The following is a 114511-nucleotide window of genomic DNA, read 5'->3' on the forward strand; positions in this document are numbered from 1 at the left end:
GTCGGTCAGCATCGGCGGCGAGATCTCGCCGGTCCAGGCGCCGGCATCGGCCCAATGCATGTTCTGAGCGCCGACCTTGACGCGTGTCGACGACAGCGCCCGCCTGACCTCGCGCACCGCCGTGAAGGGCGGGATGACGAAAGGCTGGATGCGGTCATCGAAGCCTGGGATGAAACCGGCCAGGCGCTCCGCGAAAGCCATAGCCTCGGCGAGCGTCTTGTTCATCTTCCAGCTTGTACCGACCCAGTAAACCACGCGTACTGCTCCTTACTTTTGTCCAGCGATCAGCGCCCGCCTTCGGGATCATGATCCCTTGTCGATCACCGTCAGCGACACGCCGGCGGCATCCAGCGCAGCGCGCATCGCCGGTTCGGGCGCGCGGCCGGTGAAGACCGTGTCGAACGCGCTGAGATCGGTGAGGAAGTGCAGCGCCGTGCGGCCGAACTTGCCGTGATCGACCAGCAGATATTTGCGGGTCGCCGCCGCCATCATCAGCCGCTTGGCCTGCACCACCTCCTGGTCCTGGTGGAAGGCGGAAGCCCCGTGAATGGCGGAGGAGGACAGGAAGGCAACGTCGGCGCGCAGCGATTTGAGCGACGCCTCGGCCAGCAGGCCGAAGAAGCCGTGGAACTTCTTGCTGTACTGGCCGCCGAGCGCGATCAGGCTGATGCCGCCTGCGCCGGCCAGATCCTGGATGACGGCCAGATTGTTGGTGATCACGGTCAGCGGCCGCAGATCGGCGAGATGCCGCGCAATGCCGCCCGCCGTCGAGCCATCGTCGATCATCACGGTCTGGCCGGGCTCGATCATGCCCACGGCGGCAGCCGCCAGGCGCTGCTTTTCCTCGATCGCCTGCTTCTGACGGTAGCGGAAATCGCTTTCGAACAGACCGCTCGGCTGGATCGAGGCGCCGCCACGCACCTTGCGCAAGAAGCCGCTTTCCTCGAGTTCGTCGAGGTCGCGGTGCACGGTCATCTTGGAGACGCCAAAGAGCAAGGCCAGGTCGTCGACGCCGGCCTGACCGGCGTCCATCAGAAACTCCATGATGCCTTGACGCCTGATATCGCTCTTCATTGCCGCTGACCGCCAACGCCGAGCGTGGCTCCCTGATCGAACCCAAATGATAACAGATATCATCGCAAAAGTAGCAAATATTTTGTGATATTGGGACAATTTTTTGGGATATTCCGCTTGCCCTGATCGCGGCGCTGTAACAAGAATTGCGGCCGGGACGGTCTGTCACGGTTGCGGTTGCGCGGAAATCCGGCCAGAAGCATCGGTGGGCTGGACGATGCGCGGACAGTCCGCAACCACAGGTTCGAAACCAGATACGGGAGACTATTCGTTGGCTCGCATCACACTGAGACAATTGCTCGATCACGCCGCCGAATACGGCTATGGCGTGCCGGCCTTCAACATGAACAACATGGAACAGGGCCTCGCCATCATGGAGGCGGCGGAAGAGACCAAATCGCCTGTCATCCTGCAGGCAAGCCGCGGTGCGCGCGCCTATGCCAATGACGTGGTGCTGGCCAAGCTGATCGACGCGCTGGTCGAAATCCACCCCGACATCCCGGTCTGCATGCATCTCGACCATGGCAACAATGAAGCCACCTGCGTCACCGCGATTCAGTACGGCTTCACCTCGGTGATGATGGATGGCTCACTCAAGGAGGACGGCAAGTCGCCGGCCGACTACGCCTATAATTCAGGTATCACCAAGCGCGTCGTCGACATGGCGCATTGGGGCGGCGTCTCTGTCGAAGGCGAGATCGGCGTGCTCGGTTCGCTGGAGAGCGGCGGCGGCGAGCAGGAAGACGGCCACGGCGTCGAAGGCGCGATCAGCCACGACCAGCTTTTGACCGATCCCGAGCAGGCGGTGCAGTTCGTCAAGGACACCCATGTCGATGCGCTGGCGGTGGCCATGGGCACCAGCCATGGCGCCTACAAATTCTCGCGCAAGCCGGACGGCGCGGTGCTGGCGATGAATGTCATCGAGGAGATCCACCGCCGTCTGCCCAACATGCATCTGGTCATGCACGGCTCGTCCTCCGTGCCGGAGGACCTGCAGGAGATCATCAACAAATATGGCGGCCAGATGAAGCCGACCTGGGGCGTGCCGGTGGAAGAAATCCAGCGCGGCATCAAGCACGGCGTGCGCAAGATCAACATCGACACCGACAACCGCATGGCGCTGACCGGCGCGATCCGCAAGGTGCTGACCGAGAACCCGAGCGAGTTCGACCCGCGCAAATATCTGACGCCGGCAATGGCGGCTATGCGCAAGCTCTGCAAGGAGCGCTTCGAGCAGTTCGGCACCGCCGGCAACGCGCCGAAGATCAAGCCGCTGCCGGTCTCGGAAATGGCCAAGCGCTACAAATCGGGCAGCCTCGACCCGAAATTCGGCTGAGTCCGGCCGACCGAAAATCTGGCTGCATCTTCGGGCAGGAGCCGCACAGGCTCCTGCCCGATCGCTATTCGGCCCTTGGCAAAAGGCTGGGCCTGCCTGTCTCGATGAACGGTGCCCAATAGTCGACGGACTCGCGGATCATGGCGACCACCTGATGGTCGACCGGCTCACGCTCACGGAACGACAGTTCGAGGCAGATCTCGTTGTCGGTGCCGCCGCCACGCCGCACCGTCTCCAGCAGCTTTTCCGGCGTGATGCGACCGTCCCTGTTGTAGGCTGATGTGAACGGCCAATGGCCTCCCTTGTTCATCGACGACTGCTTGATGTGGATGATCGGCGACTTCCTGGGAAAGGCCCCGGCCCAGGCATAAGGGTCGATGTCGGCGGGATTGCTTGATGTGACGTCGCCATGGTCGATGTCGACCATCATCTCGAGCGGAATGGCCATGCTTGCGGCGTCGATCGCGTCCTGCAACTGCCGGCAATTCTCGATGGTGTGGCCGAACTCGCGGCCGACCGACATCGGCTCCCAGAACAGGTAGGTCAGGCCGGCCGCACGAGCATGCTCGGCGACCTCATGCCAGCAGTCCAGCGCGATGTCGAACAGCTGGGCGCGGCGCTCGGGGTCGTCAAAGTCGCGATGGGTGAAGATGGCGAATTGCGTGCCCATGCCGCTGGCGCCAAGCTCGGCCGAGATGTCGGCGAAGGTCTTGAACCAGTCGACATAGTAGCGGCGCACATCCGCGTCGGGGTGGCCGAAATGATTGAGCCGGCCGTAAGGGCCGGTCATGCCGGAGGTGACACGCACGCCGGTGCGGGCGAGTGCGCCGCGAAACAGGCGGACGAATTTGACGATCGTCGCCGCCGGCCAGCCCGGATTGACGAATTCATGCGTGAGCTGCACATCCCGGATGCCAATGCCGTAGGCGATGGTGTCGATCAGATCAGCTGGATCGGCAAAACGGTTGACCAGCGGATTGGTGTTGAGGGAGAGCGTGAAGGCCAAGGCGCGCTCCCTCTTTCAGCGTTGGCTGGTGGCTAAAACTGCCGTCATTGCAGCGTCGCCCCCTCGCGGTTGAGTTGCTGGCGGTATTTTTCAGCGTCCCAGTTCAACAGTTCGGCATTCTCCTTCGGGCTCAGATAGTTGACGCGCGCCGCGCCATCGACGCGGGCGACGACGTCGGCCAGGCAACGCGCCATCGCTTCGGCGCCGGCATTGGCATCCCTGCGCATCAGCACGCCCTTGCCGGGAAACAGGATGGATGTCGGCGCTACGGTGGTGCGGGCGACGACCGCCGCCGCGTTCTCGCCGGGGCCGGCGATCACCGAGCCGACGCCAAGGAAGATGACATGATCCGGATAGAGGCTGCCGGAAGTCGCGATACGGCAACTGGCGAGGTCGGTCGCGACGGCATGCGCGGCGGCCGAGGCCGGCAGCCGGTAGTCGCTGCCGGCGGCAAGCCTCAGCAGCGCGTCGAGATCGGGGGCTGGGGCCGGCCGCGACGGCCGCGCGAGCAGCCCGGTCACCCGTTGCAGAAGCAAGGCCGCTTCGGCGACCGTGTCGGCAGCGACCACCAGCCCGTGATTGCCGAGCACGAGCACGTTGGTCGCGGGCTTCAGCCGCTCGGCGATCCCTTGCGCCAGCGGCAGGCCGGGCCGACGATAGGGCACGAAGGTCCAATCGAGGCCACGCAGGCGCTCCTCCAGCAGGGCTTCGGCATTGGCCTGCACGGCGATCGAGATCGTCTCGACGCAATGGACGTGGACGACGATCTTCTGCGGCAGCAGAGCATGTACCGTCGTCTCGATGGAGGGCCGCAACTGGCGAGGATTGAGGTCCGCCAGCGTGAACTGCCCGGCCGTCTCCGCCGCCGGGCTGCGATGCGCCACGGCATCGAGCAGCGGCGCCAGCGCGACCGGCACCATGATCTCATCGTCGCGCGCGTTCTTCAGCCAGGTGCCTGAGGCTTTGATCCACAGCACGCCGGCCTGCTTGATGGAGGTGTTGCCGCCGGCGCCCTGGACCAGCAGCGGATCGGCGCCGATACTGGCCGACAAGGAGCGCAGCATGCGGAATTCGGTGGTGCCGGTATCGACGGGACGGACCATCAGCCTGCCTTCGCCAGCCGGTTAGCGCACCAGTGCTCGAAGGCCGCCCTCTCCTCGGCGGACAGGTGCAGGCCATGCTTGGTGCGCCGCTGCAGGATATCCGCCGACGTCAAAGCCCACTCCCGGTCGAAGAGATAATTGGCCTCGCGCTCAAAGAAGTCCTTGCCGAAGCAGCGTCCGAGGTCATCGAGCGAACGGGCCGCGCCAACCAAAGCCCGTGTCCTGGTGCCGTAGAGTCGACCATAATGCTTGAGCAGCGATGCCGGCATCCATGGATACTCGAGTCCGAGATCGCCAAGAAACTGTTCGAAATCGGCATTGGCGATGTCACCGCCGGGCAGATGCGCCTTCGCGGTCCACGGCTTGCCCATTTTGGGGAAGAACGGAGCGATCCTGTCCAGCGCATGCTCGGCCAGTTTGCGGAAGGTGGTGATCTTGCCGCCGAAGACGGAGAGCAGCGGCGCCTGCCCGTCCGGTGCGTCGAGCTCGAAAATGTAATCGCGGGTGACGGCGCTGGGGTTGTCGGCATTGTCGTCGTAGAGCGGCCTGACGCCGGAGAACGAATAGACGACATCGCCGCGCGCAAGTCCGCGCTTGAAATAGCGGTTGACCACCCTGATCAGGTAGTCGATCTCACTCCCATCCGCCGCCACATCCTCAGGCCGGCCATCATAGGGGATGTCGGTGGTGCCGATCAGGGCGAGATCGTTCTGATAGGGGTTGATGAAGATCACACGCTTGTCGCTGTTCTGGATGAGATAGGCCTGACGCCCTTCCCAGAATTTCGGCACGACGATGTGGCTGCCCTTGACCAGGCGGACATTGCGCCTGGAGTTCTGGCCGGCAACGCGGTTGACGATGTCGTTGACCCAGGGGCCGGCGGCATTGATCAGTGCGCGGGCACGAACCGTCGTCCTGATGCCCGTCCTGCCGTCCTGCATCTCAACAACCCACAGGCCGTTCTCGCGGCGGGCGGCGGTGCAGGCGGTGCGGGTGAAAACCCTGGCGCCGCGCTCTGCGGCGTCGAGCGCGTTGATGACGACGAGGCGGGCGTCGTCGACCCAGCAGTCGGAATATTCGAAGCCGCGCCGGAAGGCGTCCTTGATCGGGGCGCCCTCGGGCGCGGTGCGCAAGTTGAGCGTGCGTGTCGCCGGCAGCCGCTTGCGGCCGCCGAGATGGTCGTAGAGGAACAGGCCGAGCCGCACCAGCCAGGCCGGCCGGTCGTCCGGGCTGTGCGGCAGCACGAAGCGCATCGGCCAGATGATGTGCGGCGCCGATTCCAGGAGCACCTCGCGCTCGATCAGCGCTTCGCGCACCAGGCGGAATTCGTAATATTCGAGGTAGCGCAGGCCGCCATGGACGAGCTTGCCCGAGCGAGAGCTGGTGCCTTCGGCGAGGTCGTCCTTCTCGCACAGGATGACGGAAAGGCCGCGGCCGGCGGCATCGCGCGCAATGCCGGCGCCGTTGACGCCGCCGCCTATGACGAAGAGGTCGACGATTTCAGTGCCGCCGCTCATGTCGCCATGGCCTCGATGCCGGTTTGATGCGTCATGGCCATTGCCTCAGCATGGATTGACCGGAGGCAGGCCGGCGAGGTAGCGGCGCACCTCTTCGGCGGCCTGTTCGGCGGCATAGGTGACGGTGCGCACCGAAGCGCCGGCGATATGCGGCGTCAGCGTCACAGTGGGAAGCTGGAGCAAAGGCCAGTCCGATGGCACCGGTTCGACCGCGAACGTCTCCAGCATGGCGCTGGCGATCTGACCCGAAACCAGCGCCTCGTAGAGCGCGTCATAGTCGACCAGGGGCCCGCGCGCGGTGTTGACGAAGATCACGCCAGGCTTCATCCGCGCGATCGTGTCCTTGCCGATCAGGCCGCGCGTCTCCTCGGTCACCCGCGAATGCAGCGTGACCACGTCGGAGCGGGAGAGGAGATCGTCAAGCGCGACGAGTTCGACGCCGGCATTGCGGTCTTCGGCGCTCAACTGCACATAGGGGTCGCTGACCAGGACGTGGCAGCCGAAGGCCCGCAGCAGGCGCACCACCTTGGTGCCGATATTGCCATAGCCGACGACGCCGACGGTCATTTCGTTGAGTTCGCGACCGGTGCGGTCGGCGCGGTAGAGGTCGCCGCGCCATTCGCCCTTGCGCAAGGCCTCGTGGCCGACCCGGATCAGCCGCGTCTCGGCCAGGATGGCGCCGATGGTGAACTCGGCCACCGCCGTCGCGTTGCGGCCAGGCACATTGACCACGGTGATGCCGTGCGCCTTGGCCGCGGCCATGTCGATGTTGATCGGGCCACCGCGCGAAACCGCGACCAGCTTGAGACCCGGCAGGCGCCGCATCATGTCGTCCGACAGGGGCGCTAACTGGGTGACAAGGATCTCGGCATCGCCGATGAAATCGACGACCTCGTCGGGGTGGCCGAAATACTCCTTGATCTTGTCGAGGCCGAGCGCCGGATTGCCGAACTCCATCGGCTCGTCGGGCCAGGCCGTCTGCAATGTCCTGATATCGAGGTCGCCGCTCGCGACTTTCTCGATTTTGGCGCGAAACACCTCCGGAAGCATGAAGTTGTCGCCAATGATCGCTATTGTCTTACGCATACTCGATTTCTCAACTTGCCTGCACTGAAGCCATCGCGCGCCAGACCGGCCGCAATGCCTGGTGCGCCAACATGTAGGATGGGGTCATCTTGTCGTAGATCGCGGCGAGGTTCCGATCGCTCGGCTCGGCCTCGCCAAGCAGAGGTGTCACCCATTCGCCGACGCACGCATCCATGGACGGGTAGAGTCCGACACGGACAGCGGCGATCATCGCCGCGCCAGCCGCGCCTGCCTCTTCGCGCGCGCTGGTGCGAATATCGGCACCCACCGCCGCCCCCAGGATCTTGCGCAGCGCCGGGCTTCTGGCCGCTCCGCCTGTCAGGCGGACTTCGCGCGGCAGCGGCCCCATGGCGGCGTAGCAATCCCGTGCAGCAAAGGCCAGTCCTTCGAAGACGGCGCGGACGAGGTCGGCATAGCCGTGCCGCGAGGAAATGCCGACAAAGCCCGCCCGCGCATTGGCATCGACAAAAGGCCCCCGCTCCCCCGCCTCCGACACATAAGGCTGATAGAGCAGCGAGGCGGGCTGCGAGGCTGCTATCCAGGCATCGACCAGCGCGATCATCTCGCCATTGCTGCGCGAAATGCCTTGGGAGGCGAGGATGCCGGAGGCAAGGCCAAGCACCCAGTCGATGTTGAGTGTCGCCGCCATGTTCGACTGCATCTGCGCGAACACGCCGGGCGCCGGCATCGCCATGGTGTAGCCCGTCGCCGCGTCGTTCAGCTGTACATCGTCGGGGGTCTCGGCCAGCCGCATATGCATGCCGGTGGAGCCGATGATCGAGCAGCCGGGCTTGCGCTCGCGGTCGAGCAGCCCGGCACCAAGCGCGGTGCAGACGACGTCGACATAGCCGAGCACCACCGGCGTACCGGCCAGCATGCCGGTGGCGGCGGCCGCCGCCTGCGACAGCCCGGTGCCGTGCCTGGTGCCGTCAACGATCGGCGGCAGCAGATGCCTGAGATCGGCGACGCCGAGCACGTCGAGCACATCGTCGCAGTAGTCGCGGGTGTGGAAATCGCCGAAGGTGAAGGTTCCCTCGGAGGGATCGGTGGCGCGTTCGCCGGTCAGCTTGAAATAGAGCCAGTCCTTGCAATGGAAGGCGGTTGCTGCCTTGCCGAGCATTTCGGGCATGGTGCGCTTCATGAAGACGAACTGCGAACCTTGCTGGCAGGCGGCAAGCCCGCTGCCGGTCTTTTCGAAGCGAAGCCGGTCCTCGGGCCGCGCGCGGATCTCCTCGACGACTGACGCGGCGCGCGCGTCGAGCCAGAGCCAGCCCTTGGCCACCGGCTCGCCCTTGGCATCGATCAGCCAGGTGCCATCGCCTTGTCCGGTCACCGCGATCGCCACCGTCCGGCTGGCGAGATCGGGCACCTTGTCGGCGAGCTGGCGCAATGTCGTGGCGGCATCGCTCCATGTGCGCGCCAGATCCTGTTCGGCGCCGCCGCCCGGCAGCGTTTCATAGTGGTTGGGCAGTGCTGCGGCTGCAATCTGCCGGCCCGCCGTGTCGAAGGCGATGGATTTAATGACGGAGGTACCGGCATCGATGCCGATCAGTATGTCGCGCATCACGCAAGCTCCATGCCGTGCGAAATCGCCTTGCCACTGGCCTGATCGAAGACATGCAGGTTTTTCGGATCGATGCTGACATTGATCGGCGCACCAAGGTCCAGGCGGGTGCGATCATGCTCGACCAGCACCAGTGAGCCGCCGGCGAAGTCGGCGGCTATGTGCGTCTGGTCGCCGAGCCATTGGTTGGCCGAAACCCTGGCGGGAACCCCTTCCTTCGAGCGCCTGACGGCATAGGGCCTGATGCCGATGACAACCCGCTCGCGGCTGAGCAGCTGATCGCGAACCGGCGCGCTGAAGGCGTCCTTGTCGTAGTCGAGCGAAAGGCCGTCGGGCAACTTGAGATTGATGCGGCCGGCGGTCGCGCCGACATAGGCCTCGAAGACGTTCATCGGCGGCTCGCCGACGAAGGTGCCGGTGAACAGGTTCGCCGGGCGCTCCTTGATCCGGTCCGGCGTGTCGAACTGCTGCAGCACGCCGCCCTCCATCACCGCAATGCGGTCGGCCAGCGCGTTGGCCTCGGTCTGGTCGTGGGTGACCAGGATCGCGGTCAGGCCGCGCTCCTTGATGAAGTGCTTGATGCGGCCGCGCAGCACGGCGCGCAGCTGCGGTTCGAGCTGCCCCATCGGCTCGTCCAGAAGATGCAGATCGGCCTCGCGGATCAGCGCCCGGCCGAGGCTGGCGCGCTGCTGCTGGCCGCCGGAGATCGAGCTCGGATAGCGCTCCAATATGTCCTCGATCTCGAGCAATTTGGCGATGCTGGCGACCTTGGCGTCGACCTCGCTCTTCGGCAGCCTTGCCGCCTTGAGCGCGAAGGCCATGTTTTCGCGTACGGTCAGCGGCGGGTAGAGCGAATAGCCTTCGAAGGCCATCGCCACATTGCGCTTGACCGGAGGCAAGGTGTGAACCTGGCGGCCGCCAACAGAGATTGCGCCGCGCGAGACCTCTTCGAACCCGGCGATCATGCGCAGCGTGGACGTCTTGCCGCAGCCGGACGAACCGAGCAGCGCCACGATCTCGCCCTTGGCGATTTCCATGGTCAGGTTCTTGACGGCGTGGACGCCGCGGTCGATCGGGCCATAGAATTTGTCGACACCGGATATGGCGAGTGCGCTCTGGCTCATGCCGCTTCTCCATTGCGCAAAGTGACGACGTTCTTCGAGCCGATGCGCTCGCCGCTGGCGTGATCGAACAGCAAGGCGCTCTTCCCGTCGACGGCGATATGGGCCTTGCCTTCGCTGCGGCCCGGCGTTCCGGCCGGGCGCGAAACCAGGATCTCGCGGCCGCGCACGGTGCGCACCAGCGTGACGATCTTTTCGTTGAGCGGCGTCTCGGCCTCGACCGTCACGGGGATGGAGCCGGGGATGCCTTCCTCGACGAAGCTCAGCGCTTCGGGCCGCAGGCCGATCACGCAATCGCGGCCAACCGCCGTGTCGTACGCGCCGGCCAGGTGCACCTGGACATTGGACAGGCCGACATAAATCCCCCTGGTATCCCGCGCGGGCTTGACGTCGAGCAGGTTGATGGTCGGGTCGCCGAACAGCCTCGCGATCTCGATATTGGCCGGCTCGCGATAGATCTGCTCGGGTGTGCCGAGCTGCCTTATGACGCCTTGCGACATGACGGCGATGCGGTCGCCGAGCGCCATGGCTTCCTTGTAGTCCTGGGTCACATAGACGACGGTGGCGCCGCGGTCGGCAAGCAGGCGCGGCAGTTCGAGCCGCATCTCGAAGCGCAGCTTGGCGTCGACATTGCGCAAGGGATCGTCAAGCAACAGCAGCGGCGGCGAGCCGACCAGTGCGCGGGCAAGTGCCGTGCGCTGCTTCTGGCCGTTGGAGAGAGCGCGCGGCTTGTGGGAGAGCACATGGGCGATCTTCAACAGCTTGGCGACGCTTTCGACGCCGGCCTTGATCGCGCTTGGCGATGACCGCTTGGCCTCCAAGGGTGTCGCGATGTTGTCGAATGCGCTCATATGCGGAAACAGCGCGAAATTCTGGAACGCCATGCCGACGCCACGGAATTCCGCGTCGACATCGGTCATGTCATCGCCGCCGATGAAGACCTTGCCTTCATCGGGATCGATGACGCCGGCAACCAGCCGCAGCAGCACCGTCTTGCCGGCCCCGGACGGACCGAACAGCACGAGGGTCTCGCCGTCGGCAACCGTCAGCGACAGATTGTCGAGGACAGTCTGGCTCTTGTAGCGCTTGACGACATTCCTGAGTTCGAGGCTGGCCATGTCTATCCTTTCACCGCACCGAGCGAGAGGCCTTCGACCAGGTAGCGCTGCGCATAGAGGGCGAGCGCCAGTGTCGGCGTGATCGAGAGCACGATGGCCGCCGAGATCTGGCCATACTGGATGCCCGAGGAGGTGATGAAGGCGAGCGCGCCGACCGTCACCGGCTGCTTGTCTGCGGAGGCGAGCACCAGCGCGAAGACGAAATTGTTCCAGGCAAAGATGAAGGCGAGCAGGCCGGCGGCGGCGATGCCGGGACCGGCGAGCGGCAGCGCAATCTTGCGGAAGGTGGCGAACCAGGAATGGCCGCCGATGCGGTAGGCATATTCGATGTCGGCCGGGATATCCTCGAAATAACCGCGCACGATCCAAAGGATCAGCGGCAGGCAGATCAGCTGGTAGACCCAGATCAGCCCGATATAGGTGTTGGCGAGCCCGAGCTTCTGGAAATAGAGGGTGAGCGGCAACAGCACCAGAAGCGCCGGCGCGAATTTGAACGACAGCAGCGTGAAGGCGATGTCCTCCGAGCCGCGGAACTTGTGGCGCGCGAAGGCGTAGGCCGCCGGCACGCCGAGCAGCAGCGAGACCGCAACCGAGGTCACCGACAGGAACACCGAATTCCAGAGGTTGCGCATGAAGGCGATGTCGAGCGTGCCCGCGGCGGTCATCAGCTTGCCGGTGATCAGCGCCGTGTAATTGGCGAGCGTCGGCTCGAACACGAGCTGCGGGGGTATCCGCAAGATGGTCTCGTTGGTCTGGAACGACATCATGAAGATCCAGACGATCGGAAACATGAAGAAGATCACGACCAGCGTCAGCGCTATGCCACGCAGAATGCGTTCGAGAAGCGAGGTGTGTTCCAAGACCGCCTCCTATGCCTGGCCGCGGGCGCGTTCGCGCAGCCGCAGCCAGTTCTTGATGAAGATGTTGGAGAGCAAGTAGGTGATCGCCCACAGGATGATCATCAGCGCCGCCGAGCGGCCGACATTGGTCGACTGGAAGAAGTTGAGATAGGCCTCGACCTGGAAGACGGTCAGCGTGTCGCCCGGGCCGCCTTGCGTCATGGCGTAGATGATGTCGAACTGCTGGATGGAATCGAGCAGGCGAAACAACGTCGCCGTCAGTATGTAGGGCGTCAGCATCGGCAGCGTGATGCGGAAGAAGACGAAGCTTCTCGGCACGCCGTCCAGCGCCGCCGCTTCGAAGGGCTGCGTCGGCAGGCTGCGCAAGCCGGCGAGCAGCAGGATCATGATGAAGGGCGTGTAAACCCAGATGTCGACGAGTACGACGGTGAACAGCGCCGTCGACGGCGACGAGGCCCAGCGGAAATCCTGCAGCCCGATGAGGCTGGCGAGATAGCTCAGCACGCCGAAGCCGGGATTGGTCATCAGCTTCCACATCAACGCCGCGAGCGCCGGCGCCGTCATCAGCGGCATCAGGAGCATGATTGAGATGAAGTTGTTCAGTGTCGACCGCTTCTGCAGCAGCAAGGCGATGGCGAGGCCGAGAAGCAGTTCCAGCACGACGGTGGTGCCGGCGTAGAGCAGCGAGACCTTGAGCGTGTTCCAGAATTTCGGGTCGGTGAAGAAGGAGATGTAATTGTCGCCCCAGTTGAACTGCCGCGCCCAGGGTTGGCTCAGCCGATAGCGCTGGAACGAATAGACGACCGAGGTCAGGAACGGGATCAGGATTCCGATACAGACAAGCAAGGCCGGCAGGCTGAGCACATAGGGCAGCACCCGCTTGCTGATCCTGAAGCCGGATGGCCCGGCCCTTTGGGTTGTTACGGCGGTCATCCGCTGCTCCGTGATCCCTGTTGCTTCGCCCTGCCGGCCGCCCGAGGGAGCCGGACGGCCGGTGGGCGAGTTGGCGGCAACCTCACGGTGCCGCATCGCAGTCCTGAAATGGTGGGGCAGAACCGGCCTGCCGGAGCAGGCCAGTCTCCGGGTCCGGCCTAGCCGAGACCGGCTTCCTTGAGCTGGCCGTTGATGCTTTCGGCAAGCTTGTCGAGGCCCTCGTCGACCGGCACTTCCTTGGCCACCATCTTCTGCAGCGTCGCCGCCCATTCTGTGGTGAGGTCGAAGAACAGCGGCTGCGCCGTGAACTTGATCGAGGCGCCGGCCGCCGAGGCGTCGAACATCTCGACGTAACCCGGATAGCTCTTGTTCAGCTTCTCGCGGAACATTTCGTCCTTCCAGACCGACTGGCGGACCGGATCGACGAAATCCATCTTGGTGGCACCGAACAGCCCGTGCTCGGGACCCGAGGCCCATTGCAGGAAGTACCAGGTCGCGTCCTTGTCCTTCGAGAAGTTGGACATCGCCAGCGACCAGATCCAGATGTTGGGCGTCGAGGCCTTGGCCTCAGGATTGGCGGTGAAGGCGGCATAGGCAAGCTTGCCGGCCATCTTGTTGTCGCCGCCATTCATGAAGTAGCCGAGGCAGTCGGCGTCGAAGATCATCGCCGAGGCGCCGGCGCCAAGGTCGGTGCCGACCTGATACCAGGTGTAGGTCGACCAGTCCTTGGGGCCGCTCTCCTGGATCATCTGCACCCATTTGGCATGGAAGGCCTTGGAGCCGGCCGTGTTCATCGCGGCCGCGAGCTTGCCATCGGCGGAAACAGTCAGGTCCTTCTCGTTGAAGTTCGAGTAAGCCGACAGGAAGCCCGGATGGATCGTCGCCCAGGAGCGCGAGCCACGAACGCCTATGCCGTAGACCCCGCCGCCAATATCCTTCTGCAGCTTGGCAGCGGTGGTGATCATCTCATCCATATTGCCGGGAACGCCGACGCCGGCCTTGTCGAACATGCCCTTGTTGTAGGTGATGTTGTTCTGTTCGAAAGCCCACGGAATGCACCACTGCTTGGCGTCTTCGGAACCCAGCGCACCGCCCGGCTTGCCGTTCCAGGCGCAGGACGACTTCACGCCCGGCAGGATATCGTCCCAGGCATAGTTCGGGTTGGTCTTGGCCGGGTCCTTGATCCATTCGTTGAGGTCGGTGATCCAGCCTGCAGGACCATAGGTCCAGGTCATGTAGGCCCCGGTCATGAAGGCATCGTATTCGGGCGAGCTTGCCGAAAGTGCTGCCGTGACCTTGTCGAAATAGACGTCTTCGGGAAACACGTCATAGACGACGTTCATGCCGGTCAGTTTCTTGAAGTTCTCGAGGTCGGCGATCATCGCATCGGCATAGGGATGCTTGTTGAGCAGGAGCTTGATGGTCTTGCCCTTGTGCGCCTGCCAATCGAAATCGGCGGCAAGTGCGCGGGTCTGCCCCAGATTGAGCAGCGTGCCGGCGGTGCCGGCGGCAAGGCCCATCGCACCCAGGCCCTTGATCAGTCCGCGACGGTCGACCTGTCCACGCAGGAAGGCGTCTATGAGGTCTTTCTCTTTCTCATGCATTTCGTCTTCTCCTCCACAGGGTAGTTTCAACCAAACTGATGCCGGCTACCCGACCGGCGTCTCCTCCACGAGCGATCGCGCCGTCCGCTCGTCTGATATCAGGCCCTTGAGATAGCGGCCTTCGAGCACCGACTTGATGGCGCGAACCTTGATCTTCCCGCCGGCGACGGCGACGATCCGGCGACTGGCTATGTCCTCGCGCGTCAGCGCCAGCGCCCGGTTGGAAACGGTGGTTGCCACCGCCTTGCCGGCTTCATCGAAGAAATGGCCGAGCAATTCGCCGACGCCGCCATTGCGGCGGATCTCCTCCATCTCGCCCTTTTCGATCATCCCGGTGGCAACCAGCGATGCCTCGCGCTCGGCGGTGCCGATGCCGGCGAACAAGAGGTCGGCGGACCGCGCGAGATCGAAAACCTCGCTGATGCCCTTCTGTCCGAGCAGAACGGTCCGGTCCTCGGCGGTGTTGGCGAACATCGGCACCGGCATCACATAGGCTTCGGCGCCGGTGCGTTCGGCCAGGCGGTGAATGACGTCGTGCGGGTTGGCCGCGAATTTCCGCGTCAGGCCGCCAAGCAACGAGACGAAGCGGATCTTGTCGGTCGAGGTGCGCGGCAGATACTCCACGCAGGCGGCCAGCGTGCGGCCATGGCCGACACCGATCAGCGCCTCCTCGCCGCGCTCGATCTCGCGCTTGAGGAACTGCGCGCCGGCAATGCCGAGCGCCTTGAGCGGCAGATCCTCTGAATCGAAGTCCGGAACCACCTCGCAATAATCGAGCCCGTAGCGGCGGGACAGTTCGTCCTCGAGCTCGACGCATTCGGAGACTTCGCCGTCGATATAGACCTTCACCAGCCCTTCCTGGTTGGCCTTGGTGATGAGCCGGTGGGCCTTGAGGCTGGTCAGCCCCAGCCGCTTGGCGACCTCGGACTGGGTAAGGCCGCCGGCATAGTGAAGCCACGCGGCGCGCGTCGCCATGCTGGTTTCGTCGTCGCGCAGGAGGCCGTTACCGAACCCTACCATTTCCGCCCTTTGATATTTTTATCAGCTGCTGCAAAATTTTTCACAAGGCTCGATCAGAGTCAAGCGCCAGCCTTCCCCCGTCGTGTACGGAGGTTCAAAACGGCTCCTGGCCGTCCGAGGATACGGGGAGCGCCCGAGCGCGCCGCGCCTGCGTTACTTCGCAGGCCGCCTGCCTAGTGGCCGGTCAATTCGAAGGAAAAAGGTCTACTGCAAGATCCTTGCGGCGGACGGCATGGAATGGTCATGCGCGACACCGGCATCGGCATCGGCGATCGCCCTGTCGAGACCGGTTGCCACCACCGAAACCCTGAAGCGGCCTTCCATGCTCTTGTCGAAGATGGCGCCGACGATGATGTCGGCGTCCTCATAGACCTCTTCGCGGATGCGGGTGGCGGCCTCGTCGACCTCGAACAGGGTCATGTCGCGGCCGCCCGATATCGACACCAGCACGCCCTTGGCGCCCTTCATCGACACTTCGTCGAGCAGCGGGTTGGCGATTGCGGCTTCGGCCGCCTTCATCGCCCGGCTTTCGCCTGACGCCTCGCCGGTTCCCATCATGGCGCGGCCCATGCCGCGCATGACCGATTTGACGTCGGCGAAGTCGAGATTGATCAGGCCTTCCTTGACGATGAGGTCGGTGATGCAGCTGACGCCGGAATAAAGCACCCGGTCGGCAATCACGAAGGCGTCGGCGAAGGTGGTCTTGGCATCGGCGATCCGGAACAGGTTCTGGTTGGGGATGACGATCACCGTGTCGGCGGCTTCGCGCAGCCGCTCGATGCCCTCCTCGGCCATCTGCATGCGGCGCCTGCCCTCGAAGGTGAAGGGCTTGGTGACGACGCCGACCGTCAGGATGCCGGCCTTGCGCGCCGCCTGCGCGATGACCGGGGCTGCGCCGGTGCCGGTGCCGCCACCCATGCCGGCGGTGACGAAGCACATATGCGTGCCGGCCAGATGATCCATGATCTCGTCGAGCGATTCCTCGGCCGCGGCACGGCCGATCTCGGGTAGCGAGCCAGCGCCCAGCCCTTCCGTGACGTGCGCGCCAAGCTGGATCAGCCGCGTCGCCTTCGACATGGTCAGCGCCTGGGCATCGGTGTTGGCAGCTATGAATTCGGTTCCCTGAAGCTGTTCCGCGATCATGTTGTTGATGGCGTTGCCACCGCCGCCGCCGACGCCGATAACGGTGATCTTGGGTCTCATCTCGGAGATTTCCGGCTTCTTGAACTCGGCCATGCCTGCTTCTCCTTCGCCAATTGCGCGCTTCACGACCCACCCGCGGATTGCCTGCAAGACATTGCAATCGAGCGGCATGACGCGAATCAGTCCGTTCGGATGGGTGCCCCAAAAAGCCAGAGAGAGGCCGGACGTGCAAGTGCGGGGAAGCTCAAGATTTGTGATGAAGGGGCCGATCTCGTGCGACCGGCTGTCCGATCCCAGGCGATCGACCCGTGATCCGGCCTTCTTCAGGACGCCTTGCGCTCCGGAACCTGGCTGGTTGCCCGCTCCAGGATCGGCATCATCAGCGCGAACAGCTCCGCCTGCGATGACAGGCTGCATTTGTTGTAGAGCTGCTTGCGGAAAACCTTCACCGTCTGCGGGCTGACGCCGAGGTTCAAACCGATCGATGGCGAGGAGTGCCCCTGCAAAATGAGGAGCGCCACTTCGGCCTGGCGCTTGCTCAACAGCACATTGTGATGCGTGCGCATCGCCGCGATCAGGCTGTCGGTGATCGACATCGGGCGCGGAGCGACCGCGGGCGGGGCTTCGGACGCAACCCAATGCGCACGCAGCAGCGACATGATCGCCGGCTCATGCGCGCGCAGGCAGTCCTCGGCCTTGGCCGCGAAAGCCTGGCCGGAAGAACCGTCCTTGCCCATCGAAATGGTGATGGTGGCATTCTCGCCGATCGGCAGCACGACCGATATTTCGTCGGTGATGCCGATCCGGCCGTAATACCACTTGAAATAGCGGCTGCGGCGAAACTGGTCAGGCGCCACGTCGAGAAGACGATAGAGCCCAGGCGCGCCACGCCTCAGGTGAAAATGATAGATCGGATCAAGCAGATAGGCGGCCGGCAGATATTGTTCGGCGAGATAGCGAAACACATCGGGACCATAGATCTTCTTGTAGAGCACGTTGGGCACAGCGGTACCCGAGAAAACGATGACGATGACATTGTCGTAGCTCAGGCAGCGCCGCAGATACTCGGTAACAGCCGGATAGAACTCGCGCTTGCCGATCGCATCGATGGCCAGCGCCAGGCCTTCAAAGATGGACTTTGTCACCAATCATACCCCAATGGGGGTATATACCCCCAAGAAACGATGCTCGTAGTGTAAATCAAAAAAAACAGGGGTACGAGAGAATTGTCCAGCATGCCATTCAAGAGAGCCCACAGGCCGGGGTCGCGGCGCGGATCTTTGCCGCGATGAAACGCCCCGTCGATCATGGCGCCATGGCCGTTTCGGGCTATACGGTTCCCTGGCATATAGCGGCCGGAGCGCCCGTGGCGCTTCATGTCTCCTCGTCCCGGCCGGTACGCGACGTGCGGATCGTGCGGCTCGATACGCCCACGGCCGAGTTCATGGACTGGCGTGTCGAACCGACAGGCAGTGCCGCGTCGCATCGCGACTTCGACCATGGGTCCTTCCCTAGGATCGCGGCAACGGAACTGGCCAAGGCCACCGAGATCAGCGGCGTCGCCTTCGAAGTGTATTTGACCCGAAATGACGGCGCCCGCGTGCTCTTCGAATGCGGAAATCTGCGCCTTGGGTTGCAGGACGGACGCCTGACATCAACCTATGACGGCAAGCCGCAGGAAGTCGGCGAGGCCTTGCCGGCAAACACCTGGCTGGCGGTCGAGATTTCGTCCGATGGCAACGCGACGATCCTGAAGATCGGCTCGGACGACCTCTTGTCGCCCTATCGCCTGCATCGTCAATTCGATCGGCCCTGGTCTCCCACCGGCGACATGGTCTTCGGCGCCGGTGCGGCGAACGATGTCAAAACGCTGAATGCCAAGTTCTCGGCGATCGCGCTGCAGACCGCGACCGGACACATTGCCTGGACGTTCCCTACCTTGCTGCCGAGCGGCCCGATCGCCTCGGCCGGCGGAGACAGCGTCCTCTTGCTGGAAACCGTCAACCAGCCGGCATTCTGCATGACCTCGCGGCGCTGGGATGGATCAAGTTTCGACCCCCGGCTGGTGCCGTCGCATTACGACGCGGTGCATTGCCATGACGACGACATGGGCGCATTGCAGTGGCCGGCCTCGTACCATCTGCATGTTCCCGACGAGGCTCCCGCGGGCGTCTATGCCTTCGAGGTCGGCCATGACGAAGGCGCGGAGCGCATCGTCTTCTTCATCACCTCGTCCGTGCGCCGTGCGCCGCTGCTGTTCCTGGTGCCGACGGCCACCTATCTCGCCTATGCGGATGAATTCCTGCCGGCGCATCTTTACGAATGGATGTGCGAGGATCGTGGCCATCGCTTCGCGATCGATAACAATCTGAAGTCGCTCTACGACTATCACAGCGACCTCAGCGGCGTGTCGATCGCTTCCTACAAAAAGCCGAAGGCGACGCTACGCGACGACTACAATTACCCGCTATGCGGCTGCCCGCACAATCTGCCGGTCGACCTGCATTTTCTGCGCTTCTGCCACAATAACGGCATCGCCTTCGATCTCATCACCGATCGCGACCTGCATGAGCGGGGCGTTGGGGGTTTGCAGGGCTATGAGGCGGTCATCACCGGCAGCCATCCCGAATACATGTCCGTCGAGATGGAGCACGGGCTGCGCCAGTTTGCCGCGACAGGCGGCGCCATCGCCTATCTCGGCGGCAATGGTTTTGCCGGCAAGGTGGCCTTCCAGGACGATCTGATGGAGTTGCGCCGTTCACCGCTCGAGGCGGGCCGCACATGGGATGGCCCGATCGCCGAACAATCGCTTTCGATCACCAACCAGCCGGGCGGCCATCTGCGCGCCAGCGGGCGCGGCGAATTCTCGCTGACAGGCGTCGCCATCTCGCTGATGGGTTTCGATGGTGCACGGCCTTTCACGCGCACGCCGGACAGCCATCACCCTTCAGCCGCATGGCTGTTCGAGGGCGTCACCAACGAGACCTTCGGCGACGAAGGCATCGTGCTTGGCGGCGCGGCCGGCTACGAGGTCGATGCCACCGATCCGCATCTCGGCACCTCTCCCGATACGACAGTCATTGCGCGCGCAACCGGCTTTCCGGACAGCTTCGTCCATGACGCGACACGCTGGTACGAGGGCGGCGCGGACGAACGAGCATCGCGGCGCTGCGCGGAGATGACGTTGCGCCATCTGCCTTCGGGCGGTCTGATCTTTTGCGCGAGTTCGGTCGCCTGGTGCGGCGCGTTGCCGACCGGCGATGCCATGAACGACGTCGGCAGGATCACAAAGAATTTGCTGACGCATCTGGCGGCGGCAAAGAGCCGGACAAACCCGGATCGACGGCAACAGAGCGGGGACCAACCCGCCGCCCGATCGGGTTCGACGGCATAGCGACAGTTCAACATCACACTTTGGGAACAAGGACCAGGATCATGGGATTGAGAAAACACTTCATCGGGGCGGCCGCCCTGTTGGCACTCGCCACCGCAATGCCGTTCGCGACGCAAACGGCAAAGGCACAGGACCTGCCGGTCGAACCGGGCGTGTTCAAGCTCGCAATATCGCCCTGGCTCGGCTACGGCATGTGGTACATCGCCCAGGAAAAGGGCTTCTTCAAAGCCAACGGGCTGGAAGGCGTCGAGCTGACCAATTTCGTCGAAGACAAGGACATGGGCGCGGCTGTTGCCGCCGGACAGGTCGACGGCGACAATGAGTCCATCCAGCAGCTGCTGGCCAAGGTGCAGGCCGGCATTCCGATCAAGGGCGTGCTGCTTCTCGATGCCAGCACAAAGGCCGATGCCATCCTGGTCAACAGCGACATCAAGACCGTGGCCGATCTCAAGGGCAAGCAGGTTGCCTTCGAGCGCGGCTCGACCAGCGACCTGCTGCTGAACTATGTGCTGCAGAAGAACGGCATGACCATCGACGACGTCAACGTCCTGCCTATGCCGGCCGCCAGCGCCGGCACGGCTATCATTTCCGGCACCGTGCCGGCGGCCGTGACCTATGAACCGTATATTTCGGCCGCCATCGGCGCCGACAAGAACATCAAGGTGCTGGCCGAGGCCGGCGAGGCGCCGGGATTGATCAGCGACGTGCTTTCCGTGCCGGAGGAGACGCTGAAGAAGAAGCCGGGCCAGGTGCAGGCCATGCTGAAGAGCTGGGACCAGGCGCTAGAATACTACCGTGCACACACCGAGGAAGGCCGTGCGATCATCGCCAAGGGCGTGGGCGCCGAGCCGGCGGACCTCGCGACGGCCTTCGACGGCGTGTCGTATTATTCGGTCAGCGAAAGCCAGAAGGCACTGAACGGCGTGTTCAAGTCCGACACCTATCCCGGCATCGTCAAGGCGGCGATCGCCGCCAAGCTGATCGACAAGGATATCGCCTACGACGCAGCCATCGACCCTACCGTGGCGCATTCGAAGTAAGCGTTGCCAGGCCGGCGGGCGAGCCAATGCGGCTCGCCCGCCAATGGCGGGAAGAAATCCAGACATGACCAGCACCGCCGTTCAAGTGGCCTTGACGTTCGATTTCGATGGCTATTCGACATGGATCGGCAGCCATCGGGCGACGTCGCCGAGCATGCTCTCGCGCGGCGAGTTCGATCCGATCGGCGCGCGCCGCATCCTCAACGTGCTGGAGAAGGCGGGCATCCCGGCAACCTTCTTCGTGCCTGGCCATTCGGCGCTGGCCTTCCCGCCGGTGGTGCGCGCCTTCCGCGATGGCGGCCACGAGATCGGCCATCATGGCTGGGTCCATGAGAACCCCGTGCTGCTGACACGCGAGGAAGAGCGCACCGTCCTGCTGAGAGGCCTGGAGGCACTGGACAAGGTCGCCGGCGTCCGGCCCTCCGGCTACCGGTCGCCGGCCTGGGACAATAGCCCGTCCACCGTCGAACTGCTGCTCGAATTCGGTTTCGAATACGAGAGCTCGATGATGGGCAACGATCACGAACCGTACTGGTGCCGGATCGGTGACGCGTGGTCGACCACGGAAGAATTCCGCTTCGGCCTGCCGGTCGAGCTCGTCGAAATGCCTGTCGCCTGGCATCTCGACGATTTCCCACAATTCGAATTCCTGGCGACCGACAAGGGCTATCTGCCAGGCGGCCGCGCGCCGTCGACGGCGCTTGAGATCTGGAAGGCCGAGTTCGACTTCCTCTACCAGCGGATCGGCAGCGGCGTGATGGTGGTGACCATGCACCCGCAGATCATGGGACGTGGCCACAGGCTGCTGATGCTGGAAGAATTCATCCGCCATGTCGCCTCGCATGCGCGCGCCGGCTTCACGACTTGCCAGGATTATGTGCGGCACTGGCGCAAGGGGCGTTCGCCTTCCCTGCCCGTGGATGCCGGCGACAACAGGCTGACCAGATGAAAACGGCAATCGTGACAGGGGCCGCCGGCGGGATCGGCGCGGCGATCGCGACGCTGTTCGCCTCGTCAGGCGCGACCGTGATCGCGCTCGACCGGTCGTTCACCGGCGTGAGCGAACAGGCCACCGGTGCCGGCCAGATCCTGTCAGCCTCCTTCGATGTCGCTGACGAGGCCGATTGGACTGCCATTTCCGACATGGTTTCCGAGCGGTTCGGTCATCTCGATGCGCTGGTCAACAATGCCGCCATCTTCAATCCGGTGCCATTCCTGGAAGAAAGCGTCGCCGGTTTCCAGGCCGTTACCGACGTCAATCAGCTTGGCACGTTCCTCGGCATGCGCGCCGCCGTAGCGCTAATGCCGGCGCAGGGCGGTTCGATCGTCAATGTCTGCTCGACGGGCGGGTTGAGGGGGTTCAGCGGTGCCTTCGCCTATTCGACATCGAAATGGGCGATCCGCGGCATGACCAAGGTCGCGGCGCGCGAACTTGCCGGCCGCAACATCCGCGTCAACGCGGTGCATCCGGGCCTTGTCGACACGCCGATGCTTGGCGAGAACACGGCCGAAAACCTGACCAGGATGGCTGCCTCGGTGCCGCTCAACCGGTTGGCGAGGCCAGAGGAAATCGCGCATCTCGTCGCGTTCCTGGCGTCGCCCGGCAGCGAATACATCACCGGGTCGGAGTTCACGATCGACGGCGGGCAGACGATCTAGATCAGCCTGGGAAGGACTGGCAATGGAAAGGCGATTTCAGGGAAAGACCGCCGTGGTGACCGGCGCCGGCAACGGCATCGGCCTGGCCACGGCCAGGCGGCTGCAGGCCGAAGGCGCGGAAGTCCTTTCGGTCGACTGGAACGCGGACTATCTGGCGGATTGCGCGGAACCGAAACTGACGATCGATCTCGCCGAGGACGATGCCCCGGCGCGCATCGTGGCAACCGCCAAGGCGCGGTTCGGAACCGTCGACATGCTGATCAACAATGCCGGTGTCGCCGGGCCGAAGGCGCTTGCCGACAGCAGCGACGCATTGATCGACCATGTCATGGGCATCAACGTGCGCGCGGCGATGCGGCTGACACGCGACATGCTCCCGCATCTGGCGAGGCCGGGCGGCTGCATCGTCAATGTCTGCTCGGTGTTCGGCGAGATCGGATTTCCCAACACCGCTCCCTATGCCGCGTCCAAGGGCGCGCTTTCGCAACTGACGAGGCAGCTGTCCGCCGACCTGTCGGCCGACGGGATCCGCGTCAACGCCGTGGCGCCCGGCGTCATCAACACGCCGATCGTCGCCGAGCGCATCGCTTCGGACGCCTGGTACCGGCGCGCCATGATAGAAACCACGCCGATCCGGCGCGTCGGCACGGCCGAGGATGTCGCCGGCGGCATCCTGTTCCTGTGCGGCCCTGACGCCCAGTTCATCACCGGCCATATCCTGAACATCGACGGCGGCTGGCTGGCCGCGCGCGTCGCCCCGTGAGGGGCGTTTCGACAGCACGAAGGAAATAGAATGTCACCTGTAGCAATCCACGACCTGGCCAACATGTCCTCAGAGGCGCGCACACGCCTGCTCGAGCGGACCGAGGCCGATCTCACCGACACGATCAGCAAGGTCGAGCCGATCATCGCCGCCGTGCGGACCAGGGGTGACGATGCCCTGATCGAGCTTGCCGCCAAGTTTGACGGCGTGACGCTGGACCGCACGACGCTGAAAGTGTCCGCGAGCCAGATCGCCGGCGCCGAGAAGGAACTCGATCCCGAGATCGTCGCGGCGATCCGGCTCTCGGTGGCGCAGGTGAGGCGCTTCCATGAGGCGCAAATGCCCGACAATCTCTGGCTGAGCGAGGAAACCGAAGGCGCGCTGATCGGCGACCGCTGGACGTCGATCGATTCCGTCGCCTGCTACGTGCCGCGCGGCAAGGGTTTCTTCCCGTCGAGCGCGATCATGACCGCCGTACCGGCCAAGGTAGCCGGCGTGCCTAGGGTGGTCATCGTGACCCCGCCCGGGCCGGACGGTTCGGCCGACGCCGCCACGCGCTTCATCGCCTCCTTGATCGGCATCGAGGACATCTATCTCTGCGGCGGCGCCCAGGCGGTGGCGGCGGTTGCCTACGGCACCGAGACCGTGCCGAAATGCGCCAAGATCGTCGGCCCCGGCAGTCCATGGGTCAGCGCGGCACGCCAGCTTCTGTCGAACCGGATCGATCCGGGCAGCCCGGCCGGTCCGAGCGAGTTGCTGGTCTATGCCGACAGTTCGGTTCCGGCGGCACTTGCCGCATTGGAGCTGACGGTTGAATCGGAGCATGGCCCCGACTCATCCGCCTTTGTCGTGACGACCGATCGCGCCCTGGCGCAAGCCATCGCCGCCGCGGTGCCGCAGTTCTGGGAGGCAATGGGAGAGTACCGCGCCGATTTTTCCCGCACCGTGCTGAACGGCAGGAATGGTGGCATCGTGCTGGCGCCCTCGATCGAAGCGGCTTTCGACTTCATCAACGACTACGCGGCCGAGCATCTGGCCGTGCTGTCGACATCGGCCTTCGAGCTGCTGCCGAGGATCCGGAACGCCGGTGAGATCCTGCTCGGTCCGCATTCGGCAATTCCGATCGCAAACTTCGTGCTTGGACCGAGCCACGTCCTGCCGACGGGCGGGCGCGCCAACACCGCCTCGCCGCTCGCCGTCTTCGATTTCATGAAGCGCTCCTCGATCGCCTATCTGTCCCAGGCGGCCTATCAAAGGCTGGCGCCGGCCGCGCGCACCTTCGCCCAATATGAAGGCTTCATGGCGCATGCGAATTCGGTCTCGGAAATCCGCGACCGCATCCTGTCGAACAGCAGCCACGCCACCGGCACGTTAGAGCAGTTCACCGTTTCACGGAAACGGTGAACTGCTCTAACTCTTTGTTTTGACGCAACTCCGGACGGAAAACCGTTTCACACTTTTCCTGGAATTGCTCTAGCGAGATCACGATGACCCTACAGACCGACACAGCCGTCCCGAAACAGACCATGCAACGCCCCCAGCGCAAACCGTTGCTGAGCATGGCGGCGGAGATTTCCGGCTCGACCTATCTCTTCATCGCCGTCTGCGCCTTCCTGCTCTTCATCGCGGCGTGGTTCCTGGCGACCGGACTTGGCGTGGCGAAGCCGATCTTCCTGCCCTCGCCCGCCGCCGTCGTTGCCAAGCTTGGAAAGCTGGCCGCCGATGGAACGCTGGCCAGCGATGTCGGCAACAGCGTCTACCGCATCATGATCGGCTTCCTCATTGCCTCGGTGATGGCGCTGGCGACGGCCATCCTGATCGGCGCCTACCGCTTCTGGGAGGCGGCGATCGAACCGTTCCTCGACTTTGTCCGCTACATGCCGGTCGTGGCGTTCGTGCCGCTGACCATCCTGTGGAGCGGCACCGGCGACATCCAGAAGTTCCTGATCATCTGGATCGGCACCTATTTCCAGCAAGCACTGATGTTCAAGGACAACATCAAGCGCGTTCCCACAGACTTCATCGGCTTCGGGCGGACACTGGGAATGAGCGATCTGCGTGTGCTGATGCGCATTGTCGTGCCCTCGGCGATGCCGCAGATCTGGGACACGCTGCGCATTTCGCTGGGCTGGGCATGGACCTGGGTAACGCTGGCCGAACTGGTCGCCGCCAATTCGGGGCTCGGCTACCGGATCACGGTTGCCCAGCGCTACCTGCAGACCGACATGGCGATCGGATACATTCTGGTGCTCGGCATACTGGGCCTGGCGACGGACCAGATCATGCGTTTCCTCGGTCGGCATTTCTTCAAATATGAGAGGAAGTCCTGACATGCAGGCGCATCCCAAGCTGAAGATCTCGCATCTGCAAAAGTCGTTCACGAACGGACGTTCGACGATCAAGGTGCTTGACGACATCAACCTCGAAGTCGGCGACAACGAGTTCGTTTCGCTGGTCGGCGCGTCGGGCTGCGGCAAGAGCACGCTGCTGTCGATCATCGCCGGCCTGCAGGACTATGAACAAGGCGAGATGCTGGTCGACGGCAGCCCGATCAACGGACCGGGCCGCGACCGTGGCGTCGTCTTCCAGTCCTACACCTTGCTGCCATGGCTGACGGCACTGCAGAATGTCGAGTTCGCGCTGCGCGAGACCGGGCATGATGCCAAGGACATCCCCGAGGTGGCGCGTCAGCATCTCGACCTGGTGAAGCTTTCGCGTTTTGCCGACAGCTTTCCGAGCCAGCTTTCCGGCGGCATGAAGCAAAGGGTCGCCATTGCGCGCGCGCTGTCCTACCGGCCAAAGATGCTTCTGATGGATGAGCCTTTCGGCGCGCTCGACGCGCTCACCCGTGGCCAGATGCAGGAATTGCTGATGCAGATCTGGCAGGAGCATCGCCTGACCGTGATCTTCGTCACCCACGATGTCGAGGAGGCGGTCTATCTGTCCGATCGCATCTTCGTCATGGGCCTCAATCCTGGTCGCATCAAGGAGTGCATCACTGTGCCTTCCGTCAGGCCGAGACCGACCGGTATTCAGCATGACCGCGACGTCCTCGAACTTCAGGCGCAAGTGCTCAAGTCCATTCGCGAAGAGACCCGCCGCGCCGAGTTCGATTGAACGTCATGCTACACGGGTTGCCGCGCAACGATTGAGGCGTCTACTATGCGCCGATAGATTGCCGGCTTCGGCGTCCCGCCATGCCCGGCCCGATCGGATTGTCCGCGGCTGTTGCCGTCAGGGTAGATTTCAGAACGAATGAAGTAGCGCCCCCGCCAATGGCCGACAGAACACAATTCGGGTTGAGCGCGGTCGACACCGTACCCCTGCATGAGAAGGTCTATCTGGAGCTTGTGCGGGCCCTGATGTCCGGTCAGTTCACGCCCGGGCAGAAGCTGACCTCGCGCAAGCTCGCCAAGGAACTCGGCACCAGCGACATGCCGGTGCGCAGCGCTTTCATGCGGCTGCAGGCGCTGCGGGCGCTCAGCCCGATGCCGAACGGCAGCGTCGAGGTGCCGGTGATCTCCGCCGACCGGTTCTCGCAACTGACCGCCGTGCGTACAATCCTCGAAGGCTCGGCGACGGAGCTCGCGACAAAGCTCATCAACGGCAACAATCTGAGGACGATCCGCCGCCATTGCACGGAATTGACCCAGGCGGCGCGCAAGGGCGATATCGGTGACTATCTCAGGAAGAACTACGCTTTCAAATTCTCGATCTATCGTCATTGCGGCAACGAGCAGTTGATCTTCCTGGTCGAGACCGTGTGGATGCAGGTCGGCCCTTTCCTCAGGAATCTCGCGATGGGGTTCGAGGACGATCTCTCCTTGATCCTCGACATCGACTATCATGAGGAAGTCGTCGCGGCGATCGAAGCCCAGGACGCGGCGCGCGCCCGCACGGCCATCGTGCGCGACATCGACGAAGGCGCCGCGCACATCCTGCGGCAGGCCAGATTTCCGGACGTGAGAGGCTAGGATTGGGCTCCTGACAGGCGCCTATGGTTCCTGGAGCCACCAACTTCGTCATCCTAGGGCGAAGCAGGAGCGCAGCTCCGTCGCGGAGACCCAAGGATCCATGCCGGGACCTTCGCCGTGAAGCGCAGCGGAGCAGAATCCTGCACCGTAGCAACGCATTGAAGTCGCGGCATGGATCCCTTGGGCTGCGGAGCAGCTCCAGGGGTCTGCGCCGCGTCGCTTCGCTCCTTGCTCCGCCCGTGGATGACGAAATCATCGATGTTTCCGCCAATCGTCAAGGTGTGCGGTCCATCAACGCAAGGGACCCGTCAAGACTTCCTCGCCGGGGGACCAGGGCATCCGCCCAAGAGTTGGGGGCCGACGTCGCAGCTCGAATGCCCCTTGGCTTTCCACCCTCTTGCCTCTATGTTGCGATCGCAGATCGCGCAATTGGTTTTGAAATGCCTCCCGACATCCCAGCTAGTGAATTGAAAAAATAAGGAAAAATACCCGGCAGCGGCCGGATATTTTTCCGAAAACTCACAAGCATTTTTACCAGGGATAGCGCAGCCGGCACGGCTTGGGGCACCTTCGAAAACCAGAGGTTTTAAATTGAGCGATGCAATTGCGGACGTTCTGAGCTGGCTTGAAAGCAGAAACGACATCCAGAGCCTGAGGGCGGCGGTGTGCGACCTCAACGGCGTCATGCGGGGAAAACGCATACCCGTCGAGCAGGCCCGCAAGGCGCTTGAAGGCAAGCTGCGCATGCCCTACTCGCTGATCGGGCTCGACATCTGGGGCGAAGACATCGAAGGCAACACGCTGGTTTTCTCGACCGGCGATGCCGACGGCCTTTGCCAATGGACGGGACGCGGCATCCTGCCGGTGGATTGGACCGCGCATCCGACGGCGCTTGTCCCGCTCTGGCTCGCCGACGAGAGCGGTGCGCCCTATCTCGGTGATCCCCGGCGAGCGCTGGCCCGTATCCTCGATCGCTACAAGGCGCTTGGCCTGACCCCGGTCGCGGCGACGGAACTTGAATTCTATCTGGTCGATCCGCAGTCGCAGCGGCCGGTCGGACCTGTCTCGCCGGTCACCGGGCGACGTCTCGATTCCGATGCGGCGCTGTCGATCGACGAGATCGACGACTTCGAAGCCTTCATCCACGACGTCTACGAGGCCTGCCGGGCGCAAGGCATTCCGGTCGACACGGCGATTGCCGAAAACGGCGTCGGTCAGTTCGAGATCAACCTCAACCATGTAGCCGACGCCCTGCGGGCCGCTGACGACGCCGTGCTGTTCAAGCGCACGGTGAAGGGCATTGCCCGCAAGCACGGCTTTGCCGCCTGCTTCATGGCGAAACCCTATGGCGACCGGGCCGGCAACGGCTTTCACGTCCATTTCAGCCTTGTCGACGCCGAAGGCCGCAATGTGTTCGACGACGGCACCGATCAGGGCTCGGAAACCATGCGTCACGCGGTCGGCGGCCTGCTGGCCGCGATGGCCGAGAGCACTTTGGTGTTCGCGCCGCACTTCAATTCCTACCGCAGGCTTCGCCCGCGCTCCTACGCACCGACCGCGGTCGCCTGGGGCTACGAGAACCGCATGGTCGCGATCCGTATTCCCGGCGGCCCGACCGGGGCGCGCCGCATCGAGCATCGCGTGTCGGGAGCGGACGCCAATCCCTATCTGGTGCTTGCCGCCATATTGGGCGCGGCCCTGATCGGCATCGAAAGACAGATGTCGCCGGGCGAGCCGACCGGGAACGACGGACAAGGCGCAGCACCAGCCAAGCTGCCGCCGGACTGGGCCTCCGCGATCGCCACCTTCGAAAGCGGAACGCATGTGGCTGAAATCTTCCCATCGATCCTGCGCGACTCCTTCGTCGCGTGCAAACGCCAGGAGTTGAACACCTTTGCCCTCAATGTCAGCGACTTCGAGATCGAGACCTATCTCGAAAGCGTTTAGACTCAACTGACCATCGGCATCGGCGCGGACGACCTTCGGGCGGCAGTGACGCAAGGGGCTTGCGGCGCAGGCGTCAATCGGGCATAAAACATGATATTTTTTGTCATGTATTATGCCCGGAGACAAACAGGACTTGACCTTCGTTGCGCGCATGGAAAGCCGGATCGAGGGCTTCTCCGTCATCGGCGACCTGAAATGGCACCTTTGGGACGGCGCGGTTGCCGACCTCTGGAATGTCGCGTGCGCTGACCGGGCCGAGGGTTACTATGTCTCTCCCGATCCCCGGCTGTTTGTCGCGCTCGATGTGGATGGCGACGGCGCCTTCTTCGTCGAAGGGGCCAAGGGCGAACTATCCCGCCACGACAGGGCCCTCTCCATGGCCTATATTCCAGCCGGCGTACCGATCCGTGGCCGGGTCGAGGGCTTGCGCCGCATCAGGCATCTCGATCTGCATTTTGACGTGGCGACGCTGACGCGCCGCTTCGGCCGCAGCCTCGACCGCGAAGCCTTGCAGATGTCGCGCTTCCAGTTCCGCGATGAGCGGATCGCGATGCTGGCCGGGCTGATCGCCGCCGAATGCGGCAGCGAGCAGCCTCTGCACGATCTCTATGGCGAGGGCCTGCTCAATGCGTTGTTCGCGAGCCTGTTGCAGATCGATCCGCCAGGTGCCGTCAGGCGTCGCTCGCCGCTGTCGCGCCGCAAGCTGCGCCTCGTCACCGACTACATCGACGCGCACTGCCTGGACAGGATCCGGCTCGCCGATCTCGCCGCGTTGACCGGCTTGTCCGAAACCGCGATGAGCCATGCCTTCAAGGCGGCAACGGGCGTGCCGCCGCACCGCTGGCAGATGCGGGCGCGGGTCGACAGGGCCAAGGCGATGATGGCACGTGACGCCGCCTCGCTTGCCGATATCGCCGAGGCGACCGGCTTCTTCGACCAGGCGCATCTGACGCGCGTGTTCAAGGCGGTTGTCGGGGTGACGCCCGGCGTCTGGATGAAGAGCGCCGACAAGCAGTGACATTTCCGCAACATGACGCCGCGATGTCCCTCGTTTGGACAAGAATGGACAAGCCGCCCAAATCCGTCCAATGACCCGCCTATAAGTTGAGGTAAATGATCAAGTATCTCAACGACGACAGGCGGGGCTTTCCTGATGAGCAGACTTTACCGGATGAAGGCGCTTCTGGCGGGTGGCGTCGCTGCCGTCGCGATGATCCAGCCGATGGCCGCTTTCGCGCAAACGGCGCCTGCCAGCACCCAGCTTGAACCGGTGGTGGTCGAGGGCGAGGCCGGCGGCAGCGCCACCGGCCCAGTCAACGGTGTCGTCGCCAAGAAGACCAGGACCGGTTCCAAGACCGCGACCGACATCAAGGAGATCCCGCAGTCCGTCTCGGTGGTCGGTCGGCAGGAGATCGACGACCAGGGCGCGCAGAAGGTGGATGAGGCCCTGCGCTACACAGCCGGCGTCTTCGCCCAGCCGTTTGGTCCCGACAGCGATACCAACTGGCTCTTCATCCGCGGTTTCCAGGCGACGGCGACCGGCACCTACATGGATGGCCTGCAGCTGTTCAGCTATGGTTTTGGCGGCTTCTACGTCGACAGCTTCGGGCTCGAGCGCATCGAGGTGCTGAAAGGCCCGGCCTCGGTGCTCTATGGCGGCAGCAATCCCGGCGGTCTGGTCAACTATGTCAGCAAGCGGCCGGAGTTCGAACGCAAGCGCTATGTCGAAACCGGCGTCAACGATGCCGGCAATGTCTATCTCGGCTTCGACATTGGCGACGTGGCCAACAACGGCACGGTCAGCTACCGTATCAATGGCAAGGTCGCCGGCGGCGATACCTACAGCGACCTGCAGAATGGCTGGCGCGGCTTCATCTCTCCCAGCATTACCTGGAAGCCGGACGAAGCCACCACGCTGACCATCCTGGCCAATTACAGCCATATAGACGAGAACCACAATGGCGGCAGCTTCCTGCCCTATGACGGCACGGTGACGGACCACATTGTCGGCGGCGTGAATTACGGCCGCATCGACCCCAACGCGAATTTCACCGAGCCGAGCATCGATCTCTACAAGCGCGAACAGGGCTCGATCGGCTACGAGTTCGAGCATGATTTCGACAATGAGTGGACGGTGCGCTCAAACGCCCGCTTCACCGCCGCCAATATCAACGAGGTCAGCGTCTATCCGAACGGCTGGTCAACCATCGGAGGGCCTACCGATCTAGCCCGCATCAATTTCGATCACGACACCACGGCAAAGACCTTCCTTCTCGACAACCAGATCGAAGGCAAGGTGACGACGGGTCCGATCGAACATACGATCCTCGCCGGCCTGGATTTCAAATACTACAATATCGACCAGGTCCAGTCGTCCGGCCTCTATGATGAGAACTATGACAACCCCATCGACGCGTTCCATCCGGTCTACGGCTCGCCGCTGACGCCGCGCGTCAGCTATCTCAACCAGAACCTGACCCAGAAGCAGCTTGGCTTCTATGCGCAGGACCAGTTACGCTTCGGCGATGGCTGGCTGGTGACATTGAATGGCCGTTATGACCGGGGCTGGCTCGACGCCGACAATCGGCCCACCTACTACTCGGCAAGTTCCAGCACGCAGACGAGCACGGTCGGCGATTTCTCCGGCCGCGCCGGTATCGCCTATGAATTTGCCAACGGTGTAACCCCGTATGCCAGCATCGCCACCTTCTTCAACCCGATCATCGGCACTGACGCGCTGGGCAATCTGTTCAAGCCGGAGGAAGGCACGCAGTATGAAGTCGGCGTGAAGTATGTGCCGACCTTCATCGACGGGCTGTTCACCCTGTCGTTGTTTGACCTCACTCGCCAGAACGTTCCCTCGAACGTCACTCTCTTCACGCAGATGCAGACCGGCGAAGTGCGTTCGCGGGGCATCGAACTTGAGGGCAAGGTGAATGTGACCGATGACTTCCGGATTACAGGAGCATTCACCGCCTACGATCTCGAAATCACCAAGGATGCCAATCCGGCGCTGATCGGCAAGACACCTTTCATCGCGCCCGAGGTCATGGCCTCCGCCTCGGCCGACTACACCTTCCGCGGCGATTGGTATGACGGCATCTCGATCGGCGGCGGTTTGCGCTATCTCGGCTCCTCGTGGGCCGACAATGAGAACACGGCGAAGGTGCCGGCCGTGACACTGGCCGACCTGAAGCTCGGCTATGAGAAGGAGAATTGGGGAGTCGATCTCAACGTCACCAACCTCTTCGACAAGACCTATGTTTCCAGTTGCCAGACGACGCTGACCTGCTCCTACGGCGAAGGCCGCTCGTTCAAGCTGAAGATGCACACGACGTGGTAGCCGCAACTTGCCAACCCCGCCGGCGATGATCCATCTGCCCAACAGACGGCAGGTGCTTGCGCTGGCGGCCGCCGCCTTGCTGCCGCCGGCCACCGCCAAGGCAGCGGCGACACGCATTGCCGCGATCGACTGGGGCATGCTTGAGACGTTGCTGGCGCTCGGCGTCGAACCGGTGGCGGCGACGGAGTTGATCCAGTTCCGCAAGATCGCGGTCGAGCCGGCCGTCCCTCAATCGGTAACCGACGCCGGGCTGCGTGGCGCCCCCAGTTACGAGTTGCTGCGCATCATCGCCCCGGATCTGATCGTCATCTCCAATTTCTACGAGTACCAGCGCCCGATGCTCGAACGCATCGCACCTGTGTTCGCGCAACCGGTCTACGAGGCCGGCGTACCGCCCTACGCACTCGCCGAGGCAGCGACGCTGGCCCTGGGGGAGAAGCTCGGCAGACAAGCGGAGGCCAAGCGTTGCGTGGACGAGGCATCAGCCGAAATCGCCAGACTTCGCGCCACCTTGCCGCCATCGTCCGGGCAGCCGGTCTTCGTCATCAGCCTGGGCGATAGCAGGCATTTTCGCGCCTTCGGCCGCGACGCCATGTTCGGTGATGTGCTGTCCCGTCTCGGCATCGAAAATGCCTGGGCCGACGAGACGAGCTACAGCGCGGCCGCACCCGTCGGCCTGGAAGCGCTGGCCCGCGTGCCCGAAGCGTCGATCCTGATCGTCTCGCCACTGCCCGCGGATGTCGGGCGCGCGCTTCCAACGAACGCCTTGTGGAACGCTCTGCCGGCAGTCCGCCAGAACCGCGTCGCGGTACTGGAACCGATCAATCATTTCGGCTGCCTGCCGTCGGCACGCCGCTTCGCGCGCCTCGCGACGGCAGCGCTTGCGGGGCATGCTTCATGACCGACCGCGCCGCGACCGGTTATGCGGGGGCCGGCCGTGCCCTGTCGCCCCTGGCCGTGTGGGGTGCCCTGGCGGCGGCGGCCGCTTTCCTGTTCGCATGGCGGGTTGGGATGCAGTGGCTTGCAATGCCGCCGGCGGAGGGTGCCGATCTCGATCGCATCATCCTCCTCTACAGCACGTTGCCGCGCGCCGTGGTAGCGGTGGTGGCGGGCGCGGTGCTCGGACTGTCCGGCCTCCTCCTGCAGCATGTGCTGCGCAACCCGCTAGCCGAGCCATCGACGCTCGGCATTTCGGCCGGTGCGCAACTGGCCATGACAACAGCCTCGCTCTACGCGCCCTTGCTGATCGGGTGGTCGCAGGGTTTGGTCGCCTTTGCCGGTGGCACCGCGGCTGTGCTGCTCGTGCTGGCATTGACCTGGCGGCGCGGGCTCGAGCCGGTATCTGTCGTACTGGCCGGAATGATGGTGGCACTGACCGCCAGCTCGGTCAGCGCCGCCCTGATCCTTGCCAATGGCGAATACCTTTTCTCGCTGTTCATCTGGGGCGGCGGATCGCTGGTCCAGCAGGATTGGGGGCCGGCCGTCGCGCTGACGACAAGGCTGGCGGCCGGGGCCGTTGCGGCGCTGATGCTGCTGCGGCCGCTGACCATCCTCGGCCTCGACGACGCCTCGGCGCGTGGTCTGGGCGTTGCTCGTCATACCAGCCGCTTTCTCATCATCGCGCTTGCCGTTTGGATGGCGACGACCGTTACGGCCGAAGTCGGCGTCATCGGTTTCGTCGGCCTCGCCGCGCCCGCGCTCGCCGCACTTTCCGGCGCACGCACCTTGCGGCAAAAGTTGGTCGCCGCACCGCTGGTAGGCGCCATCCTGCTGTGGCTGACGGATGGGCTGGTGCAACTGGCGGCCGGTTCGGGTGGCGAACGCATTCCGACCGGTGCGGGGACAGCGCTTCTGGGCGGTCCGTTGCTGTTGTGGCTGTTGCCGAGGCTGCGCATGTTCGAATGGCCGCATCTTGGCCCAAGCGATGCCGCACCGCGCAAGGCCAACCGACCATGGCTCGTCATCATTCTCCTGGCTGTGCTCACCCTTGTCGCCGTCACGGTGGCGCTTGTCGTCGGGCGCGGCCCCACGGGCTGGTCATTCGCCAGCGGTGATTTGCTGGCCGATCTCACGGCCTGGCGCGCGCCACGGATCGGCGTGGCGGCTGCCTCCGGTGCCATGCTCGCCGCGGCGGGCGTCGTCATCCAACGGGTCACCGGAAATCCGCTGGCGAGCCCGGAAGTGCTCGGCGTCGGCACCGGCGCCGGTGCCGGCCTGACAGCGGTGCTGATGGTCAGCGCCACGGCCGGGCTTGGCTGGCAGCTCGCCGGCTCGGCCCTGGGTTCGCTGGCGGCACTGATCGCCATGCTCGCGATCGCCGCGCGAGCGAAATTCGGCGCGGAACGATTGCTGCTCGCCGGCATCGCCATGAGCGCATTGTGCAGCGCCGTGATCACCGCGACGATCGCGATGGGCAATGCACAGTCCTATGTCTTGTTGCGCTGGCTGAGCGGCTCGACCGGCCAGGCGACCATGCTGGACGCATCGATTGCGCTGGCCTGCCTGTTGCCGCTGACGCTGCCGTTGTTTCTCGCGGCGCGCTGGCTCGACATCATGCCGCTCGGGCCCGACACCGCGCGCGGCCTGGGCGTGCCGGTCGCCGGCGGACGGTTGATGCTGATCATCGTCGCCGCGCTGCTGACCGCGCTCTCCGCGATGATCGTCGGGCCGTTGAGCTTCGTCGGCCTGATCGCGCCGCATCTTGCCCGGCTCGCCGGCTTTTCGCGCGCACAGCTTCACCTCGTCGGCGCGATGCTTCTGGGCGCGTTGCTGATGATCGTCTCGGACTGGCTGTCGCGCATGGCGGCCTTTCCCTACGAACTGCCTGCCGGTCTGTTCGCCTCACTGCTCGGCGGCCCGTATCTTGTCTACCTGCTTGCCAGGGGCGTGCCGCGCCAAGGCTGACCGTCTCGAACTCCCGGGATCATTCAGCCTTCAGCACCGAGACCGCCGCCTCGCTGTTGTGGACATAGTCGTTGGCGTCCGGCTGCTTCTGCACCAAGAGGATGAACAACAGGTCGGTCAGCGTCAGCTGCGCGTCGCGCGCGGTGATGGAGGAGGAGCGCGCTCGCTCCTCGTCGGCGATGGTGTAGAGGCGGATGTCGGCGACACGGCTCAGCGGATTGTCGTGCAGGCCGGTAACGGCAATCACCATCGCGCCGCGCTTGCGGGCAAGCTCGGCGATGCGCAAGGTTTCGATGCTGGCGCCGGAATAGGAGAGCGCGAACAGCACGTCGCCAGGCCCGAGCGTCGCGGCATTGGCCATCTGGATGTGGCTGTCGCTGTCGTGCAGCACATTGCGGCCGAGCTTCATCAGCTTGTAGGAGAAATCGCGCGCCACCAGCGAGGAGGCGCCGACGCCGACCAGATGGATGCGGCGTGCACCATCCAGCAGCTCCAGCGTGCGGGAAATGATGCGCTCGCTGTTGGCGGCGACGGTCTGCTGCATCGACAGCAGCTTGCTGCCGATCAGTTTCTTCAGGATGACCGGATAGGTGTCGCCGACCTCGATCGAACCATGGATGACACCGGCCGGCACCTGCCAGTCCTGCGCCTTGGCCTCGCTGACGGCGAGCTTGAGTTCCTGGTAGCTGGCATAGCCGAGCTTCTGGCTGAACTTGACGACACTCGACTGGCTGCGGCCGATCTCGGCCGCAAGGGCGGCCGTCGACAGGCGCAGCATCTGGTCGGGATTGTCGACGATGTACTGGCCGATCTCGCGATCACCTGGCGCCATGCCGTCGAGCTTCGCATTGATCGTCTTTAGAACGGACATGAACCCTCTGGAGCGCTTCGATGCTCGGAGGAATAAAATATTCCAATTTCGATTGACAGCCAAGAATGCAGAATTAATTCTCGAACCGGACCGGCCAGGTTCGGAATCGGATGGACCTTCCGGAGAGACCGGACCCGCCGCCCGGCTTCGACATACAAGGGTTCAGCCATGGACAGATTGCGGATCGTCGGCGGACGAAGACTGGAAGGCGCGGTCACCATATCCGGCGCCAAGAACGCGGCCCTGCCGCAGATCGCGGCGGCCCTGCTCAGCCCCTACCCGCTCGAACTGACCAACCTGCCCGATGTAACCGATGTCGAAAACATGCTCGGCGTGGTGCGGCTTCACGGCGCCGACGTGACACGGTCGGCCCACGCCGCGACGATCGATACGAGTGCTGCCGTTTCGAAGGAAACGTCTTATGACACGGTGCGCAAAATGCGCGCGACGGTGCTCGTTCTCGCACCGCTTCTGGCCCGTTTCGGCCATGCGCGGGTTTCGCTGCCTGGCGGCTGCGCGATCGGCGCGCGGCCGGTCGACATGCATGTCGCCGCGCTCGCGGCACTGGGCGCCAAGATCGCCATCGAGAACGGCCTGATCGTCGCCTCTACGCCGAACGGGCTTCTCGGCACGCGCATCGTGCTCAGCTCGCCATCGGTCGGGGCAACCGAAACCGCCATGATGGCGGCGACCACGGCCAAGGGCGAAACCGAGATCCTCAACGCGGCGCGCGAGCCGGAAGTGGCTGATCTCGCCGCTTGCCTCAACGCGATGGGCGCGCGCATCGAGGGCGCCGGCACGCACCGTATCCTGATCGCCGGCGGCACCAGATGGCACGCGGCCCGGCACGACATCATCCCGGACCGTATCGAGGCCGGCACCTATGCGATTGCCGCGGCGATCACCGGCGGTCAGCTTGAGCTCACCCATGCCCGGCTCGAACACATGGCTTCTGTCGTGCAGCTGCTGGAGGCCACCGGCGTCAGCGTCTGGCCCGGCGATCGCGGACTGATAGTGTCTCGCGACCGGCCGCTCAAGGCCGCCGACCTCACGACGGAACCCTATCCGGGTTTTCCGACCGACCTGCAGGCGCAGTTCATGGCGCTGATGTGTTGCGCGGATGGGGCCTCCCTGCTGCGCGAGACCATCTTCGAGAACCGCTTCATGCATGTGCCCGAACTGATGCGGCTCGGCGCCAACATCAAGCTGCAAGGCACGATGGCTTTGGTTCGCGGCGGCGAGAAGCTGCATGGCGCGCAGGTGATGGCCACCGACCTGCGCGCCTCGGTGTCGCTGGTGCTGGCGGCGCTGGTCAGCGAGGGCGAAACGATCATCAACCGCGTCTATCACCTCGATCGCGGCTACGAGCAGCTGGATCGCAAGCTGCGTCTCTGCGGCGCCGACATCGAGCGGCTGAGCCCATGAGCGGCCCCGACTATTTTCTCGGCGTCGACGGCGGCGGCACCGGCTGCCGGGCTCGCATCGAGGATGCGGAAGGCAACGTGCTGGGACAAGGCCTGTCCGGGCCGGCGACGACGCGGCTCGGCATCGACGCGGCCTGGGCCTCCATTGCCAAAGCCTTTGGCGCGGCGATCGAGGAGACGGGATTCGGGCCGGCGGAGACCGCAAGGATTCGCGCCGGTATCGGCCTTGCCGGCATCGGCCGCAAGGGCGCGCTGGAAGCGTTGCGGGCGATCGCGCATCCCTTTGCCAGCATCGACTTCGTCAGCGATGGTGTCGGCGCCTGCCTGGGCGCGCATTCCGGCCAGGACGGCGCCATCGTCATTGCCGGGACGGGCTCGATCGGGCTCGGCTTTGTCGAGGGGCGCAACCTGCGTGTCGGTGGTTACGGCTTTCCGATCTCCGACGAAGGCAGCGGCGCCCATCTGGGACTGAAGGCCGTGCAGCTGGCGTTGCGCGCCCATGATGGCCGGCATGAGCGGACGGCGCTGTTGGCGGAGGTGATGCAGCGCTTCGAGGGGGATCCCACGGAAGCGGTCGCCTGGATGGACCGCGCCAGCGCCACGGATTACGCGGCCCTGGCGCCCATGGTGATGCGCCACGCCGACCAGGGCGATCCGGCCGGACGGCGCATCGTGCAAAGTGCCGCCGAGCAGATCGACACGCTGGTGCGGGTGCTGTTCGAGAAAGGCGCGCCGCGTATAACCCTGCTGGGCGGCCTCGCCAGCCCGCTCGAACCCTGGCTTGCGCCCGATGTCCGGCGCCGGCTGAAACCCGCCGACGGTGACGCCGTATCGGGCGCGGTCATCCTGGCCAAACGATCGCTCTGCGCACGGTAAACCTTGCGGGAGAAGGAATAAAATATTCCAAATATTTGTTGACGGTATGAATATCCAATTCTAAAAAGTTAACGAAGAAAACTGATCGGGCCGGATCGTCCGTGGGCGCTGGCGCCGATTGGATCCGTGCTCGACGCCGGTCGTGCGGCAGGACTTTTGAAAGCATTGGAATGACCGAACAAGGGTTGATGTCTGAGCTCGACCGGCTGGTTTCCGAAGGCCGCAACCCGCGGACCGTCGATATCGACCTGCTGCCGACCATCGATGTCCTGCGCAAGATCAATGACGAGGACAGAGCCGTCCCCGCGGCTGTCGAAAAGGTGCTGCCGGAAATCGCAACCGCGGTCGACCGCATCGTGCTTGCCTTCCAGAAAGGCGCGCGGCTGATCTATATCGGCGCCGGCACCAGCGGCCGGCTCGGCGTTCTCGACGCTTCGGAATGCCCGCCCACTTTCGGGGTGCCTGAAGACATGGTGATCGGCCTGATCGCCGGCGGACCCGATGCATTGGTGCGGTCGACGGAAGGCGCGGAGGACGACCCGAGGATGGGCGTGCGGGCGTTGCAAGATATTGGGCTCACCGCCAACGACGTGGTCGTCGGAATCGCGGTCAGCGGGCGCACGCCCTATGTCATCGGCGGGTTGACCTATGCGAAGCAAGTGGGCGCAACGACGGTTGCCCTGTCGTGCAATCCGGCGTCGACCATTGCCGGCATCGCCGACATCGCCATTTCGCCGGTCGTTGGCCCCGAAGTCCTCACCGGCTCGACCCGGCTGAAGTCCGGAACCGCGCAGAAACTGGTGCTCAACATGCTGACCACGGCCTCGATGATCCGCATCGGCAAGAGTTTTCAGAACCTGATGGTCGATCTCAACCCGTCCAACAAGAAATTGGTGGCCAGGGCAACCAGGATGGTCATGCAGACCACGGGCTGCACGGCGCAGCGGGCCAAACAGGCACTTCATCAGACCGGCAACGATGTGAAACTGGCGATCCTGGTGACGATCACCGGCATGGATGTCGAGGCGGCGCGGGCTGCCCTCGCGAAGGCCGGAGGTTTCCTGAGAAGGGCGATCAGCGAGAGCGCGGTGTGACACCGCTTGAGACAAGACGGCGCGAAGCCGCATAGAGCAATTCCAGCAAAAGTGCGCGGCGGTTTTGCGTCTGGAATTGCGTAAAAACAAAGAGATAGAGCATTTGGGGCGATCCTATTTTCGCCGGAAATGCTCTAAACTGGGCCGATACTCCAAAGCATGTGTGTCTTGGAAGCGGCTCGCGGAAACTGCAAGGCATCAAGTCAAATCATAATGGGAGACGAAAATGATAGGGCATCTCACAAGAACGCTGCTGTCGGGTATCACCCTGGCAGCGATGCTCGGCATCGCGACGGTTTCGACGCAGGCGGCGACGTTGCACATGGCCTGGTCGCAAGACGCCACCGGACTTGATCCCCACAAGCAGACGGCGTTCTCGTCGCTGCGGCTTTTGGAACTGATCTATGAGCCGCTGGTGCGGGTCGACGCCAGCCTGCAGATCATCCCGGCCATCGCCACGTCCTGGGAATTCTCCAAGGACGGCAAGGAACTGACCTTCAAGCTCGACCCCAAGGCGAAATTCCAGGACGGCACGGCCGTCACCTCAGCCGATGTCAAGGCCTCCTTCGAGCGCATCCTCGACGAGAAGACTGGGGCGGCGGCCCGCGCCAACTTCCTGTCGATCGCCGGCATCGACACGCCGGATGCAGCCACCGTCGTGTTCCATCTGTCACAACCAGACGTGCCGATCCTGACGGCGATGAGCGACGTCAACGCGGCCATCGTTCCGGCGGCCGAGATCAAGGCCGGCTCGATCGGCACCAAGGCGGTTGGTTCCGGCCCGTTCAAGCTCGATAAGTGGGACCCCAACGCCAAGGAAGTGCTCAGCGCCAACAAGGGCTGGGCCGGCGGCGCGACCGGCGTCGACGGCATCGAGATCAGCGTGCTTCCGGACGAGGCCGCAATCCTTGCCGCCATGCGCACCAAGCAGATCGATTTCGCGCTGCTCAACGACCCGCTGGTCGCCACGCTGGTGCCGAAGGAAGCCAGCCTGCAGCTGAACCGCGTGCCGGTGCTCGCTTACCACGTGCTGCAGCTCAACCCTTCGCGCAAGCCGATGACCGAACTCAAGGTGCGCCAGGCGATCTCCTGCGCCATCGACCGGCAGGAGGTGCTGGACACCGCCTCGCTCGGCGAGGGCAAGGTCACCGGACCGCTGACCATCCCGGCGCTGGCGACCGATCCGAGCCAGCTGTTCTGCTACAAGCGCGATGTGGAAAAGGCCAAGAAGCTGATGGCCGAGGCCGGTTTTGCCGACGGCTTCTCGGCGACCGTGATCGGCGCCACCGGCGAGCCGCCGACGGCCGCGGCGGAAGCGCAGGTCATCCAGTCGCAGCTGGCTGAAATCGGCGTCAAGCTCGACATCAAGATGATGGAGCTCAACGTCTATGTCGATGCCTGGCTGAAGGGCGATTTCGACATGGCAATCGCGCTCAATGGCGGCCGCGCCGACCCCTACACCATGTACAACCGCTACTGGACCAAGGCAGGCAATCTGCAGAAGGTGGCCAACTACATCGACGATACGCTGGACAGCCAGATGCAGCAGGGCCGCGCCGAAACCGACCCGGCCAAACGCAAGACGATCTTCGCCGCGTTCGAGAAGCACCTCGCCGAAATGTCGCCCTGGATCTGGCTCTACACGTCCTACAGCTACACGGCCCAGCAGAAGAACATCGCCGGCTTCGTGCCCACGCCGACCGGCACGCTGTTCAGCCTGAGCAAGGTTACCATCCAGCAGTAACCGCAAGCCTGGACGAGAGGTATCCTTCGCGTGAACTATCTGATGCGACGACTGGCGACGTTTCCTCTCGTCCTGCTTGGCGTGTCCATCCTGGTCTTCGTGGCGATCCGGATGGTGCCGGGCGATTCAATCACGGCGATGCTCGGCACCGAGGCCGGCCTGCTGACGCCGGCACAGCGGGATTCGCTCGCCGCCTATTTCGGCATCGACCAGCCCTGGTTCGTCCAGTACTGGCGCTGGATAGGCGGCATCCTGCACGGCAATTTCGGCATTTCCGTCACCTATGGCAGGCCGGTGCTCGACGTCATCCTCGAGCGCTTCCCGCTGACGCTGGAACTGGCTGTCCTGTCGATGATCATCGCGCTCATCGTCGGTTTGCCGGCGGGCATCTTTGCCGCCACGCACAATGAAAAACCGTCCGATCTCGGGGTTCGCATCGTCGCCATGATCGGCCAGTCGACGCCGAGCTTCGTGCTTGGCCTCCTGATCATCTACACACTGTCGGCGGGCTTCGGCGTGCTGCCGGCGATGGGCGAATTCGCGCCGCTCTGGCAGGATCCCTTGCGCAATTTCAGCCAGCTGATCCTGCCCGCCATCACGCTGGGCTTCGCCTTCGCCGCGTCCGTCACCCGCATATCGCGCTCGGCCATGCTCGACGTGTTGAGCGACGATTATGTGCGCACCGCGCGCAGCAAGGGCGCGTCGGCGCGCAGCGTCATCTGGCGGCATGCCCTGCCCAACGCGCTCATCCCTGTGGTGACGCTTGGTGGCATCGAGTTCGGCTATCTCCTGGGCGGCGCCGTCATCGTCGAACAAATCTACGCCCTGCCTGGCCTCGGCCGCATGGTGCTCGACGCCATCCTGCAGCGCGACTACGCGCTGGTCCAGGGAGCCGTGCTGTTCATCGCCTTCAACTTCATGATCGTCAATCTCCTGGTCGACCTCGCCTATGTCGGGCTTGATCCGCGCATCCGTCTGGGAGAGCAGTGATGCGCATCCTGCGCGCCATCTTCGGGCATGGCAGTGGCCGCATCGGCGGCGTCATCGTCGGCGTCTATCTCATAATCGCCATCCTCGGCCTGGCCGGGCTGACGCCGCACAACCCGATCACGCAGTTCCGCGTTGACCGGCTGCACGCCCCCAATGGCGCCTACTGGATGGGCACCGACCTGTTCGGCCGCGACGTGGCCAGCCGGCTGATGGCAGGCATCGGGCAGTCTTTCACGGTCGCCTTCTTCTCGGTGGCCTTCGCGACCCTTGCCGGCACGGTGCTCGGGCTCGCGGCAGCCTGGCTCGGGCGCCGCTGGGACGGCGTGGTTATGCGCATCATGGACGTGCTGCTGGCCTTCCCGGCGATCCTTCTGGCGCTGCTCATCGTCACCGTCGCCGGGCCGGGCACATGGACCAGCGTCGTCGCCATTGGCATCGTCTACACGCCGATCTTCACCCGCGTGGTGCGCGGCCCTGCCCTTTCGCTCAAGGCGCGCGAATTCGTCGACGCGGCGCGCACCTTCGGCAGCAGTTCGAGCTACATCGTCACGCGCCATCTGCTGCTCAATCTGGTGGCGCCGCTGACCGTGCAGGTGACGCTGGCGCTGGCCTGGGCGCTGCTCACCGAAGCCGGTCTCAGCTTCCTCGGGCTGGGAACGCAGCCGCCCGCGGCCTCGCTCGGCCTGATGCTGAGCGACAGCCGCAATCTGATGGAAACCGCGCCCTGGCTGATGATCTTTCCGGGGCTGACCATCATGATCAGCATCCTCGGCTTCAATCTGCTGGGTGATGCCTTGCGCGATATCCTCGACCCCAGGATGCGGAGGGCGCCGGCATGAGCCCGCTGCTGTCCGTCCGCGATCTGCGCGTCGGCTTCGGCCGCGACCGCCAGGCCAATGAGGTGGTGCGCGGCGTCAGCTTCGATCTTGCCGATGGCGAGACACTGGCCATTGTCGGCGAAAGCGGCTCCGGTAAATCGGTCACCGCACTGTCGATCAACCGGCTGATCGATTTCGGCGGCGGCCGCATCATTGGCGGCTCGATGACGCTGAAGCGGGCCGACGGCAGCCTCTTCGACCTGATGGCTGCCACCGAACCGCAACTGCGCAGCATTCGCGGCGCCGAGATCGGCATGATCTTCCAGGAGCCGATGACCTCGCTCAATCCTGTGCTGACCATCGGTTCGCAGATCGAGGAATCGTATCGCCTGCACCGAGGCCTGACCGGCCGGCAAGCCACCGCTGCGGCCAAGGATGCGCTCGACCGCGTGCGCATTCCCGATGCCGCAAGGCGGCTGAAATATACGCCCAACCAGCTGTCGGGCGGCATGCTGCAGAGGGTGATGATTGCCATTGCGCTCGCCTGCAATCCGCGCCTGCTGATCGCCGACGAGCCGACGACGGCGCTCGACGTGACAGTGCAAGCGCAGATCATGGCGTTGCTCGCCGAGCTGAAGCGCGAGACCGGCATGTCTGTCATCTTCATCACCCACGATATCGGCCTGGTTGCCGGCATCGCCGACAAGGTGATGGTGATGCAGAAGGGGCAGGCCGTGGAGCAAGGCGAGCTGAACCAGATTCTTGACAGGCCGCAGCACCCTTACACACAGCATCTGCTGCAGGACGTGCCGCATTTCGCCAGCGGTCGTGCGACGCGCACGGACGGGCAGCGCGACAAGGACACGCACGCGGACCCGGCCTTGAAGGTCGACGGCCTCGTCGTACGGTTTCCCCTCAAGAGCAATTTCTTCAGCCGCGCCACCGGCGCGGTGCATGCCGTCGACGGTGTCGATTTCGACCTGATGCCGGGCGAGACCTTGGCCATCGTTGGCGAGAGCGGTTCGGGCAAATCGACCACCGCAAAGGCGGTGCTCGGGCTGGTGCGCTCGACGCGCGGCAGCTTCTCGCTCGGCGCTCGAAAGGCTTCCGCCGAGCGCAGCGTCAAGCCCGTGCAGATGGTGTTCCAGAACCCCTATGCCTCGCTCAACCCGAGGCTTAGCATCGAGAGCATTCTGGCCGAGCCGGTGATCGCCAACGGTGGTCGTGTGGACAGCGAAACACGTGCCAGAATGGCGAGCCTGCTGGAACGCGTCGGCCTGCCCAGCAATAGTCTGGGGCGTTATCCCCACGAATTCTCCGGCGGCCAGCGGCAGAGGCTGTGCATTGCCCGCGCGCTGATGCTCAATCCCTCGGTCGTCGTTCTCGATGAAGCGGTGTCGGCGCTGGACGTCTCGGTGCAGGCCAAGGTGCTGGAGCTGCTGGTCGACCTGCAGCGCGAGTTCGGGCTGGCTTATCTGTTCATTTCGCACGACATGGCGGTGGTCGAGCGGATCGCTCATCGCATCGCCGTCATCTATGCCGGCCAGATCGTCGAGATCGGCGACGCGGCCTCGGTACTGTCGAAGCCGAAGCATTCCTATACGAAGAAGCTGATCGCCGCCGTTCCGACCATCGAGCGGCGGCATGAGCATTTCGGGCTGGACACACGCCAGGTGCCTTCGCTGGTGCGCCCGCAGGGGTTCGAGCCGGCGCCGGCGCGGTGGGAGCAGTTTGGGCTGGATCATCGAGTGAGGGTAGAGGCGTGAAGGATGGTGCGCTGGGATATCCAAGGTCGGCGGGACAGCGCCCTCCTCTGCCCTGCCGGGCATCTCCCCCACTAGGGGGGAGATTGGCAGCGTCGCCCGCACCGCCTTTTCTGCAACGCTGGCGATTGGCGAAGGCCGTGACGCATCCAATCTCCCCCCTAGTGGGGGAGATGGCCGGCAGGCCAGAGGGGGGCGCCAAGGATCGCGGCCTTTCAGATGGAGGCTGCCTTTGAGCACCCTCACCCAACTCTTCGACCGCGCATTTCAACCACTGGAAGCGGCTGTAGCAGAGGGTCGTATCCCCGGCGGCGTGCTCGGCATTGTCGACAAAAACGGCCACCGCATCACCCGTTCAATCGGCTCCGCGCAACGCGTGCCCAAGCAGCGGCCGATGACCGCCGATACCTGGTTCGACCTGGCATCCCTGACCAAAATCATCTTCACCACGCCGCGCATCCTGGCGCTGGCCGAAGACAGCGTCATCGATCTCGACGCTCCGCTGATTTCGCTGCTGCCCGATCTTCGCCAGTACGATCAATCGGCCTGGGAGCGGAAGGTGACGTTCCGCCAGTGTCTCGGCCATCAAACGCCCTTCCCCGCCGTCGAGCCGATCTACACTTACGGGCGTGACCCCGACCTGCTGCGCGCCTTCATCCTGCAGCGCGAATGGCGCGCCCGTGACCCCGTCTATTCCGATATCAATTTCATCCTGCTCGGCTTTGCGCTGGAACGGCTTTCGGGCAAGGCTATCCGCGACCTGGATCCCGGCCCCGGCTTTGCATGGTCCACGGAGCCGGATGTCGCCGCGGCGACCGAGGACTGCACCTGGCGTCATCGCGTGCTGTCCGGCGAAGTCCATGACGACAATTGCTCGGCCCTGCAGGGCGCCGGTCATGCCGGCCTGTTCGGCACAGCCGCCTCGGTGCTGGATTTCGCGCAGGAGCTGCTGACCGGCGCTTCCAAGAATTCGATCGCGCTGATGCGCACGCCCTTGTCCGCCACCCGCACCCATGGCTGGGAGCGCCCTTACGAGGGCTGGTCCGGTGGCTCCTCGTGCAGTCCCGGAACGATCGGCCATACCGGCTTCACCGGCACCGGACTGTGGATCGATTTCGACAAGGGCAAGGCCTGGACCTTGCTCACCAACCGGATCCATCCGACACGTCATTTCGACAGCGGCATTGTTTCGCTTCGGCAGACGGTCGGCGATCTCGTCAATGGACTTTAGGAGCTAGATGATGGAACCAATCTGGGCCGTCGGCCTGATGACCGGCACCGTGCTTGACGGCAATATCGACGTCGCGCTGATCAAGACCGATGGCGAGCGGATCGACGATTTCGGCACCTACCGGCTGATGCCCTACCCCCAATCGATCCGCTCGCTGCTGGAAGAGACGCTGACGGCTGCACGGGCCTGGAACTTTGTCGGACCGGAACCGGCGATCTTCCGCACAGCCGAGGAAGCGCTGACGCATGCCCAGTCGGCAGCGGTGAAGGAATTGGTCGAGGGCTACGGCATGACGATGGCCGATATCGGCGTCGTCGGCTTCCACGGCCAGACCGTGCTGCATCGCGCGCCGCAGGTCGGACGGCTCGGCCAGACCCGGCAACTCGGCGACGGCGAGCTGATGCACGCCATTTTGGGCACCAAGGTCGCCTATGATTTCCGTTCGGCCGACATGCGCGCCGGCGGACAAGGCGCACCCCTGGCCGCGGCCTATCACACCGCGCTGATGCGCAGCGCCGGAGCGAGCGGCGAGGTCGCCGTGCTCAATCTCGGCGGCGTCGCCAACATCACCTGGTGGGATGGTGCCGACAATGTCGTCGCCTTCGACACCGGACCCGCCAATGCGCCGCTCAACGATTTCATCAAGTCGAAGGGGCTCGGGGAAATGGACCGCGACGGCGCACTTGGCCGGGCGGGGACGGTCGACGAAGCAAGGCTGGCCAAGCTGTTGCAGCATCCCTATCTCGGCAAGCCCTACCCCAAGTCGCTGGACCGGTTCGACTTCGGCGCCGCGATGGCGGATGGCCTCGATGCCGAGGATGGAGCCGCCCTGCTCACTGCCTTCACCGCCGGCGCCGTCGGCAAGGCGCTTGACCTCTTGCCACACCGGCCGAAAAAGCTGGTGGTCAGCGGTGGCGGTCGCCACAACCCGACGATGATGGCCATGCTCGCCAGCCGCGCCGGTGTCGATGTGGTGCAGGCCGAAAGCCTCGGCTGGAGCGGCGACGCTGTCGAGGCCGAGTGTTTTGCCTTCCTCGCGGTGCGCGTGCTGCGCGGCCTGCCGATCAGTTTTCCAAGCACCACCGGCGCGCCGCAGCCGATGCGCGGCGGGCGGCTGGCGGGCTGATCACTCAGCCAACCAGTTTCTTCTGCAGGAAGATGCGGCTGCGGCCGACCGGAAAATCGGCCAGCTCGCCGAAGGGCTGATAGCCCTGGCGCTGGTAGACCTTGTCGGCGTTCGGGTTGAAGGTGTCGATCAAGGCGCCATGGCAGCCACGCGCCACGGCTTCCTGCTCGGCCGCGTCCAGCATCTTGCCGGCCATGTGCTGGCCGCGCAGCCTTTCGTCGACCCACAGCCATTGCACGTAAAGCCAACCCCAGGCCGTGTAGCCCGAAATGCCGGCGACAACCGCGCCATCCTCATCGCGTACGAACACAGCCAGCGCTTTCCTTTCGGACGCGCCGACATCGCCGTCGTTGAATGCCGTCAGGCGCTCGCCGAGAAAGGCCAGTTCTTCCGGCAAGGGGTTTGCCGTTGTTTCGAGGTTCGTCTTCATGGCTCTTTCCGGAAAGCTCGGCTGGATGGGAGTGGAGCGTTACGAGGCGCAAGGCCCTGGCGCAATGTCTATGTCGGCTCTCGAACAGGTTGCGTATCTCCACCATTGCGGAATTCGGATGCGGCGATGCTGTAGCGCTTGAGCTTGTCGTAGAATGTCTTGCGCGGCACGCCGAGCGCATCGATGGCCCCGCGCACATCGCCGCCATGGTCGCGCAGCGCGTCGCGGATGAGTTGTGCCTCATATTGCCCGACCCGCTCCGGCAACGCGGCCGAGGGTTCGGGCAGCCGCGCGGGCGCCTCGGCTTCGTCGTCCGGTCCGAGACCGAGCGCCACGCGGTCGGCAAAATGGGCAAGCTCACGCACATTGCCCGGCCAGTCATGCGACTGGAGATGATCGCTCACCGCGGCGTTCACCTTTGCGACCGGCCGGCCGAAGCGCTCCGCCGCCTTGCCGAGGAAATGCCCGAACAGCATGGGGATATCGCCACGCCGCTCACGCAGCGGCGGAATGCGCAGCGTCACCACGTTGAGGCGAAAATAGAGGTCCTCGCGGAAATCGCCGCGCTGATCGGGCCGGCCGAGATCGACCTTGGTTGCCGCGACGACCCTGAGATCGAGGCGCCGGGTCTCGTTCGAGCCGAGCGGCGTGAGGCTGCGCGTCTCCAGCACCCGCAGCAGCTTGACCTGGAGAGCCGGCGGCATGGATTCGATCTCGTCGAGGAAAAGCGTGCCGCCGCTGGAATGCTCGACGCGGCCGATCCGCCGCCGCTGCGCGCCTGTGAACGCTCCCGCCTCGTGGCCGAACAGCTCGCTTTCGATGACGGTCTCGGGCAGAGCACCGCAATTCAGCGCCACGAAGGGTTTTGTGCGGCGCCGGCCCCACCGGTGCAGCAGGTCGGCCACCACTTCCTTGCCGGTCCCGGTCTCGCCTTCCACCAGCACATCGACATCCATGTCGGCAATCTGCCGCAAGGTTTCGCGCAGGCGGCGGATGGCAGGCGCTTCGCCGATCAGCGGCAGGCCGTCGGCAGCCTGTGCCGCGGCTTCACGCAGGCGCCGGTTCTCCATCACCAGCCGCCGCTTCTCGCTCGCCCGTTTCAGCGCCTCGACGAGGCGATCGCCGGCATAGGGCTTTGGGATGAAATCATAGACGCCGTCCTTCAGCGCGGCGACGGCAAGATCGACATCGCCATGCCCGGTGACCAGGATGACGGGTATGTCCGCATCGATCGCCTTGATGCGATCGAACAGCTGCAGGCCGTTCATGCCCGGCATGCGGATATCGCTGACGACCACGCCGTCGAAGTCCCTGTCGACGGTGGCAAGCGCTGCCTCGGCGGCATCGCGCGCTAGCACCGTGAAGCCGGCGAGTTCGAGCAATTGCGTGGTGGCGTGCAGCAGGTCGGCATCGTCGTCGACGAGCGCCACGAGCCCCGATCCCTCGTTCATTCAATTCGCCTCAAATCAATGGTGAAGGATGCGCCTTTGGCACTGTCGGGATCGAGCCGCAGCGTGCCGCCCAATTCCTGGGCGATCTCCTGCGAGATCACCAGCCCGAGGCCGAGCCCTTTCTCCTTGGTGGTCTGGAACGGCATGAACAGATTGCCGGCCGCTTCCGGCCCGAGGCCGGGGCCGTTGTCGCGCACCGAGATCAGCACCCTGTCGTCGCGCTCCGCAATGTCGATCTCGATGCGGGGAGCGGGCTGGTCCTTCATGGCGTCGAGTGCATTCTGCAACAAGTTGACCAGGATCTGCTCCAGCCGGATGCGGCTTGCCATCACCATCGGCGATGCGTTGCCGCGTGGCTTGACGATGGTGACGCCGGAATCGCGGATGCGGCCAGACAGCAGCGACAGCGCGCCGTCGATTGCCTCGCGCACCGGCAGCGGCGAAGCGGCGACGTTCGCGCGGCGGGCGAAAGTGCGCAATGTGCTGGTGATGGCGCCAATGCGTTCGGTCATCGAGACGATCGAGGTCAGATTGCCGCTTGCCGATTCGGTCTTGCCGCCTTCGAGAAAGCGGCCGGCATTCTCGGCATAGGTGCGGATGGCGGCCACCGGCTGGTTGATTTCGTGCGCGACGCCGGCGGCGATCTGGCCGAGGATGGAAAGCCGGTTGGCCTGGGCGAGATCGTCGCGCAGCCGGCGGACCTTGGCTTCGGCGCTCTCGCGCTCTGCGATCTCGCCGGCGAGTGCGGCGTTGGAGCGTGTCAGTTCGGCGGTTCGCGAGGATACCCGGCTTTCGAGCTCGGCATTCATGCGCGCCAGCGCCTCCTGCCGCAGCCGGCGTGTGCGGCGGCGCCTTGTGAGCACATAGGCAAGCAGGCCGGTCAGCAGCAGCCCGAGCAGCGTCGTCAGGCGCGCCGTGTTGGCGGCGGACGAGAGGGCGGCGTCCGCCGGCGTCAACAGCCAGAGGCGCCAGCCGGGGACCGCACCGGGCAGGTCCTGCACCACCTCGACGAACTGGCGCGGCTTTCCCGAGCTCTCGATCGTCGCCAGGCCGTCGCCGGCACCGCGCCGCATCGGCAGCGGTTCGAAGGCGGCATCGGACAATTGCAGCTGCTCATGGGCAGCGGCGGCATCTTGGGCGGAGAGCGGCGCCAGCGCATGAAACCGCCATTCGGGCTGGCTGGTGGCCAGAACGACGCCGCGTTCGTCGGTGACGAAAACGAGGAACCCGCTGGAGCGCCAATTGGCCTCGACACCGTCGAGTTCGACCTTCAACACCACGACGCCCAGCGGCTTGCCGTTGTCGTCCACGCGACTCGAAAGATAGAGACCCGGCCGGCCGCTGATCGTGCCCAGGCCATACTGGCTGGCGGAGCCCTTCGCCATTGCCTCGTTGAAATAGTGGCGAAAATTATAGTCGATGCCGACAAAGCTCGCCGGCTCGCCGGCATTGCTGGCCGATATCGCGATGCCCGCCGTGTCGATGACGTAGATGGCGGAGGCCGAGGCATCGCCGGCGATCGCCTTGAGCTTGTCGTTGAGGGCCGCTTCCTGCATGGTCCCGGCCCGGCGCAGCGCCCCGCGCACGGCATCGTCGCGAGCCAGCACCAAGGGAACCAGGCGCTGCTTCTCGATTTCGCCTGTCAGCGTTCCCGCCGCCAGCGGCAGGGCGGCAAGTGCCGTGTCGCGCAGGTCACTGGTCGCCTGGCCGGTGGCGATGCGCCCCGCGATGGCGATCGCGCCGGCCAGTATCGCAAGGGCGATAATGACGACAAGCCAGCGGCCATCGCGCAGCCGGCCAACCGCCTCGCGCAGCGGTTCGCCGCCGGCAAACCCGGCTGAGCCGCTATCAGTGCGTGCCTGCGGCGTCTGCCCTCTCCCTTTTTTCGCGGCCCTGAGGCCACACTCTAATGCGAAATTCCGCCCAAGCAATCGCCTCCTGTGCGGAAATCCGCACACGCCTCCATCGAAGGCCGCTGAAGAACGCCCGGAATCCCGGGATTCCGGCCTTTCCCCGATCTGGCACAGCGCTTGCAAAACTCCTTCCAGCGGCGGGCGACCGGAACGCCGCGATGGGAGAAGTCACGCAGGACGGGTTCCGTCCATCCGGCCAGGGAGAGTTCGATGCACATCGCAGACCAATCGGGCGCGGCCGCCGCGCAGCGCAAGCCCCTCTATGCCCAACTCTACGTGCAGGTGCTGGTGGCGATCACCGTCGGCATCCTGCTCGGCCATTACTATCCGTCGATCGGCGAGAGCATGAAGCCGCTCGGCGACGCCTTCATCAAGCTGGTCAAGATGATCATCGCCCCGGTCATCTTCCTGACGGTGGCGACCGGCATCGCCGGCATGAGCGACCTGCAGAAGGTCGGCCGCGTCGCCGGCAAGGCGATGCTCTACTTCCTCACCTTCTCGACGCTGGCGCTCATCATCGGCCTCATCGTCGCCAATGTCGTGCAGCCGGGCGCCGGCTTCAACATCGACCCGGCGACCCTCGATGCCTCGACCGTCAACACCTATGCCGCCAAGGCGCATGACCAGTCGGTCACCGGCTTCCTGATGAACATCATTCCCGGCACGATCGTCGGCGCCTTCGCCGATGGTGACATATTGCAGGTGCTGTTCTTCTCGGTGCTGTTTGGCATCGCGCTGGCACTGGTCGGCGACAGGGGCGCGCCGGTGCTCAACTTCCTGCAGGCGCTGATGGCGCCGATGTTCAAGCTGGTCAGCGTTTTGATGAAGGCAGCCCCCATCGGCGCTTTCGGCGCCATGGCCTTCACCATCGGCAAATACGGCATCGGCTCGGTCATCAACCTCGCCATGCTGGTCGGCACATTCTACGCGACGTCGCTGCTGTTCGTGTTCGTCGTGCTGGGCGCGGTCTGCCGCTACAACGGCTTCTCCATCCTGTCGCTGCTGCGCTACATCAAGGAAGAACTGCTTCTGGTGCTAGGCACTTCCTCGTCCGAAGCCGCCCTCCCCTCGCTGATGGAGAAAATGGAGAAGGCCGGCGCCAAGCGCTCGGTGGTCGGCCTGGTCATCCCGACCGGCTATTCCTTCAACCTCGACGGTACCAACATCTACATGACGCTTGCCGCGCTGTTCATCGCGCAGGCGACGAACATCCATCTCTCTCTCGCCGACCAGATCCTGCTGCTGCTGGTGGCGATGCTCTCGTCCAAGGGCGCCGCCGGCATTACCGGGGCGGGCTTCATCACGCTCGCCGCGACGCTTTCGGTCGTCCCCTCCGTGCCGGTCGCCGGCATGGCGCTGATCCTCGGCGTCGACCGCTTCATGTCGGAGTGCCGGGCACTGACCAACTTCATCGGTAATGCCGTCGCCACGCTGGTGGTCGCGCGCTGGGAAGGCGAACTCGACGAGGCGAAGCTGGCGAGGGCCCTGGCCGGAACAGTCGATGACAGCCTGCCGGCGGACATCGTTCCCGCCGAATGATCCGCAGGAGCGCACGATAGCGAATGGCCGGAGGCATCACCGCCTCCGGCCATTTCATGCCGCGAAGACGTCAGGCGGCCACGACTCTACCGAGCGGCGCCAGCGCTCTGCCATCGGCGGCGAACAGATGGCAGTGGGACGGATCGACCTGCATCGCGATGGGGCTGTGCAGCGGGGTGGTGTCGGTGCCTTCGGTCTGCACGACAAGCCTGGCCGTCTCGCCGATATCGGCATGCAGGATGGTCAGGCCGCCGAGCCGTTCGGCCAGCACCGCCTCGCCCTTGAACTGGCCGGCATCGGCGATGCGGATATGCTCCGGCCGGATGCCAAGCAGCAGTTCGCTGTCCGGCGCGAGCGCGCCCGCCGCGGCCGGAACAACCAGGCTGGCCCCGCCCGGCAAGGCAACCACAACGCCGTTCCCATCGGTCGAGACAACCCGCACCGGCAGCATGTTCATCTTCGGCGAGCCGATGAAGCCGGCGACGAAGACATTGGCCGGGCGGTTATAGAGATCGAGCGGAGAGCCGACCTGCTCGATCGTGCCGCCATTGAGGACGACGATCTTGTCGGCCATGGTCATCGCCTCGGTCTGGTCGTGCGTGACATAGACGATGGTGGCGGCGAGCCGCTCGTGCAGTTGCATCAGTTCCAGCCGCATGTTGACGCGCAGTGCCGCATCAAGGTTCGACAGCGGCTCGTCGAACAGGAAGACTTTCGGCTGGCGCACGATGGCGCGGCCGATGGCGACGCGCTGGCGCTGGCCGCCGGACAGTTCCTTGGGCCGCCGGCCGAGCAGATGCGACAGCTGCAGCACGTCGGCGGCGGCCTTGACCTTGGCGTCTCGCTCGGCCACCGGCAGGCCGGCGATCTTCAGCGCGAAGCCCATGTTCTCGGCGACCGTCATATGCGGATAGAGCGCGTAGGACTGGAACACCATGGCAAGGCCGCGTTCGGAGGGATCGACCTCGTTGATGCGGGCGCCGTCGAGCATGAGCTCGCCCGCAGTGATCTTCTCCAGGCCCGCGATCATGCGCAGCAGCGTCGACTTCCCGCAGCCGGACGGGCCGACGAAGACGACGAACTCGCGGTCGCCGACATCGAGATCGACGCCCTTGATGACCTCGGCATTGCCATAGGACTTGCGCACGCCGCGCAGCTTGAGTTCAGCCATTGAAGTCCCTCCTCTTGTCCGGGTAGGTGCTTGGACCGACAGGCATGCGGGCCGCCAACGCACCCAAATCATCAAACAGCACAAGGCTGGCGGCGCCGACCAGCCCGGCATGGCGGCCGAGCTGCGCCTGGACCACCGGCACGTCGCGATAGGCGCGCATGGCGCGTTGCCGAATGGTCGCCTCGATGACCGGATGCATCAGGTCGAGGCCATTGCCGATGCCGCCGCCGACGACCAGCACGTCGGGCGAATAAAGATGCAGAAGATTGGTGAAGCCGACGCCCAGCCAGCGCGCTTCCTCCTCGAGCAGGGCCAAAGCGAGATCGTCCTGCAGCCGCGCCGCCTCGACCACGTGGCGCCCCGTAACCTCGGCGTTGGCCGAGAGGCGACGCAGCGTCGAGCCATCGAATGCCGACGTCGCGGCGTTGGCGCGGCGGCCAAGTGCCGTGCCCGAAGCAACGGCCTCGAAGCAGCCGACGACGCCGCACATGCAGCGCTCGCCTTCATTGGTGATCGTCATATGGCCGATCTCCGCGGCAAGGCCGCGGCGGCCGTGCAGGATGCGCCCATCGGCGACGACACCGCCGCCGATGCCGGTCGAGACCGTGATGAAGACCAGCGAGCGTGCGCCATGGCCGGCGCCGAAGCGCCATTCGCCAAGTGCCGCGGCGTTGGCGTCGTTCTCCAGCCGCACCGGCAGGCCAAGCCGCCGCTCGAGGATGTCGGCCAGCGGAACGTCCTGCCAGCCGGCCAGCGTCGGCGGCCCGACGGCGATGCCGGCCAGCGGATCGAGCGGTCCGGGCGCGCCGACGCCGACGCCGACAATGGCAAGCCCCGGCGCCTCGGCATGCACGGTGGCCGCGAGCGCCTCGATCTGGCCGATCACCACTTCGGGGCCGGCCTGCGCCTGTGTCGGCACGGCGGCGAAGGCCAGGATCTTGCCGTCACGGTCGACCAGCGCGGCACGAAGCTCGGTGCCGCCAAGATCGATCGCGAGGGCGGCTTCAGTGCTCATGCCGCGACCTTCAGCCCATGCAGCCAGCCGATGCGGCCGCCCAGATCCTTGTCGCCAAAGGCAAGCGAACCAAGCACCACGGTCTCGGCGCCGGCGGCACGCAGCAGCGGCACGGTCTCGTGGCGGATGCCGCCATCGGCGGCAAGAACGACGGCAGCCTCGCGACCAGCTTCTCGCAGGATGGCGCGGGCAGCACCCAGCCTGTCGCAGGCGGTCTCCGACAGGCCCTGGCCCTTGACGCCGATCGCGGTGCCCAGAAGCGTGACGAAGGCGACCTCGGAGACGAAAGGCTTCACCGCCTCGACCGGCGTCTCCAGCCTCAATACGACGCCGGCTTCGGCGCCGAGCTCACGGGCCAGCCGCACGGCGCGCAACCCCGCTTCGCCGTTTTCGGCATGGACGCTGATCATGTCGGCGCCGGCCTCGATGAACTGGCGCGTCTGCGCCTCGACGATTGCAGCATCGACCATCAAATGGACGTGGATGGGTTTGGCGGTCAGGCCGGCAATGCGGGCGACGAGATCGGGGAAGAACAGGAAGGATGGAGCGAAATGGCCGTCCGCCACATCGATGTGATGCAGATCGACATAGGGCTCGATGCGCTTCAAGTCGCTCTCGAAATTGGCCAGGTTGGCCGACCAGAGCGAGAATTCGGCGATCAAACGATCGCGCGGCAATGCGGCGATGGCGGCCGGGCCTGACAGAGGCTTTGAAGTCATGATTGGTCCTGATTGTTGAAATTTCTGTCGAGAAAGCCGCCGATGGCGGCGCGGATTTCGGCGAAATGGCGATCCTTGTCGGTGGCTTTCGGCGTGACCTCGGCGAAGACCGCATTGGGGATGGTCTCGGCAAGTTCGCGTGCGGTCGCCAGGGGATGGACGAGGTCGATGCCGCTGCCGATGATGAGCGTGGGTATTACGAAGCTGGCGGCTTGCGCCCGCGTCACGCCAGGCCCGTCATTGGCGATCGCCTGCATCACCTCGGCAAAGACATCAGCGTTTTCGCGCTGGAAGAAGCCGAGCAGCGAGGCGAGATTGTCCGGCGCCTCTGAGCGAAAGCGGGCTGATGTCGCGGAGGACGCGAAAGCGTCGCGGGCCTCAGCCAGTGGACGTCGGCGGATGAGGTCCGCAACTTCCGTGTAAGGGCACATGTTTTGCGGCGCCGCAGCAAAGGCCCAGGCGGGACGCACCAGCACCAGGCCAAGCACGCGGTCCGGGTGGTAGGCGGCAAGCCGCAACGCGATCGCTGCCCCCATCGAGATGCCACCGGCGATGAAGCGGTCAAGCCCGGCCGCATCGGCGGCGGCCAACACGTCATCGGCGAACATCGCGATCGAGAACGGACGCTTGCTGCCAGCACCGGAGCCGCCCTGCGCACGGCACTCGACGGTCAGCCGGCGGCGTGACGGGCTGTCAGGAAAATTCTGCGCCACCTGATTGGCATCGCCGCCGAGGCCATGCTGGAAGACGACGGGAAGCCTGCCCTGCTCCGTGTCGAAGACACGAAGGGCGGCATCGTCGCGACGCATGACCGTAGGCACGGCGCTCATCAGAGCAGTCCCCGCAGGAAGGCGGCGACATCAGGCGCCTCATCAGCGGACAGGCCGTGGGTGACGAGCGCACCGTCGAAACCCACTCCCTTCAGCCGCGCGACGAGATCGGAGAAATCGACAATGCCTTGCCCTGCCGTGGCGAAGCGGCCGTCGCCATGCCGGTCCTTGGCGTGCGCCATGGCGATGTGGCCGGCGGCCTCCTCGATCGCGTCCGCAACGATCGCACGCGCTTCGTCCGGCGTCGCGTGCTCGAACAGGTTCGCCGGATCGAGCACGATCTTGAGATGGCTGGAGCCCATGTCGGCGATCAGGCGCGTCCCATCGGTAGCGGAGGTGACAATGTTGGCCTGCTCGGGCTCGATGCCGAGATCGACGCCGGCTTCTTCCGCCAACGCCAGCGCCTTCGCCATCTCGGCAGCCATGTCGGACCAGGCGGCCGGTGTGGCATTGTCGGGATGATAAGCCCATTGATCGGCGGCATTGCGCGAGCCGGTGCAGAGCGTGACCAAGGGAATATCCAGGGCAGAAGCCGTCTCGATGACGACGGCAAGGCGCCGCAGGCCATCGTCGCGCACGGCCTTGTCGGGATGCGCCATATTGTAGGTGCCCGACAGCGCTGCGAGCGAAACGCCTGATGATTGCGCGGCAGCACGGATGGAAGCGATAGCATCCGCTGGTACCGCATCCGGCATCGACGGCAGGCCGGCGCAGGCGAGATTGAACTGCGTCGTCTCGTATCCGGCCTGCTTCACCGCAGCCAGCACAGCGGCCGGGTCGCTGCCCGTAAAAGTCTTGGCGAAGATGCCGAGGCGCATCAGACCGAACCCGAAACCGAGGTGAGCTCGACCCGCTCGCCGGATACAACCGAGCGCGCAATCGCCACCATGGCGCGGATCGAGGCGATGCCGTCCTCGACATTGGCGCCGCGCATCGGCGCGCCGTTCAGTACGGTATCGGCAAGACCTTCCAGCTGGCGGCGGAAGAAGTGGCCGTCGGCGCCGAGCGGTTTGCGCGAGGTCGCGTCCTTCTCATGAAAGATGTCGACCTCGCTGGCGCGGAAGTACCAGGGGTTGAATGTCTTGGCGATGACCGAACCGTTCTCGCCATAAAGCTGAAACCCTTCGTGCCAGTCCATGCGTACAGCCACCGTAAGATCGAGATGGCCGAGCGCGCCACTGGCGAATTCGGTTTCGACGAACCAGCAATAGGCGCCGAAGCGCTCGTTGAGGCGGGCGCGCACGGCGGTGATCTCACCGCACAGGAAGCGCGCGGTATCGACGAGATGCGAGCCGTGCGCCAGCATGAAGTACTGCCGCAAGTCGGCCTTTGGATTGCCCGAAGGTTTCCTCGCCAGCTTGCTGGTGACGGGCAGCGGCTGAATGGCGTCGGTGTTGGTGTAGCGATGGGTGGAATCGCAATACCAGGCCTTCAGCGCCAGCACCTCGCCCATCTCGTCGCGGACGAAGTCGCGGGCCGCCTCCAGTGCCGGGTCGAAGCGCTTCATGTGACCGACCTGCAGCACCTTGCCGGAGCGTTTCACCGCTGCCGCGAGAGCCTCGCCTTGCTCGACAGAGGTGCCGATCGGCTTTTCGCACAGAACATGCTTGCCGGCGTCGAGCGCCTTGATCGACATCGGCACGTGATAGGCGTCAGACGTCGCCACGATCACCGCCTCCAGCTCGGGATCGGCGAGCATCGCGTCATAGTCGGCATACATCTTCCGCGGCTCGTAGGTGGCGCCCATGCGGGCGAGCAGATCGGGCGCCGCGTCGCAGATGGCGTAGAGGTCGGCATTTCCGGCCTTCGCGCAGGACTGCAGATGCGCGAACTGCGCGATGGGGCCGCAGCCGAGCACACCGACTCTCAGGCGTCTGTCTTGTTTCTTGATCATCGTCTCGTTCTTCAGGCGCCGTAGCCGCGCATTGTCTGGCGATTGGTCTTGACCGCGCCGGCGGGATCGGCGGCGGCCGTTTCGGATTCCTCTTCCAGCACCAGCCAGCCGTTGAAGTTTGGCGCGGTGTTTGCGATCTCGATGACCGCAGGCGTGTCGCAGACGCCCTTGCCCAGCATCGCCCAGGTGCCGTTGGCGTCGACGTCCTTCAAATGGATATAGCGGATGCGGTCGCGATAGGTGCGCAGCGTGTCGGCCATATCCTTGTGGCCGCGCAATATGTGGCCGGTGTCCGGCACCCAGCCGACCAGGGCGGGGTCGAGCAAGGCAAAGATCCTGTCGTAATCGGCGCGGTCGAACAGCAGCGTGTTGTGGTGCGAGCTCGGATGCACCGCCACCTGGACGCCAGCCTTGCGGCCAAGCTCGCCGGCCTTGTTGTAAACCTCGGCGGCGATGGCGAACTTGTCGTCGCGCGGCCCTTCGGACACCACTGTTGCCGACCCCATCGACACCAGCGCGCCGGGAAAGGCGGAAGCGAAATCGATCCAGCGCTGCGCCGCCTCGAGGTCGGCGCCGATCTCCTCCTTGAGCGTGAAACCGCTCTTCGAACCGAAGGCGAAGGAGACGAGCGTCAGGCCGGAGGATTTCAGCGCGGCGGCGAACTCCGACGGCCGGTCGGCGTAGCGGCCGATCATGGTGTCGGTGATCTCGATGCCGGCATAGCCGCCATCGGCGATCGCTTTCAACAGATCGTCGGGGCCGCCGGTCCAGGCTTTTCCAAGCATTTCCCAGGTGAAGGTCTGGCAGCCGACCTTGAGCTTCGTCTGTGTCATGTCGTTCATTCCTTGACGCCGCCCTGGGTCAATCCCTCGATGATGTGGCGCTGGAAGAACAGCACCAGAAGGATCAAGGGCACCGTCACCACGGCGGAGGCCGCGGCGATGTCACCCCAGGGTACGTAATAGAGGTTGGTGAAGTTGGCGATGCCGACCGGGATCGTCTGCCGGTCGATGTTGGAGGTGAAGGCGAGCGCGAACAGGAATTCGTTCCATGCGGTGATGAAGGCAAGCAGGCCCGTCGTCACCAGGCTCGGCAGCGACATCGGCAGGATGATGCGCCAGAGCAGGCCAGGGACACTGACGCCATCCATGCGCGCCGCCTCGTCGATCTCGCGCGGCAGCGTCTCGAAATAGCCGAACAGCACCCAGGTGACGAGCGGCAGGCCGAGCGCCAGGTAGGTGATGATCAGCGCCGTGTAGGTATCGAGCAGGCCGAGATTGGTGGCGACGAGATAGAGCGGGCCGACCAGCGCGATCTGCGGGAACATCGACACCGACAGGATGACCATGAGGACGCCGAAGCGGCCCTTTATGTTGAGCCGCGAAAGCGCGAAGGCGGCAAGCGAGCCGACAAACAGGCACAGGAACGTCGTTGCCAGCGAGACCACCAGCGAGTTCCAGACGTAGCGGTGAAGCTGCTTCTCGAAAAAGGCGTTGTAATAATGCTCCAGCGTGAAGGGATGCGGGATCAGTGACGGCGATCCCGAGGTCAGCATCTTGTCGAGTTGGAACGACGTCGAGAACTGCCAGAGGAATGGTCCGCCCGACCAGACGAGGATCAGCACGGCGCCGGCATAGATGAGGAACGTCTGCAGCGGTGAGCGCGTATCGTTCATCCCGCCCTCCTGATCTGGCGGACGAGATAGACGACGAAGACCAGCGCGATGAGGCCCTCGGTGATGAACATCGCTGTCGACACGGCCGAGCCGTAGCCGAACTGCAGCGTCGAGAAGAGTACCTTGTAGGACAGCGTCGATAGCGTTTCGGTGGAATCGGCGGGACCGCCGCCGGTCAGCACATAGACGAGGTCGAAAACGCGGAAGGCATCGAGCGCGCGGAACAGGCCGGCGATCAGCAAGGTCGGCATCAGGAGCGGCAAGCGGATATGCCAGAAGGTGATCCAGCCCTTGGCGCCGTCCATGCGCGCTGCCTCGATCAACGAATTGGGCACCGTCTGCAGGCCGGTCAGAAGCAGCAGCGCCATGAACGGCGTCGTCTTCCAGACATCGGCGATGATGATGGTGATCATCGCCGTGTCGGGTGAGCCGTACCAGTTGATGTTCTGGTCGATCAGCCCGGCATGCAGGAGGATGTAGTTGACGATGCCGTTTTGGCCGTCGAACAGCCAGCCGAACATCTTTGAGGTGACGACGGTAGGCATCGCCCAGGGCACCAGCATGGCGGCGCGGACGAGCCCTCGCCCCTTGAAGGCTTCGCACAGGATCAGCGCCATACCGAGCCCGATCACCGTCTCCAGCACCGTCGAGGCGGCAGTGAACCACATTGTGTGCCACCAGGCGTTCCAGAACTGCGGGTCGCCCCACAGCTGCACATAGTTGGAAAAGCCGATGAAATCCTGATCCTGCGTGATCAGCGAGGTGTTGGTGAGCGAAAGATAGAGCCCGTTGACGATCGGGTAGAAGGAGACCGACGCCAGCGACACGAAGGCCGGCGTCAGCAGGATGAGGGCCCAGAAGGCGCTGGGGAGCGCCCTGCCAAGCCGCCGCGGCCGGCCAGCGCCTGGAATGGTGGCGGCCGCGGTCATGGTCAGGCGACGATCTTGTTGATCTGGTCGGCGAGCGCGTCCATTTCGGCCTGGACCTTGCCGGAAACCAGCGCCTTGGAGATGCCGGACTGCAAGGCGAGCGTCACCTTGGCGTATTGCGGCGTGATCGGCCGCGCCGTGGCGCCGGTGAACACTTTCTCCAGGCTCGCCATGAAGGGCTGTTCCTTCTTGATCTGCTCGTCCTGGAATAGCGCCGGCCGTGTCGGCGCCAGGCCGAAATTCAGCGCGATGCGGTGCTGGGTCTCGGTCGACGACAGCCAGGTGAGCAGCTCGATCGCGGCCTCACGCTGCTTGGAGTTGGCATTGACGCCAAGCTGGTAACCGCCGAGGCAGGCAGAGCTCTTGCCGCCGGGGAATGACGGCAGCGGTGCCACGCCAACCTTGTCGACGACCTGCGAAGCCTTGGCGTCCTGCGCGATCGGGTAGACATAGGACCAGTTGCGCATGAACATCGCCTTGCCCGAGGTGAAGGGCTGGCGCGACGGCTCCTCGTCCCAGGACAGCACGTCCTGCGGGCTGATCTTGGTGGTTGCGATGGTGTCGTGCAGGAACTGGATCGCCTCGACCGCACCCTTCTGGTTGATCAGCGACGACTTGCCGTCGGGCGCCAGGATCGCACCATTGTTGGAGGTGATGATCTCGACGGCGTCGCAGACCAGGACCTCGGCCTGCTTGCCCTGCCAGAGATAGCCGAAGTCGACATCACCGGCCTTTTGCGCCGCAGCGGCGATGGTGGCCATGTCGGCCCAGTTTTCCGGCACCTTGCCGCCGTGCTTTTCCAGCACATCCTTGCGGTAATAGAACATGCCCGAATCCATGAACCAGGGAAGGGCCGTGAGCTTGCCGCCATAGGTACAGGCGTTGAGGGTTCCGGTGAAGTAGGCGCTGCGCTTGTCGGCCGGGAAATACTCATCCAATGGCAGCGCCCATCCGGCGGCGGCAAAGCCGGCGATCCAGATCACGTCCTGGCTGAAGACATCGGGCGTGCCGTTGCGGCGGGCGAGCTGCTGCACCAGACCCTGGTAGACTTCGGTCGAAGAGCTCGGCGGCGGCAGCTCGATGTTCTTGACCAGGATGCGGTCCTGCGATTCGTTGAAGGCCTTGATCAGGTCGCCGAAGGTCTCCTTGCCGAAGAAGGCCGCGCTGGCGAAGCTGATTTCGGCGCGCGACTGGGCACGGGCGCGGCCAATGCCAAGGGACGTCCCCGCCCCGAATGCGGCCGCGCCGAGCAGGCCGGCGGAACCGATCAGAAACTGGCGACGATCGGCGATCGTCACATGCCCCACAGGCTTAGGTGCGGCGGTCGGCCGTTTTTTCATATCTGTCATTTTCTCTCCTCCTAGGGCTGGCAGCCTCCCGATGTCGCGCCAGCATTTCCGCATGGTCTATAAAAATTTTACGCGCGTCAATATTTAAAATGTTGTATAGCGTTTTTCGAAGGCGATCCATTGTCAGGGCAGTGGATTCGACAAAGCATGACCATGTTGGGAGGACCGATCGAAAATGCAGGCAGAATCAAAGGCAAAGCTCGCAATCGGCGTTATCGGATGCGGCAACATCTCGATGACCTACCTGCGCAATGCCGCCCTTTTCGGCGGAATCGAGTTGCGGGCCTGCGCCGATATCTCCGCCGATATGGCGGCGTTGCGGGCGAAGGAATATGGCATCGAGGCGCTTGGCGTCGATGCGCTGCTGGCCGACCCCGAGATCGATCTTGTGCTTAACCTGACCATTCCCGCCGCGCATTTCGACATTTCGTTTTCGGCTCTTTCAGCGGGAAAACACGTCTTCACCGAAAAGCCGCTGGCGACGTCGGCCAGCGACGGGCGGCGGCTGGTGGCGGAAGCGGCCAAGCGGGGCGTCCTGCTCGGCTCGGCGCCTGATACGTTCCTCGGCGCCGCCGGCCGCCGGGCACGGCGCCTGATGGATGAGGGCGCCATCGGCCGCGCGGTCACCGGCACCGCCTTCATGATGGGGCGCGGCATGGAGCACTGGCATCCCAACCCACAATTCTACTACCAGCCGGGCGGCGGGCCGGTGTTCGACATGGGGCCTTATTATCTGACCATGCTGGTCAATCTGCTTGGCCCCGTCGCGCGCGTCATGGCGATGGCGACGCGCGGCCAGGAGGAACGCCTGATCACTGCAGAGGGACCGTTCAAAAACACCACCTTCAAGGTCGGCACGCCGACCAACGTTTTGTCGCTGCTTGAATTCCGCTCCGGCGCCACTGTCACTTTCGGCGCTTCATGGGACGTCTTCAAGCATTCCAACCATCCGATCGAACTGCATGGCACGGAAGGCTCGTTGCGCCTGCCCGATCCCGACACGTTTGGCGGCACCGTCTCGCTGTCCGAACGCGGCGCGGAGTGGAAGGATTTCGCCAGCGAAAGCGAACTCTACGGCGCCCGCAACTGGCCCTATGCGGCACCTGACCGCGCCAACTACCGCATGCTCGGCGTCGCCGATCTGGTGCGCTCGCTGAAGACAGGGGCAACGCCTCGTGCCTCCGGCAATCTGGCGCTGCATGTGCTGGAGATCATGGAAGCGATCCTGCGCTCAGGCGAAACCAAAAGCTCGGTCGCCATTGCCGGTGACGCCGTCCAGCCGGCGCTGCTGACCGAGGACGAGGCAAGCAGCCTGCTCGCCTAGAGCCGGATGATTTCAGGTCGAATCGACCTGAAATCTGAATCCGTCTCTAAATCAAACAGATAGAGCATGATGTCGTCCGAAAACCGCTTCACACTTTTCGGCATCATGCTCTGGGCACGGCCATGTTGGAGATGGCGATGACGCTCGATCCTGATGCCTTGCGCGCCCTCGAAATCGGCCGTGCGGCCGGCGGCGAGCCGTTCGAGAACGGCAGCGTGACGGCGGCACGTGCCGCCTACAGCGCTTCCTTCCCGACGCAGCAGGGCGAGCACGAACCGGTCGCGGCAACCTCGCAGCGGCAGATCGACGGGCCGAATGGCCCGGTCACGATCCGTGTCCATCGCGGCATCGGCGCACCGCGAACCCGGGCACGTGCCGTACTCTATCTGCATGGCGGTGGCTGGGTCATCGGCAATCTCTGCTCGCACGACGAGATCTGCCGCTGGCTGGCCAATCTGGCTAACGCCGTCATCGTCTGCCCCGATTATCGGCTGGCGCCGGAGCACAAGTTTCCCACCGGGCTCGAGGATTGCACGGCAGTGCTCCGCTTCATGGCGGAAAACGCCGAAGAGCTCTGCATCGACTCGGCGCGCATCGCCGTCGCCGGTGACAGCGCCGGCGGCAACCTTGCAGCCGTTCTGGCGCTGCTCGCCCGGGACGGGCTGGCGCCGCCGCTTGCCGCCCAGATCCTGATCTATCCCAACACCGATGCACGCCAGACGGCGAACAGCTATCGGCGCTTCGGCGACGGCTTCGGGCTCACGGCCGCCACCATGGCCTGGTTTCGCGACCACTATGTGCGAACGCCGGACGACATCACGGACTGGCGCGTCTCGCCGCTGCTTGCATCAAGCTTGGCTGGTGCTGCACCAGCGTTTGTCATGGTCGCCGGCCACGACATCCTTGCAGACGAAGGGACGGCTTATGCCGAACGCCTGCGCGTCGAAGGGGTGCCGCTGGTCCTGCGGCACTGGCCAGGTCAGATCCACGGCTTCGTCTCGATGGGGCGCCACATTCTGGCGGCGCGGCAAGCGGTGAGCGAGGCGGCGGCCTGGCTGCAGTTGCAGACGCGCGCTCAGGCCGATTGACGCATCACCAGCGTCGCGCCGAGCTTGACGTTGCGCGCCATCTCCTGCCCGGAGGAATCCGCCTCGTCCAGCAAGGCCAGCAGCATCTCGACGCTGCGGCCGGCCATGGCGGCAAAATCCTGCGCCATGGTGGTCAGCGCCGGACAGGTGTAGCGGCTCAGCGGATGATCGTCATGGGCGGCGACACGGAAATCGCAATCGGCCCGGCGGCCGATCTTCAGCCCGCGCGAAAAGGCGGCAGACATGACACCGAAGGCGAGACGGTCGTTCGCGCACAAAAGCGTGCGGGCCGGCAGGCCGCCCTTCTCGAGTGTCCTGTCCATCCATTCATGGCCGATGCGCTCGAAATCCCAGCTGTAGTCGCCCGCCGCCTTGAGAACGACAGGTTCCAAGCCTGCGGCCTGCATCGTTTCAATATAGCTCCGCAGGCGTTCACCCGAATTATGGTTGACGTGCGGAATGTCGACATAGACCGGCGGCTCGCCCGACCGGCAGAGATAGTCGACGATGGTCGACGTGCTCTGATGGTTGTCATTGCCGACGAAAGGCGTGTCGCCCTCGATGTAGGTGTCGAAATAGACGATCGGAATGTCCTCGCTCATCCGCTCGAAGACGCCGGGTTCGGAGACCAACCCCAGCGGAGCGACGATGGCGCCGGCAACCTTCAGCGACATCAGCGTCTTGACCGATTCCGCTTCCAGTTTCGGTGAACCGTGCGAGGAGATGACGATCGGCCAGAAACCCTCGTCGCGGCAGCGCAGTTCGATGCGGCTGACCATTTCGGCATAGAATGGATCGGTGAGCGCCGGCACGACAATGCCGACATTGCGGGTGCGCTTGCGGTTGAGATTACGCGCGAAAACATTCGGCTGATAATCCGATGAACGCAGTGCAGCCTCGATGCGCGCCCGGGTCGCCGGCTTCACGCTCGCCGGATCGTCGAAATATTTCGACAGGGTCGGCCGTGATACGCCGGACGCCCTGGCGAAATCATCCATCGTGCGGTGGGTCTTCTCCGCCATCGATATTTCCAGCCCCTTTGCCCCGCGCCCGCCGAAAACTTTCCGGCCGGGAATCAGTCCTGCGACCGTTGCCGTCAGGCAGCATTGCTTGACCGAATTTGTTCAGTCAAATTTTCGCGTTTCCAGTACAATGCAAAAGCATTGCGCACGTCAAATTATTTATTGACGCTCTGAAAACGGCAACCTAGGCTTTGGACCTGTACGGACGTGGAGAAGGCGCTCGGCAACCGGCCGCGGGGCAGTCTGGTGAATGGTGAGAACATGAAGAAACTGGTTTGCGCCGGCGAGATCCTGGTCGAGATCATGGCCGAGCGGATCGGCCAGAGTTTCCTTGCCCCCGGCCCTTTGGTCGGCCCGTTTCCCTCCGGCGCGCCGGCGATCTTCATCGACCAGGCGGCGCGGCTTGGCCAGCCGGCGGGCCTGATCGCAGCCGTCGGCGATGACGATTTCGGCCATTTGAACATCGAGCGCCTGCGCGCCGACGGGGCCGACATCTCAGCCATCAAGGTCCACCGGGGCGCCGCCACAGGTACCGCTTTTGTGACCTATGAGACTGATGGCAGCCGGCACTTCGTCTACAACATCAAGCACAGTGCGGCCGGCCTGATCGAGATCGGGGCCGAGGCGTGCGCGCTGCTGGCCGGCGCCGACCATTTTCACGTCATGGGCACCTCACTGTTCTCGCCCGAGGTGATCGAGGTGGCGCGCAACGGGATCGAAGCGGTCAAGGCGCGCGGCGGCACCGTTTCCTTCGACCCCAACATCCGCAAGGAGATGCTCGATCTGCCGGGCCTGCGCGACGCGCTGCATTTCGTGCTGTCGAAGACCGATGTCTTCCTGCCGAGCGGTCCGGAACTGTTCATCTTCGCCAAGGCGACCGACGAGGAGAGCGCGGCGCGTGAAATGCTGGATCGCGGTATCTCCACCGTGGTCGTCAAGAAAGGCGCGCAAGGCGCCGTTCATTACGACAAGACCGGACGGACCGCGGCGCCGGGCTTCATCGTCGACGAAATCGACCCGACCGGTGCCGGCGACTGTTTTGCCGCGGCCTTCGTCTCCCTCTGGCTGCGTGGAGAAGCACCCGAGAAGGCGCTGCGCATCGCCAATGGCTGCGGCGCGCTGGCGGTGACGAAGAAGGGACCGATGGAGGGCATCGCCTCGCTTGCCGCCGTCGAAGCCTTCCTTGCGACCGCCAAGGCCGGAGCGCCTGTATGAGCCGGGCTACGGACAGGCTGGCGGCCATAGCGGCGCGCCGAGCGGCGGGCGAACGCTGCGGCATCACCTCGATCTGCTCCGCTCATCCGCTGGTGATCGAAGCGGCGCTGCGCCATGGCAAGGCGCGCGACGCTGATGTGCTGATCGAGGCCACCTGCAACCAGGTGAACCACGAGGGTGGTTATACCGGCATGACGCCAGGGGATTTCCGCCGCTTCGTCGAGACGATCGCCGGCAAGGTCGGCTTTTCCCTCGACAGGCTGGTGCTCGGCGGCGACCATCTCGGCCCCAATCCGTGGAAACACCTGCCGGCGCCAGAAGCCATGGCGAAAGCCGCGCGCATGGTCGACGCCTATGCCATGGCCGGTTTCACCAAGATCCACCTCGACGCCAGCATGGGCTGTGCCGGCGAAGGTGCCGCACCTCCCGATGCGACGATCGCAGCGCGCGCCGCCGAACTGGCGGAAGTTGCCGAGGCCGCGACCGAACGCACCGGCGGCACCAAGCCGATCTATGTCATCGGCACCGAAGTGCCGGTGCCGGGCGGCGCGCTGGAAGCAATGGACCATCTGGCGGTGACGACGCCGGAGGCCGCGCGTGAAACCGTGCGCATCCACCGCGATGCCTTCAGCCGGCGCGGCCTCGACCAGGCCTTTTCGCGGGCGCTCGGTGTCGTCGTGCAGCCGGGCGTCGAATTCGGCAATGCCGAGGTGATCACTTATGAACCGGAACGCGCCCGTGCATTGGCCGGCACGTTGCGGGACCTGCCGCAATTCGTCTTCGAGGCGCATTCGACCGACTACCAGCCGGTCTCGGCGCTGACCGCGCTGGTCGATGACGGCTTCGCCATCCTCAAGGTCGGGCCGTGGCTGACCTTCGCGCTGCGCGAAGCGCTCTACGGCTTGAGCCATATCGCCGAGGTTCTGGTTCCCGACCAGGCGCGCGAAGCCCTGCCGGCGGCCATGGAACGCGTCATGCTGGCGGCGCCGGACAATTGGAAGAATTACTACCACGGCTCCGAGGCCGAGCAGCGGATCGAACGCCATTTCTCCTACAGCGACCGCATTCGCTACTACTGGCCGGCACCGGCAGCCCGGCAGGCCGTGGATGCGCTTATGCAGGCGCTCGGCGACCGCGACATCCCCCTACCCCTCATCAGCCAATATCTCGCCCGTCTCGACGGCGCGGCGGCGATCCGATCCGTGGCGCCAAAAGCCGGAGAACTGCTGATCGCCAGCGTGACGGACGTTCTCGACATATACGCCAGCGCAACCGGCTGACCACAGCTCTATCTCTTTGTTTTTGCCGCAATTCCGGACGGAAAACCGCTCACGCCTTTCCTGGAATTGCTCTAAGGCAGCAGGATCAGCGCGCCCGTCGTGTGGCGCGATTCCAGATCGCGGTGCGCATCGGCGGCATTCGCGAGATCGTAGCGCGTCGGCGCCTCGACCCTGACCACACCCTGGCGAAGCGCCTGGAAGAAGCTGGTGACGTGCGGCGCGAGTTTTTCCGGCGTGTCGGTGAAATGGCCATAGTTGGGTCGCGAAATGGTCAGCGACTTCGACGCGAAGCGGCCGATATCCCAATTGCCGATCGGCCCGGAAGCCTGGCCGAAGCTGACGAGATGGCCGCGCACGGCAAGGGCGGCGAGCGAGCCGGCGAAGGTGTCGTTGCCGACCGCGTCATAAGCGACATCGGCGCCCCTGCCCGATGTCAGCCGCATGACGGCATCGGCGAAATTCTCGCGGGAATAGACGATGACATGGTGCGCGCCGAGACGTTCGACGGTGCGGGCCTTGTCATCGCTCGACACGGTCGCGATCACCGTCGCGCCGAGATGACGCGCCCATTGCACCAGCAGCTGGCCGATGCCGCCGGCCGCCGCATGGATGAGGACGATTTCACCGGCTTCACGGCATGAACGTCATGCAGCAGGAAGCTCGCGCTGACGCCCTTGAGCAGGCCGGCGGCGGCGATTTCATCCGTGATGTCGTCCGAAAGATGAACCAGCAGTTCAGGCGCCATGTTGCGCCGCTCGCTGTAGGCGCCGACCGGCGGACAAGCATAGGCGACGCGGTCGCCGGCCGAAAAGCCGGACACCGCCGAGCCGACTGCCTCGATCATGCCGGCCGCTTCCATGCCGGGCACGCCGGGCGGCTTCAAAAGGTCGAAAAACCCGGTGCGACAATAGACGTCGATGAAATTGACGCCGATCACGGTGTGACGGATCCGCACTTCGTTCGACGCCAGCGGCGGCAGTTCGATGTCCCTGAGCCGCAACTCCTCCGGTCCGCCATAGCGCTCGACAACGATCGCACGGGTCGTCGCGGTCTGGCCAGGCGCGATCCTTGGCGCCGCATGCGGCATGTCGATGGACGGGGTCGGCGCAACAATTGCCTGGGGCGGTCTCGTCTCGACTGGCGAGCCCACGCTCCGGCGCTTCAGAAGATTGCGCACCGCCGCGAAGCCGGCCTGATAGATGCCTTCCGTGACCAGCCTGACCAGTTCGTCGCGGCGATGCGCCGGCGGCTGGAATTCAGAGCGCCATTCCCAGAAGGTGGCATTGCCGTCGGTCACCGGCTTCAGCCGGATCGAGGCGACATAGCCCATCAGCGGCAGCGGCGCTTCGAGCAGGCAATAGCTCAGCCGGCGGTCCTTGTCGGATAGTGCCAGCAATTGTTCGCGCAGCTCACCACCGTCGTTCAGCCGGAAATGGCGCACGGCGCCAACCGCATCGACCGGTTCGCCGCCCTCGATCTCGCTGAAGGCGATCGCCGGATGCCAGCGGTCATGGGCGTTGAAATCGCGCAGGATCGCCCAGACCTCGTCAACTGGTGCCTCGATGATCGTACTCTGGCAAACCTTGACCATCGGCCGGCGTCAGCGCCCGAACCGGTGTTTCAGCGCGCTCAGGGCGGTCTGGAAGACGCCATTGCCGATCTGATGCATCAGGGCCGCCTCGCGATCGGGCGCGCAGTCGAACTCCGCCTGCCACTCGGCGAGCGTCAGATTACCGTCGGTGATCGGCGTCAGCGACAGGGTGGCGACATAGTTCTCCACCGCCATCGGGCTTTCGAGGATCGCGTAGCTGCACGACAGGTCGTAGTCGGACAGCGCCAGCAGCCTTTCGCGGATGCGGCCGCCGTCCTTGAGCGTGAAACTCCTGATGCAGCCGATCTGGTCGGCCTGCGCGTTCTGCTCGATGCGGCTCTCGGCGACGAACGGCGCCCAGCTTGGCAATGCGTTGAAGTTGCGCACGAGCTTCCAGACTTCCCCGGCCGGAGCCGGAATGACCGAAGAGACGTAGACTTTGGTCATTCTAGGCAACCATCGATATCTGCAGCCGCACGATCATCCCGTCAGTGATCGCGGTCGTCATCGTCGTCCTTGGCGGCCTTTCCCTTGCCCTTCTTGTCACGGGTCAGGCTGGAAATGTCCTTGGCGTCGCGCAGCACGTCGGTCATGCGGCCGAGCGAGCCGCCCTCGATGCCGATCTCCTTCATCAGATTGTCGATCATCGGCGCCTGAACCCGGTAGCGCAGCGCGGAGTCGATGACCTCGTCGGTGACGTTGCGGTTGCCGCCCGTACCGCCGTTGATGCCGTCGACATGCAGGATCTTGATGCCGTCGATCTTCTCCATCGGCTTGACGCTTTCGCGGATGATGCCTTCCATGTGGTCGAGCAGTTTTCCGCGCAGTCGGCCGGCGCGCGCAGCCTCGGAAAGGATGTTCTCGGCCTCGTTGAGCTGGCGATGGCCTGATGCGTCGACCTCGTAGCGCTGGGCCGCTGCAAGGGCGTGGATCTTCTCCGCTTCCGCCGAAGCGACCGCGGCGATCTTCTGCGCTTCCGCCAGGCTTTTCGCCGCCTTCATCTCGGCATCCGCGGCGGAAGTGATGCGCAGCGCCTCTCGCTCTGCCTCGCGCTGCGCGCCGATCAGGTCGGTCAGCTTGCGGCGCTCGGCGATCTCGCGTTCGCGGGCGGTGAAGGCCTGTTCCTCGGCCTGGACGGCCTTGGCGCGTACCGCTTCGGAAGCCGCGATCGCCGAGGACCGTTCCTGCGTCTTCTTGGCGATGTCGATCGCCTTCTGAATTTCGGCGATCTCGATCTTCTGGTCGCGCTCCACGCCCATCTGCCTGATGTCGCGATCCTTGACCAGCCGCGCTTCCTCGATGCTGCGCTCGGTGGTGATGCGGGCCCGCTCGACCTCTTCGCCGGCCGAAATCTCGGCCTCCTCGAAGGCCTGGCGCTTGGCGATCTGCAGTGCTTCGAGATGACGCTCCCTTGCGATCCTGACTTCGTCGATGGCACGGTCCTGCGCAATCCGCGCCGTCTCGGTCGCCTGGTTCTCGACGATCTCGGCGCGGCGCTTTTCCGCCTCGGCTTTGGTCACCTCCAGCGCCTTTTCGGCAAGCGCGATCTGGCGTTCCAGTTCAGCGACTTCGAGCAGCCTCTTGCGTTCGATCTCGAGCTTGCTCTGCGCGCCCTCGCGCTCGATGCGGGCTTTCTCCAGCGACAGTTCGAGCGCGATCTGCTCGCGCTCGGTCAATTCGCGCATCTTCATCTCGGTCTCGTCGAGCGAACGGCGGCGCGCGATCTCGCGGCGTTGCGTGTCTTCCTCGCTCTTGATGCGCTCCTCGGTGATGTTGCGCTCCTGGTTGAGCCGCGATTTTTCGACGGCCTCGCGCGACGAGAGCTGCGCCTGTTCGGATTCCTGGTCACGCAACGCACGCTCAATGGCCAATTCAGACCGCTGTGCGGCGCGACGGATCTCGACCTCGCGCTCCTGTTCGAGGCGCGCATATTCGGTGTCGCGGTCGATCTCCAGCACCTTGCGCTGTGTGTCGAGGTTCTGGTTGCGGATGTCGACGAGCGTGCGCTGTTCGATCTCGTTGCGCATGCGGCGGCGGGTCTCGATCGATTCCGTCAGCTGCGTCAGACCCTCGGCGTCGAAGGCGTTGGAGGGGTCGAAATATTCGAGGCTGGTCTGGTCGAGGTCGACGATGGCGACGCTCTCCAGCTCGAGCCCGTTGGCCGCGAGCGACTCCTCGGCGAGCCTGCGCACCTTGGCGGCATAGTCGCCGCGCAACTCATGCATCTCTTCCAGCGTCATCTGGGCGGCGACGGTGCGCAGCGCGCCGGCGAACTTGCCTTCCAGCAATTCGCGCAGGCTGTCGGGCTGCAGCGTGCGACGGCCGAGCGTCTGCGCGGCAGCGGCAACCAGTTCGCGGCTGGCACCAACGCGCACGAAGAACTCGGCGATCAGGTCGACGCGCATGCGGTTGCGGGTGATCAGCGCCAGCGCATCCTCGCGGCGCACCTCGATGCGCAGCACGTTCATGTTGACCGGAGTGATCTCGTGCAGGACCGGGATGACGAAGGCACCACCATTCACCACCACCTTCTCGCCCATGAAGCCGGTGCGCACGAACGCCGTCTCCTTGGTCGAGCGGCGATAGAGCCAGCGCAAGATGTAGACGGCGATCACCACGACGACCGCGGCAATGATCAGCCACAACAGGAAAGCGCCAAAAGTCTGCGCGTCCATGATCTATCCTCCCCAAGACAATGCGGTCGGCACGGGGCGACCGGCGATATTTTCAAACATCCACCCGCAGGGTGGCGAAGTCCAATTCTTCATGCCCGCCTCTGCAGCTTCGGCGTGACCGCGTGGAATGCGGCGATCGCCGCGTCGACGAAAGGCGTGTCGTTGATGTTGGCCCGCACCCGCTCGACATGGCGCAAGGGCGTGCGGCGCACCGTCTTCTCGATCGCCTCGAACAAAGCGTTGTCGGCTTCCGGGTCATGAAAGGGCTGACCAGGCGCGTCGAGCATCGAGACGCCGCCCTCCGGCAGCAGGAAGCGCACCGGACCGTTCATGGCGTTGAGCCGCGTGCCGATCCATTCACCGAAGGCGCGGTTCTCGTCGCGCGTGGTACGCATCAGCGTGACGTTGGGGTTGTGGATGACGAATTTGCGGCTGCGGAATTTCTCCGGCACGCTGTCGCGCGGGCCGAAATTGACCATGTCGAGCGCGCCGGCCGAGCCGACATAAGGCAGCCCGGTGCGGATCGCAGCGCCGAAGCGATCCTCCGTCGCCGGGAACACGCCGCCGACGATCATGTCGGCCACTTCCGTGGTGGTAAGGTCGAGGAAGGCCGACAGCAGCCGGGTATCGCCGAGGTTTTCCATCGCCCGGCCGCCAATGCCGGTGGCATGGAAGACAAGGCAGTCATAGTCGGCTTCGAGGCGTTTCGTGACAGCTTGCACCAAAGGTGTGGTGACGCCGAACATGGTGATGCCGACGGCCGGCCGCGCCAGCTTGCGTCTTGCCTCCCACGCCTCGGCATTGGGCAGTTGCGCGACCATGCCGGCCATGGCGTGCGCGGCGTTGGACAACACCTGTTCGGTGATCGAGTTCAGCCCCTGAACATCGGCGACCGAATGGAACATCATGATGTCGGCGCCGCCGACATATTTGGCGACATCGCCGGCCGCCACAGTCGAGACCATCAGCTTGGGGATGCCGACCGGCAGCACGCGCATGCCTGCCGTCGCCAGCGTGGTGCCGCCGGAACCGCCCGCCGAGATGACGCCGCCGATGCGCGGCTCACGCTCGATCCAGCGTGCGAAAGCTTCCGCCATGGCACTGACCGAGCCGCCGCGATCATTGGTGAAGACGGCGGAGGATCCACGCGCGTGCATGCCGGCCACCTGCATGGCGGGCACATCGGCGCTGGTCGGCTTTCCCGATGTCGACAGGTCGACGGTGCGCACGGGCAGACCAAGCGACTTCAGCCGGTCGGCAACGAAGCGCAATTCCTTGCCCTTGGTGTCGAAGGTGCCGACGACCAGCACGGTCCTGCCGATGCGTTCGGCGAAGGGGATGGCGAAGACCTTCTTCAGGTCGTCCTGCGGTGCCGTCTTGTCGACCGCGGCCTGTCGCAATTCGGTGACCGGCACGTTCCAGCGATTGGGCAGTTCGGTGACCGGTCGATAGACGCCGCTCTGCGGCATCGGTTCGGTCGAGGCTGCGCCAGCCCTGTCGACGCGATAGACTTCCGCCAGCTGTTCCCGGGCCTGCGCGGCTTCCGCCGGCGTGACCGGTGCCTCCTCGGCATGGCGGCCGACGCCGAGCAGCCGCTGCTGCAACTCACGGTCGGCGGCGAGCGCCTTGGCATCCATCAGCCGGTTGATGCGGCCATTGACCATGATGGCGACCTGGTTCGATACCGTGGTCGCCACGCCGATATTCTGCTCGATGACCAGCACCGCCATCTCGCCTTCGGCGGCGAGGTCAACCAGCATGCGCTCGACCTGGTCGACGATGACCGGCGCCAGGCCTTCGGTGGGCTCGTCCATGACCAGCAGTTTGGGATCGCTGAGCAGCGCACGCGAAATCGCCAGCATCTGCTGTTCGCCGCCCGACAGCTGCGAGCCGCCATTGGCACGGCGCTCGGCGAGCCGCGGAAAGGTCTGGTAGACGCGCTCGACCGTCCAGCTGGCATCGCGCCTGTTGCCGGCGGCCAGACGCAGATGCTCGTCGACGGTCAGGCTCGGCCAGACACGGCGCCCCTGCGGGACATAGCCGACGCCGAGGCGGTGGATTTCGTGCGGCTCAAGAGACGTGATCTCCCGGCCATCGACGCGGATCGAACCGGACTTCGCCCGTTTCAGCCCAACGATGGTGTTGCAGAGCGTCGACTTGCCCATGCCGTTGCGACCGACCACCGACAGCACGCCGCTTTCCAGCGTCAGCGACACGCCCTGCAGCGCATGGCTTTCACCGTAGAAGACCTGCAGGTCGTCGATGCGCAGCATTGCCTTGGCGATCTTTCCGGGACGCTCAGCCATGCTTGCCCCCGAGATAGATCTCCTGGACTTCCGGGTCGGCTTCGATCTCCTGCGGCGTGCCTTCCTTGAACAGGCGGCCATTGTGCATCATCGACACATATTCCGAGACGCGCAGCGCGACATCGAGATCATGCTCGATGATGATGTAGCCGATATGCTTCGGCAGCGCGTTGAGGATGGCGACGAGATCGCGACGTTCGGTCGGCGACAGGCCGGCCGCCGGCTCGTCGAACAGGATGAAGCGCGGCGCGCCCGCCAGCGCCAGCGCGATCTCCAACTGCCGCTGCTGGCCATGGCTCAGCGTCGCCACCAGCGTGTCGCGAAAGGCTTCGAGGTGCACGGCGTTGAGGATCGATTCCGCCTGCACCATGTTGACGTCGGCCGTTGCCGGACGCAGCAGCGAAAACCGCCGACGCGAGACGCCGCGACAGGCGAGAAAGATGGAATCGAGGACCGACAGGCCCTTGAACAGCTGCGAAATCTGATAGGTGCGGCGCAGGCCGCGCCGGATGCGCTCATGCGGCGGCAGGTCGGTGATGTCCTCGCCGAAGAAGCGGATGCGCCCCGCCGTCGGCAGGAAATCGCCAGTGACGGCGTTGAACAGGGTCGTCTTGCCGGCGCCGTTGGAGCCGAGGACCGCGCGCCGTTCGCCGGCCGCGATCCTCATATTGATGCCCGAGAGTGCCACCAGCGCCCCGAAATGCCGCGCCACGCCGTCAAGCTCCAGCGCATAGGCGCCGGTGCTCTGGAGACGGTTTGCTGCGAAGCTTTCGGTCACTGGCGGCTGCACTCAAGCGTGGGGTTACGGGCAGCTCGGATTGTCGCGGTTGACCGCGCCGAGCTTCATGAACTCGTCTTCGGGAATGCCGAGCGTCTGGTTGACCTGCGGCACGACCTTGACCAGCTTGTTGAGGAGATTGCCGTCGGCGCCTTCGGTGACCTCGGTCAGGAAAATGTCGGCGATGGCGTTGCGGTTCTTGTCGAGCGACACCTTGCCCGTCGGCGTGTCGAAGGACAGCTTCGACAGCGCGTCGCGCAACTTCTTGCCGCCATCGGAGACATCGCCGCCGACCTGGTCGAGACCAAGCAGCGTCGCCTTCATGTCGACATAGTAGCCATGGGCGAAGAGCGAGGGTGACGGAAACGCGCCCGGCTGCTTCTTGTAGGCCTCGACGAAGGCCTTCCAGGCCGGCGCGTCGTTGGTGTCGGCGGTCGGGCCAGCGGATGGCGTGCCCTTCAGCACGTCCTTCAGCTTGCCTTTCGACGTCAGCACGGTCTGGTCGACAGTGATCGAGCCGCCGATCAGCGGCGCGGTGCCGCCGCCCTGCTGGTACTGGGTCAGGAAGTTGACCGCATCGGCGCCGCCGAGCGCGACATAGATTGCGTCGACATCCTCAGGAATGGCGGCGATGACCGAGGAGAAGTCCTTGTTGCCGATCGGCACCCAGGACTTCGACGGCACATGGCCGCCGGCCTTGCAGAACTCGGCCATGAAGCCGAACACCTGCGTGTAGGGGAAGGAATAATCCTCGGCGACGGTGGCGACCTTCTTGTAGCCCTTGTCCTTGAAGGCATAGGTGCCGAGGCCGGCCATCCACTGCGCGCCATCGGTCGAGAAACGGAAGAAGTTCTCAGCCGGATCGCGCAACGTGGTGTCCTGCGCGGCCGATGTGCCGTTGATGAAGGTCACGTTCGGTTGCGTCTTGGCGTAATCCTTGACGGCGATGCCTTCGTCGCCCGAAAGCGGACCGACCAGCACCTTGACGCCGTCCTGCTCGACCAGCTTGCGCGCCGCGCGCACGGCGCTGTCGGGCGAAGCATCGGACGAACCCTTGACGATCTCGATCTTCTTGCCGGCGACGGTGCCGTTCATCTCGGCAACGGCGGTCATGGCGCCGCGCTCGCCGTCCTCGCCGAGCACCGTGAACGGGCCTTCGAAGGTGGCGAGCAGGCCGATCTTGATGGTGTCGTCGGCAGCCAGTGCCATCGAAGGCGCGGTCAGCCCGGTGAATACCGCCAGCGCCAGCAATGTCCGTCTATGCATTCTCATCATTTTCCTCCCTTTGATTTGGTTTTGCAGTGGTTCATCCATCCCGGCTCCTATGGACCTGGACGCAAGGACTCCTGGGCAAGATGTGGCTTGATCCTCCCCCACAACCCAAGAATTCCATCCGGTGAGACGAAGACGATCACCAGGAACACCAGGCCGATCAGCGTGTTGAAGCGCTCGGCGCCGACAATGTCGATGGCGAAGGTCTGCATCAGGACGACGACGACCGCGCCGAGGAACGGCCCGATCGGGTGGCGCAGGCCGCCGATGACGGCAATGATCAGCACGTCGATCGCGGCATCGACGCCGATGGTACCGGGCGAGACGCGGCCGTTGAACCAGACCAGCAGCACGCCCGCCAGTCCGGCGATGACACCGGCGAGCAGCCAGGCGAAGACCTTGTGCGCGGTGACATGGTACCCCAGCGCGCGCATGCGGCGCGGATTGTCACGGATCGCCTGCAAGGTCATGCCGAAGGTCGAGCGCGAGCCGTAGAGCACGGCGGCGTAGGACAGCACGGCCAGGCCAAGGCAGAGATAGTAGAAAGGCCTGGGATCGCGCCAGTTGACGCCCCAGAAGACCGGCGCGCGGATGCCGGCATAGCCGGAATGGCCGTTGAAGATGGCGTAGTTCTGCTGCGCGAAATAGAAGGTCGCGGTGGCGATCGCCAGCGTGATCATGATCGTGTAGATGCCCTCGGTGCGCACCGAGATCCAGCCGATCAGCGCCGATGCCAAGGCCGCCGCGAGAACCGCGAACGGAACTGCGAGCCACCACGGCCAGCCGAGACCGAGAATGCTGGAGTTGTTGTTGCCAAGGATGGCGATGGCATAGGCCGCTATGCCGGCGACGGTGATCTGCGCCAGGCTGACCATGCCGCCATAGCCGGCGAGCAGCATCAGCGACAGGCCCAGCATGCCGAAGATCAGCGAATAGCCGCCGATCTGCGTCAGGAAGAAATCGGACGCCACCAACGGATAAAGCACCAGCGCGAGGGCAAGGATGATGTGGCCGGCGCCGAGCTTCTCCAGCCAGTTCTGCTGCGGCGTGGCGCCGGTGGTGGCGACGGCCAGGCTCATCGTGCCTTCCCCATGATGCCTTGCGGCCGCACCGCCAGCGTCACCACCATGATGACGAAGGTCAGCACGATGCCATAGGTCGGGAAGTAGACGAGGCCGATCTGCTCGGCCAGGCCGATCAGCAGCGCGCCGATGGCGGCGCCCGTGATCGAGCCCATGCCGCCGACGATGACGACAACCAGCGAGGCGAGGAGATAGCGGACATCCTCGCCGGGCGCGACGGACAGCGCGGAGCCGCCAACGACGCCGGCAAAGCCGGCAAGGCCGGCACCGACGGCGAAGACGATGGCGAACACCGCATGCACATTGACGCCCGAGGCCTGCAGCATGGCGCGGTCGTCGACGCCGGCGCGGATCATCATGCCGACGCGGGTCTTGTGCAGCATCAGCCAAAGACCGACGCCGATGACGATCGCCGCCGCCAGCACCACGACGCGGTAGAGCGGATAGGTGAGGAAGACCGAGGCGCCGTTGGAGCGCACCGCAGTGATAACGGGCAAGGTCAATGCGCCATCGAGCCATTCGGGCGTGGTGATCTGGTACGTGCCGCCGGCCCACACCGCCAGCATCAGGTCGGCGGCCACGATCGAGATGCCGATCGAGACCAGGGTCTGGCGAAGATCGTCGCCCTCCAGCCGACGGAAAACGAAGACCTGCATGACGACACCGACGATGGCCAGCACCGCGAAGCCGGCGGCGACGCCGAGTAGCCAGTAGCCGGTGCGGTTGGTGACTTCGTAGCCGATATAGGCGCCAAGCAGATAGAGCGAGCCATGCGCCAGATTGACGTTGCGCATCAGGCCGAAGATCAGAGTGAAGCCGCTGGCAACGAGGAAATAGAGGCCGGCCAGGGTGATGCCGTTGAGGATGGCGCTGACGAAGGCCTTCTTCGAGATAAGGATCGCGTTCAGCCAATCCGGCCAGACCGCGAAGACCAGCCATGCGACGACAGCGGCGGCGAGCAGGCCAACGAGGCCCCATGCCTGCCGACCTGTCATGCCGCCGCTCTCGGAGAGCGTCTGAGATGGCTGGTCGAGCAGGCTCATGCCGTCAGCCGCCGGCGCTGCTCGTTCATGCGCGGCGCCTTGTGGAACTTGCCGTCCTTCATGATGGCGAGAATGCGGTTCTTGTCCTGCAGGATGCGCACGTCGGAGATCGGATCGCCGTCGATCAAGAGAAGGTCGGCAAGGTAGCCTTCCCTGATCATGCCGAGCTCGTCGCCCATGTTCATGATCTGACCGCCATATTTGGTGCCGGCCTGGATCGCCTCCATCGGCGAGAAACACAGCATCTCAACGAAGGTCTGGATGTCCTTGGCGTTGGTGCCTTGCGGCGTCCAGGCAAAGCCATAGTCGCCGCCGATGCAGACGCGGATGCCGCGCCGGTGCATCTTCTTCATCGTCTCGATGCACATTTCGAGTTCGCGCTCGTATTCCAGCGACAACGGCGAGCCCGGCTTGATGCCCCACTGCTCGGCGTGACGTGCCGTGTTGATCAGCCAGGCGATGCCCGGCGCGACGAAGTGCTTGTCCTTGGCCGCTTCGAGCATGTCGAGCGCTTCCTCGTCGGCGAAGGAGGCATGATAGATGTTCTGGATGCCGTGGCGGATGCACTGTTTGACCGAGCCCGACGAACGCGCATGCGCCGACAGCACCTTGTTGCGGCAGCGCGCCTCGGAGGCGGCCATGGCGACCTCCTCTTCCGACATCGGCGTCTCCTCAGCGCCCATGCCGGTGATGCTCTCGCCGGACAGGTTGAGTTTTATCGAATCGACGCCGTATTTGATCAGCTGGCGCACTGTGCGACGGATTTCCTCCGGTCCCGAGACGACGAGGCCAAGGTTCAGCCCCTCATGTGGGATGTGCGACGGTGCGGAATCGCCGAGGCCGCCGACCGTGGTGATTTCCGGACCCGCCGCGAGGTAGCGCGGTCCCGGAAAGCGGCCCTGGTTGATGAATTTCTTGGCGACGACATCGAGACGCGGCTTCGCGGCGGCAGCCCCCCGGCCGGCGGTGAAGCCTGCATCAAGCACCAGCTTGGCCATCTCCATCGTGACCAGCATGTGCTCCTCGATTTCCATCATCTGGATGGGGTCGATGCCGGGCGCGTTGTTCCAGGACAGATGCAGATGCGCGTCGATCATGCCCGGCATCAGTGTCGCGCCCATACCGTCGATGACGGTTGCACCCCCTGCCGCGCCACCGCTGTAGGAGGACGACGAGGATGAGCTGAAGCGCGATGAGCCCTTGGTGATCTGCTTGATGCGGTTGCCCTGCACCAGCACCTCACCGGTGTATGGATATTCACCTGATGCGTCGAGCACGCGCACATTGGTGAACAGCGTGCTGCCCGATCCGTTGCCGTTCCAGCTGTCGTCTGCCATCACAAGCCTCCCAACTTGCCGAGCGCATGAGTTTACGCCCGATCAGAAATCCTCACCTATCAACCCGTCTCAAAAAATCGGCGAGCTTCTGGCTGCTTTCGCGCGGGTTTTCCACCGTGGCCCAGTGCCCGCACCGATCCAGCGACGAGAATACGGCGCCCTTGATCTTGTCGGCAAGCGCCTGGGCGACCCCTGGCGGATTGACCGTGTCGGCGTCGCCGGTGACCAGCAATGTCGGCGCCGAGATCCTGCGCGCATCGACGGCGGTCGCCTTGGCCAGAGCCTCGCAGGTACGGGCGTAGGATTCGGGATCCTGACGCGTGATCGATTCCCGCACGAAGGCCACGGCCGCCGGCGAGGTTTCCCTTGTGTGGGCGGAAATCGCGTTGGCGACGATCTGGTCGGCGATATCGGCAATGCCGCCCGAGCGCGCCAGACGCGCCCGGTTGGCGAGCCCTTGCCGCGTTGCTTCCGCCGGTTCCGCCAGGGCGCCGAACAGCGCCAGCGATGTAACCAGCGATGGCTGCGCCGCGGCGATCTGCTGGCAAACAATAGTGCCCATCGAATGGCCGACGAAGTGCGCGGCAGCAACCCCCATACCGGCCATGGCGCGGATCACGGCCTCGCTCATCCCTTCGACGGTCAGCGGCTCGATCGGGCGCGGCGAGCGGCCGGAGCCCGGCAGGTCGAGCCGGATGACGCGATAGGCGGAAAGCGCCGCCATCTGCGGCTGAAACATGTTCGAGGTGCCGCCAAGGCCATGGATCATCACCACGGCAGCGCCCTCGCCGACAACTTCCGCAACCACCTGACCAACCGTGACCGTGGTCATTGCGCGTGCTCCGCGAAGCGGTTTTCCAGCGTGCCGATGCCATCGATCTCGATGCGCACGACGTCACCGGCCTTGAGGTATTTCGGCGGGTCGAAACCGATGCCGACGCCGACCGGCGTGCCGGTGGCGATGATGTCACCGGGCTTCAGCGTGATGCCTTGCGACAGTGTGGCGATGATGGTCGGGATGTCGAAGATGAGCAGCGATATGCGGGAATTCTGGCGCAGATCCTCGTTGACGAAACACCGGATGCCGGCGGTTGCCAGGTCGAGTTCGTCCCTGGTCACCGCCCATGGTCCCATGGGGCAGAACGTGTCCTGCGACTTACCGATCAGCCACTGGCTGTATCTGCCCTGCAGATCGCGGGCCGTGACGTCGTTGACGATCGTGTAACCCCAGACATGGTCGAGCGCATTCTCCTTCGATATGCCGCGCCCGCTCTTGCCGATGATGACGGCCAGTTCCGCCTCATAGTCGATGGCGGTCGAGACCGATGGATCGATCAACACGCTGGCATGGTTGGCGACGACCGATTCAGGAACCTTGGAAAAGATGATCGGATGCTTCGGGATCGCGCCGGCGCCGGCGCTGGAATCGAAGCCGCTGCGGGCGAATTCATGCGCGTGCTCGTGATAGTTCTTGCCGACGCAGAAGATGTTGCGGCGCGGTTGCGGGATGGGCGCTTCGATTTCCACCTGCGCCAGCGGGATGGGCGACAGGGTACGCGGCATGCCGGCGCCGTTGCGCTCGATCAAAGCCAGAATGCCTGATTTGGCCTGGTCGACGGAAAAATCAAAAGGCGCGATTGTCTGGGCGTCGAGATCGACAAGCCCCACGCGACGTTCGCCGGCGATCGAAAAAGTCGCGACCCGCATCCAGATCCTCCCTGAACCAATATTGAGCCAATTATTCGCTCTTTTGTTACACGCTATCGCCGATTGGTTTAGCCCGCAAGAGGAATCTGGGTTGGTCGTACCAAAAAGGATTTGATTGCCAACCCCACGCTTCACAGGATATCGACCGCTGCCATGCGATGGACGGCGGTACCTGAAGCTGCTATCAATGGTTCAGTATCGGATCAGATAAAAGTGACCGGACATGCCCAAGCTTGTCGCCAGCGATATCGCCACCGCGCTGAAGAAGCGGATTTCTTCCGGCGAATGGATCGAGAATGGCCGCATGCCGCCGGAACGCGACCTGGCGAGCGAATTCGGCGTGGCGCGCAACACCGTGCGCCGTGCCGTCTCCTTCCTCGAGGACGATGGCACCGTGGTGCGGCATGTCGGGCGCGGCACATTCCTGACCGCCACCAATCCAAGTTCGATGGCAGCGGTTGTGGGCCGGATGGAAGGCACCAGCCCGGCCGACATGATGGAGATCAGGCAGCTGCTTGAGCCGGCGGCGGCGGCCTTCGCCGCCACCAACGCCAGCGCCATGGAACTCAACGCGGTGCGCGAGGCGCACAAGATCGCTTCGGAGTCGCAGGACATGCCGACCTTCGAGCATTGGGATGCGGAATTTCACCACCGCATCTTCGCCTGCTCGCGCAACGACTTCCTCAAGGAGATCCACAATCTAATGCGCATCCTGCGCAATCAGGCGCCATGGTTCGAAATGAAAAAGCGTTCCTTTTCCGAAGAACGCCGCGGCATCTATTGCAGCGAGCACCAGATCGTTCTCGATGCGCTGCTGCGCCGCGACCCGGAGAGCGCCAGCCAGGCCATGCTGGCGCATCTGAGAACCGTCGAGCGCAACCTGCTGGGCCGGTAAATCCGCGCACCGCTATCCTCAATAGGGCAGGCCGACATAATTCTCGGCGAGCGCGGTCGACGCGGCACGCGAGTGCACGAGGTAGTCGAGTTCCGCCTCCTGGATGCGCTGGCCGAAGTCGCCGGTATCGGGAAAGCGGTGCAGTATGTTCGTCATCCACCAGGAAAAGCGCACCGCCTTCCAGACCCGCGCCAACGCCTTGGCGGAATAGACATCGAGACCCGCTTCGGACTTTCCTTGATAGAAGTCCCGAAACCCGTCGAAGAGATAGCGCACGTCGCTGGCGGCGAGGTTGAGGCCCTTGGCACCGGTCGGCGGCACGATGTGAGCAGCATCGCCGACCAGGAACAGCCGGCCGAAGCGCATTGGCTCGGCAACGAAAGAGCGCAGCGGCGCGATCGACTTTTCGAAGGAAGGCCCGGTGGTGACGCTGGCTGCCGTCTGTTCCGGCAAGCGGCGGCGCAGCTCGTCCCAGAAGCGATCGTCCGACCAGGCTTCGACACGGTCACCCTCGGGGCACTGCACATAGTAGCGGCTGCGATGCGTCGAGCGCATCGAGCACAGTGCAAAGCCCCGCTCGTGATTGGCGTAGACCAGTTCGCGATCTGCCGGCGGCACTTCGGCCAGCACGCCGAGCCAGCCGAACGGATACTGCCGCTCGAACGTTTTCAGCGCGCGCTCCGGCACCGATCCGCGGCTGACGCCATGATAGCCATCGCAGCCGGCAATGAAGTCGCAATCCATGCGATGCGTGATGCCGTCCTTGTCGTAGGTGACGAATGGTGCGGCACCGCCGAAATCATACAGCGCCACATCCGACGCCTCGTAGACGGTGACAAGGCCGGCCGCGTCGCGCCTGTCCATCAAATCATGCGTCACCTCGGTCTGGCCGTAGACCGTGACATGCCTGCCGCCGGTGAGTTCGGCGAGATCGATGCGGTGCAGGCGCCCGTCGAAGGCGAGCGAGATGCCGGAATGCGACAAGCCTTCGGCATGCAGCCTTGCGGCAGCACCGGCTTCCCCCAGCAGATCGACCGTGCCCTGTTCGAGCACCCCTGCCCGCACGCGGCCAAGCACATGGTCGCGGCTCGAGCGTTCCAGGATGACGGTCTCGACACCGATGCCGGCCAGAAGTTGTCCAAGCAGCAGGCCGGAGGGTCCCGAGCCGACGATGACGACCTGCGTGCGCATCAGCGGCCTAGACTTTCGATCCGTGCGGCGAGTTCGGCGGCAAGGCGCAGCGATGCCGCGGTTGCGACCACCATCTGCGGCAGCAGCAGCCATTCCAGCGTCCAGGCCGCCCCCGAACGTTCCTGCTCATGCACCAGCGCCTGATGCATGCCGGAAAGCTGCGTGGCGTTGAAGCGGGCCAGCGCCACCAGCGCTTCGGCCTTCACCGGGTTCTGCTTGTGCGGCATGGCCGACGAGCCGCCACCGCCGGAAAGCGCGATGTCAGCGCCGCCCTGCGCCATCAGGGCGATGTCCTGGCCGAACTTGCCGAGGCTGCCGGTCAGCAGCGACAGCCAGCCGGCGAAATCGGCGAGCGCGTCGCGCTGGCTGTGCCATTGCGGTGCATCGCCAAGGCCGAGTTTTGCGGCAAGCGCCGCGCGCACCGCCGGCCCCTTGCCGCCAAGCTTTTCCAGCGTGCCGGCGGCACCGCCGAACTGCACGGCCAGCAAACGTCTCGACTGTTCAGACAATCTTTCCCGGTGCCGCTGCAGCGGCCCGCGCCAGGCGTTCACGCGATCAGCTACTTGAATAGGGATCGCGGGCTGCATGCGGGTGATGCCGGTCAGCGCCCTGCCCCCAAAGCGCTCCTCGAGCGACGTGAGGCGCAAAACGGTCTCGGTCAGGAGCAGGCTGAGATGGTCGACGACGGATTTCAGTCGAAGCACCAAGCCAGTGTCGATGACATCCTGGCTTGTGGCACCGAAATGCACCTTGTCGCCATGCGGCTCGCCAACCGTCTCTCTCAGCTGGCGCACCAATTCCGGCACGATGACGCCGTCCCTGGCGGCAGCGGCGCGCAGCAAGGTCGTGTCCGGCCGGAACGAGGCCAGCACCGACAGGATGGCTGCCGCCGCGTCGTTGGTTATGACCCTGTTTTCGGCTTCCGCTTCCGCCAGCGCGCTCTCGAACGCCAGCATCGCCTCTATTTCCGCCTCGACAGAGAAATGCCTCGCCGCCTCCTCGTCGCCGAGAAAGGCGGAAAGCAATGGATGGTCGAAGGGCGATATGGTCATATCGCGGATCTCCTAGCTGTCGAAGAAGACCGTTTCCTTCTCCCCCTGGAGATGGACATCGAAGACGTAGGTGTCGCCCTGGCGCTCGGCGATCAGCGTCGGCACGCGGACGCGGTGCTCGATACGCGCCAGGATCGGATCGCCGGCATTGGCTTCTTCCTCATCGGAGAAATACAGCCTTGTGTGCAGACCGAGATTGATGCCGCGCGCGACGATCCACAGCGTGATGTGCGGTGCCATCAGGCGGCCATCGCGGAACGGCACGCGGCCGGGCTTGATCGTCTCGAATGCGCAGACGCCGGTGTCCATGTCGGTCGGGCAACGGCCCCAGCCGAAGAAGTTCGGATCGGCGGCACCGCGCAATTCGGCCGGCGAATTGTAGAGCCCGTCCCCGTCCGCCTGCCAGATCTCGATCAGAGCGTCCTTGAGCGGCGTCCCGGTGCCGTCAAGCACCCGGATGCGCAGGCCGATGCGCTCGCCTTTGGTCTTGTCGTTGACCATGGTAGCGCCAAGATCGGTCGCATAGACGCCGGCAATGCCGCAGAAATTCGGCGTCAGCCCGATATGAACGTAAGGGCCCGCTGTCTGCGAAGGGCTCTCCTTCAGCCTGTCGAGCGACTGGGCCATCAATTGCCCTCCGGCCGGTTTTCGAACAGAGACGAGCGGCGCCCGCGCAGCACGATATCGAACTTGTAGGCGAGCGCATCCATCGGGATCGTCGCCTGCGTATCGAGCGTAGCCGTCAGCGCCTCGATGGCCGCCTTGTCGGCGATGCCACGCACGATTGGGCATTTCCAGATCAGCGGATCGCCCTCGAAATACATCTGCGTGATCAGCCGCTGGGCAAAGCCATGGCCAAAAACCGAGAAATGGATATGCGCCGGGCGCCAGTCATTGGGGCCGTTCGGCCAGGGATAGGGCCCGGGCTTGACGGTGCGGAAGGCATAGAAGCCATCCTCGCCTGTGATGGTGCGGCCGCAGCCGCCAAAATTCGGATCGAGCGGCGCCAGGTAGCCATCCCTCTTGTGGCGGTAGCGGCCGCCGGCATTGGCCTGCCAGAATTCGAGCAGCACGCCGGGCACACCAATGCCGCGTTCGTCAAGCACGCGCCCGTGGACGATGATGCGCCCGCCGATGGCGCTCTCGCCCGGCCTGGCGAAATTATGGATCAGGTCGGCGTCGAACTCGCCCAGCATGGCGTGGCCGAAGACAGGTCCCGCTATTTCCGACAGCGTGTTGTCGAAGGACAAAAGCGCCTTCTGCGGCGACCGCAGCACCGAACTCTTGTAGCCCGGCGTCAGCGCCGGCGGGTGCCATGTCCGGTCGCGCTGGAAGAAGGCGCCGGTCTCGGGCCTCCGGTTCGAGCCGGACTCAGCGGGCATTGTTGGCTCCGTCCATCTCCGAAAACACGTCCTTGGCGATCTTGAAGGCACGGTTGGCGGCCGGCACTCCGGCATAGATGGCGACATGCAGGAACGCCTCGCAGATATCGTCGCGCGTGGCGCCGGTGTTGGCGGTGGCGCGCACATGCATGGCCACTTCCTCATCATGGCCGAGCGCGGCCAGCAGCGCCAGCGTGACGATCGAACGCTCGCGCCTGGTGAAGCCCGGCCGCGCCCACACCGTCCCCCAGGCGGCCTCGGTGATCAGTTCCTGAAACGGCCGGTCGAAATCGGTGGCTGCGACCTCGGCCCGATCGACGTGGCGGTCGCCGAGCACCGACCGTCGCACGGCAAGGCCTGTCCGATATCTTGCCGTGTTGCCGGGGACTTCATCCATGGGTTTCTCCAGGGGCAAGCGATGCGACAAAACCGCGGATCAGCGCGACCAGCGCCTCCGGCTGCTCGATGCACGGAATGTGTCCGGCATTGCGGATGATTTCGAAACGTGCGCCGGGGATCAGATCCGCCAGAGAGCGGACAAGATCGGGGGGCGTCGAGCCGTCCTGGTCGCCGACAACGCAGAGCGTCGGTACTGCGATGCGGCGCGCGCTCTCGGTGAAATCGGCGTCGCGGACAGCCTTGCATGTCCCGATATAGCCTGGCAGCGCCTGCCTGGTCAGCATGTTGCGGCAACCGGCAAGGTCGGCGGGGCGCCCGGCATGGAAATCCGGCGTGAACCATACTTTCATCACGCCGTCGGCGATCGCCTCGACGCCATAGCGCTCCACGACCGCGATGCGGCTGTTCCAGCTTTCGGCGGTACCGATCTTGTGGGCGGTATCGCTGAGGATCAGGCCCTCGATGCTTTCAGGACGGCGGATATGCAGTCCCTGCGCCACCATGCCGCCGACCGACAGGCCAAACAGCACGACCTTGTTGAAACCGAAGTGGTCGATGAGGGCGTTCAGATCGTCGACATGGTCGTTCATCGAGTGGACGCCGGTGCCGATGTCGGAGAGGCCGTGGCCGCGCTTGTCATAGGCGAGCAGCGGCATCTCGCCGGCCAGAAGCGCAACGACCTCATCCCAGATCCGCAGATCTGTGCCCAGCGAATTGATGAACACAACCGGGGGCGTCTTGCCGTCAGCCTCGACATATCGGTGGTGCAGCGTGATGCCGCCAACAGTGACGAATGGCACGATTTCGATCCTCCATCTCCACATTGCACGCCGCATTTGGTTCGGTAAAATGATATTTTGCGCCGTTTCATTAACTCAGGGGTTATCAAATTCATGCCCGGCAGCCGCATCAGGTTCCGTCACCTGCAAGCATTCCTGGAAGTCGCCCGGCAGGGCAGCGTGGCCCGCGCCGCCGACCTCCTGCATGTCAGCGCGCCGGCGGTGACCAAGACCCTGCGTGAACTGGAAGAGGCGCTCGGCATCGCCGTGGTCGAGCGCGACGGGCGCGGCATCCGGGTCACCAGGCTTGGCGAAATCTTCCTGGACCATGCCGGCTCGGCAATATCGGCGTTGAAGCGCGGCATCGATTCCGTTCGCCAGGACGGCACCATCAATCGCCACCCGATCCGTATCGGCGCGCTGCCGACTGTGTCAGCGAAGGTCATGCCGCAAGCCATGAGCCTGTTCCTCAAGGAGAACACCGGAGCTGCGATCAAGATCGTCACCGGCGAGAACGCCGTGCTGCTCGAGCAGTTGCGCACGGGCGCGCTCGATCTCGTCGTCGGTCGGTTGGCGGCGCCCGAAAACATGACCGGTTTCTTCTTCGAGCACCTCTACTCGGAACAGGTGCTGTTCGTCGTGCGGGCCGGGCATCCGCTGCTGGAACCGGGAGCGGATATCTTCGCCAGGCTCGACGAATTCCCGGTGCTGATGCCGACCCGGGAATCCGTCATCCGTCCCTTTGTCGATCGCCTCTTCATCACCAATGGCATGACCGCGCCGGCAACCGAGATCGAGACGGTCTCGGATTCCTTCGGGCGTTCCTTCATGCGGCAGAGCAATGCGGTGTGGATCATCTCGGCCGGCGTGGTCGCCAACGAGCTCGCGAGCCGTGCCTTCGTCGCCTTGCCGGTCGATACCGCGGAAACCAAGGGGCCGGTCGGCCTGACGATGCGCACCGACACCGCGCCCTCGCCCGCCTTCACGATGCTGCTGCAGACCATTCGCGAAGCCGCAAGGCCGGGCGCCTGACCTTCGGCGCGTTCACGCATCGACCGAGCGGCATCCGCGCGGCCATGTCGTGCCGGGCTCGCAAGGCCGGCGGCAAGGTCAGACAGCCAGTGACGGCGTGAAGCGAACGCTGGCGGATCTCGTCTGCCCAGGTGCCAGCATCATGCAGCCGGTGCTGTTGTCCTCGTCGTTCACGCGGTTGAAGGCATCGGTGATGTTGCTGACCGGCTCGGCGCAAAAGAACGGCTCACCCGGCGGCGTGTAGAGGACGAGGAAATCGAGCGGTGCCTCGGCCTCCATGTCCAGTTGCCGCCCATGCTCCGGCCAGGAGATCCGGGCACGGCGCGTCCATCCGGTGAAAACCGTGTCGAACTCCACCTCCGATACATCAAAGCCGATCGACGGATCGGCCCCCGCCGGCGGCGGGACGTGACGGACAGGCAGGATCTCCGCGTCGGTTTCCCACATGCCGGACACTGACGCCTGGACATGCGCCCAACGTGTCGACGGGAAATAGGGATGGAGGCCGAAGCCAGCCGGCATCGGCGCGTCCGACAGGTTGCGCACGGCAATGGTAATGGAAAGCGCACCGTCAGCCAGCGTGATCTCCTGCTCGGCTTCATAGCTCCATGGCCAGGAATCGGCGGCGTGGCGATAGCGCAGGACGATCGTGCTGGCTTCGTGCCTCACGACCGTCCAAGGGTGGCGCCAGCCATGGCCGTGCTCATGGTGCGGGTCCTCCGGCCGACTGGGCAGTTGGACGGTGCGGCCCGCGACTTCGAAACGGCCGCCCCTTATGCGATTGGAATAGGGGACAAGCGGGAAGCAGGCCATGGCGCCTGCATCGCGACGGCTGATCGCCAGCGGATCCGCCGGGCGTAGCCAATCCACGACAAAGCCATCTTGCCACCACCGATACGACGCCACGGCGCCGCCGGCAGCAGGAGCAATGTCGACAGTCGCGATGCCGTCACTGATCGAGACCAGTTCGGTGTGCTGCGCGGCAACAGCAGCGGAATTCTTTGTCATCGGCACTCCCCCATCCCTTGACTCCGATCGCCATGGCTATAAGACATATCATATGAATAGTATGAAGAATAAGAAATCTTTCAGCACGGCGCGCACGTCACGGGTTGCCGTCGCGGTTTCCAGTGGTTCCACCGCGCTGCACGCGACCGTCGTCGAGCAGATCGGCTTGCGCATCGTCCAGGGCGACTTCCTGCCCGGCGAGGCCCTGCCCAATGCGGATGATTCCAGCGAGATGCTCGGTGTCAGCCGCACGGTATTGCGTGAAGCGATCAAGGTGCTGGCCGGCAAGGGGCTGGTCGAATCGCGGCCGAAGACCGGCACGCGCGTGCGTCCCCGCTCCGACTGGAATTTCCTCGACCCCGATGTGCTGTCATGGCGCTATGCCGGCGGCATCAGCACCGACGATGTGCGCGCGCTGTTCGAATTGCGCCGCGCCATCGAGCCGATGTCGGCCGCACTCGCCGCCCAGCGCGCCAACCCGGCTCAGATCGCCGAAATCCAAGCGGCACTCGCCGAAATGGAAGCGTTGAGCGACGATGGCGACCGCTTCGCCAAGCCCGATCTGGTGTTCCATCAGACCATCCTGCGCATGACCGGCAATGAGCTGATCGGCTCGCTGGCCGCACTGGTCGAAACCGCGTTGGTGATGAGCTTTCGCCTCTCCAACGACAATCCGGATGGACAGCGCCACTCCTTGCCGCTGCATCGCGAGGTCGCCGAGAAGATCGCCGCCGGCGACGCGCCCGGTGCGCAGAAGGCGCTGCTGGTGCTCATCGACAATGCCGAGGACGACGTGCGCCGCAGCGTCGAGAACCGCAACAAACGCCGCAACGACCGAGGCCAGCAATCGTGACCGACACCAAACGCAAACTGCGGTCCGAAGCCTGGTTCGGCGGTGAAGGCAAGAACGCCTTCATGCACCGCAGCTGGATGAAGAACCAAGGCATCCCGGCAGACGCCTTCGACGGCCGCCCGGTGATCGGCATCTGCAACACCTGGTCGGAATTGACCCCGTGCAACGCGCATCTGCGCGCCTTGGCCGATCACGTCAAGCGCGGCGTCTATGAGGCCGGCGGCCTGCCGCTGGAGTTTCCGGTGATGTCGCTGGGCGAGAGCAACATGCGCCCGACCGCCATGCTGTTTCGCAATCTGGTGAGCATGGATGTCGAGGAATCCATTCGCGGCAATCCCATCGACGGTGTGATCCTGCTGGTCGGTTGCGACAAGACCACGCCGGCGCTGCTGATGGGGGCTGCCTCATGCAACCTGCCGACCATCACCGTCTCCGGCGGGCCTATGCTCAACGGCAAGTTTCGCGGACAAGACATCGGCTCGGGCACGCATGTGTGGAAATTCGCCGAGGAGGTGAAAGCAGGGCGCATGCCGGTCGCCGACTTCCTCGCCGCCGAGCAAGGCCAGAGCCGGTCGGCGGGCAGCTGCATGACGATGGGCACGGCCTCGACCATGGCCAGCATGGTGGAAGCACTCGGCATCGGCATGCCGGACAATGCCGCGATTCCGGCGGTGGATTCGCGCCGCGGCGTGCTTGCCCAACTGGCCGGACGCCAGATCGTTGAGCTTGTTCGCCGCGACGTGACGATAGCGCAGATCCTCACCAGGCAAGCGTTCGAGAATGCCATCCGCGTCAATGGCGCGATCGGCGGTTCGACCAATGCGGTGCTGCACCTGATCGCCATCGCCAACCGGGTTGGTGTCGATCTCAGCCTCGAGGACTGGGACCGTCTTGGCCGCGACGTTCCGACGATTGTCGATCTGATGCCGTCGGGCCGATTCCTGATGGAAGACTTCTACTATGCCGGGGGGCTAGCTGCGGTCATGGCGTCGCTTGATGAAGTGGGGCTTCTTCATCGCGACGTCATGACCGTCAGCGACAAGACGATCGGTGAATTGATCGACGGCGCGCCCAACTACAACCGCGAGGTCATCCGTCCGCTGAGCGAGCCGCTGACCGAACAGGGCGGCATCTCGATCCTGCGCGGCAATCTGGCGCCCAACGGGGCCGTCATCAAGCCGTCCGCGGCGACGCCCGAGCTGATGCAGCATCGGGGCAAGGCTGTCGTCTTCGAGAACATCGAGCACTACTACGCCCGCATCGACGATCCGGAACTGGATATCGACGCCTCTTCGGTGATGGTGCTGAAGAACTGCGGACCACGCGGCTATCCCGGCATGGCCGAGGTCGGCAACATGCCGCTGCCGGCCAAGCTGCTCAAGCAGGGCGTCTCCGACATGGTGCGCATTTCGGACGCACGCATGAGCGGCACGGCCTACGGCACCGTCGTGCTGCATGTGGCGCCTGAAGCGGCGGCAGGTGGCGCGCTGGCACTGGTGCGCGACGGCGATCTCATCGAGCTCGACGTTGCCGGCCGCCGTCTGGAATTGCTGGTATCGGACGAGGAACTGGTGATCCGCCGTCGCGACTGGAAGCCCCCGGCGCCGCCCGAAGGCGGCTACCAGAGCCTCTATGTCGAGCGCGTTCTGCAGGCCGACAAGGGCTGCGATTTCGACTTTCTCGTTGGCCGGCGCGATGCCGGCATTCCCCGGCATTCCCACTAGAGGCGCGCGATGACGGATCTAATCGGCAGCTACGCGACCTATCCAAGCCTCAAGGGCCGCAGCGTCTTCATCACCGGCGGCGGCAGCGGCATCGGCGAAAGCCTGGTGCGCCATTTCTGCTCGCAAGGCAGCCGTGTGGCTTTCGTCGATCTGGCCGAGGAACCGTCCCGGCGGCTCGTCGATGCGATCGCCGCCGAAGGACATGACGCGCCGCTGTTCATTCCGTGCGATCTGCGCAATGTCGAAGAGCTGCAGGCGGCCACCGTGCAGGCAGCGCGGCACAATGGCCCGATCCAGGCGCTTTGCAACAATGCCGGCAATGACGACCGGCATCAGACCAAGGACGTCACGGTCGCCTATTGGGACGACCGCATGGCGGTCAATCTGCGCCACCAGTTCTTCGCGGCGCAGGCGGTGCGCCCGCAGATGAGTGCGCAGGGCGGCGGCTCGATCATCAATTTCGGCTCCATCACCTGGATGGTCGGCGATCCTGATTGCCCGGCCTATGTCACCGCCAAAGCCGCTGTCTACGGCATGACGCGGGCGCTGGCCCGTGAACTCGGCCCCGAGCGCATCCGCGTCAACTGCATGGTGCCTGGCTGGGTCATGACCGAGCGCCAGATGCGGCTGTGGCTGAATCCGGCCGGCGAGCGCCAGATCGCGGAAAGGCAGTGCCTGCCAGACCGGCTGCAGCCCTCCGATATCGCGCGCATGGCGCTGTTCCTCGCCGCCGACGACAGCCGCATGTGCACGAGCCAGCAGTTCATCGTCGATGCGGGTTGGGTGTAACCCGCACGGCTCCAAGGGAAGAAGGGTATTTCATGCGTCTTGTTCAGTTCAGAATGCCGGATGGCAGCAGGCGGGTCGGTCGTGTCTCCGATGACGGCAATCACCTGCATCCGCTCGAAAAGACTGCCAGCGTGCTGGACCTCGCCGAAGCGGCGATCGCCGAGGGTGCGTCCATTGCCTCGCTGGTCGAAAAGCGGACGGGCACCGCGACAATCGACTATGACGAGCTGTTGCGCGATGGGCGCGTGCTCGCCCCGCTGGACCACCCGGAGCCGGCGCGGTTCCTGGTCACCGGCACCGGCCTGACCCATACCGGAAGTGCCGCCGCGCGCAACCAGATGCATGTTCTGACCCATGGCGAAGGTGCCGAGGAATCCGATTCCTTGAAAATCTTCCGCATGGGGTTGGAGGGCGGCAAGCCCGGCGCCGGCAAGATCGGCATCCAGCCCGAGTGGTTCTTCAAGGGCGTCGGCACCTGCATTGTGCCGCCAGGTGCTGAGCTGCCGATGCCGGCATTCGCGAAAGCCGGAGCAGAGGAAGCCGAGATTGTCGGGCTTTACCTGAATGGTCCGGACGGCCATCCCCACCGCATCGGCTATGCACTCGGAAACGAATATTCCGACCACGTGACGGAGGGCGAGAACTATCTCTACCTCGCGCATTCCAAGCTGCGCTCCTGCTCGATCGGCCCCGAACTGCTGATCGGCGAGCTGCCGAACGAAGTGCGCGGCTATTCCCGCATCCTGCGCGACGGCACCGTCATCTGGGAGCAGGAATTCCTGTCGGGCGAGGCGCACATGTCGCACTCGATCGCCAACCTCGAACATTTCCATTTCCGCTACCCGATGCACCGCAGGCCGGGCGACCTGCACGCCTATTTCTTCGGGGCGGCGGTGATGAGCTACGCCTCCGGCGTCAAGACGGCTTCAGGCGACGAATACGAAATCCAGGCACAGACATTCGGCAAGCCGCTCCGCAACCGAATGGTGTCGGTGCCGGACGAGGGACTGGTCACCGTCACCCAGCTGTGACGGCAAAAGTCCGACAATTACGGTCCACCAGAACGACAATGGGAGATTAAAAATGGGACTGAAGAAAGCGTTTCTAAGACTGGCGACAATCGGGCTCGGCATCGGCCTGATGACATCGGCGGCACTGGCCGCGAACCTGCGGGTTCTGGCCTGGGACGGCTACGCCGACCCGGACTGGGTGAAGGATTTCACGGCCGCCACCGGCATCGGTGTCGATGTCGTCTTCATCGGCAGCGACGACGAGATCTGGGCCAAGATCAAGGGCAGCGAAGGGCAGGATTTCGATGTCTTCGCCGTCAACACCGCCCAGCTGCAGCGCTACATCAAGGCCGATCTGGTGTCGCCGATCGACATCACCAAGCTGCCCAACCAGAAAGAAGTGCTGCCGCGCTTCCGTGATCTGTCGCAGGTCAGCGGCGACACCAAGGACGGCAAGGTCTACGGCATTCCCTTCTGCTTCGATTCCATCGGACTGATCTACGACACCGACAAGGTCAAGCCGGCGCCGACTTCGATGTCGGTGCTCTGGGATCCGGCCTACAAGGGCAAGATCCTGGCCTACGACAATGGCGAACACAATTTCTCGTTCACCGCGCTGACGCTCGGCTACAAGGATCCGTTCAACCTCAATGAGGAGCAGATGGCGGCGGTCAAGGCCAAGCTGGTCGAGCTCAAGCGCAATGTGCTGAGCTTCTACACCACCGCCGACGAGGCGCAACAGATCTACCAGAACAATGATGTTGCCCTGATCTGGGCCAATTACGGCCAGCAGCAGGTCAAGGCACTGCAGAAGATCGGTGCCCACGTCGCCTACATCAATCCAAGCGAGGGCGCGCTGGCCTGGCTGGACAACTGGGTTATCTCCAAGGGCGTCCGCGACAATGCGGCGGCCGAGAAGTGGATCGACTTCATGCTGACGAAGAAGGTCAGCGGCGAGCTTTCCGAGCGCACCGGCTTCGGCAACACCGTGGTCGAGTCGAGCAGCGCCGGCAGCAACGACAAGCTGGTCTGGCTCAACAATGTCGAAGACCCGCTCAAGCGGTCGGATCTGTGGAACGAGGTCAAGGCGACGCCCTGATCCTTTCCGCACCTGATTTCGAAGGACCCGGCGGTCCGGACGTTCCGGACCGCCGCAGCGTATGCGAGACCATATCATGAACCAGAACACCGACCTGCTGACGCTGCGGTCCGTCTCGAAATCCTACGGCACGGTTCCCGTGCTGCACGACATCGACCTGTCGATCAAGGACGGTGAGTTCCTGACCGTGCTCGGGCCTTCGGGTTCAGGCAAGACGACCGTCCTGCGGCTGATCGGCGGGCTGGAGCCGCTGACGTCGGGCGAGATCCGCCTCGACGGCCAGGACATCAGCCGCATGCCGATCAACAAGCGGCCGTTCAACACCGTGTTCCAGGATTATGCGCTGTTCCCGCACATGACCGTTTCCGGCAATGTCGGCTACGGGCTTTCGGTGCGCCATATCCAGCGCACGGAGATTGCACGCCGTGTCGCCGAGGCGCTGGAACTGGTGCAGCTTGGTCGTTTCGCCGACCGCTTCCCGGCACAGCTTTCCGGGGGCCAGCGCCAGCGCGTCGCCCTCGCCCGCGCGCTGATCTGCCAGCCGCGCCTGATCCTGCTCGACGAGCCGCTCGCGGCACTCGACCTCGAATTGCGCCGGCAGATGCAGGAGTTCCTGAAATCCATCCAGCGCGAGATCAAGACCACCTTCCTGTTCGTCACCCATGACCAGGAGGAGGCGATCGGCATGGCCGACCGGATCTGCGTCATGCAGGCGGGGCATATCCGCCAGCTCGGCACGCCGCACGACCTCTACTACAAGCCGAATTGCGAGTTCGTGGCGCGCTTCTTCGGCGAGAACAATCTGGTGGCGGGGAAACTCGGTCCCGTCCAGGGCGACCTGCGATCGATCGAGACCGCGCTTGGGCGCCTTGTCTGTTCGATCAGCGGTCAGCCGCATTTGCAAGCCGCGCCAGATGGCGCCGCCGCCTTCGCGGCGTTCCGTCCCGAAGCCTTGCATCTTGCCGACGCCAAGGACAGCGGCAACCGCTTTTCCGGCACCATCGCGGACCTGGCCTTTGCCGGCTCGTCAACCGTCGCCACGATCACCTCGGGTGCCGACAATGCCGCGCAACGCCTACGGCTGCGCCTGCCGAGCCGGATCGGCGGCAGCGCGCTGAAATCCGGCGAAACGGTCTCGCTCTGCTTTGCGCCGCATGAAGGCCATCTGGTGCTGGCATGAGCGCGAACGCCTCGACCCCGGAAAGGCGTTTGTCGCTGCTGGTGACGGTGCTGGCCTTCGCCTTGCCTGTCATCTTCGTGCTCGTGCCGCTGGCGATCTTCCTGGTCTACAGCTTCTTCAGCGTCGACCAGGGCACGATCGTCTACGCGCCGACGCTCGGCAATTATGTCAGGTTCTTCACCGACCCGATCTTCCTGCCGGTGTTCTGGAACACCATCGTGCTGTGCTTGTCGGTGGCTGTCATCTGCATCCTGCTCGCCTATCCCGCCGCCTATTTCCTTACGACGCTGAAAGGACGGTGGCGCTACGCCCTGCTGATGCTGCTGCTGGTGCCGCTGCTGATGAGCTACGTCATCAAGATCTACGCGATCCGCAGCATCCTCGGCCTCAACGGCTTCCTCAACAAGGCGCTGGTGGCGCTCGGCATATTGCAGCAGCCGTCGACGCTTTTCGTTTTCAACATGAACGCCATCCTGCTGACGCTGAGCCTGCTTTTGATACCCTTCGCCATCCTGCCGATCTTCCTGTCGCTGGAGCGTATTCCCCAGACCTTGCTGCGCGCTTCCGACGATCTCGGCGCGAGCGGCCTGCAGACCTTCCTGCGCATCACCTTGCCGCTCAGCCTGCCCGGCGTCGCCTCGGCGGCGAGCTTCGTCTTCGTGCTGGCGATCGGCGACTTCCTGACGCCGCAGATGGTCGGCGGGATCAGCGGCTTCACATTCGGGCGCATCCTCTACAGCCAGTTCGGCACGGCCTATAACTGGCCGTTCGGCGCGGCACTGTCGGTGGCGCTGGCAATCGTGGTGATCTGCGCCATCCTCATGGGCGAACGGTTCGGACGCAACCGGGGGACGTCGATATGAGCGCCCTGCCCCGGCCCTCCACCATCTTCCTGGCCGCGATCACAACGCTGGTCGCGGTATTGCTCTACAGCCCGCTGTTCGTGCCGATCGTGTCGTCTTTCTTCACCATCTCGCATGGCGATGTCGACTGGTCGTCGCCCACCCTCTCGACCTATCGGGCGCTGGCCGGGAACGACGACATCCTGGCTGCCCTGCGCACCACGCTGATCGTCGGCGTCTGCACCGTCATCCTCTCGGTGGTCAGCGGAACGCTGCTGGCGCTGTACTATCACGGCCGCCGTTCGGGACGCTCGGTCCTGCAGTTCATCATCTTCCTGCCCTTCCTGATGCCGCCGATCATCAGCGGCCTGGCGCTGCTGATCTTCTTCCGCGAGATCGGCCTCGAGCGCTCGCTGCTGACGGTCGTCATCGGCCATACGGTCTTCGTGCTGGCGATCGTCTACCGAACCGTGCTGATGCGCCTCCAGTCGATGAGCCGCACGCTGGTCGAAGCGTCCTACGACCTCGGCGCCACCGGTTGGCAGACCTTCTGGCGCATCATCCTGCCGAACCTGTCGAGCGCGATGGTCGGCGGCGCCATCCTGGCCTTCGCGCTATCCTTCGACGAGACAATGATCACCATCCTGGTCACCGGCACGCAAAGCACGCTGCCGGTCAGGCTTTGGGCGATGATGCGGCTTGGCTTCTCACCCGACATCAATGCGCTGGTGGCACTGATCCTGATGTTCACCGTGCTGCTCTGCGTGCTCGCAGCCCGCTTCCTGATCCCCAGGCAGATGGCGACGGAACGCACCTGAGTTATCGAACACGCATCATCGTGCGAAGGCCGTGGGATCGAGATCGAAGACACGCCCCCGGTTAAGAATATTCTTCGGATCGAGCGCCATCTTCAGCCGCCGCATCGTGGCGATCTCGGTGTCGCTGCGAACCAGATGCAGCCACTGCTTCTTGTCTAGGCCGATGCCGTGCTCGGCCGAAACGCCACCGCCCGCCACCGCCACGCCGCAATAGACGATGCCGTAGGCCGCCGCCGGATCGACAGTGCGCACCTGATAATGCAGATTGCCATCGCCGAGATGGCCGAAGACATAGATGTCGGCATTGGGATCAAAGGCGCGGATCGCGGTCTCCGCTTCTTGCAGGAACGCCCCCATCCGAGCCAGCGGGATGCTGATGTCGACGCCGATCAGGCCTCTGATCGAAAACAGGACGCGATTGGCGTCCTCCCGCACGTCCCACAGCGCCCGGAATTCGCGCGGCGACTGAGAGACCACGACATCGTCGACCACGCCATCCTCGACCGCCTGCATCAGCACTTCCGCGAAGCGCTCGCTGTCGCGTTCGGGCTCGCTGCCCTGGATCTCGGCCAGCACATAGACCGGCGAGCCAGCCGGCAACGGCGCCGACATCGCCATGCTGCCAACCATGACGTCATAGAGCGGCCCGAAGTTGACCTCATAGGCGGACAATAAAGGGCCGAGCTTTTGCCGCAGCAGCCCAAGCAGGGCGATCGCCGCATCGAGCGAAGCGAGCGCGCAGAAGGCGTTCACCTCGGAGGCCGGCTTCGGGTGCAGCCTGAGTGCTGCACGGGTGACGACGCCGAGCGTCCCTTCCGCGCCGATGAAGAGCTGGCCGAGGTCGTAGCCGGAATTGTCCTTGGGCAGCCCCTTCAACGAGGACAGCACGCTGCCGTCGGCAAGCACGGCCTCCAGCCCCAGCACCTGCGCGCGGTACATGCCGTAGCGCAGCACACGGATGCCGCCGGCATTGGTGGCGATGTTGCCGCCGACCGTGGCCGAACCGCGCGCGCCGATATCGACGCCGAACATGAGCCCGGCACCATCGGCCGCCTCCTGCACCGCCTGCAGCGTGGCACCGGCTTCGGCGATGATGGTGGCGGCTTGAGCGTCCGGCGCGGCGAGGCCGCTCATGCGTTCCAGCGACAGCACGATCTCGCCCGGCTGGACACGCGTGCCGCCGGCCAGCCCGGTGCGTCCGCCCTGGACGACCACCGGCTGGCCGAGAGCGTTGCACCCGGCGAGTGCCGCCGCGACACCGACGGTGTCGCGCGGACGCAGCACCACTTCGGGCAGCACGCCAAGCTTGCCGTCTGGATCGTCGCGATAGCGTTGTTCGACATCGGAGCCGGCAAGCACGCCGCCCTCGCCCAGCCGATCGCCGAGCGCGGAGAGAAGTCGTTCCGTTTCAGGCGACATCGGGATCAGGCGCTTGCGTGGCGAAGCGCAGCGTCTGCATCCATTGATCGCACGGCCCGATGAGTCTTCGATCCGACACGCTCGCCATCCTTCAATTACCACCAGCCGATCCTATTCTTGAACGCTTGCCGTGCAAGCGATATCGGCCTGCCCCAGGCGATGCCGGCATCAAGTCGCGACAAGATGCGATTGATGCCGGAAGCAGTGTTTCAGCTTACTGGAGCTTGGCCTGCAGCGCGTTGACGTCGTCGGTGGTCATTTCGCCATCGGTCGTCACCTTGCCGTCGACGATCTTCCACAGCCGGAACGGGCCGGTGATGTCGCCATATTTGTCGAAGGCGACCGGGCCGATGACGCCTTCGTAGCGGATCGGCTTGCCGTCCTTGATCAGGCCGAGCGCCTTGGCGAACTCCTCCTTGCCGGCAAAGATCGGCGTGCCGGCCGGGTCGACCGCCTTGTACATGGCATCCTTGATCTTTGCCGGATCCTCGGAGCCGGCAATGGCGATGGCCAGCCCGACGATGGCGCCGGCATCATAGGAGCGGTCGGCCGCCGGGTTGGACGGCTCGATGCCGGAGAATGCCTTGTAGTTCTTGGTGAAATACTCGGTCGAAGCGGTCGGGCTGGTTCCCGACGACGTGCCATAGGCGTCCTTCAGATAGTCGGCGCCGACGGACTCGATGAAATCAGGGCTGTTCATGCCGTCATTGAGCAGGAATTTCTGCACGCCGCCCTGCGAAATCCAGGTGCGGGCGACGGTTGCGCCGTCGACCGGCGTGCTGACGAGATAGAGCCCGTCCGGCTCGCCGGCCATCGCCGCCGTCACTTCCGAGGCATAGCTCGACTGCTTCTCGTTGTAGGGCGTGTCGGAGACGATGGTGCCGCCGAGCGCTTTGTAGGCGCGCGAGAATTCGGCCACCATGTTGACGCCGAAGTCGTTGTTGACGTGGATGATCGACAGCTTCTTGAAACCCTTGTCGATGGCGTATTTGGCGGCGGCGACGCCCTGCAGCGCATCCGAGGTGATGGTGCGGAAGAAGATGCCGTTGGTCTTGCCGTCGCGGCCGAGCGCGGTCAGCGTCGGCGAAGAGGATGCCGGCGAAACCTGGACGATCTTGGCCGGTGCGGTGACCGAGGTCAGGATCGGGATCGACACCGAGGAGATGATACCGCCGATGATGACCGGCACTTTCTTGACTTGAACCAGCTGGGTTGCGGCGTCGACCGCGATATTGCCCTGGCTCTGGCTATCGCGCGTATCGGTCGCGAGGTCGCAGCCGCGGACACCGCCGGCTTCGTTGATGTCGCGGAAGGCCATTTCGACCGACTTGGCACCGGCCTGGCCGTATTCGCCGGCCGGGCCGGTCAACTCCATGACGAGGCCGACGATGATCTTGCAATCGGCGGCCTGCGCGGCACCCGCGATTGTGACGAGAGCGAGCGCGGTGGTGAGTTGGAGTATCGTCTTTCTCATTGTTGTTCCCCTTGAGTTGTCAGGCAATAATTTGATCTCTGGAGCCTCTTCAGCGTTCCGGCACCTGCAGCCAGGTTTCATGCAGATGCCGCCATTCGACACCGTTGGGCGCCGATGAACTGGTGGTGAAGACGGCGCTCGACTGGCGGCGGCTGTGCTTGCCGCCACGCAATTGCGCCTCGACGTAGAAGACGACAATCGTGTCCGCATCCTGCCAACCGGGCCGGATGTCCTCGATCGAAATGGCGAAGCCGTCATCGCACGTGGCGCGGCTGGAGCGGACATGATCGACGACAGCAGCGCGATCAAGCACGTTGCCGTCCGGCGCGACCATGCTGAAGCCGTCGCCCATGGCACGCTCGAAGCGCGTGAAATCCACGGTGTCAGCGCGCGCGGCGACGAACCAGTCGACGAAGAAGCGATGCAGGCCGACGACCTCGGCGCTAGCCTGCGAAAACAGCGTCGCGTTGGTGGCGCTCATGTGCGGCCTGCATTGAGATTGTAGTGCATGATCGAGCCGTGGCGGCCGTGGCGGTCACGCTCCAGCGTGTAGACGTCGCCCAGGGGGCCTCGGCCTTGCGCGATCACGGCCGCGATCTTGGCCCGGTCATCGACATCGAGCGCGACATCCATGATGCCCGCGTTGGCCAAGGCATGCGCCTGGTTACGGGCGCCGACGATAACCGCGGCGACTTGCGGCTGCCCCAGCACCCAGGCGCTGGCGATGGTGGCGATGTCGACACCGTGGCGATCCCCGACGGCCTTCAACGCCTGGAGCAGTTGCTGGAACAGGTCCCAGCCGCCGAAGTCGTCGATGATCAGCTTGTATTTGACAAGCGAGCGGTTTTCGAGCGGCGTGGCGGGTTCGGCCACGCCGAGCCACCTGTCACTGAGAAAGCCACCCGCCACCGAGCCGTAGCAAAGGAAGTGGACGCCGTTTGTCTTCGCAAGCGCGGCGAGGCTGTGAGCGGGCCGCTGGTCAAGCACGGAATATTGCAGCTGCTGGCTGACCAGCGGAATGCCGGCGGCGAGAATTTCGGCGAGCCGTGGCGTGTCGAAATTGGTGGTGCCGAGATTGCGCACCTTGCCCTCCCGGCGAAGCTCGTCGAGCCAGCCCATCGCATCGACATAACGAGGCTGGTCATAATCCCACCAGTGAAACTGCACGAGATCGAGACGCTCGGTCTTCAGCCGCCGCAGCGACTGGTCGACGATACCCCTGATGTAATCCCGGCTGATGCCGGTCAGCCTTTCGAGGTCGGGCACCAGCTTGGTGTGTACCTTCATCCTGGCCGCGACATCGAGGCCGCGTTCGCTGGCCAGCCGCAAGCGGGCGGCGCCGATCAGTTCCTCGACGCCGGTGTAGATGTCGGCGCAGTCATAGGTCCAGATGCCGGCGTCGAAGGTGGCGATCAGATCGGTCACCGCCTGGCTGTGGTCGATGGCCCCATGCCCACCAGCCAGTTGCCAGCCGCCGCGAATGACGCGGGAGATCGTGTAGCCTGGGCCGAGTTCGAAGGTCTTGGCGGTCATGTCTGCTCATTCTCCTTCGGCAGCGGTACGGCCGTGGTCTCGGCATGGCTGAACCGCCGTTTGCCGGTCCTGACGATCCGCAGCCGGCTGGCGCAATTGGGATCGGGACAGGCGATCTCGGCGTCCGAGGTCATCCAGTCATTTGGATGGGTTGGCCGCTGCTTTGCCGCCAGCAGCGGAAGCACGGCGGCAAGCGAGTAGATCGAGAAACCCTGCCCCGCCGGCATCGACAGCATCTCGCCCTTGAGTTCGAAATAGTCTCCGGCCTTGGCGCCGCAGTAGATCGGCTTGCCCTCGGGGATGACCGCCTCGACGCGAAGGTCGAAGAGTTCGAAACCGTCGTCGGCCATGTCAGGCCTCCACCAGGCTGAAGGTGATGTCGCAGGTGCCGTTGCGGCGGATCAGCCCGCATGCGGCGGCGAATTGGTCGCGCTCTTCGGCGCGCACTTGCGCCACCACGCTGCCGGCCAGCCAGCCGATCGGGAACAGAAGCCGCGCGCCCTGCCCATAGAACAGACCGATGTCGAAGATGGCATTGGGATTGCCGCCCCACATGCGCGGCGGCACATAGGACAGCACGATGTCGCCGGGCTGCGGCGTCAGCGTCGCGTTCTCCGCCGGCAATGGCCTGGCATAGGCTTGCCCCTCGATATCGGCAGCGGGAACCGGGCAGGAGATTTCCGGTCCTGTCCACATGGCGTGGATGCCCGGAACGACACGCGGCGTGTCGAGATATGCCTTGAGGAAGGCAGCGTTTTCCGGCGCCTTTTCGGGCAACATCAGCGCCGTGACGCCAAGCTTCGAGCGTGGCTCGGTTATTCTGATGGCGGTCATGTCTGATCTTTCGAGGCGGCCGATTGCAGCTTGCTGCGCAGGAAGGTGAAAGGCCGGCTGATGTCGGCGACCAGCGACTCGCGCGCTGCCTGTGCATCCTGCGTGGCCAGCGCCGTGACGATGCGGCGGTGATATTGGGCGGTGTCGACCTCGCCGGCCTCCGAGAATGCATAGATTGCGACGCGGATGCATGGCCCCGATTGCAGCCACAGGCTCTCGATCATCGGGATCAGCACCGCCGAGCCGCAGCAGCGATAGATCTCGAAATGAAAGCTCTGGTTAAGCGTCACTTCGCGATCGACATCCTTCTTGTGTTTCAGCGCCCGCATCTCGTCCCATTCGCCAAGAATGGTCTCGATGGTGGCGATCTGACGCGAACCCATGCGTGCGGCGGCCAGCGCGATCGCCTCACCCTCGATCAGGATGCGGGCCCGAAGGAGATCGTCGAGCCGTTCCAATGTGATCGGCGGCACACGCACCGAACGGTTGGGCAGCGCTTCGAGTGCCTTCTCCGTGATCAGCCGGCCAAGCGCCTCGCGCACCGGCATGGTCGACGTGACCAGCGCATCGGCAAGCCCACGGATGGTCAGCACCTGGCTCGGTTCGAACAGGCCGCCGATCAGGGCGCGGCGCAATTCCGAATAGACACGGTCCTGCACGGTTTCGCGGCCGACCGGAGCAAGCTGGGCAGCGATCGCCTCGTTGTTCTTTTCGATGGCAGCCTTTTGCATGGAATCCCGTTCTCGGCCGGTTTTCGGCTTGCGGTCGAAATTAAAGCCGAATAGCGTGATCAACGCAAGTGTGATCACAAATCAAAAACCAGGGGGCGGCAACGACCGTCTTCGGCCAGAGGGTTGATGAGCGAGGCAACGGAGCGCCAAGGGCAGGAGGCCCGTGCGTCGGTTCTGACAGCAAGCAACGTCGTCAGACGGTTCGGCGGCCTTGTCGCCGTCAACGATGTTTCGTTTGACGTCAAAGCGGGCGAGATCCTTGGCCTGATCGGACCGAACGGCGCCGGCAAGACAACGATGTTCGACCTGCTTGCCGGCAGTATTCTGCCTTCCAGTGGTGACATCCTTATCAACGGCGTGCGCGTCTCCGGCGAAGCCGCGCATCTGCGCATCGGCCGTGGCCTTGGCCGCACCTTCCAGATCCCGCGCCCGCTGCCCAATCTGACACTGATCGAAAACATCATGCTGGCCGCGCAGGGCCAGGCCGGCGAAAGGCTGCTCGCCAACTTCATCACGCCGTGGCGGGTGGCGGCGCAGGAAGTAGCGGCCAGGGCAAAGGCGCTGGACCTTTTGGAGCTCGTCACCCTCACCCATCTCGCGCATGAGCCGGCGCGTGTGCTGTCCGGTGGCCAGCGCAAGCTGCTGGAACTCGCCCGCGTCATGATGGCCGACCCGGCGATCATCCTGCTCGACGAACCGGCGGCCGGCGTCAACGCGACGCTGCTGGAAGTCATCATCGACCGCATCCGCGACATCAACGCGCGCGGCATCACCTTCCTGCTGATCGAACACAACATCGACATGGTGACGCGGCTTTGCCACCGCGTGCTGGTCATGGCGAGCGGCCAGTTACTCAGCGAAGGCACGGCGGAAGAAGTCGCCCGCGACCCGCGTGTCATCGAGGCCTATCTCGGGGGCACCGCATGAGCGAGATCGTCCTCGACGTGCGCGACCTCGAAGCCGGTTACGAACCTGGCGTGCCGATCGTGCGCGGCGCCTCGATCACTGTCCGCAAGGGCGAAATCGTCGTCGTCCTCGGCCCCAATGGCGCCGGCAAGTCGAGCTTCATCAAGGCGATCGCCGGCCTTGTCCCGATCACCGGCGGCGCGGTGTTCCTGGACGGCAAGGACATCACCGCCGCGCCGGCCCACACCATGGTGCGGCTTGGCCTTGCCTTTGTGCCGCAGACGGAAAACATCTTTCCGCTGATGTCGGTCGAGGACAATCTCAGGGTTGCCTGCGGCATTCTCGAGAGGCGCGAAATCCCCGGCCGCATCGACGAGATGTATGCCGCCTTTCCCGACCTCGTCCGCCAGCGCCGCACCGCCGCCGGGAATCTCTCGGGCGGACAACGCCAGATGCTTGCAGTCGCCCGGGCGCTGATCGTCCATCCCAAAGTGCTGGTGCTGGACGAGCCGTCGGCCGGCCTGTCGCCCAAGTTTGTCTCGATGGTGTTCGAGATGCTGGCCGGCATCCGCAAGTCCGGCGTCACCATCCTTTTGGTCGAACAGAACGCCAAGGCAGCACTTGCGATCGGCGACCGCGCCTATGTGCTGGTCGAAGGCAAGGACCGGCACCAGGGTGTTGCTTCCGAACTGTGGAACGATCCTGTGGTCGCCGAACTCTATCTCGGCCAGCGGCCCTCTCACGCCGGCAAGGGAGGCGCGGCATGAGCCTGCAATTTGTGGTCGACGGACTGCTGACCGGTTCGATGATCGGCCTTGGCGCCATCGGCGTGACGCTGACCTATTCGATCCTGCGCTTCTCGAATTTCGCCCATGGCGACTTCATGGCCTGGGGCACATATGCGACGCTGGCCGTCGTCAGCGCCATTGGTGCGACCTTCGGCAAGGTAGCCCCCATCGCGCCGCTGTCCTTCGGCTGGCCGCTCCTGGTTGCGCTGGTCGTCGGCATGGCCTTCACTGCGCTGCTGGCGCTGCTGCTCGACAGGGTGTTGTTTTCGCGGCTGCGCTCGCAAGGCCAGGCGATCATCGTTGTGATGGCGAGCTTCGGCGCCTCGATGGCGCTCAGAAGCCTGCTCGAATTCACCTTCACCTCGCGGCCGACTTATTTCAGCCGGGCGATCCAGATCGCCATGCCGGTCGGCTTCGGCATCCGCATCACCCCCGACCAGATCGCGCTCTTGCTGCTGACCGCCATACTCGTGCTCGGCGTGCATCTGTTGATGACGCGCACGCAGACCGGCCGCTCCATGCAGGCATTGAGTCAGAACCCAGCATTGGCCCGTATCGTCGGCATCGACGTCGCCGGCGTGGTGCGCGTCACCTGGATCATTGGCGGGGCGCTGGCCTGCGTCGCCGGCGTGATGATCGGCATCCTGGTGCAGATCCGCCCGTTCATGGGCTTCGACATGCTGCTGCCCATGTTCGCCGCGGCCATCCTCGGCGGCATCGGCAGCATTCCGGGCGCCGTACTCGGCGGCCTGATCATCGGGCTCGCCGAAGCCGGAGCGGTGCAATTGATCGGCGCCGAATGGCGCGCCGCCGTCTCCTTCATCATCCTGATGGCGGTGCTGTTCGTGCGGCCGATCGGCCTTTTCGGAGTTCGGGAAAGATGATCGATCTCATCGGTTACGGCGCCTTCTTCCTGACCACCGCACTGATCTTTTCGCTGGTCACGCTCGGACTCAATCTGCAGTGGGGGCTGACCGGGCTGTTCAATGTCGGCCTTGCCGGCTTCGTCGCCATCGGCGCCTACACCTCGGCCTTGCTGACCACACCGGATGATGCGGCACGGCTGGGTGGCTTCGGACTGCCGATCCTTGTCGGCTGGCTGGGGGCCATGGTTGTCGGCGGCATCGCCGCTGCCCTCACCGGCATGGCGACATTGCGGCTCAGATCCGACTATCTGGCGATCACCACATTCGGCGTCGCCGTCGTTGTGCAACTGGTCGCGCTCAACGCGCAGAAGCTCACTGGCGGGCCGTTCGGCATCGGCTTCATCCCGCGCCCCTTCGGCGGCCTTGCCGAGACGCCGCTGCTGTTCAACCTGTCGAACCTTGCCGTCGTCTGCGTCGTGACGCTGATCGCCTATCTCGCACTGGAGCATCTGTCGCGCAGCCCGTGGGGACGCGTGCTGAAGGCGCTGCGCGAGGACGAGCGAGCGGCGATTTCGCTCGGCAAGAGCGCGCGCTTCTACCGCGTCCAGGCCTTTGCCGTCGGCGGCGCCATCATGGCGCTGGCAGGCGCGTTGCAGGCGCATTTCACCGGCTTCATCGCGCCGGACAATTATTTGCCGATCCTGACCTTCCAGGTGTGGGTGATGCTGATCGTCGGCGGCTCGGGCAGCAATCTCGGCGCCGTCATCGGCAGCATCCTGGTGTGGGGGATATGGGCCGGATCGGGCACGCTGACCAGCGTTCTGTTTGCGCCCGAGCAGCAGGCGCGCGCCGCCTCACTGCAGATCGTCGCCATCGGCGTCATGCTCTGCGTCATCCTGCTGATCCGGCCGAACGGGCTGTTCGGCGACAGGCCACGGCGGCCACGCCTGGACAAGCGGGCGAAGGCGGTCGCGACAAAGGGCAGTTCCGGCTCATGAACGCCGTGACCCGGCAGGAGGCACGGGGCATTTCGCTCTGGCACGCTGTCAGCCGCGACCGCCGCCAGCGGTCGCCATTACAGGGCGAGATCGATGCGGACCTTGCCATTGTCGGCGGCGGTTTTTCCGGCCTCTCGACCGCATTGCACGCCGCCGTGAAAGGGCTTTCCGTCGCCGTCCTGGAAGCCGAAATCATCGCCTGGGGCGCTACCGGCCGGAATGCCGGCTTCATCGTGCCCAACTTCGCCAAGATGGACCCGGACAGCATCCTTGCGCATCTCGGCCCCGAGCGTGGTGAACGCCTGATCGACTTTGCCGCCGGCAGCGCCGACCTCGTCTTCGGCCTGATCCGGCGGCACGGCATCGACTGCGACGCCGTGCAGAACGGCTGGATCCAGCCGGCGCATTCAGCGGCAGCTTTCGAAAAGGTCAAATCGCGCGCCGGGCAATGGGTACGGCGCGGCCGACCAGCCGTTACCTTGGATCGGCAGGACGTCGGGGCGCTGACGGGCGCGCGCGGCTATGTCGGCGGCTGGATGGATCGTTCGGGCGGCGTGCTCAATCCAGTAGCTTATGCGCGCGGGCTCGCCGATGCGGCCGAGAACGCTGGCGCGAGGATCTTCGAACGAACGCGCGTCACCTCGATCGATCGCGTGGCCGATGGCTGGTCGCTGAAGACGCCATCAGGCTCGGTGCGTGCCGGCAAGGTGCTGGTCGCCACCAACGCCTATGGCGGGCCGCTCGATCCGTTGCTGCAACAGACCTATATTCCGCTGAAGGTCTTCCAGATCGCAACCGGGCCACTGCCGCGCGATGTGCGCATACGTCTGCTCCCCGGCGGGCAAGGCGTCGGCGACACCAGGCGCAATCTCTTCACCTTCCGCTTCGATGCCGAGAACCGGTTGATTAGCGGCGGCATGCATATTCTGAACGCCGGCGCCGATACGCGCGTGCCGCGAGCGATCTGGCGGCGGCTCGCCCGACATCTCGATTTGCCGGACCTGCCGCCGCTTGCCTATGGCTGGTCTGGAGTGGCCGCCGTGGAACCGGATTTCCTGCCGCACCTTCTGGATCTTGGACCAGGGCTGATCGCCGGTCGCGCCTGCAACGGACGTGGCATTGCCATGACGACGGCGATGGGCAAGGTGCTGGCCGACTGGGCCTCCGGAACCGAGGCGCGTGATCTGCCGCTGCCCTTTGCGCCGCCGGCACCGATCCCCTTCCACGCTTTGCTGCGGCACGCGCCTAACATGCTGCTTGGCTGGAGCATGCTGCGCGACCGGCTGGACGAGGCCGGATAAGGCAATCACGCCCGGTCTGCGGACGATCGATCGGTCGTGCGAAGATTTTCGGCGAGAATCGCGGCCGCCACGGCGATGTCCTCTTCGAGGAATGCTCGAACGTCAGGGCCATTGCGCTGCTCCAATGCGGCAACAATCCTTCGATGCGCGTCGTTCGACTGCGGAATGTAGCGATCGGCCTGCATCAACAGCTTGAGATACGGCCCGACCCGGCCCCAGAGATCGCGGATCATGTTCAACAGGATCGGCGCACCGGCATGCTGGTAGATGGCGAAGTGAAACGCCTCGTTCAGCGCGAGATAGGCCCTGGCGTCGCCAGCCTCGATGGCGCCCTGCATGCCGGCGAGTGTGGCCTGTATGTCGGCCAGCCCGCCTTCGGCGATCCGCGACCCCGCCATCTCGCCCGCCAGCCCCTCGACGGCGATGCGGATGCGCGTCAGTTCCTCGAAGGCAGGCACGGATAGCAAGGGCACGATGACCGAGCGGTTGTTCTGCATCTCGAGCAGCCGCTCGGCGACCAGCCTTTGCAATGCCTCCCGGATGGGCGTCGTCGAAATGCCGAAGGTCTCGGCGAGCTTGCGGATGACCAGCGTCTGGCCTGGGCTGAAGCCGCCTGAAATCAATTCCTGCTTGAGCGCGCTGTAAGCGCGGTCATTGAGGGTTTGATGTTCGAGCTTCAGCATGCGCGCCGCGCTCCGATCACCAGTTCGACAAAGCGCGATCGAGCGTCTCGGCCAGTTGCTCGGCATTGTCCCTGGCAAATGGCAGCGGCGGCCTGATCTTCAGCACATTGCCGCGCGGACCGCAGGACGAGATCAGCACACCATCCTCGCGCATGGCTTCGACGACCGCGGATGTCTTGCTCGCGGCCAGCGCGTCCTCGCCGTCGGCAGTCAGTTCGACGCCGAAATAGAGGCCGTCGTGCCTGACATCGCCAACCATGCCGTGCCGGCCCTGCAGCGCGCGCAACAGGTCGCCGGTATAGGCGCCGACATTGCGTGCATTCTCGATCAAACCCTCGCCGTCGATCACCTCGAGCACGGCAATGCCGACGGCGGCCGCGACCGGATTGCCGCCGAAGGTGTTGAAGTAGCCGGTGTTGGAGCCGAAGGATGAAACAAGCCGCGGCCGCACCAGCACCGCGCCCATCGGATGGCCGTCGCCGATCGGTTTGCCCATGGTGACGATGTCGGGCTCGAGGCCATAATTGGCAAAACCCCACATGCCCTGGCCAAGCCGGCCGAAGCCGGACTGTACCTCGTCGGCGATGACGATGCCGCCGGCGTTCCTGACGTGATCCGCCGCCTCGTGCATGACAGCCGCATCGGGGAAGAAAATACCATCGCTGGAGAAGGCCGAGTCGAGCAGCAGCGCCGCCGGACGGATGTTCTGCGCACGCATGTCCTCGATGGCGGCCGCGACATTCCTGGCAAAATCGCGTGCGGCGCGGCCATGGTCGCGGAACGTGTCGGGCGCCGGCACGGTCCGGTGGTGCACGGGCACGCCCTTGGCGCCGACCGCGGCAGGCGACAGCTGCGCGGTGGCGATCGTTGCACCGTGATAGGCGAAGTCGGTGATGATGACGCCGCTGTTGCCGGTGGAATGCTGGGCGATGCGGATCGCGAGATCATTGGCCTCGCTTCCGGTGCAGGTGAACATGGCGTGGCCAAGATGGGCCGGAACGGTGCCGAGCAGTTTTTCCGCGTAGTCGAGGATGATCTCGCTCAAGTAGCGCGTGTGCGTGTTGAGCGTGGCGGCCTGCCCCGACAGCGCCTCGACGACGCGCGGATGGCAGTGCCCGACCGAGGCGACATTGTTGTAGGCGTCGAGGAATTTGCGCCCCTGCGCATCGTAGAGCCAGACCCCGCTGCCGCGCACCAGATGGATTGGATTGCGGTAGAAGGCGCGGTAGGTCGGCCCAAGCAATCTGGCGCGGCGCTCGAGCAGGGCTTGCTCGGATGCCGTCGGTACGGCATTTGCAGGATATGGCGAGGACTGGGACACGAGCATCTACTCCGGATTGGAATGATCTAGAAAAAAACGGCGGGCATCCGCGGACGACAGCCCATCGAGCCGTTCGAGCGAGGCCCAGACCTCGGTGATGAGGCGCAGCACATAGTCGCGCTTGGCCGGGAACCGTTCGGCCTGCCAGCTGGCGATGTTGGCGATGAGCGCAAGGCGGGCACGGATCAGATCGAAAAGGATGCCGATCTCTTCGGCCTCCAATGGCTGGACCGACTGGTAGCCGGCGACGAAGCGCGCGGCGGGCGCCAGCGGATGCCCCTCCGCCGGCCAGCGGTAGACGGCGCCGATGGCAAGGTCACAGATCAGCGGCGAATGGATCATGTCGCCGAAATCGAGGATGCCGGTCACGACCTCCGGCCGCGAAGCGTCCATCACCACATTGTAGGAATTCATGTCGTTGTGCACGATCTGGGCGCGCAGGCTCGGGATGACCGGCGCCGCATGCGCCTCGAAGACATCCATCACACGCTCGACCATGGCCCGATGGCCGGCATCGGCGATATGCGCCAGCATCGGCCGTGTCTTGGCGACCTTGCGAATATCCCAGAGCAGGTCGCTGCCGGCTGCCGGATGGAAGAAGCCGCGCAGTGCCCGGCCAAGGCGGGCGAGGAAGATGCCGAGATTGCGATCCTGTGCGGTTGACGTTGGCGAGCGCGACAGCAACTGGCCGGGCAGATAGGTGACCAGCCGGATGATGCGGGGCGCCGATCCGCCGACATTGACCGTGAACTGCGCTTCGCCTTCCAGGCTCTTGCGCACCGAGGGAACCGGCAAGGTCGGGTCGACGGCAAGGATGTGGTCGAGTGCCCTGTTCTGGAAGTCCGTGAAGCCAGCCTCCTCGGCCGGGTGGGACAGCTTCAGGACGAACTCGCCATCGCCTTCGGTCTGGATGTGGAAATTGTGGTCGCGTTCGCCCGGCAACGGACGCGCGCTGCCGATGAGGCCATAGTGCCGGCGCAAGATGGCAAGCGCGTCGGCGATCGAAACGTCAGGCGCGTCCTCGGCGAGCGTTTCACCGAAACCGTCGGGCACGGCTGCATTCATGCGCTCACCTCCGGATCGATGGGCTCGAGACCACACCAGTCGGCGATGAACAGCGCGATGGTCTGGGTGACCTTGCGCACCGAATCGAGATCCACGGCCTCGTCATAACCATGCGGCATCCGGCAGATCGGGCCATAGACGATCGCCGGCGTGTCGGCATAGAGGCCGAAGAAGCGCGCATCCGTCGTTGCCGAGGTGACGTGTTCCGTCAGCGGCTCGCCCCAAACGGCGACATGGCTGCGGCGCAGCACGGCTTCCATCTCGTCGGCGCCCTCCAGCACATAGCCCTCGGCCATGAAGCCGTTATAGGTCATCTTGGGCGGACGATTGGCCAGGAATGGATCGGCACGGGCCGCATCGGCGATGCAGGCTTCGAGCTCGGCCCTGGCATCTTCGAGCTTCTGCCCGGGATAGGTCGCGACTCGCATCTCGAAGACACAACGCGCCGGAACGCTCGATGTCCATTCGCCACCTTCGATCTTGCCGAGATTGAAGCGGATCGGATGCGGGTGATTGCAGAAATGCGGATCATCGACCTTGCGCGCATTCCAGACGATTTCGAGCTGCTTCAGTGCCTGGATGATGACGAAGGCTTTTTCGATGGCGTTGGCGCCGGCCGAGAAAGCGCCCGAGGCATGCTGCGGATCACCGTCGACCTCGACCCTGAACCAGATCGGTCCGACCTGCGCGCGCATCAATCGCGGTTCCAGCGGTTCGGGAATGAAGGCGGCATCGGCGCGGTAGCCGCGCTGCAGGCAGGCAAGCGCGCCATTGCCGGTGCACTCTTCCTCGACCACCGACTGCAGGAACACGTTCGCGGCCGGCTGATAGCCGAGGCTGCGCAAGGCGGCCAGCGCGTAAAGACAAGCCGACAGGCCGGCCTTCATGTCACCGGCGCCGCGGCCATGCATCCAGCCATCCTCGATGGCCGGATCGTAGGGATCGCGCACCCAGCGGTCGAGCGGCCCCGTCGGTACCACGTCTATATGGCCGTTGAGGATCAGCGAGCGGCCGGTGGCGTTTCTCGGCGTGTGGGTGGCAACGACATTGAAGGCGTCATCGTAGGACACCGCGACGGGAGAAAACCCGGGCAGGTCGCGGATAGCATCGACATCGACACGCCACATATCGACTGCATAACCATCGGCCTCATAGGCCGCCGCCATGAAGGATTGCGCCGCATGCTCCTCGCCGCGTTGGGAGGGAAAGCGCACGAGATCCGCCAGAAATGCGACCTGAAGCGCGAAGCCGTCATCGACCGCGCGCAAAATGGCTTCGTCGGCAATTCGTTCTGGCATGATATTCCGCTTTCTCGTGAATGGTGTATCATATCTCATATGCCATTTCCTGGAAAAGCAAAGAGACAGGTCGAGCCAAAACTATGGCCCAACCCGGGAACCTCTTGGCAGGCGGGCTCAGAGTTGGCATCAGCTTCCTGCATGCCTGCGAAACCGCATGGCAGAGATCGAGGACAGATGCTGGTCACCGAAGGCCCCTTGCCGGATGAAATCACCGATCTCTCGTCCGGCTACCGGCGCGTGCCGGCCGGCAAGATAGTCAATGCCGTGACATGGATGGAAGCCTGCGCACCGGTGCCGGGTCTCGCCCAACCCCTGGCAATGACCCGGATCACCAAGCCCGACAGTGCCGCCTACCGCACTATCTTCCTCGAGATCGGCGCTCCCTGGCTCTGGGATCGCGCCGCCGAAATGTCGGATGCCGAAGTCGCCGCGCATTTTGCCGACCCGCGCCAGCATCTCTATTACGGCCATGATGAAAGTGGCGGCCATGTCGGCATGGCCGAATTCCGCGTGGCGGACGGCAACGAGATCGAGATCACCTATTTCGGCCTGTTTCCTTCCTTGACCGGCCGAGGTCTCGGCAAGCGGCTGATGGCAGGAGCGCTCGACCAGGCATGGCGCCTCGGCCCCCGCCGCATCTGGCTGCACACCAGCAGCATAGACCATCACAGCGTCATCGGCTTCTACAGGGCTTGCGGGTTCGAACCCTTTGCGGCGGGGTTCGAAATCACCGATGATCCCCGGATCAAGGGAACCCTGCCGCGCGATGCGGCCCCGCAAATCCCGTTGATCGAAACGGAATGGGTGCCCGGCGCCAGATGAGATCGTCTTCGCAACCTGCCAGCTTTTCGTCGTCTCACCATCGCCGGTGGGTACGGCGCGAAAGCATCCTGTCGAGGCTGGAGCAGCACATCGACACGCGCATCGTTCTGTTCGCCGCGCCCGCCGGTTTCGGCAAGTCGACGACGATGGCGCAGTGGGCCGCGGAAGTCGCGCGTCTGGGCAGACTAACCGCATGGTTCTCCTGCGAGGCGACGGACAATGACGAAGGCGCCTTCCTGGCGCATCTGGTGGGCGCGTTGCGCCATCTCGTCCAGAATCCGGCCGAACTCGACCTCGCCTTCCAGTCGAGCCCGATCCCGCAGCTCGACGTGGTG

106 protein-coding genes and 1 pseudogene (2 of these 107 cut by a window edge) are annotated in these 114511 nt (G+C 64.5%); 46 read left to right on the forward strand and 61 right to left on the reverse strand.

Translation table 11 applies throughout. The features are described from left to right. Both FJ977_RS05280 and FJ977_RS05285 read right to left on the reverse strand, forming a co-directional pair. Positions 1-255, reverse strand: partial view of a triose-phosphate isomerase gene (locus FJ977_RS05280; RefSeq protein WP_140769180.1) — the start only. It extends 504 nt beyond the left edge of the window; only the first 255 of its 759 coding nucleotides appear in the window; the start codon lies at positions 253-255; its stop codon lies off the left edge, out of view. A 48-nt stretch (positions 256-303) separates the two neighbouring features. Beyond that, complete coding sequence (locus FJ977_RS05285) at positions 304-1074, reverse strand: DeoR/GlpR family DNA-binding transcription regulator (RefSeq protein WP_140769182.1); 771 nt, start codon at positions 1072-1074, stop codon at positions 304-306. Between the two features lie 271 nt (positions 1075-1345). On the opposite strand from FJ977_RS05285, the gene fba reads away from it, so the two are divergent. Beyond that, the gene (fba, locus tag FJ977_RS05290; RefSeq protein WP_140769184.1) at positions 1346-2410 is read left to right on the forward strand and encodes a class II fructose-bisphosphate aldolase; all 1065 of its coding nucleotides are present in this window, start codon (positions 1346-1348) and stop codon (positions 2408-2410) included. 64 nt (positions 2411-2474) lie between these two features. Here fba and FJ977_RS05295 read toward each other — a convergent pair whose 3' ends face one another. The 13 genes from FJ977_RS05295 to FJ977_RS05355 all read right to left on the reverse strand — a co-directional run bounded on the left by FJ977_RS05295 (position 2475) and on the right by FJ977_RS05355 (position 17630). After that, positions 2475-3416, reverse strand: a complete 942-nt coding sequence (locus tag FJ977_RS05295) for a TIM barrel protein (protein WP_140769186.1) — start codon at positions 3414-3416, stop codon at positions 2475-2477. A gap of 44 nt (positions 3417-3460) precedes the next feature. Continuing rightward, positions 3461-4519, reverse strand: a complete 1059-nt coding sequence (locus FJ977_RS05300) for a class II aldolase (protein ID WP_140769188.1) — start codon at positions 4517-4519, stop codon at positions 3461-3463. Next, entirely contained in the window at positions 4519-6036 is a 1518-nt protein-coding gene (locus FJ977_RS05305; protein ID WP_140769190.1) for a glycerol-3-phosphate dehydrogenase, read from the reverse strand. Before FJ977_RS05305 ends, FJ977_RS05300 begins: the two co-directional genes overlap by 1 nt. Before the next feature lie 45 nt (positions 6037-6081). Then, on the reverse strand, positions 6082-7122 hold the full coding sequence (locus FJ977_RS05310) for a 2-hydroxyacid dehydrogenase (protein ID WP_140769192.1): 1041 nt from the start codon (positions 7120-7122) through the stop codon (positions 6082-6084). A 10-nt stretch (positions 7123-7132) separates the two neighbouring features. Further along, the gene (locus FJ977_RS05315; protein WP_140769194.1) at positions 7133-8686 is read right to left on the reverse strand and encodes an FGGY-family carbohydrate kinase; all 1554 of its coding nucleotides are present in this window, start codon (positions 8684-8686) and stop codon (positions 7133-7135) included. Next, on the reverse strand, positions 8686-9810 hold the full coding sequence (locus FJ977_RS05320; protein WP_140769195.1) for an ABC transporter ATP-binding protein: 1125 nt from the start codon (positions 9808-9810) through the stop codon (positions 8686-8688). Before FJ977_RS05320 ends, FJ977_RS05315 begins: the two co-directional genes overlap by 1 nt. Continuing rightward, a complete protein-coding gene (locus FJ977_RS05325; RefSeq protein ID WP_140769197.1) occupies positions 9807-10925 on the reverse strand; it encodes an ABC transporter ATP-binding protein in 1119 nt (372 codons plus the stop codon). Before FJ977_RS05325 ends, FJ977_RS05320 begins: the two co-directional genes overlap by 4 nt. Before the next feature lie 2 nt (positions 10926-10927). Continuing rightward, the gene (locus FJ977_RS05330) at positions 10928-11785 is read right to left on the reverse strand and encodes a carbohydrate ABC transporter permease (protein ID WP_056564414.1); all 858 of its coding nucleotides are present in this window, start codon (positions 11783-11785) and stop codon (positions 10928-10930) included. A gap of 9 nt (positions 11786-11794) precedes the next feature. Next, the gene (locus FJ977_RS05335; protein ID WP_140769198.1) at positions 11795-12718 is read right to left on the reverse strand and encodes a sugar ABC transporter permease; all 924 of its coding nucleotides are present in this window, start codon (positions 12716-12718) and stop codon (positions 11795-11797) included. 158 nt (positions 12719-12876) lie between these two features. Continuing rightward, positions 12877-14322, reverse strand: a complete 1446-nt coding sequence (locus tag FJ977_RS05340) for an extracellular solute-binding protein (RefSeq protein WP_140769200.1) — start codon at positions 14320-14322, stop codon at positions 12877-12879. Positions 14323-14367: 45 nt separating this feature from the next. After that, a complete protein-coding gene (locus FJ977_RS05345) occupies positions 14368-15342 on the reverse strand; it encodes a sugar-binding transcriptional regulator (protein WP_140769202.1) in 975 nt (324 codons plus the stop codon). Positions 15343-15546: 204 nt separating this feature from the next. Then, positions 15547-16902 carry a cell division protein FtsZ gene (gene ftsZ, locus FJ977_RS05350; protein ID WP_348643201.1) on the reverse strand — a complete coding sequence of 452 codons (1356 nt, stop codon included), beginning with the start codon at positions 16900-16902 and terminating at the stop codon, positions 15547-15549. Continuing rightward, on the reverse strand, positions 16809-17630 hold the full coding sequence (locus tag FJ977_RS05355) for a LuxR C-terminal-related transcriptional regulator (RefSeq protein ID WP_244735191.1): 822 nt from the start codon (positions 17628-17630) through the stop codon (positions 16809-16811). Before FJ977_RS05355 ends, ftsZ begins: the two co-directional genes overlap by 94 nt. Before the next feature lie 143 nt (positions 17631-17773). Here FJ977_RS05355 and FJ977_RS05360 point away from each other — a divergent pair, with 143 nt between their 5' ends. The 14 genes from FJ977_RS05360 (at position 17774) to fhuB (ending at position 35509) form a co-directional block, all read left to right on the forward strand. Next, positions 17774-19879, forward strand: coding sequence for a N,N-dimethylformamidase beta subunit family domain-containing protein (locus tag FJ977_RS05360; protein ID WP_140769206.1), 2106 nt, complete (start codon positions 17774-17776; stop codon positions 19877-19879). 41 nt (positions 19880-19920) lie between these two features. Beyond that, entirely contained in the window at positions 19921-20919 is a 999-nt protein-coding gene (locus FJ977_RS05365) for an ABC transporter substrate-binding protein (protein WP_140769208.1), read from the forward strand. 64 nt (positions 20920-20983) lie between these two features. Continuing rightward, positions 20984-21868, forward strand: coding sequence for a polysaccharide deacetylase (locus FJ977_RS05370; protein WP_181179610.1), 885 nt, complete (start codon positions 20984-20986; stop codon positions 21866-21868). Next, positions 21865-22578, forward strand: a complete 714-nt coding sequence (locus FJ977_RS05375) for an SDR family NAD(P)-dependent oxidoreductase (protein WP_140769212.1) — start codon at positions 21865-21867, stop codon at positions 22576-22578. The genes FJ977_RS05370 and FJ977_RS05375 overlap by 4 nt, the downstream gene beginning before the upstream one ends. Before the next feature lie 22 nt (positions 22579-22600). Then, complete coding sequence (locus FJ977_RS05380) at positions 22601-23341, forward strand: SDR family oxidoreductase (RefSeq protein WP_140769214.1); 741 nt, start codon at positions 22601-22603, stop codon at positions 23339-23341. Between the two features lie 30 nt (positions 23342-23371). Beyond that, positions 23372-24745 (forward strand): histidinol dehydrogenase, encoded by a 1374-nt coding sequence (gene hisD, locus FJ977_RS05385; protein ID WP_140769215.1) that lies wholly within the window; start codon positions 23372-23374, stop codon positions 24743-24745. A 122-nt stretch (positions 24746-24867) separates the two neighbouring features. Continuing rightward, on the forward strand, positions 24868-25671 hold the full coding sequence (locus FJ977_RS05390; RefSeq protein WP_140769217.1) for an ABC transporter permease: 804 nt from the start codon (positions 24868-24870) through the stop codon (positions 25669-25671). Between the two features lies 1 nt (position 25672). Further along, positions 25673-26458 (forward strand): ABC transporter ATP-binding protein, encoded by a 786-nt coding sequence (locus tag FJ977_RS05395; RefSeq protein ID WP_244735192.1) that lies wholly within the window; start codon positions 25673-25675, stop codon positions 26456-26458. Between the two features lie 158 nt (positions 26459-26616). Beyond that, a complete protein-coding gene (locus tag FJ977_RS05400; protein ID WP_140769221.1) occupies positions 26617-27315 on the forward strand; it encodes a GntR family transcriptional regulator in 699 nt (232 codons plus the stop codon). A gap of 591 nt (positions 27316-27906) precedes the next feature. Then, a complete protein-coding gene (locus FJ977_RS05405) occupies positions 27907-29262 on the forward strand; it encodes a glutamine synthetase family protein (protein WP_140769223.1) in 1356 nt (451 codons plus the stop codon). 133 nt (positions 29263-29395) lie between these two features. Then, positions 29396-30280: an AraC family transcriptional regulator gene (locus tag FJ977_RS05410; protein WP_181179612.1), complete on the forward strand. Its 885-nt coding sequence runs from the start codon at positions 29396-29398 to the stop codon at positions 30278-30280. Positions 30281-30415: 135 nt separating this feature from the next. Next, positions 30416-32605 carry a TonB-dependent siderophore receptor gene (locus FJ977_RS05415; protein ID WP_246682819.1) on the forward strand — a complete coding sequence of 730 codons (2190 nt, stop codon included), beginning with the start codon at positions 30416-30418 and terminating at the stop codon, positions 32603-32605. A 25-nt stretch (positions 32606-32630) separates the two neighbouring features. Then, the gene (locus FJ977_RS05420; RefSeq protein ID WP_140769751.1) at positions 32631-33506 is read left to right on the forward strand and encodes an iron-siderophore ABC transporter substrate-binding protein; all 876 of its coding nucleotides are present in this window, start codon (positions 32631-32633) and stop codon (positions 33504-33506) included. Beyond that, positions 33503-35509 (forward strand): Fe(3+)-hydroxamate ABC transporter permease FhuB, encoded by a 2007-nt coding sequence (gene fhuB / locus FJ977_RS05425; RefSeq protein ID WP_140769225.1) that lies wholly within the window; start codon positions 33503-33505, stop codon positions 35507-35509. The genes FJ977_RS05420 and fhuB overlap by 4 nt, the downstream gene beginning before the upstream one ends. A 19-nt stretch (positions 35510-35528) precedes the next feature. Here fhuB and FJ977_RS05430 read toward each other — a convergent pair whose 3' ends face one another. Continuing rightward, positions 35529-36380 (reverse strand): MurR/RpiR family transcriptional regulator, encoded by an 852-nt coding sequence (locus FJ977_RS05430; protein WP_140769227.1) that lies wholly within the window; start codon positions 36378-36380, stop codon positions 35529-35531. A gap of 168 nt (positions 36381-36548) precedes the next feature. On the opposite strand from FJ977_RS05430, the gene murA reads away from it, so the two are divergent. The 9 genes from murA to FJ977_RS05480 all read left to right on the forward strand — a co-directional run bounded on the left by murA (position 36549) and on the right by FJ977_RS05480 (position 47446). Continuing rightward, on the forward strand, positions 36549-37805 hold the full coding sequence (murA, locus tag FJ977_RS05435) for a UDP-N-acetylglucosamine 1-carboxyvinyltransferase (RefSeq protein ID WP_140769229.1): 1257 nt from the start codon (positions 36549-36551) through the stop codon (positions 37803-37805). Further along, the gene (locus FJ977_RS05440) at positions 37802-38680 is read left to right on the forward strand and encodes an N-acetylglucosamine kinase (RefSeq protein ID WP_140769231.1); all 879 of its coding nucleotides are present in this window, start codon (positions 37802-37804) and stop codon (positions 38678-38680) included. Before murA ends, FJ977_RS05440 begins: the two co-directional genes overlap by 4 nt. A gap of 170 nt (positions 38681-38850) precedes the next feature. Beyond that, positions 38851-39774 carry an N-acetylmuramic acid 6-phosphate etherase gene (gene murQ / locus FJ977_RS05445; RefSeq protein ID WP_140769233.1) on the forward strand — a complete coding sequence of 308 codons (924 nt, stop codon included), beginning with the start codon at positions 38851-38853 and terminating at the stop codon, positions 39772-39774. A 226-nt stretch (positions 39775-40000) separates the two neighbouring features. Beyond that, positions 40001-41518 (forward strand): ABC transporter substrate-binding protein, encoded by a 1518-nt coding sequence (locus FJ977_RS05450; protein ID WP_140769235.1) that lies wholly within the window; start codon positions 40001-40003, stop codon positions 41516-41518. A 30-nt stretch (positions 41519-41548) separates the two neighbouring features. Continuing rightward, positions 41549-42508 carry an ABC transporter permease gene (locus FJ977_RS05455; protein ID WP_140769237.1) on the forward strand — a complete coding sequence of 320 codons (960 nt, stop codon included), beginning with the start codon at positions 41549-41551 and terminating at the stop codon, positions 42506-42508. Continuing rightward, on the forward strand, positions 42508-43347 hold the full coding sequence (locus tag FJ977_RS05460) for an ABC transporter permease (protein ID WP_140769239.1): 840 nt from the start codon (positions 42508-42510) through the stop codon (positions 43345-43347). Before FJ977_RS05455 ends, FJ977_RS05460 begins: the two co-directional genes overlap by 1 nt. Further along, the gene (locus FJ977_RS05465) at positions 43344-45092 is read left to right on the forward strand and encodes an ABC transporter ATP-binding protein (RefSeq protein WP_140769241.1); all 1749 of its coding nucleotides are present in this window, start codon (positions 43344-43346) and stop codon (positions 45090-45092) included. The genes FJ977_RS05460 and FJ977_RS05465 overlap by 4 nt, the downstream gene beginning before the upstream one ends. A gap of 229 nt (positions 45093-45321) precedes the next feature. Next, positions 45322-46320 (forward strand): serine hydrolase, encoded by a 999-nt coding sequence (locus FJ977_RS05475; protein ID WP_140769243.1) that lies wholly within the window; start codon positions 45322-45324, stop codon positions 46318-46320. 10 nt (positions 46321-46330) lie between these two features. Beyond that, positions 46331-47446, forward strand: a complete 1116-nt coding sequence (locus FJ977_RS05480; RefSeq protein ID WP_140769245.1) for an anhydro-N-acetylmuramic acid kinase — start codon at positions 46331-46333, stop codon at positions 47444-47446. 4 nt (positions 47447-47450) lie between these two features. Here the strand turns inward: FJ977_RS05480 and FJ977_RS05485 are convergent, their stop codons facing one another. From FJ977_RS05485 to FJ977_RS05495, 3 genes are all read right to left on the reverse strand, one after another. Continuing rightward, a complete protein-coding gene (locus FJ977_RS05485) occupies positions 47451-47876 on the reverse strand; it encodes a GNAT family N-acetyltransferase (RefSeq protein ID WP_140769247.1) in 426 nt (141 codons plus the stop codon). A 68-nt stretch (positions 47877-47944) separates the two neighbouring features. Then, positions 47945-49327: a sigma-54 dependent transcriptional regulator gene (locus tag FJ977_RS05490; RefSeq protein ID WP_140769249.1), complete on the reverse strand. Its 1383-nt coding sequence runs from the start codon at positions 49325-49327 to the stop codon at positions 47945-47947. Then, entirely contained in the window at positions 49324-51141 is a 1818-nt protein-coding gene (locus FJ977_RS05495; RefSeq protein ID WP_181179665.1) for a sensor histidine kinase, read from the reverse strand. The genes FJ977_RS05490 and FJ977_RS05495 overlap by 4 nt, the downstream gene beginning before the upstream one ends. A gap of 309 nt (positions 51142-51450) precedes the next feature. On the opposite strand from FJ977_RS05495, the gene FJ977_RS05500 reads away from it, so the two are divergent. Next, positions 51451-52779 (forward strand): dicarboxylate/amino acid:cation symporter, encoded by a 1329-nt coding sequence (locus tag FJ977_RS05500; protein ID WP_140769251.1) that lies wholly within the window; start codon positions 51451-51453, stop codon positions 52777-52779. Positions 52780-52849: 70 nt separating this feature from the next. Here FJ977_RS05500 and ugpC read toward each other — a convergent pair whose 3' ends face one another. The 10 genes from ugpC to FJ977_RS05550 are packed head-to-tail and all read right to left on the reverse strand — an operon-like array spanning position 52850 to position 62361. Continuing rightward, positions 52850-53950 carry a sn-glycerol-3-phosphate ABC transporter ATP-binding protein UgpC gene (gene ugpC, locus FJ977_RS05505; RefSeq protein ID WP_140769253.1) on the reverse strand — a complete coding sequence of 367 codons (1101 nt, stop codon included), beginning with the start codon at positions 53948-53950 and terminating at the stop codon, positions 52850-52852. Beyond that, the gene (locus FJ977_RS05510) at positions 53943-54965 is read right to left on the reverse strand and encodes an ROK family protein (protein WP_140769255.1); all 1023 of its coding nucleotides are present in this window, start codon (positions 54963-54965) and stop codon (positions 53943-53945) included. Before FJ977_RS05510 ends, ugpC begins: the two co-directional genes overlap by 8 nt. Then, positions 54962-55684: a ribulose-phosphate 3-epimerase gene (locus FJ977_RS05515; protein ID WP_140769257.1), complete on the reverse strand. Its 723-nt coding sequence runs from the start codon at positions 55682-55684 to the stop codon at positions 54962-54964. The genes FJ977_RS05510 and FJ977_RS05515 overlap by 4 nt, the downstream gene beginning before the upstream one ends. Next, positions 55681-56514 carry an alpha/beta hydrolase gene (locus FJ977_RS05520; protein ID WP_140769259.1) on the reverse strand — a complete coding sequence of 278 codons (834 nt, stop codon included), beginning with the start codon at positions 56512-56514 and terminating at the stop codon, positions 55681-55683. The genes FJ977_RS05515 and FJ977_RS05520 overlap by 4 nt, the downstream gene beginning before the upstream one ends. After that, positions 56514-57332: a sugar phosphate isomerase/epimerase gene (locus tag FJ977_RS05525; protein ID WP_140769261.1), complete on the reverse strand. Its 819-nt coding sequence runs from the start codon at positions 57330-57332 to the stop codon at positions 56514-56516. The genes FJ977_RS05520 and FJ977_RS05525 overlap by 1 nt, the downstream gene beginning before the upstream one ends. Then, positions 57332-58408, reverse strand: coding sequence for a Gfo/Idh/MocA family oxidoreductase (locus FJ977_RS05530; protein WP_140769262.1), 1077 nt, complete (start codon positions 58406-58408; stop codon positions 57332-57334). The genes FJ977_RS05525 and FJ977_RS05530 overlap by 1 nt, the downstream gene beginning before the upstream one ends. Before the next feature lie 11 nt (positions 58409-58419). Next, positions 58420-59241 (reverse strand): sugar phosphate isomerase/epimerase, encoded by an 822-nt coding sequence (locus FJ977_RS05535; protein WP_140769264.1) that lies wholly within the window; start codon positions 59239-59241, stop codon positions 58420-58422. A 5-nt stretch (positions 59242-59246) separates the two neighbouring features. Next, positions 59247-60083 (reverse strand): carbohydrate ABC transporter permease, encoded by an 837-nt coding sequence (locus FJ977_RS05540; RefSeq protein WP_140769266.1) that lies wholly within the window; start codon positions 60081-60083, stop codon positions 59247-59249. Next, positions 60080-61012 (reverse strand): sugar ABC transporter permease, encoded by a 933-nt coding sequence (locus FJ977_RS05545; RefSeq protein WP_140769268.1) that lies wholly within the window; start codon positions 61010-61012, stop codon positions 60080-60082. The genes FJ977_RS05540 and FJ977_RS05545 overlap by 4 nt, the downstream gene beginning before the upstream one ends. Before the next feature lie 2 nt (positions 61013-61014). After that, a complete protein-coding gene (locus FJ977_RS05550; RefSeq protein ID WP_140769269.1) occupies positions 61015-62361 on the reverse strand; it encodes an ABC transporter substrate-binding protein in 1347 nt (448 codons plus the stop codon). Between the two features lie 175 nt (positions 62362-62536). Here FJ977_RS05550 and FJ977_RS05555 point away from each other — a divergent pair, with 175 nt between their 5' ends. Both FJ977_RS05555 and FJ977_RS05560 read left to right on the forward strand, forming a co-directional pair. Next, entirely contained in the window at positions 62537-63685 is a 1149-nt protein-coding gene (locus FJ977_RS05555) for a Gfo/Idh/MocA family oxidoreductase (RefSeq protein WP_140769271.1), read from the forward strand. A 137-nt stretch (positions 63686-63822) separates the two neighbouring features. Further along, positions 63823-64773 carry an alpha/beta hydrolase gene (locus FJ977_RS05560; protein WP_140769273.1) on the forward strand — a complete coding sequence of 317 codons (951 nt, stop codon included), beginning with the start codon at positions 63823-63825 and terminating at the stop codon, positions 64771-64773. Here the strand turns inward: FJ977_RS05560 and FJ977_RS05565 are convergent. Continuing rightward, the gene (locus FJ977_RS05565) at positions 64761-65795 is read right to left on the reverse strand and encodes a LacI family DNA-binding transcriptional regulator (protein ID WP_140769275.1); all 1035 of its coding nucleotides are present in this window, start codon (positions 65793-65795) and stop codon (positions 64761-64763) included. The two genes, FJ977_RS05560 and FJ977_RS05565, sit on opposite strands and share 13 nt — an antisense overlap. Before the next feature lie 261 nt (positions 65796-66056). On the opposite strand from FJ977_RS05565, the gene FJ977_RS05570 reads away from it, so the two are divergent. Then, positions 66057-67010, forward strand: a complete 954-nt coding sequence (locus FJ977_RS05570; protein WP_140769277.1) for a sugar kinase — start codon at positions 66057-66059, stop codon at positions 67008-67010. Continuing rightward, positions 67007-68290 (forward strand): D-tagatose-bisphosphate aldolase, class II, non-catalytic subunit, encoded by a 1284-nt coding sequence (locus FJ977_RS05575; protein ID WP_140769279.1) that lies wholly within the window; start codon positions 67007-67009, stop codon positions 68288-68290. The genes FJ977_RS05570 and FJ977_RS05575 overlap by 4 nt, the downstream gene beginning before the upstream one ends. Positions 68291-68361: 71 nt before the next feature. Here the strand turns inward: FJ977_RS05575 and FJ977_RS36115 are convergent, their stop codons facing one another. From FJ977_RS36115 to FJ977_RS05635, 13 genes and pseudogenes are all read right to left on the reverse strand, one after another. Continuing rightward, the gene (locus FJ977_RS36115) at positions 68362-68865 is read right to left on the reverse strand and encodes a zinc-binding dehydrogenase (RefSeq protein ID WP_210243829.1); all 504 of its coding nucleotides are present in this window, start codon (positions 68863-68865) and stop codon (positions 68362-68364) included. Then, positions 68832-69377: an alcohol dehydrogenase catalytic domain-containing protein gene (locus tag FJ977_RS36210; protein WP_246682835.1), complete on the reverse strand. Its 546-nt coding sequence runs from the start codon at positions 69375-69377 to the stop codon at positions 68832-68834. The genes FJ977_RS36115 and FJ977_RS36210 overlap by 34 nt, the downstream gene beginning before the upstream one ends. A gap of 63 nt (positions 69378-69440) precedes the next feature. After that, positions 69441-69881: pseudogene (locus FJ977_RS36215) on the reverse strand (SRPBCC family protein); the annotation flags it as partial. Positions 69882-69890: 9 nt separating this feature from the next. Further along, on the reverse strand, positions 69891-70328 hold the full coding sequence (locus FJ977_RS05590) for an SRPBCC family protein (RefSeq protein WP_140769280.1): 438 nt from the start codon (positions 70326-70328) through the stop codon (positions 69891-69893). Positions 70329-70369: 41 nt separating this feature from the next. Next, on the reverse strand, positions 70370-72556 hold the full coding sequence (locus FJ977_RS05595; RefSeq protein WP_140769282.1) for a flotillin domain-containing protein: 2187 nt from the start codon (positions 72554-72556) through the stop codon (positions 70370-70372). 89 nt (positions 72557-72645) lie between these two features. Beyond that, positions 72646-74862, reverse strand: a complete 2217-nt coding sequence (locus tag FJ977_RS05600) for an ABC transporter permease (protein ID WP_140769284.1) — start codon at positions 74860-74862, stop codon at positions 72646-72648. Further along, positions 74855-75640, reverse strand: a complete 786-nt coding sequence (locus FJ977_RS05605) for an ABC transporter ATP-binding protein (protein ID WP_140769286.1) — start codon at positions 75638-75640, stop codon at positions 74855-74857. Before FJ977_RS05605 ends, FJ977_RS05600 begins: the two co-directional genes overlap by 8 nt. Before the next feature lie 24 nt (positions 75641-75664). After that, positions 75665-76912, reverse strand: coding sequence for an ABC transporter substrate-binding protein (locus FJ977_RS05610; protein WP_140769287.1), 1248 nt, complete (start codon positions 76910-76912; stop codon positions 75665-75667). A gap of 50 nt (positions 76913-76962) precedes the next feature. Then, positions 76963-77991 carry a branched-chain amino acid ABC transporter permease gene (locus FJ977_RS05615; RefSeq protein WP_140769289.1) on the reverse strand — a complete coding sequence of 343 codons (1029 nt, stop codon included), beginning with the start codon at positions 77989-77991 and terminating at the stop codon, positions 76963-76965. After that, positions 77988-78989 carry a branched-chain amino acid ABC transporter permease gene (locus tag FJ977_RS05620; RefSeq protein WP_056565707.1) on the reverse strand — a complete coding sequence of 334 codons (1002 nt, stop codon included), beginning with the start codon at positions 78987-78989 and terminating at the stop codon, positions 77988-77990. Before FJ977_RS05620 ends, FJ977_RS05615 begins: the two co-directional genes overlap by 4 nt. Before the next feature lie 44 nt (positions 78990-79033). Beyond that, on the reverse strand, positions 79034-80374 hold the full coding sequence (locus FJ977_RS05625; RefSeq protein WP_140769293.1) for an amidohydrolase family protein: 1341 nt from the start codon (positions 80372-80374) through the stop codon (positions 79034-79036). A gap of 52 nt (positions 80375-80426) precedes the next feature. Continuing rightward, the gene (locus tag FJ977_RS05630; RefSeq protein WP_140769295.1) at positions 80427-81206 is read right to left on the reverse strand and encodes an alpha/beta fold hydrolase; all 780 of its coding nucleotides are present in this window, start codon (positions 81204-81206) and stop codon (positions 80427-80429) included. Beyond that, a complete protein-coding gene (locus tag FJ977_RS05635) occupies positions 81203-82081 on the reverse strand; it encodes a fumarylacetoacetate hydrolase family protein (RefSeq protein ID WP_140769296.1) in 879 nt (292 codons plus the stop codon). Before FJ977_RS05635 ends, FJ977_RS05630 begins: the two co-directional genes overlap by 4 nt. Before the next feature lie 223 nt (positions 82082-82304). Between FJ977_RS05635 and FJ977_RS05640 the strand changes: the two genes are divergently transcribed. Further along, positions 82305-82976 carry an FCD domain-containing protein gene (locus FJ977_RS05640; protein ID WP_140769298.1) on the forward strand — a complete coding sequence of 224 codons (672 nt, stop codon included), beginning with the start codon at positions 82305-82307 and terminating at the stop codon, positions 82974-82976. 18 nt (positions 82977-82994) lie between these two features. Here the strand turns inward: FJ977_RS05640 and pobA are convergent, their stop codons facing one another. Genes pobA through pcaD form a run of 6 tightly spaced genes read right to left on the reverse strand, consistent with a single transcriptional unit; the run spans position 82995 to position 87800 of the window. Beyond that, positions 82995-84167, reverse strand: a complete 1173-nt coding sequence (gene pobA / locus FJ977_RS05645; protein WP_140769300.1) for a 4-hydroxybenzoate 3-monooxygenase — start codon at positions 84165-84167, stop codon at positions 82995-82997. Next, positions 84167-85219 carry a 3-carboxy-cis,cis-muconate cycloisomerase gene (locus tag FJ977_RS05650; RefSeq protein ID WP_140769302.1) on the reverse strand — a complete coding sequence of 351 codons (1053 nt, stop codon included), beginning with the start codon at positions 85217-85219 and terminating at the stop codon, positions 84167-84169. The genes pobA and FJ977_RS05650 overlap by 1 nt, the downstream gene beginning before the upstream one ends. 12 nt (positions 85220-85231) lie before the next feature. Then, complete coding sequence (pcaG, locus tag FJ977_RS05655) at positions 85232-85846, reverse strand: protocatechuate 3,4-dioxygenase subunit alpha (protein ID WP_140769303.1); 615 nt, start codon at positions 85844-85846, stop codon at positions 85232-85234. Continuing rightward, positions 85846-86601, reverse strand: coding sequence for a protocatechuate 3,4-dioxygenase subunit beta (pcaH, locus tag FJ977_RS05660; RefSeq protein WP_140769305.1), 756 nt, complete (start codon positions 86599-86601; stop codon positions 85846-85848). Before pcaH ends, pcaG begins: the two co-directional genes overlap by 1 nt. Then, the gene (gene pcaC / locus FJ977_RS05665) at positions 86591-86998 is read right to left on the reverse strand and encodes a 4-carboxymuconolactone decarboxylase (RefSeq protein ID WP_140769307.1); all 408 of its coding nucleotides are present in this window, start codon (positions 86996-86998) and stop codon (positions 86591-86593) included. Before pcaC ends, pcaH begins: the two co-directional genes overlap by 11 nt. Continuing rightward, the gene (pcaD, locus tag FJ977_RS05670; protein WP_140769309.1) at positions 86991-87800 is read right to left on the reverse strand and encodes a 3-oxoadipate enol-lactonase; all 810 of its coding nucleotides are present in this window, start codon (positions 87798-87800) and stop codon (positions 86991-86993) included. Before pcaD ends, pcaC begins: the two co-directional genes overlap by 8 nt. A gap of 93 nt (positions 87801-87893) precedes the next feature. On the opposite strand from pcaD, the gene pcaQ reads away from it, so the two are divergent. Then, positions 87894-88811, forward strand: coding sequence for a pca operon transcription factor PcaQ (gene pcaQ, locus FJ977_RS05675; RefSeq protein WP_140769311.1), 918 nt, complete (start codon positions 87894-87896; stop codon positions 88809-88811). 78 nt (positions 88812-88889) lie between these two features. Here pcaQ and FJ977_RS05680 read toward each other — a convergent pair whose 3' ends face one another. After that, positions 88890-89819 (reverse strand): aldose 1-epimerase, encoded by a 930-nt coding sequence (locus FJ977_RS05680; protein ID WP_140769313.1) that lies wholly within the window; start codon positions 89817-89819, stop codon positions 88890-88892. A gap of 61 nt (positions 89820-89880) precedes the next feature. On the opposite strand from FJ977_RS05680, the gene FJ977_RS05685 reads away from it, so the two are divergent. The 8 genes from FJ977_RS05685 to FJ977_RS05720 all read left to right on the forward strand — a co-directional run bounded on the left by FJ977_RS05685 (position 89881) and on the right by FJ977_RS05720 (position 98134). Next, positions 89881-90672 (forward strand): FadR/GntR family transcriptional regulator, encoded by a 792-nt coding sequence (locus FJ977_RS05685; protein ID WP_140769315.1) that lies wholly within the window; start codon positions 89881-89883, stop codon positions 90670-90672. After that, positions 90669-92396, forward strand: a complete 1728-nt coding sequence (locus tag FJ977_RS05690) for an IlvD/Edd family dehydratase (RefSeq protein ID WP_140769316.1) — start codon at positions 90669-90671, stop codon at positions 92394-92396. The genes FJ977_RS05685 and FJ977_RS05690 overlap by 4 nt, the downstream gene beginning before the upstream one ends. Positions 92397-92405: 9 nt before the next feature. Further along, the gene (locus tag FJ977_RS05695; protein WP_140769318.1) at positions 92406-93185 is read left to right on the forward strand and encodes an SDR family oxidoreductase; all 780 of its coding nucleotides are present in this window, start codon (positions 92406-92408) and stop codon (positions 93183-93185) included. 32 nt (positions 93186-93217) lie between these two features. After that, complete coding sequence (gene araD1, locus FJ977_RS05700; protein WP_140769319.1) at positions 93218-94216, forward strand: AraD1 family protein; 999 nt, start codon at positions 93218-93220, stop codon at positions 94214-94216. A 52-nt stretch (positions 94217-94268) separates the two neighbouring features. Next, on the forward strand, positions 94269-95294 hold the full coding sequence (locus FJ977_RS05705) for an ABC transporter substrate-binding protein (RefSeq protein ID WP_140769321.1): 1026 nt from the start codon (positions 94269-94271) through the stop codon (positions 95292-95294). Positions 95295-95370: 76 nt separating this feature from the next. After that, on the forward strand, positions 95371-96474 hold the full coding sequence (locus FJ977_RS05710; RefSeq protein ID WP_140769322.1) for an ABC transporter ATP-binding protein: 1104 nt from the start codon (positions 95371-95373) through the stop codon (positions 96472-96474). Further along, positions 96471-97337, forward strand: a complete 867-nt coding sequence (locus FJ977_RS05715) for an ABC transporter permease (RefSeq protein ID WP_140769324.1) — start codon at positions 96471-96473, stop codon at positions 97335-97337. Before FJ977_RS05710 ends, FJ977_RS05715 begins: the two co-directional genes overlap by 4 nt. Then, entirely contained in the window at positions 97334-98134 is an 801-nt protein-coding gene (locus FJ977_RS05720; protein ID WP_140769326.1) for an ABC transporter permease, read from the forward strand. The genes FJ977_RS05715 and FJ977_RS05720 overlap by 4 nt, the downstream gene beginning before the upstream one ends. A gap of 15 nt (positions 98135-98149) precedes the next feature. On the opposite strand, the gene FJ977_RS05725 is transcribed toward FJ977_RS05720, so the two are convergent. From FJ977_RS05725 to FJ977_RS05755, 7 genes are all read right to left on the reverse strand, one after another. Further along, a complete protein-coding gene (locus tag FJ977_RS05725) occupies positions 98150-99553 on the reverse strand; it encodes an FAD-binding oxidoreductase (protein WP_140769328.1) in 1404 nt (467 codons plus the stop codon). A 214-nt stretch (positions 99554-99767) separates the two neighbouring features. Then, positions 99768-101027, reverse strand: a complete 1260-nt coding sequence (locus FJ977_RS05730) for an ABC transporter substrate-binding protein (RefSeq protein ID WP_140769330.1) — start codon at positions 101025-101027, stop codon at positions 99768-99770. Between the two features lie 49 nt (positions 101028-101076). Further along, positions 101077-101508: a DUF4440 domain-containing protein gene (locus FJ977_RS05735; RefSeq protein ID WP_140769332.1), complete on the reverse strand. Its 432-nt coding sequence runs from the start codon at positions 101506-101508 to the stop codon at positions 101077-101079. Then, positions 101505-102560: an aldo/keto reductase gene (locus FJ977_RS05740; protein ID WP_140769334.1), complete on the reverse strand. Its 1056-nt coding sequence runs from the start codon at positions 102558-102560 to the stop codon at positions 101505-101507. The genes FJ977_RS05735 and FJ977_RS05740 overlap by 4 nt, the downstream gene beginning before the upstream one ends. After that, entirely contained in the window at positions 102557-102910 is a 354-nt protein-coding gene (locus tag FJ977_RS05745) for a TIGR04076 family protein (protein ID WP_056564617.1), read from the reverse strand. Before FJ977_RS05745 ends, FJ977_RS05740 begins: the two co-directional genes overlap by 4 nt. A gap of 1 nt (position 102911) precedes the next feature. Continuing rightward, positions 102912-103394, reverse strand: a complete 483-nt coding sequence (locus tag FJ977_RS05750; RefSeq protein WP_140769336.1) for a DUF3830 family protein — start codon at positions 103392-103394, stop codon at positions 102912-102914. Beyond that, on the reverse strand, positions 103391-104125 hold the full coding sequence (locus tag FJ977_RS05755) for a GntR family transcriptional regulator (protein WP_140769338.1): 735 nt from the start codon (positions 104123-104125) through the stop codon (positions 103391-103393). The genes FJ977_RS05750 and FJ977_RS05755 overlap by 4 nt, the downstream gene beginning before the upstream one ends. Positions 104126-104251: 126 nt before the next feature. On the opposite strand from FJ977_RS05755, the gene FJ977_RS05760 reads away from it, so the two are divergent. From FJ977_RS05760 to FJ977_RS05780, 5 genes are read left to right on the forward strand one after another with little or no spacing between them, the layout of a single operon-like run. After that, positions 104252-105052, forward strand: a complete 801-nt coding sequence (locus FJ977_RS05760) for an ABC transporter ATP-binding protein (RefSeq protein ID WP_140769340.1) — start codon at positions 104252-104254, stop codon at positions 105050-105052. Continuing rightward, positions 105049-105798, forward strand: a complete 750-nt coding sequence (locus FJ977_RS05765; protein ID WP_140769342.1) for an ABC transporter ATP-binding protein — start codon at positions 105049-105051, stop codon at positions 105796-105798. The genes FJ977_RS05760 and FJ977_RS05765 overlap by 4 nt, the downstream gene beginning before the upstream one ends. Then, complete coding sequence (locus tag FJ977_RS05770) at positions 105795-106703, forward strand: branched-chain amino acid ABC transporter permease (protein ID WP_140769344.1); 909 nt, start codon at positions 105795-105797, stop codon at positions 106701-106703. Before FJ977_RS05765 ends, FJ977_RS05770 begins: the two co-directional genes overlap by 4 nt. After that, positions 106700-107683 (forward strand): branched-chain amino acid ABC transporter permease, encoded by a 984-nt coding sequence (locus tag FJ977_RS05775; RefSeq protein WP_181179614.1) that lies wholly within the window; start codon positions 106700-106702, stop codon positions 107681-107683. The genes FJ977_RS05770 and FJ977_RS05775 overlap by 4 nt, the downstream gene beginning before the upstream one ends. Continuing rightward, entirely contained in the window at positions 107680-108984 is a 1305-nt protein-coding gene (locus tag FJ977_RS05780) for an FAD-dependent oxidoreductase (protein WP_140769346.1), read from the forward strand. Before FJ977_RS05775 ends, FJ977_RS05780 begins: the two co-directional genes overlap by 4 nt. A 5-nt stretch (positions 108985-108989) precedes the next feature. Here FJ977_RS05780 and FJ977_RS05785 read toward each other — a convergent pair whose 3' ends face one another. From FJ977_RS05785 to FJ977_RS05800, 4 genes are read right to left on the reverse strand one after another with little or no spacing between them, the layout of a single operon-like run. After that, positions 108990-109667 carry a GntR family transcriptional regulator gene (locus tag FJ977_RS05785; RefSeq protein ID WP_140769348.1) on the reverse strand — a complete coding sequence of 226 codons (678 nt, stop codon included), beginning with the start codon at positions 109665-109667 and terminating at the stop codon, positions 108990-108992. 16 nt (positions 109668-109683) lie between these two features. Next, positions 109684-110994, reverse strand: a complete 1311-nt coding sequence (locus FJ977_RS05790) for an aspartate aminotransferase family protein (protein ID WP_181179615.1) — start codon at positions 110992-110994, stop codon at positions 109684-109686. After that, entirely contained in the window at positions 110995-112053 is a 1059-nt protein-coding gene (locus tag FJ977_RS05795) for a phosphotransferase (protein ID WP_140769350.1), read from the reverse strand. After that, a complete protein-coding gene (locus FJ977_RS05800; RefSeq protein ID WP_181179617.1) occupies positions 112050-113351 on the reverse strand; it encodes an ArgE/DapE family deacylase in 1302 nt (433 codons plus the stop codon). Before FJ977_RS05800 ends, FJ977_RS05795 begins: the two co-directional genes overlap by 4 nt. A gap of 177 nt (positions 113352-113528) precedes the next feature. On the opposite strand from FJ977_RS05800, the gene FJ977_RS05805 reads away from it, so the two are divergent. Next, positions 113529-114176 carry a GNAT family N-acetyltransferase gene (locus tag FJ977_RS05805; RefSeq protein WP_246682820.1) on the forward strand — a complete coding sequence of 216 codons (648 nt, stop codon included), beginning with the start codon at positions 113529-113531 and terminating at the stop codon, positions 114174-114176. Then, positions 114173-114511: the start of a LuxR C-terminal-related transcriptional regulator gene (locus tag FJ977_RS05810; protein WP_140769352.1), read on the forward strand. It continues 2376 nt past the right edge of the window; the window shows 339 of its 2715 coding nt (coding positions 1-339); it begins with the start codon at positions 114173-114175; the stop codon falls past the right edge of the window. Before FJ977_RS05805 ends, FJ977_RS05810 begins: the two co-directional genes overlap by 4 nt.

Origin of the sequence: Mesorhizobium sp. B2-1-3A, from assembly GCF_006442655.1 — a bacterium.
Lineage (GTDB): Bacteria > Pseudomonadota > Alphaproteobacteria > Rhizobiales > Rhizobiaceae > Mesorhizobium.

What these genes read in the sequence shown, in the direction of transcription:
- FJ977_RS05320 (WP_140769195.1), bottom strand. Translation starts at nt 9,810, where the DNA reads ATGAGCCAGAGCGCACTCGCCATATCCGGTGTCGACAAATTCTATGGC.
- FJ977_RS05745 (WP_056564617.1), bottom strand. Translation starts at nt 102,910, where the DNA reads ATGGCCGACGACGGTTTCGAACTCTTCGACCTTCGCGTCGAGGCGGTC.
- FJ977_RS05795 (WP_140769350.1), bottom strand. Translation starts at nt 112,053, where the DNA reads ATGAATGCAGCCGTGCCCGACGGTTTCGGTGAAACGCTCGCCGAGGAC.
- FJ977_RS05510 (WP_140769255.1), bottom strand. Translation starts at nt 54,965, where the DNA reads ATGAGCACTGAAGCCGCCCTCGCGATCGATCTTGGCGGCACCGAGCTT.
- FJ977_RS05615 (WP_140769289.1), bottom strand. Translation starts at nt 77,991, where the DNA reads ATGAGCCTGGCCGTCGCCACCACCGGCGCCACGCCGCAGCAGAACTGG.
- FJ977_RS05460 (WP_140769239.1), top strand. Translation starts at nt 42,508, where the DNA reads ATGCGCATCCTGCGCGCCATCTTCGGGCATGGCAGTGGCCGCATCGGC.
- FJ977_RS05545 (WP_140769268.1), bottom strand. Translation starts at nt 61,012, where the DNA reads ATGACCGCGGCCGCCACCATTCCAGGCGCTGGCCGGCCGCGGCGGCTT.
- FJ977_RS05440 (WP_140769231.1), top strand. Translation starts at nt 37,802, where the DNA reads ATGAGCGGCCCCGACTATTTTCTCGGCGTCGACGGCGGCGGCACCGGC.
- FJ977_RS05540 (WP_140769266.1), bottom strand. Translation starts at nt 60,083, where the DNA reads ATGAACGATACGCGCTCACCGCTGCAGACGTTCCTCATCTATGCCGGC.
- FJ977_RS05730 (WP_140769330.1), bottom strand. Translation starts at nt 101,027, where the DNA reads ATGAGAAAGACGATACTCCAACTCACCACCGCGCTCGCTCTCGTCACA.
- FJ977_RS05365 (WP_140769208.1), top strand. Translation starts at nt 19,921, where the DNA reads ATGGGATTGAGAAAACACTTCATCGGGGCGGCCGCCCTGTTGGCACTC.
- ftsZ (WP_348643201.1), bottom strand. Translation starts at nt 16,902, where the DNA reads ATGCAGCCTGTCATCGCAGGCGGAGCTGTTCGCGCTGATGATGCCGAT.
- FJ977_RS05685 (WP_140769315.1), top strand. Translation starts at nt 89,881, where the DNA reads ATGAAGAATAAGAAATCTTTCAGCACGGCGCGCACGTCACGGGTTGCC.
- FJ977_RS05310 (WP_140769192.1), bottom strand. Translation starts at nt 7,122, where the DNA reads ATGCGTAAGACAATAGCGATCATTGGCGACAACTTCATGCTTCCGGAG.
- pcaG (WP_140769303.1), bottom strand. Translation starts at nt 85,846, where the DNA reads ATGGCCCAGTCGCTCGACAGGCTGAAGGAGAGCCCTTCGCAGACAGCG.
- FJ977_RS05400 (WP_140769221.1), top strand. Translation starts at nt 26,617, where the DNA reads ATGGCCGACAGAACACAATTCGGGTTGAGCGCGGTCGACACCGTACCC.
- FJ977_RS05595 (WP_140769282.1), bottom strand. Translation starts at nt 72,556, where the DNA reads ATGGACGCGCAGACTTTTGGCGCTTTCCTGTTGTGGCTGATCATTGCC.
- FJ977_RS05780 (WP_140769346.1), top strand. Translation starts at nt 107,680, where the DNA reads ATGAACGCCGTGACCCGGCAGGAGGCACGGGGCATTTCGCTCTGGCAC.
- FJ977_RS05315 (WP_140769194.1), bottom strand. Translation starts at nt 8,686, where the DNA reads ATGCGCGACATACTGATCGGCATCGATGCCGGTACCTCCGTCATTAAA.
- FJ977_RS05485 (WP_140769247.1), bottom strand. Translation starts at nt 47,876, where the DNA reads ATGAAGACGAACCTCGAAACAACGGCAAACCCCTTGCCGGAAGAACTG.
- FJ977_RS05630 (WP_140769295.1), bottom strand. Translation starts at nt 81,206, where the DNA reads ATGACCACGGTCACGGTTGGTCAGGTGGTTGCGGAAGTTGTCGGCGAG.
- FJ977_RS05325 (WP_140769197.1), bottom strand. Translation starts at nt 10,925, where the DNA reads ATGGCCAGCCTCGAACTCAGGAATGTCGTCAAGCGCTACAAGAGCCAG.
- FJ977_RS05785 (WP_140769348.1), bottom strand. Translation starts at nt 109,667, where the DNA reads ATGCTGAAGCTCGAACATCAAACCCTCAATGACCGCGCTTACAGCGCG.
- FJ977_RS05710 (WP_140769322.1), top strand. Translation starts at nt 95,371, where the DNA reads ATGAACCAGAACACCGACCTGCTGACGCTGCGGTCCGTCTCGAAATCC.
- FJ977_RS05390 (WP_140769217.1), top strand. Translation starts at nt 24,868, where the DNA reads ATGCAACGCCCCCAGCGCAAACCGTTGCTGAGCATGGCGGCGGAGATT.
- FJ977_RS05575 (WP_140769279.1), top strand. Translation starts at nt 67,007, where the DNA reads ATGAGCCGGGCTACGGACAGGCTGGCGGCCATAGCGGCGCGCCGAGCG.
- FJ977_RS05770 (WP_140769344.1), top strand. Translation starts at nt 105,795, where the DNA reads ATGAGCCTGCAATTTGTGGTCGACGGACTGCTGACCGGTTCGATGATC.
- pcaH (WP_140769305.1), bottom strand. Translation starts at nt 86,601, where the DNA reads ATGCCCGCTGAGTCCGGCTCGAACCGGAGGCCCGAGACCGGCGCCTTC.
- araD1 (WP_140769319.1), top strand. Translation starts at nt 93,218, where the DNA reads ATGCGTCTTGTTCAGTTCAGAATGCCGGATGGCAGCAGGCGGGTCGGT.
- murQ (WP_140769233.1), top strand. Translation starts at nt 38,851, where the DNA reads ATGACCGAACAAGGGTTGATGTCTGAGCTCGACCGGCTGGTTTCCGAA.
- FJ977_RS05525 (WP_140769261.1), bottom strand. Translation starts at nt 57,332, where the DNA reads ATGCGCCTCGGCATCTTCGCCAAGACTTTTACGGGCAGCGACCCGGCC.
- FJ977_RS36210 (WP_246682835.1), bottom strand. Translation starts at nt 69,377, where the DNA reads ATGCCGCATGCGGCGCCAAGGATCGCGCCTGGCCAGACCGCGACGACC.
- FJ977_RS05565 (WP_140769275.1), bottom strand. Translation starts at nt 65,795, where the DNA reads ATGGCGGAGAAGACCCACCGCACGATGGATGATTTCGCCAGGGCGTCC.
- FJ977_RS05480 (WP_140769245.1), top strand. Translation starts at nt 46,331, where the DNA reads ATGGAACCAATCTGGGCCGTCGGCCTGATGACCGGCACCGTGCTTGAC.
- FJ977_RS05560 (WP_140769273.1), top strand. Translation starts at nt 63,823, where the DNA reads ATGACGCTCGATCCTGATGCCTTGCGCGCCCTCGAAATCGGCCGTGCG.
- FJ977_RS05695 (WP_140769318.1), top strand. Translation starts at nt 92,406, where the DNA reads ATGACGGATCTAATCGGCAGCTACGCGACCTATCCAAGCCTCAAGGGC.
- FJ977_RS05735 (WP_140769332.1), bottom strand. Translation starts at nt 101,508, where the DNA reads ATGAGCGCCACCAACGCGACGCTGTTTTCGCAGGCTAGCGCCGAGGTC.
- FJ977_RS05620 (WP_056565707.1), bottom strand. Translation starts at nt 78,989, where the DNA reads ATGACAGGTCGGCAGGCATGGGGCCTCGTTGGCCTGCTCGCCGCCGCT.
- FJ977_RS05740 (WP_140769334.1), bottom strand. Translation starts at nt 102,560, where the DNA reads ATGACCGCCAAGACCTTCGAACTCGGCCCAGGCTACACGATCTCCCGC.
- FJ977_RS05420 (WP_140769751.1), top strand. Translation starts at nt 32,631, where the DNA reads ATGATCCATCTGCCCAACAGACGGCAGGTGCTTGCGCTGGCGGCCGCC.
- FJ977_RS05715 (WP_140769324.1), top strand. Translation starts at nt 96,471, where the DNA reads ATGAGCGCGAACGCCTCGACCCCGGAAAGGCGTTTGTCGCTGCTGGTG.
- pcaC (WP_140769307.1), bottom strand. Translation starts at nt 86,998, where the DNA reads ATGGATGAAGTCCCCGGCAACACGGCAAGATATCGGACAGGCCTTGCC.
- FJ977_RS05755 (WP_140769338.1), bottom strand. Translation starts at nt 104,125, where the DNA reads ATGCAAAAGGCTGCCATCGAAAAGAACAACGAGGCGATCGCTGCCCAG.
- pobA (WP_140769300.1), bottom strand. Translation starts at nt 84,167, where the DNA reads ATGCGCACGCAGGTCGTCATCGTCGGCTCGGGACCCTCCGGCCTGCTG.
- pcaQ (WP_140769311.1), top strand. Translation starts at nt 87,894, where the DNA reads ATGCCCGGCAGCCGCATCAGGTTCCGTCACCTGCAAGCATTCCTGGAA.
- FJ977_RS05415 (WP_246682819.1), top strand. Translation starts at nt 30,416, where the DNA reads ATGAGCAGACTTTACCGGATGAAGGCGCTTCTGGCGGGTGGCGTCGCT.
- FJ977_RS05360 (WP_140769206.1), top strand. Translation starts at nt 17,774, where the DNA reads ATGAAACGCCCCGTCGATCATGGCGCCATGGCCGTTTCGGGCTATACG.
- FJ977_RS05775 (WP_181179614.1), top strand. Translation starts at nt 106,700, where the DNA reads ATGATCGATCTCATCGGTTACGGCGCCTTCTTCCTGACCACCGCACTG.
- FJ977_RS05625 (WP_140769293.1), bottom strand. Translation starts at nt 80,374, where the DNA reads ATGGCAGACGACAGCTGGAACGGCAACGGATCGGGCAGCACGCTGTTC.
- FJ977_RS05635 (WP_140769296.1), bottom strand. Translation starts at nt 82,081, where the DNA reads ATGCGGGTCGCGACTTTTTCGATCGCCGGCGAACGTCGCGTGGGGCTT.
- FJ977_RS05600 (WP_140769284.1), bottom strand. Translation starts at nt 74,862, where the DNA reads ATGGCTGAGCGTCCCGGAAAGATCGCCAAGGCAATGCTGCGCATCGAC.
- FJ977_RS05285 (WP_140769182.1), bottom strand. Translation starts at nt 1,074, where the DNA reads ATGAAGAGCGATATCAGGCGTCAAGGCATCATGGAGTTTCTGATGGAC.
- FJ977_RS05610 (WP_140769287.1), bottom strand. Translation starts at nt 76,912, where the DNA reads ATGAGAATGCATAGACGGACATTGCTGGCGCTGGCGGTATTCACCGGG.
- FJ977_RS05340 (WP_140769200.1), bottom strand. Translation starts at nt 14,322, where the DNA reads ATGCATGAGAAAGAGAAAGACCTCATAGACGCCTTCCTGCGTGGACAG.
- FJ977_RS05725 (WP_140769328.1), bottom strand. Translation starts at nt 99,553, where the DNA reads ATGTCGCCTGAAACGGAACGACTTCTCTCCGCGCTCGGCGATCGGCTG.
- FJ977_RS05750 (WP_140769336.1), bottom strand. Translation starts at nt 103,394, where the DNA reads ATGACCGCCATCAGAATAACCGAGCCACGCTCGAAGCTTGGCGTCACG.
- FJ977_RS05720 (WP_140769326.1), top strand. Translation starts at nt 97,334, where the DNA reads ATGAGCGCCCTGCCCCGGCCCTCCACCATCTTCCTGGCCGCGATCACA.
- FJ977_RS05490 (WP_140769249.1), bottom strand. Translation starts at nt 49,327, where the DNA reads ATGAACGAGGGATCGGGGCTCGTGGCGCTCGTCGACGACGATGCCGAC.
- hisD (WP_140769215.1), top strand. Translation starts at nt 23,372, where the DNA reads ATGTCACCTGTAGCAATCCACGACCTGGCCAACATGTCCTCAGAGGCG.
- FJ977_RS05805 (WP_246682820.1), top strand. Translation starts at nt 113,529, where the DNA reads ATGCTGGTCACCGAAGGCCCCTTGCCGGATGAAATCACCGATCTCTCG.
- FJ977_RS05705 (WP_140769321.1), top strand. Translation starts at nt 94,269, where the DNA reads ATGGGACTGAAGAAAGCGTTTCTAAGACTGGCGACAATCGGGCTCGGC.
- FJ977_RS05590 (WP_140769280.1), bottom strand. Translation starts at nt 70,328, where the DNA reads ATGACCAAAGTCTACGTCTCTTCGGTCATTCCGGCTCCGGCCGGGGAA.
- FJ977_RS05765 (WP_140769342.1), top strand. Translation starts at nt 105,049, where the DNA reads ATGAGCGAGATCGTCCTCGACGTGCGCGACCTCGAAGCCGGTTACGAA.
- FJ977_RS05530 (WP_140769262.1), bottom strand. Translation starts at nt 58,408, where the DNA reads ATGATCAAGAAACAAGACAGACGCCTGAGAGTCGGTGTGCTCGGCTGC.
- fhuB (WP_140769225.1), top strand. Translation starts at nt 33,503, where the DNA reads ATGACCGACCGCGCCGCGACCGGTTATGCGGGGGCCGGCCGTGCCCTG.
- FJ977_RS05535 (WP_140769264.1), bottom strand. Translation starts at nt 59,241, where the DNA reads ATGACACAGACGAAGCTCAAGGTCGGCTGCCAGACCTTCACCTGGGAA.
- FJ977_RS05800 (WP_181179617.1), bottom strand. Translation starts at nt 113,351, where the DNA reads ATGCCAGAACGAATTGCCGACGAAGCCATTTTGCGCGCGGTCGATGAC.
- FJ977_RS05305 (WP_140769190.1), bottom strand. Translation starts at nt 6,036, where the DNA reads ATGAGCGGCGGCACTGAAATCGTCGACCTCTTCGTCATAGGCGGCGGC.
- FJ977_RS05555 (WP_140769271.1), top strand. Translation starts at nt 62,537, where the DNA reads ATGCAGGCAGAATCAAAGGCAAAGCTCGCAATCGGCGTTATCGGATGC.
- FJ977_RS05790 (WP_181179615.1), bottom strand. Translation starts at nt 110,994, where the DNA reads ATGCTCGTGTCCCAGTCCTCGCCATATCCTGCAAATGCCGTACCGACG.
- FJ977_RS05650 (WP_140769302.1), bottom strand. Translation starts at nt 85,219, where the DNA reads ATGACCATATCGCCCTTCGACCATCCATTGCTTTCCGCCTTTCTCGGC.
- FJ977_RS05395 (WP_244735192.1), top strand. Translation starts at nt 25,673, where the DNA reads ATGCAGGCGCATCCCAAGCTGAAGATCTCGCATCTGCAAAAGTCGTTC.
- FJ977_RS05465 (WP_140769241.1), top strand. Translation starts at nt 43,344, where the DNA reads ATGAGCCCGCTGCTGTCCGTCCGCGATCTGCGCGTCGGCTTCGGCCGC.
- murA (WP_140769229.1), top strand. Translation starts at nt 36,549, where the DNA reads ATGGACAGATTGCGGATCGTCGGCGGACGAAGACTGGAAGGCGCGGTC.
- FJ977_RS05450 (WP_140769235.1), top strand. Translation starts at nt 40,001, where the DNA reads ATGATAGGGCATCTCACAAGAACGCTGCTGTCGGGTATCACCCTGGCA.
- FJ977_RS05370 (WP_181179610.1), top strand. Translation starts at nt 20,984, where the DNA reads ATGACCAGCACCGCCGTTCAAGTGGCCTTGACGTTCGATTTCGATGGC.
- FJ977_RS05335 (WP_140769198.1), bottom strand. Translation starts at nt 12,718, where the DNA reads ATGACCGCCGTAACAACCCAAAGGGCCGGGCCATCCGGCTTCAGGATC.
- FJ977_RS05680 (WP_140769313.1), bottom strand. Translation starts at nt 89,819, where the DNA reads ATGACAAAGAATTCCGCTGCTGTTGCCGCGCAGCACACCGAACTGGTC.
- FJ977_RS05380 (WP_140769214.1), top strand. Translation starts at nt 22,601, where the DNA reads ATGGAAAGGCGATTTCAGGGAAAGACCGCCGTGGTGACCGGCGCCGGC.
- FJ977_RS05300 (WP_140769188.1), bottom strand. Translation starts at nt 4,519, where the DNA reads ATGGTCCGTCCCGTCGATACCGGCACCACCGAATTCCGCATGCTGCGC.
- FJ977_RS05430 (WP_140769227.1), bottom strand. Translation starts at nt 36,380, where the DNA reads ATGTCCGTTCTAAAGACGATCAATGCGAAGCTCGACGGCATGGCGCCA.
- FJ977_RS05570 (WP_140769277.1), top strand. Translation starts at nt 66,057, where the DNA reads ATGAAGAAACTGGTTTGCGCCGGCGAGATCCTGGTCGAGATCATGGCC.
- FJ977_RS05345 (WP_140769202.1), bottom strand. Translation starts at nt 15,342, where the DNA reads ATGGTAGGGTTCGGTAACGGCCTCCTGCGCGACGACGAAACCAGCATG.
- FJ977_RS05515 (WP_140769257.1), bottom strand. Translation starts at nt 55,684, where the DNA reads ATGACTTCAAAGCCTCTGTCAGGCCCGGCCGCCATCGCCGCATTGCCG.
- FJ977_RS05375 (WP_140769212.1), top strand. Translation starts at nt 21,865, where the DNA reads ATGAAAACGGCAATCGTGACAGGGGCCGCCGGCGGGATCGGCGCGGCG.
- ugpC (WP_140769253.1), bottom strand. Translation starts at nt 53,950, where the DNA reads ATGGCTGAACTCAAGCTGCGCGGCGTGCGCAAGTCCTATGGCAATGCC.
- FJ977_RS05500 (WP_140769251.1), top strand. Translation starts at nt 51,451, where the DNA reads ATGCACATCGCAGACCAATCGGGCGCGGCCGCCGCGCAGCGCAAGCCC.
- FJ977_RS05550 (WP_140769269.1), bottom strand. Translation starts at nt 62,361, where the DNA reads ATGACAGATATGAAAAAACGGCCGACCGCCGCACCTAAGCCTGTGGGG.
- FJ977_RS05640 (WP_140769298.1), top strand. Translation starts at nt 82,305, where the DNA reads ATGCCCAAGCTTGTCGCCAGCGATATCGCCACCGCGCTGAAGAAGCGG.
- FJ977_RS05760 (WP_140769340.1), top strand. Translation starts at nt 104,252, where the DNA reads ATGAGCGAGGCAACGGAGCGCCAAGGGCAGGAGGCCCGTGCGTCGGTT.
- FJ977_RS05520 (WP_140769259.1), bottom strand. Translation starts at nt 56,514, where the DNA reads ATGAGCGCCGTGCCTACGGTCATGCGTCGCGACGATGCCGCCCTTCGT.